The sequence below is a fragment of the Pseudomonas sp. UBA1879 genome, assembly GCF_002338065.1.
Classification (GTDB): Bacteria; Pseudomonadota; Gammaproteobacteria; order Pseudomonadales; family Pseudomonadaceae; genus Aquipseudomonas.
The window spans coordinates 1-83,056 of sequence record NZ_DDHJ01000003.1 but is presented as its reverse complement, the minus strand read 5'-3'; the positions used below and the strand labels follow the sequence as shown (position 1 = coordinate 83,056).

The following is an 83,056-nucleotide window of genomic DNA, read 5'->3' as shown; positions in this document are numbered from 1 at the left end:
CGATGGCGGTTTGTCAGTCATTGATCGCGACTCGCCCATATAGGAGCGTGGCTTGTCCCGCGATCGACGGCGAACCCGTCGCAAAACCGGCAAACTCGGTGTGTCCGCAATACCGCATTTGCAGGGTTGCTGCCGGTCCCCGGCAGGTCGCGGGACAAGCCTCGCTCCTACAGCGGATAGGGACGCTGGCGAAATAACGCCAGACCCAAACCTTGTAGGAGTGAGCTTGCTCGCGATGGCGGTTTGTCAGTCATCGATCGCGACTCGCCCATGTAGGAGCGTGGCTTGTCCCGCGATCGACGGGGAACCCGTCGCAAACCGGCAAACTCGGTGTATCCGCAATACCGCATTTGCAGGGGTGGCTGCCGGTCCCCGGCAGGTCGCGGGACAAGCCTCGCTCGTACAAGCTCGGCGCCAGGGGGGCTATCCGCGCTATGATTCGGCCCATTGCCCTCCGAATCACCAAGGAGACATCGTGCATGTTCGACTTTTCCGCTCAACTCAAGCAGCGGTTCGCCGCCCTGCAGAGCAGCGCCCAGTTCTTCTCCCTGCGCTACGTCAAACAAACCAGCCAGCACCTCTCGGTGCGCAAGAATGTCCCCGAGCCGCCGCAACTGCGCACCGACGAAGGCGCAATGCTGACCGTGCGCATTGATGGCGTCGAGACCTATGCGGCCACCAACGACCTTTCCCAGCGGGGCCTGCAAGGCGCGCTGGAACGGGCGGAAGCCCAAGCGCGGCAACTGGCCGTCCATTCGCTGCTCGACCTGCGCGAACACGCCGTTGCGACCCATCGTGCCGATTACCTGTCGCCTAACCTCACCAGCGCGTTCCCTTCACTGAGCGATTGCTACGCCCTGCTCGGTCAGGAATCCGCCGCAGTGCCCAAGGACGCGCGGCTGGTGAACTGGCACGTCGACCTCGGCCTGGAAAACGTCGAACAGATTTACCTCAACAGCGCTGGCGCCGAGATTCGTCAGGCCCAGCGTTTCGTCTTCCCCGGCCTGAGCGTCACGGCCTATGACGGGCAGGACAGCCAGACGCGCAGCCTCGGCCGCGACAATTTCGGCCAACAGGGCGGTGCGGAAGTCATCACCTCCTGCGGCATCATCGGTGCAGCGGCCAAGGTCGCCGATCAGGCGCTTCAGCTGATCATGGCGCCCAACACGCCCACCGGGCCGCGGGACCTGCTGCTAACCCCCGACCAAATGATCCTGCAGATTCACGAATCCATCGGCCATCCGCTGGAACTGGACCGCATCCTCGGTGACGAGCGCAACTATGCGGGTACCAGCTTTGTGAAGACGCACGACTTCGGCACGCTGCAGTACGGCTCCGAGCTGCTCAACGTGACCTTCGACCCAGAGATCCCAGAGCAATTGGCGAGCTATGGTTTCGACGACGACGGCACACCGGCGAGCAAGCAATTCCTGATCAAGGATGGCGTGCTGGAACGGCCGCTGGGGGGCGCGTTATCGCAATACCGCAGCGGCATGGAAGGCGTCGCCAACAGTCGCGCGTGCAGCTGGAATCGCGCGCCGATCGATCGCATGGCCAACCTCAACATCGAGCCGGGCGACAAGACGATGCAGCAACTGATCGGCGGTATCGAGCATGGCATTCTCATGAGCACCAATCGCTCGTGGTCGATTGACGATGCCCGTAACAAATTCCAGTTTGGCTGCGAATGGGGCCAACTGATCGAGAACGGCGAACTCAAGGGCGTGGTGAAAAACCCGAACTACCGGGCGATTTCAGCGCAGTTCTGGCGCAACCTCAGCGCCGTCGGCGACGCCAGCACCTTCCAAGTGTTGGGCACGCCCAACTGCGGCAAAGGCGAGCCCAACCAAGTGGTGCGCGTAGGGCACGCCTCGCCGGCCTGCGTGTTCGCCAACGTCGACGTATTCGGAGGTGACGCCTGATGTCGCATCAAATTCAATTCAAGGCGTTGGTCGATTGGCTGCAAAGCGCGATCACGCCCCAGGAACGTTTCACCCTCGGCTACAACGCAGAGTCCTCTGATTTCATTCGATTCAACCACGCCAAGGTGCGGCAGGCCGGACAGGTGCAGCAGGCCAACGTGTATTTCAAGCTGATCGAAGACGGCCGTCACGCCGACCTCCAACTGACGCTGTCCGGCGATGAAACGTTGGATCGTGAGCGTCTGGGCGAGTCGCTACATCAATTGCGGGAAACCCTCACGCTGCTGCCGGTCGATCCTTACCTGTTGCTCAACGAGGACGCCTGGCAAAGCAGCAATGTTCAAGACGCGCCCCTGCCCGACAGCGCCCATGTGGTCGCGCAAATCACACAGTTGGGCGACGGGCTGGATCTGGTCGGTATCTACGCCGCAGGGCCGATTTACCGGGGCTTTGCCAACTCGAACGGCGCGTTCGGTTGGCACCAGGCGAACAGCTTCAATTTCGATTGGAGTCTGTTTCATGAGAATGGCCAGGCAGTGAAGGCCAACTATGCCGGCCACGAATGGAGCGATGCAGCGTTTGCCAAGCGCTTCGCCTTGGCTCGTGAGCAGCTGGCGTTTCTGGGACAGCCGTCGCACACCCTCGCCCCTGGCCAATACCGGGCGTATCTGGCGCCCGCTGCACTGGAAGAGGTGATGGGCATGTTGTGCTGGGGCGGCTTCTCGGCGCAGTCGCTGGCGGACAAGACCAGTCCACTGCAGCGTTTGTACGACGGTCAGGCAACGCTGAATCCGTTGGTCACCCTGAACGAGCAAGTCACCGGATCGTTGTCGCCGGCGTTTTCCCGTGAAGGTTATCCGCGCTCGGACCTGTCGCTGGTGGTCGAAGGCGTTGCGAAAGACCGGCTGATCGATTCACGCAGCGCCGCCGAATACGGCCTGACTGCCAACGGCGCAGGGTGGGGCGAAGCGCCCAGCGCATTGAGCATGAACGGCGGCTCGCTGGCGCTGGATGATGTGCTCAAAGAACTGGGCACGGGGCTGTACATCAGCAACCTCTGGTACCTGAATTTCTCTGACAGAACAGCGGGACGCATCACCGGGATGACCCGTTTTGCAACGTTCTGGGTCGAGGACGGAGAGATCAAGGCGCCGGTCAGCACCATGCGTTTCGACGACAGCGTGTTCAGCTTGCTAGGGGGCGCGCTTGAACAATTGACCAAGGAAAGGGAACTCATCCTGTCGCCAAGCACCTACAGTCAACGCCAGACAGCATCGAATCTGCTGCCGGGGGCGTTGATCAGCAGGCTGACGCTGACGTTGTGACGACTCACGGCTTGGGCTGAACCCTGTGGGAGCCGGCTTGCTGGCGAAGGCGACGGATCAGATACATCGTCGCCGACTGGCACACCGCTTTCGCCGGCAAGCGGGCTTCCACCATCCGCGCCCGCCGCCAATGCTCAACGATCACAAGAAATCATAAGGACTCACCCCCCACATGCCGACCACCACGCCGCCACTGGACGCCAGAACCCTACGCTGGATGCCTTGGGTCATTGCCATCGCCTTTTTCATGCAGAGTCTGGACGGCACGATTCTCAACACCGCGCTGCCGTCGATGGCCAATTCGCTGTCGGAAGACCCGTTGCGCATGCAGTCGGTGATCATCGCCTACATGTTGACCATCGCCCTGCTGATCCCGGCGTCGGGCTGGATCTCGGACCGTTTTGGCATCAAGCGGATTTTCTTCGGCGCGATCCTGCTGTTCAGCTTCGGCTCGTTGCTGTGCGCAGCGGCGAATTCCCTCGGCGTGCTGGTTGCGGCTCGGGTGATTCAGGGCCTGGGTGGTGCACTGATGATGCCGGTCGGCAGGCTTATCGTGCTGCGCGCCTACCCGCGAACCGAGCTGGTGCGCACGCTCAGTTTCATCACCATGCCAGCGCTGCTCGGGCCGTTGCTTGGCCCGACGGTGGGCGGCTGGCTGGTGGAGTACCTGAGCTGGCACTGGATCTTCCTGATCAACATTCCGGTCGGGATTCTGGGTTGTTTTGCAGTCCGAAAATTCATTCCGGACCTGCAAGGCGGCGGGCGGACACGTTTCGACATGGTGGGCTTTGCACTGTTCGGCGCGTCCATGGTGTTGATCACCATTGCCCTCGAAGGGCTGGGTGAGCTGCACCTGCCGCACCTGCGTGTGGTGATGCTGCTGTTCGGCGGGATGGCGTGCCTGGCGGCGTACTGGCTGCGCGCCGGGCACGTGGAGGCGCCGTTGTTCTCGGCGTCGCTGTTCCGCACCCGTAGCTTCGCGGTGGGGATCATGGGCAACCTGTTTGCCCGTCTGGGCAGTGGCGCGTTGCCGTTTCTGGTGCCGCTGATGCTGCAAGTGGCGCTGGGCTATTCGCCCTCCCACGCAGGCATGAGCATGATTCCACTGGCGTTGGCCGCCATGTTCGCCAAGCCGTTGGCCACACGGGCCATTGAGCGACTGGGTTACCGGATCGTCCTGACTGGCAACACGCTGCTGCTGGGCGCGTTGCTGGCGAGCATGGCGCTGGTGGATGCCGACACGCCGTACTGGCTGCTGCTGATTCATCTGGCATTCCTCGGCGGCGTGAACTCGTTGCAGTTCTCGGCCATGAACGCAGTGACCCTTATCGACCTGGATGACGCCAGCGCGGCCAGCGGCAACAGTCTGCTGTCGGTGGTGGCGCAGCTGTCCTTGAGTCTCGGCGTTGCCTGCGCGGCGGCGTTGCTGGGGGGCTTCACTGATGATGTGGCGACGGGCGAAGTCAGCAGCGTTCTCGGCGCGTTTCAGCTGACGTTCCTGTGCGTCGGTGTGCTGGCGATGCTTGCTGCGTCGATTTTCCTGCAGCTCTCCCCGCGCATGCCGCCCGAGAACCCGCCACGCCAACCGCAGACCGAGCCTGAGATCGAGGCGTGATCAGCAACATCCGCCAGACCTGAGCCCACTGTGGGAGTGAGCTTTCTGCATGCCACGACGACTGATGTGGCAGACACCGATCCACCTGTGGGAGTGAGCTTGCTCCACGAAGACCTCCGTTCAGCCGCACTGTCTGGGTCGGATGTACTGGCCCCTTCGTGAGCAAGCTCACGCCCAGAGTGACCACCGTTAGGCGCGTATATCAACATACAGCAACCACCATTTATCGCCCCCACCCCCAAGCCATCAGCTGCGACCTGATACACTGCGCGACATTTTGTTTTGCAGGCCCGTCCCGTGACTAACACCGCTTTCAACTCGCTGCCCCTTTCCGCCGCCATGCTGGCTAACCTGGAGTCCCTTGGTTATGCCGAGATGACGCCGATTCAGGCGCAGAGCCTGCCGGTGATGCTCAAGGGCATGGACCTGATCGCTCAAGCCAAGACCGGCTCCGGCAAGACCGCCGCGTTCGGCGTCGGCCTGCTCAACCCAATCAATCCGCGCTACTTCGGCTGCCAGGCACTCGTGCTTTGTCCGACCCGTGAACTGGCGGATCAGGTCGCCAAGGAAATCCGTCGGTTGGCGCGTTCCGAAGACAACATCAAAGTCCTGACCCTGTGCGGCGGCGTGTCGTTCGGCCCGCAAATTGCCTCGCTGGAACACGGCGCACACATCATCGTCGGCACACCAGGCCGCATTCAGCAGCACCTGCGCAAAGGTTCGCTGGTCCTCGATGGCCTGAACACGCTGGTGCTGGACGAAGCCGACCGCATGCTCGACATGGGCTTTTACGACGCCATCGCCGACATCATCGAGCAGACCCCGGAGCGTCGTCAGACCCTGCTGTTCTCGGCCACGTACCCGGTCGGCATCAAGCAGCTGGCCTCCAAGTTCATGCGCGACCCGCAGACCGTGAAGGTCGAAGCGCTGCACGCTGACAGCCAGATCGAGCAGATTTTCTACGAAATCGCCCCCGAGCAACGCCTCGAAGCGGTGGTGAAAGTCCTTGATCATTTCCGTCCGCAGTCCTGCGTGGCGTTCTGCTTCACCAAGCAGCAGGTGCAAGAAGTGGTCGATCACCTGACCGCCAAAGGCATGTCGGCCGTCGGCCTGCATGGCGATCTGGAACAGCGCGATCGCGACCAGGTGCTGGCGATGTTCGCTAACCGCAGCACTTCCGTGCTGGTTGCCACCGACGTCGCCGCCCGCGGTCTGGACATCGACGCGCTGGACATGGTGATCAACGTCGAGCTGGCCCGGGATTCGGAAATCCACATCCACCGCGTCGGTCGTACCGGTCGTGCGGGGGAGACCGGCATCGCCGTCAGCCTCGTCGCCCCTGGCGAAAGCCAACGCGCCCGCGCTATCGAAGAGTTGCAAAAGGCGCCACTGAACTGGCAGCAGCTCGACGACCTGAAACGCAAGGAAGGCGGCAAGCTGCTGCCACCGATGACCACCTTGTGCATCGGCTCGGGTCGCAAGGACAAACTGCGTCCCGGCGACATTCTTGGCGCGCTGACCGGCGAAGCGGGCATTCCCGGCACTCAAGTGGGCAAGATCGCGATTTTCGATTTCCAGGCCTACGTGGCCGTGGAACGCAGCATCGCCAAACAGGCGCTGGAGCGTCTGAACAACGGCAAGATCAAGGGCAAGTCGTTGCGGGTCAGGATTTTGTAAGCACACCGCAATCCCTTTGTAGGAGCGCGCTTGCCCGCGATGCATTCCGTCAGCCCCCCCGTGCTGACTGATATACCGCCATCGCGGGCAAGCGTTCTCCTACAGGATTCAACTTCCACTCTGTTTACACCTGAGGACATCGCTTTGCCCGTTACTGACGTTGTGATCATCGGCGCTGGCGCCGCAGGTTTGATGTGCGCCGCCATTGCCGCCAATCGTGGCCGCCAGGTGATGCTGATCGATCACGCCAACAAACCGGGCAAGAAGATCCTCATGTCGGGCGGCGGGCGCTGCAATTTCACCAACATGTACACCGAGCCCGCCAACTTCCTCTCGCAGAACCCGCACTTCTGTAAATCGGCGCTGGCCCGCTACACCCAGTGGGACTTTATTGCGCTGGTGGGCAAACACGGCGTGCCGTACCACGAGAAAAAACTCGGCCAGCTGTTTTGTGACAACAAATCGAGCGACATCCTCGGCCTGCTGCTCAGCGAGTGCGACGACGCGGGCGTGAGCCTGCACATGGACACCTCGGTGCAGACCATCGAAAAGACCGAAGGCGGTTATCTGCTGGACACCACGCTGGGCAGCATCAACTGCACTTCGCTGGTGGTCGCTACCGGCGGGCTTTCGATTCCAACGTTGGGCGCGACAGGGTTTGGTTATCAGGTCGGCAAGCAGTTTGGCCACACCCTGCTGTCAACCCGCGCAGGCCTGGTGCCCTTCACCATCACCGACCAACTGAAAGACCTGTGCACCGAGCTGTCGGGCACCTCGGTGGATTGCCTGGTCAGCTGCAATGATACGAGCTTTCGCGAGAACATCCTGTTCACCCATCGCGGCTTGAGCGGGCCGGCGATCTTGCAGATTTCCTCGTTCTGGCACCCCGGTGACACGGTGGAGATCAACTTGCTCCCCGATCACGACGCCCACGGCTGGCTGACCGAACAGCAGGCCGAACGCCCGAACAGCGAACTCAAAACCCTGCTCGGTGAAGTGTTCACCAAGAAAATGGCCAACCTGATCGCCGAGCAGTGGTTCGTCTCCAAACCCATGAAGCAATACACCCACGCCGAACTGGCCGACATTGCCGAGAAGCTGGCGAGCTGGAAGGTGATCCCGGCCGGCACGGAAGGCTATCGCACGGCAGAAGTGACGCTGGGCGGCATCGACACGCGGGAAGTGTCGTCCAAGACCATGGAATCCCTGAAATCGCCGGGCCTTTATTTCATTGGCGAAGTGCTGGACGTCAGCGGGCATCTGGGCGGCTTCAATTTCCAGTGGGCCTGGGCGTCCGCCTACGCCGCGGCGCAGTTTGTCTGAGCCAAGCGGCCTTGCGCTTTTGTGGGAGCCGGCGTGCTGGTGAAAACGGCGTGTCAGTCGATATCGTCGCCCCTTATCCACCGTATTCGCCAGCAAGCCGGCTCCCACAGTCGTTCGAGATGTATCAACTGGCTCTTGCGGAATAAATTTTGCTAATCGGATGTACAGGGCGCATCCGGCGCTGTACATATCCCTCTGCAGAATCAGTCGCGAAAAAGGCCGTCCGCGTTCATGGCATCGAAATCGTTGCGCAATACCTTCCGCCGCCTGTGGGCGCTGGACAAGTTTTCCTACAGCGTGCGGGTATTCATCGCACTGACCGGCAGCATGGCGCTGTGCTGGTATCAAAACGAAATGTCGCAGCTGATCCCGTTGTTCCTGGGGATCATCGCCAGCGCATTGTCCGAAACCGATGACAGCTGGCAAGGCCGCCTCAACGCACTGGCCGTGACGCTGGTGTGTTTCAGTATCGCGGCGCTCTCGGTCGAGTTGCTCTTCCCCTACCCCGTTCTCTTCATCAGCGCGTTCGCCCTCGCGGCGTTCTGCCTGACCATGCTCGGCGCTTTGGGTGAGCGGTACGGCGCCATTGCCTATGCGACGTTGATTCTCTCGGTCTACACCATGATTGGCGTGGACCAGCGCGGCGGCGAAGTCACGGATTTCTGGCATGAGCCGATGCTGCTAGTGGCGGGTGCGGCGTGGTACGGCCTGCTGTCGGTGTTGTGGCAAATGCTGTTCTCCAATCAGCCGGTGCAACAGGCCTTGGCACGGCTGTTCCGGGAATTGGGGCTGTACCTGAAGCTGAAATCAGACCTGTTCGAGCCGATCCGCACCCTTGACGTTGAAGCCAAACGTCTGGAGCTGGCCAAGCAGAACGGTAAGGTCGTTGCCGCGCTCAACGTGACCAAAGAAATTATCCTTAACCGCGTCGGCAGCGGTCGCCCCGGTTCGAAGGTCAGTCGCTACCTGAAACTGTACTTTCTGGCGCAGGACATCCACGAACGCGCGAGTTCTTCGCACTACCCCTACAATTCCCTGGCCGAAGCGTTCTTCCACAGCGACGTGCTATTCCGTTGCCAACGTCTGTTACGCCAGCAGGGCAACGCCTGTCGTGACCTGTCGGTGTCGATCCAACTGCGCCAGCCGTTCATCTATGACGACAGTTTCGCCCATGCGCTGGACGATCTGCGCGCCTCTCTCGAACACTTGCGCATCCAGAGCAACCCGGCCTGGCGCGGCCTGCTGCGGTCCCTGCGCGCGCTGGCCAATAACCTTGGCACGCTGGACCGGTTGCTCAGCGATGCGAGCAACCCTGACGCACTGGCCGATGCCTCCGACAGCAGTTTGTTGGACCGTTCGCCACGCAACCTGAAAGACGTCTGGACTCGACTGCGCCTGCAGCTGACGCCGACTTCGCTGCTGTTCCGTCACGCCCTGCGCCTGCCGTTGGCGTTGGTGATCGGCTATCTGATGGTGCACCTGATACACCCGTCCCAGGGCTATTGGATCATCCTGACGACGGTCTTCGTCTGCCAGCCGAGTTACGGCGCGACGCGGCGCAAGCTCGGGCAGCGAATCATCGGCACCGCCATCGGCCTGACAGCAGGCTGGATTCTGTTCGACCTGATCACCACGCCGGTGCTGCAATCGATGTGTGCGGTTCTCGCGGGCGTAGTGTTCTTCGTGAACCGCACGACGCGCTATACCCTGTCCACGGCAGCGATCACGGTGATGATCCTGTTCTGCTTCAATCAGGTAGGAAACGGCTATGGGTTGTTCCTGCCGCGTCTGATGGACACCCTGCTCGGCAGCTTGATCGCAGGCCTGGCGGTGTTCCTGTTCCTGCCGGACTGGCAGGGCCGACGTTTGAACAAGGTGCTGGCCAATACGCTGTCGTGCAACAGCATTTACCTGCGCCAGATCATGCAGCAGTACGCTCATGGCAAAAGCGATGACCTCGCTTATCGCCTCGCCCGACGCAACGCCCACAACGCCGATGCCGCGCTGTCGACCACGCTGGCCAACATGCTCATGGAACCCGGCCATTTCCGTAAGGAGGCCGATGTCGGCTTCCGTTTCCTGGTGCTGTCGCACACGTTATTGAGCTACCTGTCCGGGCTCGGCGCACACCGCGAGACTCAACTTCCGGCCGAAGTGCGTGAACACCTGATCGAGGGCGCCGGGGCCCATCTGGCGTCGAGTATCGACGAAATCGCGCAAAGCCTCGCCGACCGACAACCAGTGGCGGTACAAAGCGATGCCGAGGAAGCGCTGGCCGGGGAGCTTGAGCAGATGCCGGAAGAAATCGATGAAGGGCAGCGCTTGGTGCAAACCCAATTGGCGCTGATCTGCCGTCAATTGGGCCCGCTGCGCACCCTGGCCGCTCATTTGATCAAAGAGCCGTCCAAGGACGACAAAGACCTTACAACCCGTGCAGCTTGAAGAGCTTGTCGTAGGAGCCATCGGCCTTCATGGCGGCAACGGCCTCGTCGAAGTCGGCAACGATTTTCGCGTGATCGGGATTCTTCAGGCTCACCAGGATATGCAGGCCGTTTTCGCTCAGTGACTGGGGCAGAAAATCGACATTGCCGCGCACGTCTGCGGGCTCATGGCTCAGGGCGAAACGCGCGGCATATTCATCCTCGACGGTCAGCTCTACCCGCCCTGCGGCCAGCATCCGCACCGCAGTCGAAAAACTCGCGACCGGCACTTTTTTCAGATCGGGATCATTGTCGAATTCGGGCGAGTAGGCATAGCTGCGCACGACCGCAATGGAATACGGGTGCAATTGTGGCAGGGTTTGATAGGTGATATCGGAGGTCTTGCGCTTGAGGAAGCGCAGTCGGTTCACTAGATATTCGCCGGAAAATTCGCCAATCTGCGTGCGCTCTGTGCTGTACCACGCGTTGATCAGAATGTCGTATCGCCCCTCGCTGACCCCATGAACGGCCCGCGCCCACGGCACCTGCTCGTATTCAGTGGTGTAACCCGCGCGCCCCAGTGCGGTGCGAACCAGATCGGTGGAAAGCCCACCATTGATCAGCGACAGATCTGAATACGGTGCCCAGGCATCGCCGGCAATACGCAGCTTCTGCGCCGATACCCCTTGGGCGATCAGCAGCATTCCCAGCAAAGCCATGGCTCGAAGCAAACGCGGCATGCTCAAGGTCCTTAAGCAGGCGGATGGCCTGCAATTTTTCAGCGGCAATCAAGCGACACTGTGACATCCCTGGTGCGAGCAGAAGGTCGTGGGCACGACCCGAGTGGAAGCGACGTTCGGAGTAGCAAGTGGCCTTTATTGAAGACCGGTTGGCCTTTTTCCACAACACATAAGTGGCCAATGTTTGTGCCGCAGTTCAAGAAAACCAGGCAATGTCCTGATCGTCGTCACGTCTTTCGGCAAGTACCGGCTTTGGGCTCACGGCAATATGCGTTTAGTATCCGGAATCGATTTCTTCTCGCGAGCCGGCGTCATGTCTATCAACTGGATTTGCAAACACCATACCGCCTTGAGCAAGGAACAGTTGTACGCCATTTTGCAGCTGCGCGCGCAGGTGTTCGTCGTGGAGCAGAAATGCTGGTACCAGGATGTCGATGGCCAGGATTTGCTCGGCGATACCCGTCATCTGATGGCATGGCAAGGCGACGAACTGGTGGCGTATCTGCGCCTGCTCGACCCGATCCAACAGGACGGCGACGTAACGATCGGACGTGTCGTCACTGCCCCGTCAATGCGCAACAAAGGCATGGGGCATGAATTGATGGTGCAGGCCCTTGAACATGCCGAACGCAATTGGCCAGACCAACCAATCTACCTTTCGGCGCAGGCGCACCTGCAGGGCTATTACAGCCGCTACGGATTCAACCCGGTGGGCGAGGTGTATGTCGAGGACGGCATTCCGCACATCGGTATGCGCCGAGATCTGGATTGAAGCTGCTGATTGATGCGTAACGGCACCCTGGGAGCCGCCTTGCTGCGCGCGGCTCCCACAGGTTTGGACGTCCTTGCCAACTCGATTCAGGGATAACCCAGCACCGCTTTGATCTGCTCCATATGCTCGGCAATCCAGCGCTTGTCGATCGCGCCCCATTCGCGAATTCGGTAAGCACCTGCATGATTGCGGGTCCCCTCTTCCTGTTCGAATTCGCACACGATATCCAGATCTGCCAACGCCGCGAGGGTGTCTTGCGCCGTCCGACGCGGCATGCCCGTGACGTCGGTGAGGGCGGGAACGCTGCTGGCAATACCGCTGTCGATCAAATACGCCACGTAAAGACGGCGATAGAAACTGGTTTTGGTCTTGCTGACGTCCATCGTCAGGTCCTTGTGTGGAAGTAACAGATTTATCCGCACCCTCTGTAGGAGCGTGGCTCATCCCGCGATCTGCCGGGGACCGGCAGCAACCCCGCCCACGGTATCGCTGACACCCCATGCTTGCCGGATTAACACGGCCTTCCTCCGTCGGTCGCAAGACGAGCCACGCGCCTGCACGGTGACATTCACATCACCCCGCCTGCATGTCTCGCCAGGTCAGGTACACGCGCAGGTCGAACTCCAATTGGTGATAGCCCGGCTGCATGTGTTCGCAGAGTTTGTAGAACGCCTTGTTGTGCTCGGTTTCTTTGAAGTGCGCCAGCTCATGCACGACGATCATCTTGAGGAATTCCGGCGCAGCGTCCTTGAACAGCGAGGCGACCCGTATTTCTTTCTTGGCCTTGAGCTTGCCGCCTTGCACGCGGGAAACGGTGGTGTGCAGGCCCAATGCGCGGTGGGTCAGGTCGAGGCGATTATCGAACAGCACTTTGTCGATGTTGGGTGCGTTGCGCAGGTGCTCCTGCTTGAGGGCAAGCGCATACGCGTAGAGCGCCTTGTCGCTTTGCACGTCGTGGCGCCCAGGGTAGCGCCGCTCCAGATAGGCACCGAGTGTGTCCTGAGCGATCAGCTGGCGGACCTGATTCTGCAAAGAGGCCGGGTAGGCCTGCAGGTACTTGAGCGGTGTGGTCGCATTGGCGGTCATGATCTGATCGTGTGGCTCGAAAGGCGCTAGTCTACCGCGTCAGCCCCTGCCCAACAGCGATTCACGGCTTGGCAGAGCGAGGGGCGCGACAAAACGCAATGCCTCGTCCGGCGTCATCGGGTGAGCCAGCAGAAACCCCTGAATGATTTCGCAACCGCTGTCCACCAGCCAGTGGTACTGCTCCAGCGTCTCGACCCCTTCGGCGATCACTTCGATATTCAGCAATCGGCACAGATCGATGATGCTGCGGGCGACGGCCAGATCACGCGGGGAATTCATCATGCCGCTGATGAAGTGCCGGTCGATCTTGAGCGTATCCAGATCCAGATTTCGCAGATGGGCCAAGGAACTGTCGCCTGCGCCAAAATCGTCCAATGACACCCGGACACCAATGTCGTGCAGGCTCTGCAATTGCTTGCGACTGTGAACGAGGTTGTGCACCAGCGACGGCTCGGTGATCTCGACTTCGAGCTGTCGTGGTTTCAAGCCGTGCATCTGGATCGCTCGCTGCAACTCGGCCGCGAGATTGGGCATGCTGAATTGCGCTGGGCTGACGCTCACGCTGACCACCAGATCTTCCGGGAACACGCCCTCCCAGCGCTGACGCTGCGCCGCGCCTTGTTCGTAGATCCAGCTGCCCAGTTTGTTGATCAGTCGCGTTTCTTCCAGCAACGGAATGAACAGGCTGGACGGCACATCGCCTGCGTCCGGGTGATTCCAGCGCAGCAACGCCTCGAAACCACGGGTACGCCCGGTCGCCACGTTGATCTGCGGTTGATAGACGATCGAGAAATCCTTGCCTTCGATGGCCGTGCGCACGCTTTCTTCGAGCATCAAACGAGAGCGCGCGCGACCATTCATGTACTGATCATAGAAACGATACTGATGACGCCCCGCCCGCTTGGCCTCGTACATGGCAATGTCGGCGGCGCGCAGCAGACCGTCGAGATGAGTGCCGCAATCCGGGTAAATCGCGATGCCGATGCTGACCCCCAGCGTGGCTTCGATGCCATCGACGTGGCGCCGCACCGAGACGCGCTCGATGAGTTTTTCCGCGACCTTGGCGGCATGTTCGGGGAAGTCCAGTCCGTCGACGACAACGACGAATTCGTCGCCGCCCATCCGAGCCAGGACGTCGTAGGGTCGCAGGCACTCTTTCAATTGCTCGGCGACCCAGACCAGCACCTGATCACCGGCGTCATGGCCCAGCGAATCGTTGACGTGTTTGAAACCATCCAGATCCAGATACAACACCACCAGGTACTTCCCGGCGTTCTCGTTACGCAGCAGCATGCCCTCGACGGTCTGATAAAAACCTCGGCGATTGAGCAGACCGGTCAAGGAGTCCGTCACGGCCTGGTGTTCCAGTTGCGTATACAAATCCCGCACCACCGACATGTCGAGCACGCTCAACACCATGGCTTTCTGTTCTTCAGGCAACGGCGCGCAGGACAACGCCACGGGCACCTGACGACCTTCGGGCGTTCGCATGATGGCGTCATGCACCCGGTAGGTGTCGGCGCGTCGGTAGTGGTGGTAGAACCCCGAATCAGTCCACTCGACGACGCACGGTTCTTCCAGATAAGCGCGCAACTCTGTACCACGCAGCTCGCCATCCGTCATGCCCAGGAGCCGGCAAATGGCCGGGTTGGCGAAGCTGATGATGCCGTTTTCATTGACCACCAGAATGCCTTCGGCCACGTTGGCCAGCACCGATGCATTGAACGCACGCGCCGACTCCAGCTCGCGACTGAGCTTTTGCAGAGCGCGCCGGTTGTGCTGCTGCTCCAGCAGCGCCTGGACCTTGGGTTTGAGAACGTTCGGGTCGAACGGTTTGAACAGGTAATCAACCGCGCCGCTGGCATAGCCTTTATGCACAGCGTCCCGGGATTGTTCGTTCGCGGTCAGAAAGATGATCGGGGTCAGGCGCGTGCGTTGACTGCCACGCATCAGGCGCGCGACTTCAAAGCCATCCATTTCGGGCATCTGTACGTCCAGCAGGACGATATCGACGTCCACGTCCAGCAGTAGGCCCAAGGCCTCCATGCCAGAACTCGCCGTGACGATTTCCCAGTCCTGCCGCTGCAAGACGGCTCGCATGGTGACGAGGTTTTCCGGGTAGTCATCGACCACCAACAGAACTGATTTGCCCTGAGGTGGCAGGGGTTGCGCGCATTCCATGCTGCTACTCATTCCTTCACTGCCCGGTGAGAGGGCTTCGCCCATGATCCGAATGGCCATTACTCTAGACCTGAATAGGGAAAAAGGAAGCGGGGCCATCGTTACGCCATCTCAAATGTGTAACTGAACCGACTAACGGTAGCTGCCCCGCGCAGCACTTGAAGACTGGCTTGCGAAGAAATTGACAGCACATTGATGCCACCCGTTCGACGGTTTCGCGTTAACAAACAAATCCTTCAAACGTATAAGGAGCACCCCTCTATCACCCTTGAGCCAGACACCTCGGCTGGCAATGAGACACACCGGACGAAAAAGACAATGATTGATTTGGGAACCTGGAATCTGAGTATTCCCGTGGGCTCGCCCCCCGCTACCATCGAAACGCAACAGTTGCTTCAAGGCTATGACGGCAAATATTTCACTTCCAGCACCGCCAACGTCACGTTCTGGGCACCGGTCACCGGCACCAAAACTGCCAACGCCAAATACCCTCGTACCGAACTGCGTGAAACCTGGTCGAATGGCACATTGCACAATTGGTTTTACCCGGATGCCGACAATTTCCTGAGTGCCAAGCTCAAAGTCATCCAAGTGCCGTCATCGGGGCGGGTGGTGATCGGCCAGATCCACGTGTACGAAAGCACCCAGCCGCTGCTCAAGGTCGAGTACCAATATCAGGACGCCACGAAGGATGGCATCGTCGTCGCCAAGGTACGCTTCCATCCCAACGATAAGAAAGCGCGTATTTTCACGGTGGCCGAAGGCATACCGCTCAATGAGACGTTCAACTATCAGATTCACTTGAACAAAGCCGGGCTGCTCAGCGTGAAGGCCGACAACAGGTATTGGAACGACCGCATCAGCGCCACTTGGAGTAAAGAACAGCTGTACTTCAAAGCTGGCGTCTATACCCAGGACAACACCGGTTACACCAGCGAAGGCGGAAAAGTGATGTTTTTTAACCTGGACGCGGATCACAACAAGGGTTGATGCCCGCTGGATGCATCTGTCGTGGGCGTCGACTTGCTGGCGATAGCGATCGACCTGACACCCTACCTGTGTCCGATTGAATGCCTTCGCCAGCAAGTCGGGCTGCTACAAAGGTTGGCGCGCCTCAGCAACAGACTTTCATGCCGCCTTGTACGCTTTCTCTGCCGCCTCGAAACGCTGCACCATGCCTGCCGTTGGCCCTTTACCCAGCGCGCTGAAAAGCACAATCGCGATGCTGGCGAAGATGAACCCAGGAATGATTTCGTACAGCCCCAGCAGTTCGAAATGCTTCCAGACCACGACCGTCAAGGCCCCCACCAGAATTCCCGCCAACGCGCCGTTGCGGGTCATGCCCTTCCAGATCACGGAAATCAGCACCACCGGCCCGAATGCCGCGCCGAACCCGGCCCACGCATAGCTCACCAGACCGAGCACACGGTTCTCCGGATTGGCTGCCATAGCGATGGCAATCAACGCCACCAGGAGCACCATCGCCCGGCCCACCCAGACCAGTTCCCGCTGCGACGCCCCTTTGCGCAGGAATGCCTTGTAGAAATCCTCGGTCAGGGCGCTGGAACACACCAGCAACTGACAGCTCAATGTACTCATGACCGCTGCCAGAATCGCCGACAACAGCACACCCGCCACCCAAGGATTGAACAGCAACTTCGCGAGCTCGATGAACACGCGCTCAGGATTCTCCGTTACAGGCCCAGCCACATCAGGGTGTGCAGAGAAATAGGCGATGCCGAAGAAGCCGACCGCCACGGTGCCACCCAGACAGAGAATCATCCAGGCCAGGGAGATACGCCGGGCGTTGGCAATCGATTTCACCGAATCCGCCGCCATGAAGCGCGCCAGGATGTGCGGCTGGCCGAAATACCCCAATCCCCAGCCCATCAGTGAGACGACGCCAATAAAGGTAGTGTTTTTGAGCATGTCGAAATGCGCGGGGTCCTTCGCTTCAATGGCGAGGAACGTCGTGTCGACGCCGCCGGTGGCGAGCAGCACGATGATCGGCGTGAGAATCAGGGCGAAGATCATCAAAGTGGCTTGAACGGTGTCGGTCCAGCTGACCGCCAGGAATCCGCCAATGAAGGTATACGCGATGGTCGCCGCAGCCCCGGCCCACAGCGCGGTTTCGTAAGGCATACCGAATGTGCTTTCGAACAGGCGCGCACCCGCAACGATGCCGGAAGCGCAGTAGATGGTGAAAAACACGAGGATCACGAGGGCGGAAATCACCCGCAGCAGTCCGCTGGTGTCTTCGAAACGACTGGAGAAATAGTCAGGAAGCGTGAGGGCATCGCCGTTGTGCTCGGTCTGCACCCGCAGCCGGCCGGCAACGAACAGCCAATTCAGGTAGGCGCCGACGATCAGGCCGATGGCGATCCACCCTTCGGAGAGACCCGACATGTAAATGGCGCCCGGAAGGCCCATGAGCAGCCAGCCACTCATGTCCGAAGCACCAGCCGACAGCGCCGTGACGACACTGCCCAAGCTGCGGCCACCGAGGATGTAATCCGAGAGATTGTTGGTGGAGCGATAAGCCATGAGCCCGATGAGGACCATGGCGGCGATGTAGATCACAAATGTGATCAGTGTGGGGTTGCTGATAGTCATCGTCTGTCCATGCCTTGGTGAAAGGAGGCACAACGGGTTGCACCAAAGGCGGGCATGCTAGGGAAGCCGGTGGAAGAGGTGCAACCTTTCGGAACATAGAACAGCCTAATTTATACGACAAAATGTATCCCTTTGGTTTTAATGCCCTTTTTTGAGTCTCACATGAGTAAAAATCGATCAAATGGTTACCGAGAAACACTTCATTTGAGGGCCGTCTAAACATGCCATCAATGATGGAAATATGTTGAAAAAAGGGGTTGCACCCGGTTGCACCCCGACCCAGCTGCAGGCTAATCTTGCCGACAGCAACAGCCACGCCCAATGTGGCTCTGATGAGGACAAGACATGGCGACCACCACCCTCGGTGTCAAACTCGACGACCCGACCCGCGAGCGTTTGAAAGCAGCGGCGCAGTCCATCGACCGGACTCCGCATTGGCTGATCAAGCAGGCAATTCTCAATTACCTGGAAAAACTCGAGGCTGGTGCAACCCTCAACGAACTGAACGGCCTCACCGGCAAAGATGCGGACGACCACGGTGAGTTGCCCGTGGAGCACGGCCATCAGGCGTTCCTCGAATTCGCTGAAAGCATCCTTCCCCAGTCGGTGCTGCGCGCCGCAATCACGTCGGCCTATCGTCGTCCCGAGCCTGAAGTCGTGCCAATGCTGCTGGAGCAGGCCCGCCTGCCAGCGCCAATGGCTGAAGCGAGCCATAAACTCGCTGCGTCGATCGCTGAAAAACTGCGTAACCAGAAGAGTGCCGGCGGTCGCGCGGGCATCGTGCAAGGTCTGCTGCAAGAGTTCTCCCTGTCGTCGCAGGAAGGCGTTGCGTTGATGTGTCTGGCCGAAGCGCTGCTGCGCATCCCCGACAAAGGCACCCGCGATGCACTGATCCGCGACAAGATCAGCACCGGCAACTGGCAACCGCACCTGGGCAACAGCCCGTCGCTATTCGTCAACGCGGCGACCTGGGGCCTGTTGCTGACCGGCAAACTGGTGAGCACGCACAATGAAGCAGGCCTGACCTCCTCGCTGAGCCGCATCATCGGCAAGTCAGGCGAGCCAATGATCCGCAAGGGCGTCGACATGGCCATGCGCCTGATGGGCGAGCAGTTCGTCACAGGTGAGACCATCGCCGAGGCGTTGGCCAACGCCAGCCGCTTCGAAGCCAAGGGCTTCCGCTATTCGTACGACATGCTCGGCGAAGCGGCACTGACCGAACACGACGCCCAGAAATACCTGGCGTCTTACGAACAGGCGATCCACTCCATCGGCAAAGCGTCCCATGGCCGTGGCATCTACGAGGGCCCGGGCATTTCGATCAAGCTGTCCGCCCTGCACCCGCGTTACAGCCGTGCGCAGTATGAGCGCGTGATGGAGGAGCTGTACCCGCGCCTGCTGTCCCTGACGCTGCTGGCCAAGCAATACGACATCGGCCTGAACATCGATGCCGAAGAAGCGGATCGTCTCGAACTGTCGCTGGATCTGCTCGAGCGCCTGTGCTTCGAACCTCAGCTGACGGGTTGGAACGGCATTGGCTTCGTGATTCAGGCGTATCAGAAGCGCTGCCCATATGTGATCGACTACGTGATCGATCTCGCTCGTCGCAGCCGTCATCGCCTGATGATCCGTCTGGTCAAAGGCGCGTACTGGGACAGCGAAATCAAGCGCGCCCAGGTCGAAGGCCTGGAAGGCTACCCGGTCTATACCCGCAAGGTGTACACCGACGTCTCCTACATCGCCTGCGCTCGCAAGTTGCTGTCGGTGCCGGAAGTCATCTACCCGCAATTCGCAACTCATAACGCCCACACGCTGTCGGCCATCTACCATATCGCCGGTCAGAATTATTACCCCGGTCAATACGAATTCCAGTGCCTCCACGGCATGGGTGAGCCGCTGTACGAACAGGTGGTAGGCAAAGTCGCTGACGGCAAGCTGAATCGACCGTGCCGCGTGTACGCCCCGGTCGGCACCCACGAAACACTACTGGCGTACCTCGTGCGTCGCCTGCTGGAAAACGGCGCCAACACCTCTTTCGTCAACCGTATTGCCGACCAGTCGATCTCGATTCAGGAACTGGTGGCCGACCCCGTTTCCAGTATCGAGCGCATGGCCACGCAGGAAGGCGGCTTCGGCCTGCCACACCCACGCATCCCGCTGCCTCGCGACCTTTATGGCAGCGAACGCGCCAACTCGGCGGGCATCGACATGGCCAACGAACACCGTCTGGCGTCGCTGTCCTCGGCGTTGCTGGCGACTGCGCACAATGACTGGAAAGCTCTGCCGATGCTGGGCAGCCCGGTCAGTGCTGGCGCCGCGACCCCGGTGTTGAACCCTTCGGACCTGCGTGACGTGGTTGGCCACGTGCAGGAAGCCAACCTGGAAGACGTGGACAACGCGCTGCTCAGCGCCTTGAGCGCGGGCCCGATCTGGCAAGCGACACCACCTGCAGAACGCGCCGCGATTCTGGAGCGCGCCGCTGACCTGATGGAAGCCGACATTCAGCCGCTGATGGGCCTGCTGGCTCGCGAAGCGGGCAAGACTTACGCCAACGCCATTGCCGAAGTGCGTGAAGCGGTGGACTTCCTGCGTTACTACGCCGTGCAGGCACGCAACGATTTCACCAACGACGCCCACCGCCCCTTGGGCCCCGTGGTCTGCATCAGCCCTTGGAACTTCCCGCTCGCCATCTTCAGCGGCCAGGTCGCCGCTGCATTGGCTGCGGGCAACCCGGTGCTGGCCAAGCCCGCCGAACAAACACCACTGGTTGCCGCACAAGCCGTTCGTATCCTGCTGGAAGCCGGTATCCCTGAAGGCGTGGTGCAACTGCTCCCAGGCCGTGGCGAAACGGTGGGTGCGCGTCTGGTTGGGGACGATCGTGTCAAAGGCGTGATGTTCACCGGTTCCACCGAAGTCGCCCGCCTGCTGCAACGCAACATCGCCGGGCGCCTCGACGCTCAGGGCCGCCCTATCCCGCTGATCGCCGAAACCGGTGGGCAGAACGCAATGATCGTCGACTCGTCGGCCCTGACCGAACAAGTGGTCATCGACGTGGTGTCGTCGGCGTTCGACAGTGCCGGTCAACGCTGCTCTGCTCTGCGGGTGCTGTGCCTGCAGGAAGATTCAGCCGACCGCGTTATTGAAATGCTCAAAGGGGCGATGGCGGAAAGTCGTCTGGGCAACCCTGAGCGTCTCTGTGTAGACATCGGCCCGGTGATCGACGCCGAAGCCAAGGCAGGCATCGAGAAACACATTCAGGCCATGCGTGACAAAGGCCGTGCGGTGTACCAGGTGGCGATTGCCGACAGCGATGAAATCAAGCGTGGCACCTACGTGATGCCGACGCTGATCGAACTTGAAAGCTTCGACGAGCTCCAACGCGAAATCTTCGGCCCCGTGCTGCACGTTGTGCGTTACAAACGCCGAGAGCTGGACCAACTGATCGGCCAGATCAACGCCTCTGGGTACGGCCTGACGCTGGGTGTCCACACCCGTATCGACGAAACCATCGCCAAGGTCATCGATTCGGTGAACGCCGGCAACATGTACGTCAACCGCAACATCGTAGGCGCGGTGGTCGGGGTTCAGCCGTTTGGGGGCGAAGGCCTGTCGGGCACCGGTCCGAAAGCGGGTGGCCCGCTGTATCTGTACCGCCTGCTGTCGACCCGTCCTGCCGACGCCGTGCAGAAATCCTTCGCTCAAGGCGACGCAACGACGAAGCCAGACGTGCGCCTGCGCGACAACTTGCTCAAGCCGCTGACCGCGCTGAAAGCCTGGGCCTCGAGCCAGCAGCAGCCGGAACTGGAAGCAACCTGCGATCAATTCGCCGAACAATCGCAAAGCGGCATCACGCGGTTGTTGGCGGGCCCGACCGGCGAGCGCAACAGCTACACCCTTCTGCCCCGCGAGCATGTGCTGTGCCTGGCCGAAGACGAAGCTGACCTGCTGACGCAATTGGCTGCCGTACTGGCCGTCGGCAGCACTGCGATCGTGCCGGACACCGAGCTGAGCAAGCCGCTGTACAAACGCCTGCCGAAAGAGGTGCAGGCGCGCATCAAGCTGGTCAGTGACTGGAGCAAGGACAGCGTCGGCATCGACGCCGTCCTGCACCACGGCGACTCCGACCAATTGCGCGCCGTCTGCGAACAGGTCGCCGAGCGCGCTGGTGCCATCGTGGGTGTCCATGGCCTGTCCAAAGGCGAAACCGGCATTGCGCTGGAACGTCTGGTGATCGAACGTGCGCTCAGCGTGAACACCGCGGCGGCGGGTGGTAATGCGAGCTTGATGACGATCGGGTAAACCCGACAGCATTCCCTTTAGCAGCCCGGCGAGCCGGCGGTAGCGTCAAACCAGGCACCACTACGGTATCTGTGCTGACGCAATCGCGGGCAGGCGCACCCCTGCAGGTCCTGCTGCGCTTTAAACATTTCTGCTCGCTAACTATCGCCAGCCGGGAAAGCAGTCTGGCGAACACGGTTGTTTACAAGTCAATCAAAGACGCGACTGCGGCTCCCCCATAACGTCCAAACTTTCAAACCTTCAGACATAATTAACAAAGACACAAGCAGCACAATACCATATCGATCTTTAATGCCAGGCCCCATGAAAAGTACAGAAATCGAGGGAACAAATAATACCAACCTCAACGGCACTTGAATGTACGCCAACCACCTTGCAACGCGCCATCGCAATAAAAACAGAGAGCAACTTAATACAATCGAAATTTCCAACCCCCACACGAAGCCCGCCAACACCTTTGGCAAGCCTCCATGAACAGCCAGCAATCCCATGGCATTATTAAAATCATCAACATAAGGGACCCGACCTGCGCTTATGCTTAGCAATACATATCGAGCAATGTAGATAGCATCAAATATTCCCCAAACCAGATAAACTCGCTCGGCTGTAAGGTTTAACCGACGCATTGAGTCACTTTTCCCTGAGTTCATATTCAATATCCGCTGTGACCGGGCGCCAGTGCCAAGAGCTGCCGGATATTTGCCAATGGTCATCGGCCTCCACGAACTGCTGCCTGATTCGACGTAACTCGCCGAACTCGTGATGAGCCGACTGAGCCTTCAGGTGCTCCTCTACATCGATAAGCGGCTGCCACTCCTGAATGATCGTCCTGAATGTGTTCGCATAATCTTTCCCGTCACTGAGGAAGACCCGACCCTCATCTCCCCGAGAGGTGAGCCAGTTTGCCGCGAAAGATAATGCGTTCGTGGCAAGATCGGCTTGTATATTCAAGGTCACCCAGCGTCCGGGACCCCTGGAGAGACATCTATTCACTTTCTCCGTCATTAGCTGCCGACAGGCAGAGGCAGCAAACCTAAACCCGTAATTTTTTTCGAGTTCAATATAGGTGAGTGGTTTAAAAGGTCTATCCAGTATCAGGAACCATTCACCACGCTCGATTTTCTCAATTATTCGACGCTTATGATATTCCAATTGGCAGTCCTCGATGGAAACGCCACAAATTCGAATCAATTCGGGCAACCCTGTAACACTGAAGGGATTACTCAAAGAGCGTTCCACTTTGCACTTTGCAAAAAATGGGCTCTCTATCGACTCTAACTGATGACGCCTTATCTCACTTCTGGCAACAACCTCTTTCATGTTCAGACCTCAAACAAGGGCGCAATAAAAAAATACGCTGCCTTGATACCGACTTTATTAATCTAAAAATGCCGGACACATCTTTTATCAACGTAGGAGAATTCCGATTAGACTGTTTCCGAGAATCAATGGATGGGGCCGACATAACTGCCCCACACTGCCCCCCTTGTTTTTCTACCCCTCCATCACCCACATCAATCTTCCTGTTCACCCCCTCCTCGCGACCCTAGACTCGATGGCAATCCCACGAAAGGTACGCCGCCATGTCCGAGACGCTGCTCAGTTCCCGCAATCTAGCTTTCGAGCTGTATGAGGTGCTGGATGCCGAGGCGTTGACCCGGCGTGCGCGGTTCGCCGAGCACAGCCGTGAAACCTTCGATGCGGCGATCAGCACGGCGCGGACCCTCGCGGAAAAATACTTCGCGCCCCACAACCGCAAGAACGACGAGAACGAACCGCGCTTTGAGAACGGTGAGGCGGTGCTGATCCCCGAAGTCAAGCCAGCAGTGGACGCGTTCCTGGAGGCGGGCTTTTTGAACGCCGCCCGGGATTTCGAGGCCGGTGGCATGCAACTGCCGACCTTGCTGTCCCAGGCCTGCTTCGCCCACTTTCAGTCCGCCAACGCAGCGTCGACGTCCTACCCGTTTTTGACGATGGGCGCGGCGAACCTGATCGAGAATTTCGGCAGCGAAGAGCAAAAGCAGCGGTTTCTTCAACCGATGATCGAGGGCCGATTTTTCGGCACGATGGCGCTCACCGAGCCCCACGCGGGCTCGTCACTGTCGGACATCCGCACACGCGCAGAACCGGCCGCCGACGGCAGTTACCGTCTGCGCGGCAATAAGATTTTCATCTCCGGCGGCGACCACGCTCTCTCTGAAAACATCGTGCATCTGGTCTTGGCGAAGCTCCCTGATGCGCCCCCAGGGGTAAAGGGCATTTCGCTGTTCATCGTGCCGAAGTTTCTGGTCAACGAAGACGGAAGCCTCGGTCCGCGCAACGATGTGCTGCTCGCGGGCCTGTTTCACAAGATGGGCTGGCGCGGCACGACCTCGACTGCGTTGAATTTCGGCGACAACGGCCACTGCGTGGGTTACCTGGTGGGCAAGGCGCATCAGGGCCTGAGCTACATGTTTCAGATGATGAACGAGGCGCGGATCGGCGTCGGCATGGGCGCCGTGATGCTCGGTTACGCCGGTTACCTGTATTCGCTGGAATACGCCCGGGAGCGCCCGCAAGGCCGTTTGCCGGACAGCAAACATCCGGAGAGTGCGCCGGTGTCGATCATTCAACACGCGGACGTGAAACGCATGTTGCTGACGCAAAAAGCCTACGTCGAGGGCGCGTTCGATTTGGGGCTGTACGCGGCGCGGCTATTTGACGACACGCAGACAGGCGAGACCGAAGAAGCGCGCAAGCTGGCCCATGAACTGCTGGACCTGCTGACCCCGATCGTCAAATCCTGGCCTTCGGAGTTCTGCTTGAAAGCCAACGAACTGGCGATTCAGATTCTCGGCGGCCACGGCTACACCCGCGAATACCCGGTAGAGCAGTACTACCGCGACAATCGTCTGAACCCGATTCACGAAGGCACCCACGGCATTCAGTCGCTGGATTTGCTGGGGCGCAAACTGGCGCAGAACGGCGGCGCCGGCCTCAAGCAGCTCATGCGGCTGGTCGCTGACTCGTGCCAGCGTGCGCAAGAACATGCGTCATTGAATCCGTTGCGCGCGCCGCTCGAACAACTGGTCGCGCGCTTGCAGACTGTGACCCTCGAACTGCTGATGGACCTTGGCCAAGGCAAGGTGACGGCGACGCTGGCCAATTCAGCGCTGTACCTCAAGGCGTTCGGCCACATGGTGATTGGCTGGCGCTGGCTGGAACAGGCAATTCGTGCGCAAGAAGGGCTCAATCATGGCCAAGTGGCCGACGCGGATTTTTACACCGGCAAACTGGCCGCAGCCCGTTTTTTCCTGACATGGGAAGTCCCAGCGTGTCATCACGAGCTGGCGATTCTCCAAGCCCGTGATGACGTCTGCCTGACAATGCAGGACAACTGGTTCTGAGATAAGCGGCGCGTGAGGCAAGGCTCATTTCGCCGCCTATCGATCAACGGTTCAAGTGGCCGCCGAGTGCCACGAGTTTTCGGCACCGGCGGTAATTTTCAGCCGTCGTCCGAACGGGACATAGAAGTCCTCAGCCTCGAGCACGTACTCCTGATAGGTCAGCGACAGAACGCCCGGTTTTGCATGAAGCGCATTGTCGAGCAAAGCCGCGTAGTCAGGGCGAACGCTCTTCAGCGTGTCCAGCAACAAGCGCGGCCCTGTCACAAAAAACACCTTGGTCATGTAAGGGTTTTTCCCGTCGATCACCTGAGACTTGTCTGCTTCCATGCTGACAAGCGCATCGAGTTCGTCCTTGAAGCGCGCGTACAAGGTGTTCTGCACCTCTCGCAGCACAGGATTACCCGGATGACTGGCAAAATGGCTGTTGCCAGGACCGAAGAAATCCATGCGCGACGACGACACAGCCTCCCCCATCAATACATCGTTCGGCCCCGCATTCAGCGCTTGCCCCTCGAACGACACCTTGATCACGTCGTCGCAATCCATGTAGATACCGCCGTACTCATGCAACAACGAATAGCGCAACACGTCCGATGCCGCTGCATAGTTTTGGCCACTGCCTTCACGGAAGTAGTTGAAGGGTTCGGCGGTATGCGGGCTTTCCCTGAAATGGGCAAAGAACGGCTCTTCTTCGAGGTTCGAAATGGTCATATTCGGATGCCCCGCAAACGCCGCCTGCAGTTGAGCCTGCGGGCTGGCCCCATCAACGATGGCAGTGTCATCAATCTGAATATGCAGAATGAAGCTGAGGTCTGGGCTGGTCTCCATGTTGGCTTTCATCCCGGCGATCAAATGTTCATCCGGAAGCCTGCTGCCTAGCCAGACGTGGTGAACGGTGCGGTTCACCGCCTGTGCGTCTTCTGCCACGCCGGGCACGCGCGGAAATTTATAAATCTCGCTTTTCACCGGCGACAGCAGTTTGCTCCTGGCCTTGAGAAACTTGCTTTCGGTCCCGGATTTCCAGACGCCGTTGTTGTCCATCCAGTGATACTCGACGGCGTTCTTTTTCCAGCAACCCAGATCCACGTCATAGGACACCCGAACGTCTTTCGATGGATTAGGAATGAAGAACTGATCGATTGCCTGACCGTCATTGCCCACCACCGGCCGTACCTCGATACCGTCCAGCGGGATCTCCACGAACAGGGGCGGCTGTGCGAGTACCAGTGGAATTTCCTCTTTGACCGGAGCGATCTCGTGAACAGGTTCGCCCCCATGTACGTAGCTGTCCCCACCCCGCAGTCCGAGCCTGACATCAATGTCGGAGTAATAGCCTTTTAGCTTTTTGACGTACGGTCCCTTGAGCGTCGAATCGCTCGTCGAAATGATCCGATACTGGCGGGCATTTTCAACAAACTCCACGCGGTAGATTTTCGCGTGGACGCGAGCGAAATGGATGTCACTTCCGGAGGCGTCGTCAAGAACGCTGTAGACGTTTCCTTCATCCTGACTTTTCCACTCTCCGCCAGTAGGCAGTTCATCGACATATTCGAAGCTGGCGAGATCAGCCCTCAGCGCAGGACTCAGCGAGCGCAACCCTGCCGGCTCGACACCAAAGGCTTTCACAGCGTCGAATTGGGCCGCGTGATGCGCTCTCAGGTCTGCTCGACGCTGCTCCTCCTGATCCCGTCGCGCCCCGCGTTCATCTTCGGACTCAGTCGCACGCGCTTGCTTCTCCTCCGTCGCATGCGCTTCTGCGCGTTCCGCTTCGGCCAAGGCGGCGGCACGTTCCTCGTCGCTAGCACCGGCGGTTTTCTGCCCCACCTCATCGGCTGCACCTGCTGCGACAGGCTCCCCTTTGACCGCGGCCGCGCCGAGCAACTTTCCAGCGCCTTCTGCGAGCGCGGGCACCGCGTTCAGAACGCCAAAGACAATCCGCCCTGCCCCTTCATGTTGCTCTTCGACAGTCCCCTCGATCACCTGATCGGCTCCCAGGCCGATCAGCGCCACAGACATCACCGCGAGGGGCGCCCACAAACCTGGCACCACCATCGCGATCACGCCGGTGAGGTTGATCGCGGCTGACAGGATCTCCGCCGCCGTTTCCTTGTTGTAATCCGCACGACTGCGGATCAAACGTTTTGCATCGGATTTCAGTCGAAGCTGAAGATTTTTCCTGAAGTGGGAAAACGGCCATGGGGAGAGCGCCGGGCCCAAGTTGATTTCTGTGGCGGGATTCCAGTAATGCGTATTGCCGATGAACCAGTTCGGGTAGGCACCCAATCCCTTGAGGGACGACTGCAGGCCGCTGTGAAAGATGCCGTCAGGCCCGTCCTCGACTCGAAAATGCCCTTCCAGCGCTGTTCGTCGCTCGGTGTACCGACATTGCAACGCAAACCAGTCGCGCAAGGCGGCCATGTCGTCGAAACCGTGCAGCGGCGACGAGTTGCCGGGGATGTACATCACCAATCTCTCAGTGCGCTCATCCTTGAGCACAATGATGTCGGTGGCGGTGTAGCAATAAATGTCGAGCTCGCGAATCGTCACGTGCCGTGAATTCAAAGGCGCGTCCCGAAATGCCTCGAACGTCAACGTTTCCCACGCTTGTTCAGGTTTCAAGCCTAAAGCGTCGAGGACAAGCGCCTTATCCTCGTCACCTAGCGAGCCTTCTTCATACTGGACGTAGGCCGCCCGCAAAAGCGAAGCCTTGATGAACAAGTGATAGTCATCCCTGTGCGCGGCCCAGAAATCGTTGAGCAGCTCCTCGTAGTGGGACTGGAGATCAGTCTCCCAAATGAAGCGCTTGAAGGGTTTGGGGTCCAGATGGACCTGGGCGGACCCGTCGAAGTGCTGGGGAACGTTCTTGCGGAAGATCGCTTCATAGGCAAAACACTGGTCGAGCGACAGAGGTTCTTCCGAAATGACCGCGGGATACCCTTCAAGCCGCCAGTCCTCCAGCGTTCCGAGATGATCGTAGAAGTGGCCATCGCCCTCCTGCTGCCAATTGCGCATCAGGGCTTCAGTCAGCGTCATCGAATACGCAAGGTTCGCCCTCTGATCGCCCTGGTCGGCGGCGTCGATGTAGAGCGTAGCAATGATCAGGTCATCGGGATCGATGTCCAGCTCCAGATGCTCCAGAACATAAGCCTTGGCCTTGTCGTGAGCGAAAGCTTTGGGGGAAGGGAAGCTTAAATCCTTGCTGGCCAAGAACTCCGTCAGCAGCAAAGTGTGGTGTGGGTCATGCCCTCCGTCTTCGATCGGCACGATTTGCGGCCATTCTCCCCCGGGCGGCCCGACTTCATAGCCGATGCCGTCGGCAGCTTCATCTACCTCAGGATCTGGCCGTGGATGAAAAATCGAAAAGCTACGTTGCCGAACGCGCGACGGCATCGTGTATGCGGAGGACTCCAAATTCTTTTTCATAGTCGACATCCTTGTCAGTGATCAGAGGCCCCACGCTAACCGATAGAAGATTCGAACATGCGATACATAATTACCGCACTCTGCACGCCCTGTTGATGGCATCGCGCGCAACTATTGAGGCTCACACCTCGAAGCACGCTGTCAAAGGCTTCAGCCCTCCACTGGCAGAAGCCTTTGACAGCCTGCCAATTCAACGGGTTAAATCCCTTGGCACGTGGACTGCATGTCAGTCCACGCATGCGTTCATTTCTGCTTTTGTCTGGAGTACCGCCCTTGGATGCGACGACCATCAACAGCCTGTTCCTGATCGGCGCGTTGCTGGTGGGCGCGAGTATTCTGGTCAGTTCGCTATCGTCGCGACTGGGCATTCCGATTCTGGTCATCATCCTCGCGGTCGGCATGGCAGCGGGGGTCGATGGCGGCGGCATCATCTTCGATAACTACCCGACGGCGTATCTGGTCGGCAACCTTGCGCTGGCCGTGATCCTGCTCGACGGTGGCCTGCGAACGCGGGTCGCGAGTTTTCGCGTAGCGCTCTGGCCTGCTTTATCCCTGGCCACGGTCGGCGTGTTGATCACCACGGGGTTGACCGGCATGGTCGCCGCCTGGCTGTTCGACCTGAGCATCGTGCAAGGCCTGTTGATTGGCGCCATCGTTGGCTCCACAGACGCCGCCGCGGTGTTCTCGCTGTTGGGTGGCAAGGGCCTGAACGAACGGGTGACGGCCAGCCTCGAAATCGAATCCGGCAGCAACGATCCGATGGCGGTGTTCCTGACGGTCACCCTGATCGACATGCTGTCCAGCGGCCAGACCGGCCTGCACTGGAGCCTGTTGGGCCACCTGATTCAAGAGTTCGGCATCGGCGCCATCATCGGTCTTGGCGGCGGCTGGCTGATGTTGCAACTCGTCAACCGTATCAACCTGGCCAACGGCCTGTACCCGATTCTGGTGATTGCAGGCGGTCTGGCCGTCTTCGCACTGACCAACGCCATCCACGGCAGCGGCTTTCTGGCGGTCTATCTATGCGGTCTGGTCTTGGGTAACAAGCCGATTCGCAGTCGCCACGGCATCCTGCACATGCTCGACGGCATGGCCTGGCTTGCGCAAATCGGCATGTTCTTGGTGTTGGGCCTGCTGGTCACGCCTCATGACTTGCTGCCGATTGCCTTGCCTGCGCTGGGCCTGGCGCTGTGGATGATCCTCGTGGCGCGGCCGCTGTCGGTGCTCGCCGGCCTATTGCCGTTTCGCGTGTTCCATAGGCGTGAGAAGGCTTTTATTGCCTGGGTCGGCCTGCGTGGCGCGGTGCCAATCATTCTGGCGGTGTTCCCATTGATGGCGGGCCTGCCGCAAGCGCAACTGTTCTTCAACCTGGCGTTCTTTATCGTGCTGGTGTCGCTGTTGGTGCAGGGCACGAGCCTGCCGTGGATGGCGAAATGGCTGAAGGTGACGGTTCCGCCTGACCCTGCGCCGATCTCCCGCGCGGCGCTGGAAGTACACGTGACCAGTGAATGGGAGCTGTTCGTTTATCGACTGGGCGCGGAGAAATGGTGCATTGGGGCAGCGCTTCGCGAGCTGAAAATGCCCGAGGGCACCCGGATCGCGGCCCTGTTCAGGGGTCAACAGCTGCTCCATCCGTCGGGTAGTACGGTTCTGGAAACAGGCGACTTGCTGTGCGTCATCGGCCACGAACATGACCTTCCGGCCTTGGGCAAGCTGTTCAGTCAGGCGCCACAGCGGGGTCTGGATCTACGCTTCTTCGGCGACTTCGTCCTCGAGGGAGACGCTCAACTCGGGGCTGTCGCGGCGTTGTACGGTTTGAAGCTCGACGGCCTGGATCAGAATATGCCGCTGAGCCAGTTCATCATGCAGAAGAATCGTGGCGCGCCCATTGTGGGCGACCAGATCGAATGGAACGGAACTATCTGGACAGTTGCAGTGATGGAAGGGAACAAGATCCTCAAAGTGGGCGTCAGATTCCCCGAAGGAAGCCGCCCGGGCCCCGGGTTGTTCCTCTAAACTGCTCCTCTTTCCTGATCGTTCGACCCGGTGTCTATGTTCTCGCTGCGTACTTTTCTTGCCTCAGCCTTGCTGGGGCTTTGCCTTTCCAACGTCACGGCCTTTGCCGCCGACACTCCTCCACCGAGCAGCGACGCCGTTCAGCAGAGTCTGGACAAGATCGCCGATCGCAAACTGTCGCCCGATGACCAGAAAGCGCTGCAGCAAGTGCTGGAACAGACGCTTGGGTTTCTCGCGAGCCAGAAGGACAACAAGCAAAAGCTGGAAGACCTGAAGAAACAATTGGCCGATGCCCCGAGACAGACCAGCGAAAACCAGCGCGAGTTGATCAAGCTCAAAGCCAGCAAGACGGTTCCGGTTGCCCAGCGTTACGCCAATCAAGACGTGCCGCAGCTTGAACAGCTGCTCAGCCAGCGCAGCGCACAGCAGGCCGATCTGCAGAAGGCGTTGAACGACGCCAACAGCCTGACCATTACCGCGCAGACGCGTCCCGAACGGGCTCAAGCGGAAATCAGCAACAGTCAGACTCGCATCCAGACTATCAATGCCATCCTCAAGTCCGGCAAAGACGGCGGCAAGTCGATCAGCAATGACCAGCGCAATCAGCTGAATGCCGAGCTGGCTTCGATCAACGCCCTGATCGCCCTGCGTCGCCAGGAACTGGCCGGCAATAGCCAATTGCAGGACTTGGGCGGCAGTCAGCGCGATCTGCTAACGGAAAAAGTGTCGCGCCAGGACCAGGAAATCCAGGACCTGCAGACCCTGATCAACGACAAACGCCGCGCACAGTCCCAGGAAACCGTGACGCAGCTGTCGATCGAAGCGCAGAAAGCCGGCGGCAGCAGCCTGCTTGCCACCGAAAGTGCAGCCAACCTGAAGCTGTCCGACTACCTGCTGCGCGGCACTGATCGCCTGAACGAGCTGACCCAGCAGAACCTCAAGACCAAAACGCAACTTGACGCCATCACGCAAACCGACGCGGCCCTCGACGAGCAGATCAACGTGTTGAGCGGCAGCCTGCTGCTCTCCAAGATTCTCTACAAACAGAAACAATCGCTGCCCAAGCTCAAGCTCGACAGCGGGCTGGCGGACGAAATTGCCGACATTCGCCTGTATCAGTTCGAGGTGAATCAACAGCGTGAGCAGATGAGCAACCCGGCGACTTACGTCGATAACCTGCTCGCCACTCAAAAGCCGGAAGACGTAACGCCTGCCCTGCGCAAAACCCTGCTGGACCTGGCCACGACCCGCTCTGACCTGCTGGAGCGGCTGAATCGCGAGCTGAGCGCATTGCTCAACGAATCCATTACCCTGCAACTCAACCAGAAGCAGCTGGTCAGCACGGCGATCAGCCTGCGTCAGACGCTGGACGAGCAGATGTTCTGGATCCCCAGCAACAAGCCGCTGGATCTGGAGTGGTTTGAGCGGGTTCAGCCCCGTTTGATGAAACAGATCACGACCCTGCCGTGGACCTCGACGTTCAGTGAGCTCAGCGATGGCCTGACCCAGCGCCCCTTGATCTTTCTGCCTCTGTTGTTGGTGATCGGCGGCCTGATGTGGAAGCGCGACGCGCTGTACGACAAGCTCAACCGCCTGCATGCCGACATCGGCCACTTCAAGCGTGATCGGCAGTGGCAAACGCCGCTGGCGATCATCATCAACGTTCTGCTGGCGATGCCGCTGTCGCTGGCGCTGGCATCTTGCGCGCTGGCACTGCAGATCGATGCCCGGGAGCAAAACATCAATCTCGGCGCCGCGCTGCTGCAGCTGTCGCTGGCCTGGCTGGTGTTCTATACCGCGTACCGCATCCTCGCGCCGGGCGGTGTGGCGCAGTTGCATTTCCGTTGGGAGAAATCCCAGGTCGAATTTCTGCGAGGCTGGATTCGCCGCCTGGGCCTCGTCGTCCTGGCGCTGGTCACCGTGGTGGCCGTCGCCGAGCACGAGCCTTCGGCACTGGCTGATGACGTGATCGGCATCGCCGTCGTCCTGACCTGCTATGCGTTGATGGCCTGGCTGCTGGCGCGTCTGCTGCTGACCAGCCCGACCCACGAAAGCGCCTCGCTGTTCCGGCGCGCGGTAGGGCTGGCGTTCACCGCATTGCCGGTCGCCTTGTTCATCGCAGTGTGTTTTGGCTACTACTACACCGCGCTGAAACTCAGTGATCGGTTGATCGACACCTTGTACCTGCTGATGCTGTGGCTGGTGATCGAAGCGACCTTCGTTCGCGGTCTTGGCGTAGCAGCGCGGCGTCTGGCCTACCAGCGCGCTCTGGCGAAACGTAATGCTGCCAAAGAAGCGGGCGAAGGCGAGGCGCTGGTCGAGGAACCGACACTGGATATCGAACAGGTCAACCAACAGTCATTGCGCCTCATCCGTCTGGCCCTGATCGCGGGCTTCATCGGCGCGCTGTACCTGGTGTGGGCCGACCTGATCACTGTGTTCTCCTACCTCGACAACATCACCCTGTACGAGTACACCAGCGGCACCGGCGCGACCATGAGCATGGTGCCGATCAGCCTCGGCGACCTTATCGGCGCCCTGGTGATCATTGGCATCACCTTCGTCCTGGCGGGCAACTTGCCGGGCCTGCTAGAGGTGTTCGTGCTGTCGAAGCTGAACCTCAAGCAGGGCAGCGCCTACGCGACCACCACCCTGCTGTCCTACATCATTGCCGGCGTCGGCTTCGTCTCGACCCTGTCAGCGCTCGGCGTGAGTTGGGACAAGTTGCAATGGCTGGTGGCTGCGCTGTCGGTAGGTCTGGGCTTCGGGATGCAGGAGATTTTCGCGAACTTCATCTCCGGCATCATGATTTTGTTCGAGCGCCCGGTGCGTATTGGCGACACCATCACCATCGGCAACCTGTCGGGCACGGTCAGCAAGATTCGCATCCGCGCGACCACCATCACCGACTTCGACCGCAAGGACATCATCGTCCCGAACAAGACGTTCATCACCGGGCAATTGATCAACTGGTCGCTCACAGACACCATCACCCGGGTCACGCTGAAGCTGGGCGTGGACTACGGTTCGGACCTGGACCTGGTGCGCAGCCTGCTGATCAAGGCCGCCAATGAGAACCCGCGCGTGCTCAAAGAGCCAGCGCCGATCGTGTACTTCCTGAACTTCGGCGAAAGCACGCTGGATCATGAACTGCGCATGCACGTGCGCGACCTGGGCGACCGCAACCCGGTGCTCGATGAAATCAACCGGTTCATCAACAAGGAATTCAAGAAGCAGCACATCAACATCTCGTTCCGGCAGATGGAGGTTTACCTCAAGAACATGCAGGGGCAGGAGTACAAGATGGTGCCGATCGAGCAGGAGCAAAAGACCGTTGCAGCCCCGGCTTCGCCGACTGCAGTGCCGACTGCGCCGAAAGACGTGCCCGAGCCGCCGGAAGCCAAGCTCGACTGAGCGGGATAAACCCAGCAGAATGCTCGGACATTCTGCTGGAGCTGTCTTGTGAAAGCCCTCGACGAACTGACCTTCGACAACCGTTTCGCCCGCTTGGGCGACGCGTTTTCCACGTCCGTGCTGCCTGAGCCCATCGCCGAACCCCGTCTCGTGGTCGCCAGCGATGCGGCGTTGGCGTTGCTGGATCTGGATCCTGCACAAGCCGAAGCCCCGGTATTCGCCGAGTTGTTCAGCGGTCACAAGCTGTGGGAAGAAGCCGATCCGCGCGCGATGGTCTATTCCGGTCACCAATTCGGGTCGTACAACCCGCGCCTTGGCGATGGCCGGGGCCTGCTGTTGGGCGAGGTCTACAACGAGGCTGGCGAGCATTGGGATCTGCACCTCAAAGGCGCCGGGCAGACGCCCTATTCGCGCATGGGCGATGGCCGTGCCGTGTTGCGTTCGTCGATTCGCGAATTTCTCGCCTCAGAAGCGCTGCATGCGTTAGGCATTCCCACGAGCCGTGCAGGCTGCGTAATCGGCTCCAGCACGCCGGTCTGGCGAGAGACACAAGAACGGGCGGCGATGGTGCTGCGTCTCGCGCAAAGCCATGTGCGCTTCGGCAGCCTCGAATATTTCTACTACACCAAACAGCACGACGAGCTGAAACAGCTGGCCGACCACGTACTGTCTTTGCACTACGCCGAGTGCCTTGAACAGCCCGAGCCCTATCTGGCGATGTTCCGCGTGATCGTCGAGCGCCAGGCCGAGCTGATCGCCAAATGGCAGGCCTATGGCTTCTGTCATGGCGTGATGAACACCGACAACATGTCGATTCTCGGGATCACCTTCGACTTTGGGCCGTTCGCCTTCCTTGACGACTTTGATCAGCACTTCATCTGCAACCACTCCGACCACGAAGGTCGCTACTCCTTCAGCAATCAGGTGCCGATCGGCCAGTGGAACCTCAGCGCGCTGGCCCAGGCCCTGACCCCCTTCATCAGCGTTGAAGCGCTGCGCGAAGCATTGGACCTGTTCCTGCCGCTGTATCAGGCCCACTATCTGGACCTGATGGGACGCCGTTTGGGCCTGACCACGGCCGAAGATGGCGACGCCGACCTCATCGCTCGGCTGCTGCAATTGATGCAAAACAGTGGCGTCGACTACACCCTGTTCTTCCGCCGATTGGGCGAAGACGCCGTCGACGTAGCCGTCCGCCAACTGCGCGACGACTTCGTCGACCTGCTCGGCTTCGACGCCTGGGCCGAGGCCTATACAGCGCGCACCGCCCGCGACCCCGCCAGCAGCCAGGATGAGCGTCGTACGCGCATGCACGCCGTCAACCCGCTTTACATCCTGCGCAACTACCTCGCGCAACGCGCCATTGAAGCTGCCGAACAAGGCGACTACAGCGAAGTTCGACGGTTGCACAAGGTGCTGTGCAGGCCGTTCGAGGCGCAGCAAGGGATGGACAGCTATGCCCAACGGCCGCCGGATTGGGGCAAGCATTTGGAGATCAGTTGTTCGTCGTGAGGATCACGACGACGGTTCAATCTTCGCCGCCACCGCAGGTTTGACACTCCCCATCGCCTCGACTCGCTTTGCATACGACTCTGTCCACGTCATCGGCGTGGGCGACGTTCGTGGGCTGAATTTCTTAGCGCCGGTCGGGCTGTTCGGGTCGGCCTTGTCTTTCTGCGTATCGACCACCCCCGCGAGAATGTCGTACAGCGTCAGCTTGCGGTTGGATGAGCGCGCTTCGATGAGGCCGGGCAATGCGGCTGGCATTGGCAAGGTTGGCTTGCTCTTGATCCGCGCCTCCAGAATCGCTTCGGCATCTTTTGGATAGTCCACCGCTCTCTCGATGGCAGGCAGCGATTTGAAGTAGCTCAGCGCCTCTTGATAGAACTTCGATGCCTTGCCCGTAACGCGTCTGTTCGATCATCCCTTCGGCGATCGCCACCTTGCGCCAGGCGTCGTCCATCTTCTGCACGCCTTGCCACGCGGCACGACGCTCGTTGAGGGTGAAGGCGCCGCTGTCATCGTAGGCGATCAGGTTCAGTTGCTCGCGGGACAGTTTGTCGAAAGGGCTCCTTGCATCCTCATGACCGGCGAGCGTTTGCGTGACAAAAGCCGTGGCGGCCCGCGCACGGTCTAACAATTCCGGGTCGGTGGTATTAGGTACTTCCATCGCTCGTGTATAGCTGTTGGCTTTTGGGGTTTCCGACAAAAACTCGCTGATCCGGCTGAGCCCGTACTTCCCCAATTCAGCATGGGTCATGCCTGCATCGCGCTTCGATGCTCGGGCAGCGCTTTCATTCAACTGGCTCGCCAACGTCGAAAAGCTCGCCTGGTCCGTTGCCTTTTTTTCGGTCTTCGCAGCGTTTTCCACGGCGAGCCGCGTGTCACTTTTCGTTTCGGAGGCTACCGGTACTGTCACCCTCTTCGAAACGAGGGCTGAAAATGCAGCGTGTAATGGATTGATCATTGACGACTCCCTGGCCATGGTCGAACAGGGGTCCGTGCATCTCAACGGATTCCACACCCCTCGTGGCCGAAACTATTCGCAGGTGCAAGCCGATGCCTAGCTAGTCAATCGGGCGGTTCTTTCGGATAAACGTGGGGGAGAAGGAGGCCCGAACGGCTGCACTTGGGGGGGGCCCGCGAAGAATGTGGAAAATGCTTGGCGTCTTCGGGTGTCGCTGGAACGTGATGGGATGCACATTGATCCCGTAGGATTTCGCTGATTCCGCTCCCAACCACCCCATTGGTCCGGGCTTGATAAATCCGGCCCTCGACCTCACTTATTAAGCACTTGCCTCTTCCCAGGTGTCCGACATGTCCGAACCTCTCGTCATCCCGTGTCCTCATTGCAACGGCCTCAATCGCATCCCCGCCGAGCGGCTGGGGGATCAGCCCAAGTGCGGCCGTTGCAAGCAGCCGGTGCTGTTGTCTCAACCGTTCACGCTGACGCAGGGCGATTACGCGAGTCAGATCAAGGGCGATCTGCCGTTGCTGGTCGATGTGTGGGCCGAGTGGTGCGGACCATGCAAATCCTTTGCACCGACCTTCGAGCAGGCCGCCGCGCAGTTGAACGGTCGAGTGCGGTTGGCGAAGCTGGATAGCGAAGCCCATCCGCAGCTGTCGGCACAATTGGGCATCCGTTCGATCCCAAGTCTGATCCTTTTCAAAAATGGCCGGGAAATCGCAAGACAAAGCGGTGCGATGCCGCTCCAACAACTGACCGCGTGGCTTGCCAGTCAGGGAATTTGAGGGCGTATTCGTCAGACGCCGAAGCGCAGGTCTGTATTGTTCGTAAGATGCGTCTGAAAGCGCTTTTCGGGCAGGCGTGCCTGACGATCACTGCCTAGTGTTAGCCATTCTTACGGCTGATTCGGAGGCACTGAGCGATGGCATCGGTAATCAGAGAAGGCGACGCGACCACCACGGGCGGTGTGGTACTGCAAACGTCCGGCACCCTGACCTGTGAAGAGCGCAGACTCGCTCGCATGGGTGACCCCGTATGGTGCGCCGCCTGTGGCCAAGTGGGCTATATCGCACAAGGCAACCCTACCTACATCGACCAGTTGTTGGCCGTCGCAACGGACGGGCAGCGCGTGCGGTGCGACTGCGCTGATGAGGATCACCGTTTGATTGCAAGCCAGGATCAGGTGAAGGCCGACATGAACGCCGCCATCGATATTCCCAAAGACCTGGCCAAGAAAGCGCGCAAACGCGCCAAGCGGCTGTCTGAAGCGCTGCGCCAGGCAGGTTCGCTATCGCGCGATGACTCGTCGGCCGAGGCACATTGATCGGCCCTGGAGCATGTTCGACGCCAGCGATTAAGGCTCAATGGGTCGTATTGTTTTCCAGCAGATGGTGCAGCTCTACGAATTGCTGGCTCAGTTTATGCCGCGCATCCAGATGAATGAGCGGCATGTTGGCCTGATGGGATTCGCGCATTTTGACCGAGCTGTTGAGGTAGATGGGCAGCACCGGCAGGCCTTCGGCGATCAGTTCGTCGAGGATTTGCTGCGGCAGGCTGGCCCGCGACTGGAACTGGTTGACGATAATGCCTTCCACCTCCAGGCCTTCGTTGTGGTCCTCCTTCAATTCGTCGATTTCTTTCAGCAGGCCGTACAGCGCCTGCCGAGAAAAGCTGTCGCAGTCAAAAGGGATCAATACACGGTCTGCTGCAATCAATGCGGACACGGCGTAGAAATTCAACGCAGGCGGGGTGTCGAGATAGATGCGGTCGTAGTCCTCGCTCAACGCTTCGAGCAGCTTACGGAGCTTATTGATCTTGTGCTTGGCCTCGAGTTTGGGCTGCAGGTCGGCCAATTCGGCAGTCGCTGTGACGACGTGAAGGTTGTCGAACGGGGTTTCGTAGATATCGACCTGATTTTTTTTGGCGGAAGGCCCGGAAGACAGCGTTTGTTTGAAGAAATCCGCAATGCCCATAGGGATGTCATCGCCGGTCAGTCCGGTGAGGTATTGCGTCGAGTTGGCCTGAGCGTCGAGGTCGATCAAGAGGGTCCGGTAGCCCTCGTTCGCGCTGACGGCTGCCAGATTGCAGGCAATGCTCGATTTCCCGACCCCGCCCTTCTGATTGAACACCACACGCCGCATTGAATAACTCCCTGTTGCTGTCCTACCTGTGAGGATCGTCTGGCGACCCGATGAATCGTCCCGAGTCTAGGCAATACCGATGACAAGGGCGAGCGTCTGAGAAAAATCTGACAGTCGGGAGTGTAAATGTTCCAGGTCCAACCGGATAAACGCCAACTGAACAATGTGAGTGCGGGCGGCATCCGTCTCCGACATTTGCCACCCTGCCCTTGCGCCTCGATAATGGCGGGGATTGTTCGGCCTGCACCCCGAACGGGTTGCTGCGTTGAACACGTTCTTCGCCCCTTTTCAAAGGCCCTCTGATGATTCGTGCGTTGCTTCTGTTTTGCATGTTGTTGCTGAGCGCGTGCGCCAGTCACGCCCCGCTGCCTGCACAAATCCCTCACTTGAAACTGCCGATACAGCTCAATGCACAACGTCAGCAAGGGGGTCAGCACCAGAACTGGCGGGTCGAGGTGAAGAAACGCGATCACGGCGTGCGTTGGAGCCTGACCGATACCTCAGGCGCTGTGCTGGCTCAACAGGACCTCACCAACGATGGCTGGACGGCTTCGGCCAAAACCGACGCAGATTTCGACGCTCAAGAGTTGTTCAGCGCCGCGATGTTCGCCCTCACCTCTGAAGCGGAAGTCCGGTTTGACTACCCTGGCGTGCAGCTTCAGCCCCATGGCCGAACACTTGAGGATCGCTGGCAGGTCAACTACGGCTCTGAAGGGTTTATCCGTCTGATCCTGCCGGACGACGTGACGTACTTGCTCAGCCCCGTCAAAGGCAAGGCAAGCCGCTGATCCCACCAAGCAAGGCGACCGGTCTTCACCCCGCCTTGCGCGTCACCAACTCAACGAACGCTTTGGCCATGGGCGACTTCTGGTCCTTGCGCTGCACCAGCCACACCGCGGACGTGGCCTCCTCGTCCAGCAACGTGCGATAGGCCACGCCGTCGATGCGCATGCGCTGGTACGACGCGGGCAGCACCGTGACGCCCAACCCCGCTGCGACCAGCCCGATGATGGTCATCGCCTCCGCAGCTTCTTGAGCGAACAACGGCGTGAAACCGGCCGCTCGCGCCAGGCTCAGCAGTTGCGCATACAAACCGCTGCCGTAGCTTCGCGGGAAGAATACGAACGGCTCGGCCGCCAGTTCCTTGAGGTAAATCCCGTGTTCGTTGCCTTGAGCCATCGGATGGTCGGAGCGCAGCACGGCTACCAGCGGCTCACGCAGCAGTTCGACCGCCACCAGTGAGTCCGGCAGCGGCAGCGGGCGCATAATCCCCACCTGCATCGACTCCTCCACCAGCCGCTCGGCGACTTCTTTGCTGCTCATTTCCTGCAATGCCAAATGCACGGCGGGATGCTGTTGGCGGAAGGCGAAAATTGCCTGTGGAATGCTCGAGGTGAACGGCGCCGATGCGGTGAAGCCGATTTTCAGTTCACCTAGCTGCCCCAATTGCGCCCGACGTGCCACGTCAGAGGCTTTTTCCACTTGGGCGAGCACCAGCCGTGCTTCGTCGAGGAACAACCGTCCGGCCTCGCTCAATTCCACTCGTCGGTTGGTGCGCTCAAACAAGCGCGCACCCAACTCCTGTTCCAACGCCTGAATCTGCTGGCTCAGTGGCGGCTGAGAGATGCCGAGCGACTCTGCAGCCCTGCCGAAATGCAGCTCTTCAGCCACTGCGATGAAGTAGCGAAGATGACGTAATTCCATGGCCTCACCATTGAGTCGTTAAAGCTATCAAACAGGTCGAACAATATATTGGAGGAAAACGATAGCTGACTATATGCTTTTTCCCATCGCTGCTTCGCATCCTTCCGAGGTTACCCGTGAATACTGCTGCATCCCCCGCCACGTCTGCGCCCGAGATCAACGTCGCAATCCCGCTGGGTGATTCCTATATCGAGAAAGACACGCCGGCGTTCATTCGCACCGTTCTCGCGCTGTTCTCCGGCGGCTTCGCCACCTTCTCTCTGCTTTACTGCGTGCAGCCGATGATGCCGATGCTGTCTCGCGAGTTCTCCATCAATGCCGCCCAGAGCAGCCTTATCCTGTCGGTTGCCACGGCCATGCTCGCCATCGGCCTGCTGATCACCGGCCCGATTTCGGATCGCCTGGGGCGCAAATCGGTGATGGTTTGCTCGTTGTTCTCGGCCGCCCTCTTTACCGTGGCCAGCGCGTTCATGCCCAGTTGGGAGGGCGTGCTGGTGACGCGGGCTTTGGTCGGGCTTTCGCTCAGCGGGCTGGCAGCAGTGGCAATGACCTACCTCAGCGAAGAAATCCATCCGCAACACATCGGTCTGGCCATGGGCCTGTACATAGGCGGCAATGCCATCGGCGGCATGAGTGGCCGCCTGATCACAGGGGTCTTGAGCGACTACGTGAGCTGGCACGCTTCGCTGTCGATCATGGGCCTCATCGCACTGGCCGGTGCGTGTGTGTTCTGGAAGATTTTGCCGCCCTCACGCAACTTTCGCGCTCGACCGCTTAACGCCCGCAACCTGCTGGACGGCTTCGTTTTGCAGTTCAGGGACGCCGGCTTGCCCTGGCTGTTTCTCGAAGGCTTCCTGCTGATGGGTGCGTTTGTCACGCTGTTCAATTACATCGGCTATCGCCTGTTGGCCGATCCTTACAACCTGAGCCAGGCGGTCGTGGGCCTGTTCTCGGTGGTCTACCTGTCGGGAATTTACAGCTCGGCAAAAGTCGGCGCGCTGGCTGACAAACTGGGCCGCCGCAACGTGCTGTGGGCGGTGATCGTCCTGATGATCGCGGGTCTTGCCCTGACCATGTTCACTCCGTTGGCCATCGTGGTCATCGGCGTCGTGATCTTTACCTTCGGTTTCTTCGGCGCCCACTCCGTCGCCAGCAGCTGGATCGGTCGCCGCGCCATCAAAGCCAAGGGCCAGGCTTCGTCGCTGTACCTGTTCAGCTACTACGTCGGCTCCAGCGTGGCAGGAACGGGCGGCGGGTTCTTTTGGCATTACGCAGGATGGAACGGCATCGGTGTGTTCATCGCGCTCCTTCTGGCCGCCGCCTTGGGTGCAGCGCTCAAGTTGGCGAAGGTGAAGCCGTTGGCGGTGAACGTGCAGGTTTGATGGACGGGACGTTTTCGTACAAAACCTGGCTTCGTTTCACATCGCTCGTATCCACATCGCCTGACAGTAAAGCGTGAACATTTAATTCACGCTTTACTGCTATGATCAGAACATTCAAACACAAAGGTCTCAGGGCCTTTTTCTACACGGGAACAACCAAAGGGATTCGCGCAGATCATGCAAAGCGCCTTCGATCCATCTTGCTGGCTTTGGATATAGCCATGTGCCCTGATGAATTGAGCTTAGCAGGCCTGAAGCTGCATCCGCTAAAAGGCGATCTGGATCAGTACTGGTTAGTCTGGGTGAGCGGGAACTGGCGAATTATTTTTAGATTTATCGAGAACGATGTCGAGCTGGTCGATTATCTCGATTACCACTGACAGGAGTCATTTGCATGAGAATGCATAACCCTCCACACCCCGGCGAAGTGATTCAGGAAATGCTGCCGGAGTTGAATATCAAGATTGCCGAAATGGCACGTCGGCTTCACTTCTCTCGAGAAATGTTGTCTCGCGTCATCAACGGCCGCGCTCCTATAAGTCCGGATCTTGCGGTCCGACTGGAGCGAGCAGGGTTGAGTACTGCACGCTTTTGGCTTGCCGCGCAGATGAGCCATGACCTATGGCAGGCGGAACACCGTGAGCAACCATCCATCACTCCGATGTATACCCGCCCGACATTCACTGCGGTATGACACCCCACACAAAAACGCCCGGTATATCCGGGCGTTTTTGTATCTGACGTCCAGCGCTTACTGGTGATACTGCGCTGACAACTCATGCACCGCGTTGATAAACGCGCCTGCATTGGCCGGATCGACTTCAGGGGTGATGCCATGGCCGAGGTTGAAGACGTGACCGGTGCCACTGCCGTAGCTTTTGAGGATGTTCGCGACTTCCTGGCGAATGGCCTGTGGGTTCGCGTACAGCACGGTTGGGTCCATGTTGCCTTGCAGCGCGACTTTGCTGCCGACGCGACGGCGGGCTTCGCCAATGTCGCAGGTCCAGTCCAGTCCCAGCGCATCCGCCCCGGCGTCGGCAATGCTTTCCAGCCACAGGCCGCCGCCCTTGGTAAAGAGAATGACCGGGACTTTTCGACCTTCGTGCTCGCGAATCAGGCCGCTGACGATTTTGCGCATGTAGGCCAATGAAAACTCTTGATACGCCGCTGCCGAGAGGCTCCCGCCCCAACTGTCGAAAATCTGCACGGCCTGAGCGCCTGCCAGAATCTGGCCGTTGAGGTACGCGGTGACCGACTGCGCCAGCTTGTCGAGCAACAGGTGCATGGCGTGCGGGTTGTCGTAGAGCATGGCCTTGGATTTGCGGAAGTCCTTGGACGAGCCGCCTTCAACCATGTAAGTCGCGAGTGTCCATGGGCTGCCGGAGAAGCCGATCAGCGGAACGCGGCCGTTGAGCTCACGACGAATAGTGCTGACTGCGTCCATGACGTAGCCCAGGTCTTTCTGCGCATCCGGGATTGGCAGCGCTTCGATGTCGGCCAGGGTGCTGACAGTCTTCTTGAAGCGCGGGCCTTCGCCGGTTTCGAAGTACAAACCAAGGCCCATGGCATCGGGCACGGTGAGGATGTCGGAGAACAGGATCGCCGCGTCCAGCGGGTAACGTTCGAGCGGCTGCAGCGTGACTTCGCAAGCGAACGTCGGGTTCTTGCACAGGCTCATGAAATCCCCGGCTTTGGCGCGGCTGGCGCGGTATTCCGGGAGGTAGCGGCCAGCCTGACGCATCATCCATACCGGCGTGACGTCGACGGGTTGCTTGAGCAGGGCGCGAAGGAAACGGTCGTTCTTCAGGGCAGTCATGGCAGGATCCGGAGAAAAAGTGCGGGCATTTTCTCAGACACCAACGCAAAAGGCACGGTAAGTACCGTGCCTTTTGTCTATGGGGTCGATTTGTCGCACAAAAACAGCTACAAGCCACAAGCTTCAAGCCACAAGTAAAAGCCGGACCGCTTTCAACTCAAGGCTTTCAACCTGTCTCTGGACGGCTTTGACCTTCCGACGCAGTCTCAAGTCAAAAGCGGCAAGCTGATCCAACCAGGTCTGCTTGCCGCTTGCAGCATATAACTTGCCGCTGGCGTCGTCAGACGCCCAGGTAGTCCAGAATCCCCTCGGCCGCATTGCGGCCTTCGAAGATGGCGGTCACTACCAGGTCGGAGCCGCGCACCATATCGCCGCCCGCGAAGATTTTCGGGTTGCTGGTCTGGTGCTTGAACTTGCCTTGCTCCGGTGCCACAACACGGCCTTGGCTGTCGGTTTCGATGCCGTGCTGTTCAAACCAGGGTGCCGGGCTAGGGCGGAAGCCGAAAGCGATGACCACAGCGTCGGCCGGGATGATCTCTTCGGAACCCGGAATCGGCTCAGGGCTGCGGCGGCCACGTGCATCAGGCTCACCCAGACGCGTCTCGACGACCTTGACGCCCTCAACCTTGTCCTCGCCGACGATGGCGATCGGCTGACGGTTGTAGAGAAATTTCACGCCTTCTTCCTTGGCGTTCTTCACTTCCTTGCGCGAGCCCGGCATGTTTTCTTCGTCGCGACGATAGGCGCAGGTGACTGCTTTGGCGCCTTGACGGATCGACGTGCGGTTGCAGTCCATCGCGGTGTCGCCCCCGCCCAGCACCACGACCTTTTTGCCTTTCATGTCGACGAAATCTTCCGGCGACTTTTCAAAGCCCAGGTTGCGGTTGACGTTGGCGATCAGAAAGTCGAGCGCGTCGTGCACGCCCGGCAAGTCTTCGCCCGGGAAGCCGCCCTTCATGTAGGTGTAAGTGCCCATGCCCATGAACACGGCATCGTATTCCTGCAGCAGTTGTTCGACGGTGATGTCTTTGCCGATTTCGGTGTTGAGACGGAACTCGATGCCCATACCGGTGAAGACTTCACGACGGTTGCTCAGCACGCTCTTTTCAAGCTTGAACTCAGGAATGCCGAAGGTCAGCAGACCCCCGATTTCCGGGTTCTTGTCGAACACCACCGGCGTCACGCCACCGCGCACCAGCACGTCGGCGCACCCCAGACCCGCCGGGCCTGCACCGATGATTGCCACGCGCTTGCCGGTCGGCACCACGCGGGACATGTCCGGACGCCAGCCCATGGCGAACGCAGTGTCGGTGATGTACTTCTCCACCGAACCGATGGTGACCGCGCCGAAGCCGTCGTTCAGGGTGCACGCCCCTTCGCACAGACGGTCCTGCGGACAAACGCGGCCGCAGACTTCCGGCAGGGTGTTGGTCTGGTGCGACAACTCGGCAGCCGCGAGGATATTGCCCTCGGACACTAGCTTCAGCCAGTTGGGAATGAAGTTATGCACCGGGCATTTCCATTCGCAGTACGGGTTGCCGCAACCCAGGCAGCGGTGAGCCTGATCGGCCGACTGCTGGGGTTTGAAGGGCTCGTAGATCTCCACGAACTCTTTCTTGCGTTGACGCAACAGTTTCTTCTTCGGATCTTTGCGCCCGACATCGATGAACTGGAAGTCGTTACTCAGACGTTCAGCCATTCTTTTCAACCTCTTGAAGCAGCCTCAAGCTGCAAGCCCCAAGCTACAAGCTTGAAGCGATCAAATTTATTTCCGACACCGCGTACCGCTTTGGCTTGCAGCTTGAAGCTTGTCGCTTGAAGCTGCCGCCAGGACTTATTGCGGGTTGGCGCGTGTACTCGACAGCAAGGACTTGAGGTTGGCGGCCTTCGGTTTGACCAGCCAGAAGCGGCGCAAGTAGTCGTCCAGGTTTTCCCAGAGATTACGGCCCCACTCACTATCGGTCTCGGTCACGTATTCAGCGAGCACGCGCTCCAGATGGCTGCGATAGGCTTCCATCGCTTCGCCGCTGATGCGCTGGATCTCGACCAGTTCGTGATTGACCCGGTCAACGAAGGTGTTGTCCTGATCGAGCACGTAGGCGAACCCGCCAGTCATGCCGGAGCCGAAGTTGTAGCCGGTCTTGCCGAGAACGCAGACGAAACCGCCAGTCATGTACTCGCAGCAGTGATCGCCCGTGCCTTCAACGACCGTGTGAGCGCCCGAGTTACGCACCGCGAAACGCTCGCCCGCCGTACCCGCCGCAAACAGCTTGCCGCCGGTGGCGCCGTAAAGGCAGGTGTTACCAATGATGGCGCTGTCCTGGGTTTTGAACGGGCTGCCTTTCGGCGGCACGATCACCAGTTTGCCTGCCGTCATGCCTTTGCCGACGTAGTCGTTGGCGTCGCCTTCCAAGTACATGTTCAGGCCACCGGCGTTCCACACGCCGAAGCTCTGACCAGCGGTGCCCTTGAAGCGGAACGTGACAGGCGCGTCTTTCATGCCCTGGTTGCCGTGCAGCTTGGCGATTTCACCGGAAATGCGCGCGCCGATGGAGCGATCGCAGTTGCAGATGTCGAGCTCGTATTCGCCGCCCGCTTTGGACTCGATGGCCGATTTGGCCATTTCGACCATCTTCTCGGCTAGCAGGCCCTTGTCGAACGGTGGGTTGCGATCGACCAAACTGAACTGCGGTTTGTCGGCCGGGATGTGATCGCTGCCCAACAGCGGCGTGAGGTCAAGATGCTGCTGCTTGGCGGTTTCGCCCGGCAGAATGTCCAGCAGATCGGTGCGGCCGATCAGCTCTTCCAGCGAGCGCACGCCCAGCTTGGCCAGCCACTCGCGGGTTTCTTCCGCCACGTAGGTGAAGAAATTGATCACCATGTCGACGGTGCCGATGTAGTGATCCTTGCGCAGCTTGTCGTTCTGAGTCGCGACGCCGGTGGCGCAGTTGTTCAGGTGGCAGATGCGCAGGTATTTACAGCCCAGCGCGATCATTGGTGCCGTACCGAAGCCGAAGCTCTCGGCGCCCAGAATCGCGGCCTTGATCACGTCCAGACCGGTTTTCAGACCACCGTCGGTCTGCACCCGGACTTTGCCGCGCAGGTCGTTGCCGCGCAGGGTCTGGTGGGTTTCGGCCAAGCCGATTTCCCACGGCGCGCCCGCGTATTTGATCGACGACAGCGGCGATGCACCGGTGCCGCCGTCGTAGCCGGAAATGGTGATCAGGTCGGCATAGGCCTTGGCCACACCGGCGGCAATGGTACCCACGCCCGCTTCTGCCACCAGCTTGACTGAGACCAGCGCCGACGGGTTGACCTGCTTGAGGTCGAAAATCAGCTGCGACAAGTCTTCGATCGAGTAGATGTCATGGTGCGGCGGCGGCGAGATCAGCGTCACACCTGGAACTGCGTAACGCAGCTTGGCGATCAGACCGTTGACCTTGCCGCCCGGCAATTGACCGCCCTCGCCCGGCTTGGCGCCTTGGGCGACTTTGATCTGCAACACGTCGGCGTTGACCAGGTACTCAGGCGTCACACCGAAACGACCGGTGGCGATCTGTTTGATCTTGGAGCTGCGGATGGTGCCGTAACGCGCCGGGTCTTCCCCACCTTCGCCGGAGTTGGAGCGTGCGCCCAGCCGGTTCATCGCCTCAGCCAACGCTTCGTGCGCCTCCGGCGACAGAGCGCCCAGGGAGATGCCCGCCGAGTCAAAACGCTTGAGGATCGCTTCCAGCGGCTCGATGTCATCAATGGACAGCGGCGTGTCGAGCTCTTTGACCTTGAACAGGTCGCGGATCATCGACACCGGACGCTTATCCACCAGCGCGGTGTATTCCTTGAATTTGCTGTAGTCGCCCTGCTGAACGGCGGCTTGCAACGTCGCCACCACGTCAGGGTTATAGGCGTGATATTCGCCGCCGTAGACGAACTTCAGCAGGCCGCCTTGCTGGATCGGCTTGCGCGGACTCCAGGCTTCGCCGGCCAGTGCTTTCTGCTCGTCTTCGATGTCGACGAAACGCGCGCCCTTGATGCGGCTGGGTACGCCACGGAAGCTCAGCTCGCACACTTCTTCGGACAGGCCGATGGCTTCGAACAGCTGCGCACCGCGGTACGAGGCGACGGTCGAAATGCCCATCTTCGACAGAATCTTCAGCAGGCCCTTCGTGATGCCTTTGCGGTAGTTCTTGAAGACTTCGTACAGATCGCCCAGCACTTCACCGGTGCGGATCAGGTCGCCCAACACTTCGTACGCCAGGAACGGGTAGACCGCCGAAGCGCCAAAGCCGATCAGTACAGCGAAGTGATGCGGATCGCGAGCGGTCGCGGTTTCGACCAGGATGTTGCTGTCGCAGCGCAGGCCTTTTTCGGTCAGACGATGGTGTACCGCACCGGTGGCCAGCGACGCGTGGATCGGCAGTTTGCCCGGTGCAATGTGACGGTCGCTCAGCACGATCTGGGTACGGCCAGCACGCACCGCCTCCTCGGCCTGATCGGCGACGTTACGCACAGCGGCCTCAAGGCCGGTGGCTTCGTCGTAGTTCAGGTCGATGATCGCGCGGTCGAAACCAGGGCGATCCAGGTTCATCAACGAGCGCCATTTGGCTGGCGAGATGACCGGCGAGCTGAGGATCACGCGAGATGCATGCTCAGGCGATTCCTGGAAGATGTTGCGCTCGGCACCGAGGCAGACTTCCAGCGACATGACGATCGCTTCACGCAACGGGTCGATCGGCGGGTTGGTAACCTGCGCGAACTGCTGACGGAAATAGTCGTACGGCGTGCGCACGCGGCGGGACAGCACGGCCATCGGCGTGTCGTCACCCATGGAACCCACGGCTTCCTGACCTTGCTCGCCCAGCGGGCGCAGCACCTGATCGCGCTCTTCGAACGTGACCTGGAACATTTTCATGTACTGCTTGAGCTGATCCGGGTTGTAGAACGCTGAACCGTGGTCGTGATCTTCCAGCGTCGCCTGAATGCGCAGCGCGTTCTTGCGCAGCCACTGCTTGTACGGATGGCGCGATTTCAGACGGCTATCGATGGCGTCGGTGTCGAGGATCTGGCCGGTTTCGGTGTCCACGGCAAAGATCTGGCCTGGACCGACACGGCCCTTGGCGATGACGTCTTCAGGCGTGTAATTCCACACGCCGATTTCCGACGCGAGGGTGATATAGCCGTTTTTCGTGGTAACCCAACGGGCCGGGCGCAGACCGTTACGGTCGAGCAGACAGACTGCGTGGCGACCTTCGGTCATCACGATGCCGGCCGGGCCGTCCCACGGTTCCATGTGCATGGAGTTGAATTCGTAGAACGCGCGCAGATCCGGGTCCATGGTCTCGACGTTCTGCCACGCAGGCGGCACCAGCATGCGCACGCCACGGAACAGGTCGATACCGCCGGTCACCATCAACTCCAGCATGTTGTCCATGCTCGAAGAGTCGGAGCCGACGCGATTGACCAGCGGACCCAGCTCGTCGAGGTCCATCAGATCGTTGCTGAACTTGGTGCGACGGGCCTGCGCCCAGTTGCGGTTACCAGTGATGGTGTTGATCTCGCCGTTATGGGCGAGGAAGCGGAACGGCTGAGCGAGCGGCCATTTCGGCAGGGTGTTGGTCGAGAAACGCTGGTGGAACACGCAAATGGCGGTTTGCAGACGTTCGTCGTTAAGGTCTGGGTAGAAGGCCGTGAGGTCACGCGGCATCATCAGGCCTTTATAGATGATGGTCTTGTGCGAAAAGCTGCAGATGTAGTGATCGGTGTCGGCCGCATTGGAGACCGACGACCGACGGCGAGCACAAAAGAGCTTGATCGCGAATTCCTGATCGCTCAGGCCCTCGCCTCCGATGAACACCTGCTCGATCTTGGGCAGACGCTCCAGCGCCAGACGGCCGAGAACGCTGGTGTCGATAGGCACTTGGCGCCAGCCCACAAGGGTCAAGCCTTCGGCGAGAATCTCGCGGTTCATGTTTTCGCGGGCGGCTTCTGCTTTGGCGTCGTCCTGGTTGAGGAACACCATGCCCACGCAATACTGGCGTGGAAGCTCGGTACCAAAGTGCTCGTTGGCCATGGCACGCAGGAACGCGTCGGGTTTTTGAATCAACAGCCCGCAACCGTCACCGGTCTTGCCGTCGGCGTTGATCCCACCTCGGTGGGTCATGCAGGTCAGGGCTTCAATCGCCGTCTGCAACAGATGATGACTGGGTTCGCCCTGCATATGAGCAATCAGACCGAAACCGCAGTTATCCTTGAATTCTTCTGGTTGATACAGACCTGCTTTCATAGACACATTCTCACCAGGCTGCCTCTTACCGAGGCAAATTTCTTTTCAATTCAGCCATTTACCATCCACGCCGAACGTACGCCGGCTTTGCGGGAGCAAAAGGGAGGTCATTGTACACACCGACACAAAGCCTCACAAATTTAGCGACGAAATGTCGCAAATTCATGTCGCATTAGTGAAAGGTTTTTATCGTTTCTCATGCTAGCCAGAGCTTTGTTGCGAGTCTGACCAAAGAGAGCCCAAAGTTCAATGCGTGTCTGAGACGCAGACACCGCAAGGCGCGCTGCTCATTGGCAGCACGCTCGTGCGCGATCTTCGGGGGAGCCAACTGCGCGACCTGGGTAAGGTCGCGACATGATCAGCGGGCTGCGGCGAGTTCCTGTTGGATGCTGCCGACAGTGCGAGGCCAAGGTTTACCAGCCTGAACCTTCGCTGGCAAGTTCTTGATAGCGGCAAGCGCTGCGTTGCGGTCGGCGAAACTGCCGTACGTCACCACGAACAACGGTTTTCCTTGCAGGGTTTTCTTGAAGTAGCGGTACTCGGCGCCTTGCTCTTTGACATAGCTTTGCGCAGTGGCTTCGGAGCTGGTGCCGAGAATTTGCACCACGAAGTGCGTTGGGGCCTGACCGGCGTACCACGTCCCGCCAGCAGAGGCAGGTGCCGCAGCCGCCGGTTTTTCAGCAGGTTTAGGCGCTGGCTTGGCCGTCGCAACCTGCGTTGGGGCAGGAGCAGGTTTGGCCGCAGGTGCGGGCGCGGGCGTCGGTTTAGCCGCCGGTGCTGGCGCCGGGCGAGGTGTCGGCACTTGAGTCTGGGCCATTTGTGGAGCAGGGCCCGCCGTCGCACCGGCAGGCGGGGCCGTCGTGGTCACGGTCGGCGGCTGCAACGACTGATTGGCTGCCGGGCCGCCGTCTTCGCCATCGCCTTCGCCCGAACCTGCGGCTTCAGCCAGCGGACCGCGCATCACCGGCTGCGAGTTACCGACCAACGGTAGCGGCATCGGCTGCGAGTTACCGGCGAACTCGATGGCTGGACCGCCGTTGTTCGATTGCTGTGCAGGCGCATTGCCCTGCCCCAGCGGCAGTTGTGCCTGGGAATTAGCCGGAGCCGTTGGCGCGCTATTGCGCCCTGGAATCAACCACGCCGCGAGCACCGCCGCGACCACAACCCCACCCAAAGCCAACACGTGTTTCTTAGGCATCTTGAACCCCATACTTGGACGCTTGACCGCAGAGCGGCTGGCGATCATGGCTTCGATCATCGAGTCGCGCGCGACCTGGTTGATCGCGCCCGGCCATCCATTGGACTGTTCGTGAATATCGGTGATCTGCTCGGCGCTGAACACTTCAATGCCTTGACCGGCGCCGTCCAGGCGCTGAGCCAGATACTCACGGGTTTCTTCTTCGGTGTACGGTGCCAGCTCGATGACGTGAAAACGCTCTTCTTCCGAACCGCTCTCGGCGCACAGCTGATCCAGACGATCAATGATCGAAGCCTCGCCGAACAGGAAGACATGCGGACGCCCTTCTGGGGTGCCCGCCGCCAAACCCAACAACGCTTCGAGTGCGGATTCGCCCAGTTGTTCGGCATCGTCCACCAGGACGTAGACTTCTTGACCGGTCAAACCCAGTTGCACGACCTGCGACAGGATGGACTGCATTTCCGGATGCGCGACGTTGAGCGCCTGAGCGACCTGACGCAACACCCCCGACGCATCGCCAGCGCCACGCGCCGAGACCACCACGCTTTGCACAGACTGCTTGTTGGTGCTGGCGACCAGGGCCTGGCGCAGCAGGGTCTTGCCGCTGCCGTGAGGACCGGTGACCAACAGCAGCAACTGGCTGTAGCGGGCGAGATGGTGCAATTGACCCAGCACGGGTTTGCGCTGGGCAGGGAAAAACTTGAAGCCGGGGACCCGCGTGGCAAAGGGGTCATGACTCAATTGATAGTGACCGAGGAAGGCCTCATCGGCGTGCAAGCTTGTCATGGATTTCTCATTAACCTCTAAGCTGATCCACCAAGGCGCGGTAGTTCGCGACCAGTGTGGCCTGTAGTACTTCTCTTGGATATTCGTCGGTCACGACTGCTTCGCCCATCCGGCGCAGCAGCACCAGGCGCAGACGACCGTCAATCACCTTCTTGTCCACCGCCATGTGCTCCAGGAAATGCTCAGGCGTCATGTCTTCAGGTGGCACGACCGGTAAACCGGCGCGCTGAAAGAGACGGATGCCGCGATCCCGCTCTTGCTCGTTGATCCAGCCCAGACGCGCGGACATTTCCAGCGCCATGACCGTACCGGCGGCGACAGCCTCACCATGCAGCCAGACCCCGTAACCCATATGAGTTTCGATGGCATGGCCGAAGGTATGGCCCAGGTTCAACGTAGCGCGCACCCCCGACTCCCGCTCATCGGCACCGACCACGGCAGCCTTGGCCGCACAGGAGCGCTCGATAGCCGTGGTCAACGTCGCCTGATCCAGACCACGCAGCTTGTCCATATTCTCTTCGAGCCACGTCAGGAACAGCTCGTCACATATCAGGCCGTATTTGATGACCTCGGCAAGCCCGGCAGACAGCTCGCGTTCAGGCAGGCTGCTCAGCGAGGCCGTGTCGATCAGCACAGCGTTCGGTTGATAGAACGCGCCGACCATGTTCTTGCCCAGTGGATGGTTGATGCCTGTCTTGCCACCCACGGACGAATCGACCTGCGACAGCAGCGTGGTGGGCACCTGAATGAAATCCACACCACGCTGATAGCACGCGGCCGCGAATCCGGCCATGTCTCCGATCACACCGCCCCCCAGCGCAATCACCGTGGTGCGGCGGTCATGGCGCGCGGTCAGCAGGGCATCGAAGATGAGTTGCAGGGTTTCCCAGTTCTTGAAGGCTTCGCCGTCGGGAAGCACGATGGGCAGCACGTTGTACCCGGCCAGCGTTTTGGTCAGACGCTCGATATAGAGCGGCGCGACAGTGCTGTTGGAAACGATCGCGACCTGTTTGCCAGCGATGTAGGGCCTGAGCAGGTCAGGCTGATCCAACAACCCTTCGCCAATGTGGATCGGGTAGCTCCGCTCGCCAAGCTCGACCGTAAGTGTCTGCATGTATCCCCACACTCTGTATAACAATTGGAAGCCTGTTCGACGCCAAACGCGTCAATACGGACCAAGGCGCAAGGCCATTTGGCGACCCTGCTTTTTATGGTCGCCGAGGATAGCGCATTTCCGCTTGCGCTTTAACGGGGAGGAAGCTCGGCCAACAGGGCGAGGATGTCAAGCACCACCATCCGGGGTGGCCGCTCGTCGGTCTCGATGATGACATCGGCGATTTCCCGATACAGCGGATCGCGGAGGGTCAGCAGCTCGCGAAGCACCCGAGCGGGGTCTGCGGTGCGCAAGAGAGGCCGGTTACGATCACGGGAAGTGCGGCCAACCTGCTGCTCTACGGAAGCATGCAGGTAGATCACCCGTCCGCCCGCGTGCAGGGCACGACGGTTTTCTTCACGCATGACCGCGCCGCCACCGGTCGCGAGGACCACGCCATCGTAGGCGCACAGCTCAGCGATCATGGCCTGTTCGCGATCTCGGAAGCCCGCCTCACCTTCCTTGTCGAAGATCCACGGGATATTGGCGCCCGTTCGCAGCTCGATTTCCTTGTCGGAATCCTTGAACGGCAGTCGAAGCTCTTTGGCCAGCAGACGACCGATGGTGCTTTTGCCAGCCCCCATCGGCCCCACAAGTATTAAATTTCGCACAGAATCAACGACTCACAGCAATCGCCTGGTTGTTCATGATACGCGGGGTGAGGAACACCAACAGCTCGGATTTTTTCTCCGAGACCACATCCCGCCGGAAAAGGCGGCCAACATACGGCACATCGCCCAAAAATGGCACCTTATCGACGACTTTATTCTGCGTATTCGAGAACACGCCGCCAATCACGATGGTTTCGCCGTCGGCCACCAGCACTTTGGCGTTGACTTCGTTTTTCTTGATCGGCGGCACGCCCAGCACGGTGTTCACGTAGTCAGGCTCGTCCTTGGTCACCTTGACTTCCATGATGATGCGGTTATCCGGCGTGATCTGCGGGGTCACTTCCAGAGACAACGAGGCCTCTTTGAACGACACCGACGTCGCGCCGCTGGAGCTGGCTTCCTGATAAGGCACTTCGGTGCCTTTCAGGATTTTCGCAGTTTCCTTGTCCGAGGTGACGACCTTGGGTTGCGACACCACTTCGCCGTTGCCGGTCTTCTCCATGGCGGTCAGCTCAAGGTCAAGGATGGTGTTGTTGGTCAGGAAACCCAGACCGATCGACGACGTCGGGTTAGCGACACCCATGTCTACATACGGGCCATTGGTATTACCCGCGCCTGTCACCGTGCCATTACCGCCGGCGGTGAAATTTCCGCGGTTCGTCGAGCCGCCCCAGCGCACGCCGAGGGCCTTGTCGTAGTCGACGTTGGCTTCGACAATGCGCGCTTCGATCATCACCTGACGCACCGGAATATCCAGCTGCGAGACGATGCGACGCAGCTCGTCGAGCCGGTCCTGGGTCTGATAGGCGATGATGTTATTGGTGCGCTCATCGACGGTGATCGACCCGCGCTCGTCGGTTTTCGACTCCGCGCTGGTGACCGACTGGAAGAGCTTGGCGATATCTGCCGCCTTGGCATAGTTCACTTGCAACAGCTCACGGCGCAGGGGCGCCAGTTCGGAAATCTGCTTCAGCGATTCCAGCTCCTGGCGCTCTCGGGCGGCGATCTCGTCAGCGGGAGCGACCAGCAACACGTTGCCGATCTTGCGCTTGTCGAGGCCTTTGGTCTTGAGGACCAGGTCAAGCGCCTGATCCCATGGCACGTTTTGCAGACGCAGGGTGATGCCGCCTTGAACAGTGTCGCTGGCCACGAGGTTGAGGTTGGTGAAGTCGGCGATCAGTTGCAGCACCGAGCGCACGTCAATGTCCTGAAAGTTCAGCGATAGCTTCTCGCCGGTGTACACCAGCTTGTCCGCATTGCGACGGGCGACGTCTTCGTTTGTCAACGGACGCACGCTGATGGTCAGTTTGTTCTCGGTTTGATACGCCGAATAATCGAATGCACCAGAGGGCTCGATGGAAATGCTCGCCTTGTCACCGCTGACGCTGGCGTTGACGAACTGCACCGGCGTGGCGAAATCCTTCACATCGAGGCGCACCCGCAGCGGCTCAGGCAGTTGAGTCTTGGCAAAATCCACGCGAATCTTGCCGCCCTGCTCCTGAATGTCCGGGGCGATGCCGACGTCGCTCAGTTCGATGACGACGTTGCCTTCACCCAATTCTCCGCGCTGAAAGTCGACGTTTTTGACCGAACGCGGGCCAGGTGCAAACGAGCGAGGGGCTGGCTTGGTCTGCGCAGCGCTGGCCGATGCCGCAGGCACGTTGACGCGAGGCGCCCCTTGAGCGGTGCTGGGTTGCGAGCCTTGGGCGGCGGCTGCGCCCTGCCCGACCACGACGAACAGGTTATTACCGTCGACGCGCGAGCTATAAGGCGCGAGCGTCGTCAGGTTGATGATCACGCGGGTGCGATCCTTGGCTTCGACCACCACGACGCTATGGGCGTTACCCGATCCCAAGTCCCGGCTCTTGATCGCCAATTGACTGGTCACACCCGGCAGATCCAGTGCAATGCGCGCCGGCTGCTCAGTGGTGTAGCCACGAGGGGCCGCAACCGGTCCGTCGAAGGACAGTTTCAACTCGACCCGATCCCCCGGCAGTGCGGCGACATCCAGCGTCTTGAGGTTGGCCGCCTGGAGAATCGGTGAAAGCATCGCCATCCATAGCGACACGCCGATAATCGAAAGAATCCTAGTCATGTTCACATTCCACCACTGTGCAGATCCGAAGGTGTTTCGCTTGCTTGCCGTCTTCATGAGCGTTCTTTCAGGGATATGCTGCGCGGCCGCTCAAGCCACGCTCCCTCTCCATCAGGCACGATCTCGATCACTTGCACCTCGGACTCGGTGATCGACACGATCCGGCCGTCGTTGCGGCCCAGATAATCGCCTACCTTGACCCGATGCACCCCACCGGCCCCGCGCAGCAGCGCGAACATACCGCTTTCGTTGCTTAACGTGCCGACCATTTCGAAGCCATCAATGTTGAAGCCTTCCAGGAATTGCTTGACCCGCGTCGGATCCGGCTGGACCAGGTGCGTGCCTTTCTGCCGGGCAATCAGATCGACCTTGATCGGTGGCTGAAACGGGCTGCGCAGGCTCGCCGCCGCGTAGGTAAACGCTTCATAGGGCCGAAATTTCGGCATCGGTTCGATGTTGCCTACCGGGCGTGCGCGCACGTCGGCCATGAACTGCTTCAAGTCGTCGAAATCACTGGAACTGTCGCAACCTGCCAACCCGATCAGCGCGGCGCCGACGCACAACCAATGCAAGGCCCTCATTTCGCAGGTCCTTTGTTGTCGATGTTCTGAAGCCCCTTATCGTTGTAGCGATAGGTCTTGGCTAGGATGCTCATGCGCAGTTTTCCAGGGGATTTGGCGTCCACCGGTTTGATTTCAAAATCATGCAAAGTGACGATCCGCGGCAGGCTGGCCACGCCGCTGACGAACGTCGCCAAGTCGTGATAAGCGCCGGTCACAGTGATCTGAATCGGCAGCTCGATGTAAAACTGCTGTGCCGCCTCGGGCAAAAGCTTGATTTCTTCGAACTCGAGGCCACTGCCCAACCCCGTACGGGTGATGTCTTCCAGCAGGCCCGGCACTTCGGTGTCGCTGGGCAATTGCCGCAGCAGCGCGCCGAAGGTGTTTTCCATGTCGACCATTTGGGTCTTGTAGGCCGGGAGGTTCGCTGCCTGATACGCCTTATTGGAGAACTGCTCTCTCAAGGCCGTCTCGTCATTGCGCGCCTGATCCAGCTGGGTTTGCATGTCCTGGATATAGAAAAAATACCCACCGGCCAGCACCAACACGAGCAACAACGCCCCCGCGATGGTCTTCACCGCAGCGGGCCAGGAACCGAGATTGTTGACGTCCAGATCGTTGATGTCGATCTTGCGCAGGCTGTCCAGCCATTCGTTCAGATTCATGGCTTGGCCCCCTTCACCGGCGTCGCAGGTTCGGCTGCAGGCTGCGTCTGGCGGACCGTCAGCTGAAAGGCGTTGGACTGATCCGCCGACCCGGCGACGCTGTTCGCCTTGACTTCGGTCAGACTCGGCGACTCCAGCCAATCGGACGCTTCCAGATTACGCAACAGGTCCGAAACCCGGTTGTTGGACTCCGCCGCCCCGGAAATACTGATCAACTTGTCCGTCATCTTCACTTCGTTGAAATACACCCCGTCCGGCAACGTGCGCGCCAATTGATCGAAGATGCGGCCAATGATCGGGCGGTTGCCCTGCAAGTCCTGAATGATCTTCATCCGCTCCAACAGCTGCTTGCGCCGGGCCTTCAGTTCGCTGATTTCTTTGATTCTTGCGTCGAGCTGGACGATTTCGGTCTTGATGAACTGGTTGCGTGCATTCTGATGGGCGATTGCGCTGCTCAAATATTGATCAGCCAGGAAAATGGCGCCGACACCGGCGACCAATACGCCCGCCAACGAAAGCAAGAAGCGTTTCTTGCGCTCTTCGCGCAGTTGTTCACGCCAGGGAAGTAAGTTAATCCGTGCCATTAATCGAAGCTCCTCAACGCCAGACCGCACGCGATCATCAAGGCCGGAGCGTCGCTGGCCAGCGCGCCTGCGTTGACTTTGGCGCTAAGCGCCATGTCGGCGAAGGGGTTGGCGACCATGGTCGGGGTCCCGAGACGCTCCTGGATCAAACGGTCAAGTCCGGCAATGGATGCCGTCCCGCCTGCCAGCATGATGTAGTCGACACGGTTGTACTGGCCGGCGGCGAAGAAGAACTGCAGAGAACGAGAGACCTGCTGGACCACAGCGTCCTTGAACGGCTGCAGCACCTCGAGCGTGTAATCGTCGGGCAAACCGCCCTGCTTCTTCGCCAGCCCCGCTTCGCCCACGGACAAACCGTAGCGGCGCTGGATCTCCTCGGTGAGTTGGCGCCCGCCGAACAGTTGCTCGCGGGTATAGATGATGCGGCCGTTGTGCAGCACGCTGAGGGTGGTCATGGTGGCGCCGATGTCGATGACTGCGACGGTCAGTTGTTCGTGATCCTGACCCAACTGAGCGGACAACAGACCAAAGGAGCGCTCCAGCGCGTAGGCTTCGACATCGACCACGCGCGCTGTCAGGTTGGCCAGCGCCAAGGCAGCTTCGCGCACTTCGACGTTTTCCTTACGGCAGGCTGCCAGCAGCACGTCGACACGCTCGGGATTGCGCGCCGAATAGCCCTGGACCTCGAAATCGATAGCGACTTCTTCCAGCGGGTAGGGAATGTACTGGTCGGCTTCGATTTTGAGCTGGTTTTCCATCTCGTCGTCGGAAAGACCGGCGTCCATTTCGATGGTTTTGGTAATGACCGCCGACCCCGCAACAGCGACCGCCGCGATTTTGACGTTTGTCTTGGCCTTTACCAGTACTCGCGTCAACGCATTGCCGACCCCTTCCAGCTCGGCGATGTTCTTTTCCACCACTGCGTTGGCAGGCAGCGGCTCGACCGCGTAGGACTCGACCTTGTAGCGGGTGCCGGAACGACTCAGTTCAAGGAGTTTCACCGAGGTGGAGCTAATATCGATCCCTAGAAGGGTATTGGCCTTCTTACTGAAGAGTTCGAACACAACCGATTCCCTATGCGTTTCCGTCACTTACGGAGATTTTTTTGTCCAACGCCACTGTCGGCAGCCTTGACAGTAGCGCAAATAACGCTCGTCGACGAAAAATGCTTATAATGCCCAGCGTTTTTTTCGTGTAGCAAAGCTTCAAGGCGTGTTCATTTGTAAATGCCTGCGCTTAACCCATTCTTTTTTCTGGAAATCCAAAAGCCTTGATACGCCTGCTGAAGTTTTTCTGGTGGTCCATTGTCGCTGTTGTTTGCGGCCTCTTGCTCGGTTTGAGCGGCGCCTTCCTTTACCTGTCGCCGAACCTGCCCTCGGTCGATGCCCTGCGCAATATTCAGCTGCAAATCCCGCTGCGCGTATTTAGCAGCGATGGCAAACTCATTGCAGAGTTTGGCGAAATGCGCCGCTCTCCGATCCGTTTCGCCGATATTCCGCCCAATTTCATCCATGCGCTGCTGTCCGCCGAAGACGATAACTTCGCCAATCACTATGGCGTGGACCCCGGCAGCCTGATGCGCGCCGCCAGTCAACTGGTGAAAAGCGGCCATATCCAGTCCGGTGGCTCGACCATCACCATGCAGGTCGCCAAGAATTACTTCCTGACCAGCGAGCGAAGTTTCTCACGCAAAACCACCGAGATTCTCTTGGCCTTGCAAATCGAGCGCCAACTCACCAAAGACGAGATTCTCGAGCTCTACGTCAACAAGATCTACCTGGGCAACAGGGCTTATGGTATCGAGGCCGCCGCACAGGTTTATTACGGCAAATCCATTCGTGACTTGAGCGTCGCCCAGATGGCGATGATCGCTGGTCTGCCCAAAGCGCCGTCACGATTCAACCCACTGGCCAACCCGGTGCGCGCCAAAGAGCGCCGCGACTGGATTCTGGGTCGCATGTACAAGCTGGGCAAAATCGACCAGAACACCTATCAGACCGCGCTGGCGGAGCCGATCAATGCCAGTTATCACGTCCAGAGCCCGGAAGTGAATGCGCCGTACATCGCTGAAATGGCCCGCGCCGAGATGGTCGGCCGCTACGGCAGCGAAGCCTACACAGAAGGTTTCCGCGTCACCACCACTGTTCCAAGCAATCTTCAGGAAGATGCCAATAAAGCCGTTCAGGATGGTCTGATTGAATACGATCAGCGCCATGGCTATCGCGGGCCTGAAAGCCGCTTACCGGGCCTGACCCGCGACGGCTGGGCGCAGGAGCTGACCAAACAGCGGCCGATCAGCGGGCTTGAGCCGGCGATCGTCAGCCAAATCGACAAGACCGGCATTCACGTCCTGACCCGCAATGGTGAGAAAGAAGAAACCGTTGCCTGGGACAGCATGAAATGGGCGAAAGCGTTCCTGAACACCAACAGCGTCGGCCCTAATCCGAAACAGCCATCGGACGTCGCCCACGTGGGTGATCTGGTGCGGGTGCAGCGGCAACCGGACAATTCCCTCAAATTCAGCCAGATCCCGCAGGCGCAAAGCGCGCTGGTATCGCTGGACCCGCACAACGGTGCGATTCGCGCGTTGGTGGGCGGCTTCGCCTTCGAGCAGAGCAACTACAACCGGGCGATGCAGGCCAAGCGCCAGCCCGGTTCGAGCTTCAAGCCGTTCCTGTACTCGGCCGCGCTGGACAATGGTTACACGGCGGCGAGCCTGGTGAACGACGCGCCGATCGTGTTCGTCGACGAAGCGGTCGACAAGGTGTGGCGTCCGAAAAACGACACCGGCACGTTCCTTGGCCCGATCCGCCTGCGCGAGGCGCTGTACAAGTCACGCAACCTGGTATCGATCCGCCTGTTGCAAAGCCTGGGGGTCAACACGGCGATCAACTACATCACCCGCTTCGGCTTCAACAAACAGGACTTGCCGCCCAACCTGTCGCTGGCCTTGGGGACTGCAACACTGACCCCGATGGAAATCGTCAGCGGCTGGAGCACCTTCGCCAACGGCGGTTATAAGGTCAGCCCGTATCTGATCGACAAAATCGAGGACCGCGAAGGCAAAACGCTGTTCGTCGCCAACCCGCCGACCGTGCCAGCCAACGACCCTAATCCCAAGGCGGTCAACGAGGCCATGGTCAGCAACGCGACGGCCTACGCCGCTCCGGAGACGCCTACGTTGACGGCCAATACCGTGCCGAACGCCCTCGACGCCAACGGCGCACCGCCTGCCCCGGCAGTCGCTCCGCGTATCGTCGACGGCCGCACCACGTACATCTTAAACAGCATGCTGCAAGACGTGATCAAACGCGGCACCGGTCGCCGCGCACTGTCGATGAACCGTCCCGACATCGCGGGCAAGACCGGTACGACCAACGATTCGAAAGACGCCTGGTTCTCCGGCTATAACGGTGACTACGTGACCACCGTGTGGACCGGTTTCGACCAGCCAGAAAGCCTGGGTCGTCACGAATTCGGTGGCACGGTCGCGCTGCCGATCTGGATGAACTACATGAGCGCCGCCCTCAAGGACAAGCCGCCGCACGTTCAGGCTGAACCGGACGGCATCCTCAGCTTGCGTATCGACCCGATCAGCGGCCGCTCTGCGACGCCAAGTACCGCGGGTGCGTTCTTCGAGCTATTCAAAAGCGAAGACACCCCGCCAAGCGTGAACGAGCTGAACGGTAGCCCTGCGCCGGGCAGCCCGTTGCCAGCGGACGAATCGGCGCCGATCGATCTGTTTTGATCCGTGTAGGAGTGAGCTTGCTCGCGATAAAGGCATGCCAGCCAATAGCGAGGTGGCTTATACACCGTAATCGCGAGCAAGCTCACTCCTACAGTCGAAGCAAAACTCAAGACCCACAAAAAAACCGGCCTCTTAGGGCCGGTTTTTTTGTGGAGCAGCGACTGTTTTTAGCCGTTGAAGACTTGATCCACGTTGGTCAGCGGGTAGTGCTTCGGATACGGCAGGGTAGCGACGCCGGTTTCGATGGCCGCCTTGGCAACCGCATCAGAAACGACCGTCAGCAGGCGCACGTCCAGCGGTTTCGGGATGATGTATTCACGACCGAACTCCAGCGCGATCCCACCGTAGGCATCGCTCACTTCTTTCGGGACCGGCAGCTTGGCCAGTTCACGCAGGGCGTTAGCGGCCGCTATCTTCATTTCTTCGTTGATGCGCTTGGCGCGAACATCCAAAGCACCACGGAAGATGAACGGGAAACCCAGTACGTTGTTGACCTGATTCGGGTAGTCCGAACGGCCGGTCGCCATGATCACGTCACTGCGCGTCGCGTGGGCCAGCTCCGGGGAGATTTCCGGATCAGGGTTCGAGCACGCGAATACGATCGGGTTGGCCGCCATGGACTTCAGGCCTTCGGCGCTCAGCAGGTTCGGGCCCGACAGGCCCACGAACACGTCAGCGCCGTTCAGTGCGTCAGCCAGGGTACGCTTGTCGGTCGGGTGGGCGAACTGCGCTTTGTATTGGTTCAGATCGGTACGGTCGGCATGCACCACGCCGTTACGGTCGATCATGAAGATGTTTTCGATCTTCGCGCCCATGCTCACCAGCAGCTTCATGCAGGAGATAGCGGCGGCACCGGCGCCGAGGCAAACGATTTTCGCGCTTTCCAGGGTTTTGCCAGCGATTTCCAGTGCGTTGATCATGCCCGCCGCGGTCACGATGGCGGTGCCGTGCTGGTCATCGTGGAACACCGGAATGTCGCACTGCTCAATCAGCGCCTTTTCGATTTCGAAGCACTCAGGCGCCTTGATATCTTCCAGGTTGATGCCGCCGAAAGTGATGGAGATGCGCTTGACGGTGTCGATGAATGCCTGCGGGCTTTCCGAATCGACTTCGATGTCAAACACGTCAATACCGGCAAAACGCTTGAACAGAACGCCCTTGCCTTCCATGACCGGCTTGGAAGCCAGCGGGCCAAGGTTGCCCAGACCGAGAATGGCGGTGCCATCGGAGATGACTGCGACCAGGTTACCCTTGCCGGTGTATTTGTACGCCAACTCAGGATCGCGGCCGATTTCGCGCACGGGCTCGGCAACGCCTGGGCTGTACGCCAAGGACAAGTCACGAGCGGTGGCGGTGGCTTTGGTGAGTTCTACGCTCAACTTCCCCGGACGAGGATTGGCGTGATAATCGAGGGCGGCAGTTTTCAAATCTGACATGGGGGCATTCCGCTTTTTTGCTGTTGGACAGACGGACGACCGAGCATACGCAAGTCAGAAAGTCCTAACAAGACTGCCGGGTCACGTGTGTCAAGAGGCCGCATCTACGACTTTCAGCGTAGAGCCAAGTGTTCAAAGGCCTCCAGAGCAAAACAATTCACGGAAAAAATGTTCACAATATCAGCGGAAATTTGTATTCAACATGACAGGGTGGGTGATGGGCATCATCCAGCGTGGCTGACCGGGCTTGAGACCGCCTCGACGGGATCGGTCGACTGCCCAGCCCCGCGCTTCTACCTGCTGCCCTTTCAGACGTTGCAGACCTGCAATGTCGAACTCACCTACGAGGTTCGGCGCAATACGCAGCACCAGCGCATCACCAAACTCGATCCAGACGCCACCACCATTGTGCTGAACATTCGTCACGCGCCCGGAGACGACGGCAAAGCCACCGCTGTTGATCTGTTCAGGCGATTGCACGGGCGAATCACGCCACAGCCCGACCCTCGCTTGACGCGCGGTCTTTTCCGCAGCGAGTTGGCAATCCACCAGCGCAACGTTCGGCGAGATCGCCACCAGATAACCAAGGCCCTCAGCAAGCAACTGTGCTTCCAGGTTGGCGCCGTTGCGGCCGTAAACGTTGGCTAGGGTTCGACCGTAACGGTCGGCGGCCTGTTCGCCAACGCGCAGGCTGACTTGCCCGTCGCTTTCATCGACCAGCGTTTGCAGACGACGCTTCGAAGCTTCGGCAAATGGCTGGGCAGACTGACCTTGCTTGCCCGTTTCCGGCGCGTTGAGGCCGATCATCCGCACGCTACGGCCATCGTTCAAACGGAGGGTGTCGCCATCGACCACGCGCTGAACCTGCGCGGTTGGCAAATTCGAAGGTGCCGGGCACAGGGCGTGGGCAGTGGAGAGCCAAATCGCAGGCATAAAAAAGGCGCCCGCGAGGGACGCCTTTTTGAGCAGCCTGGACAAGCTCGAAGAGCGATCCAGATACCCCATTCTTACTTCGCTTTGGTTGCGCCGAACGCACCGAAACGGGACTTGAACTTGTCGACGCGACCGCCAACGTCCAGAGTCTTTTGCTTGCCGGTGTAGAACGGGTGGCACTCGTTGCAAACGTCCAGGCTCAGAGGCTTGGCCAGGTTGGAACGGGTGTGGATGACGTTGCCGCAGCTGCAGGTTGCAACGACGTCTTCGTAAACTGGATGGATATCAGCTTTCATCGGTATTTCCTCAGGCTAGCGTGCCGCCACCCAACACGATTGTTGAATACCGCACGGAATTAGGCCGCGCATATTAACAGAGAACATAAAACACGCAAGGGAACGTGAATGCCGGTCGTCTGCTAAGATCGCGCCCTTGGTCATACTTCGTAACAGGGAATCCCCGCGTGCCCGACGCCATTCTGCGCCTCGCCCTGCCCTCGCCTTTGCGTCGTCTGTTCGACTACCGCGCCCCTGCAGGGGTCGCGCTCAGCGCGTTGCAGCCCGGCATGCGCCTGCGGGTACCGTTCGGTCGCCGCGAAATGATCGGCATTCTGGTGGAAGTCACCGATCACAGCGACGTGCCCGACGACAAACTCAAGCCTGCGATTGCCCTGCTGGACAACGAAGCGCCATTGCCCCCCACCCTGTTCAAGCTGTGCCTATGGACGGCCCAGTATTATCAGCACAGCCTCGGCGACACGCTGAGTTGGGCGCTGCCGGTATTGCTGCGCCAGGGCGAGCCAGCCGAGGCTCGACAGGAGCGTTTCTGGCAGATCGCCTCCGGCGCCAGCATCGACGATCCGCGCATCGCCCGCGCGCCGAAACAGAAAGAGGCGTTGCGAACCCTGGCCCAGCATCCCCACGGGGTCGCCCATCAGTTGTTGAGCAAACTGATGCTCAACCGCGATAGCCTCAACCTGCTGCTGGCCAAGGAGCTGGTGACGGTGGAAGTGCGCGGCCATGCCCCGGTGGCGCGCCATGAACATTGGCTGGCACAACCCGAACTGCCGTTGAATACCGAGCAGCGCGCCGCCTACGAGGCCATCCGCTCGGGCTTTGGCAGTTTCCATGCATCCCTGCTCGCGGGTGTAACGGGCAGCGGCAAGACCGAGGTCTATCTCCAACTGATCCGCGAGACGTTGGAGGCGGGCAAGCAGGCGCTGGTGCTGATCCCGGAAATCAACCTCGGGCCACAGACCCTGGCTCGCTTCGAACAGCGGTTCAATGCCCGTATCGCGCTGTTGCACTCGGCCGTCAACGACCGCGATCGCCTGGACGCCTGGCTGGCCGCGCGCGATGGCGAAGCGGACATCATCATCGGCACGCGTTCGGCGCTGTTCACGCCCATGAAGCACCCTGGCCTGATCATCATCGACGAAGAACACGACGGCTCTTATAAACAGCAGGAAGGCCTGCGGTACCACGCGCGGGATCTGGCACTGGTGCGCGCCCGGCAGGAAGACATCCCGATCGTGCTGGGTTCGGCGACGCCTTCACTTGAAAGCTTGCACAATGCCTACACCGGCCGGTACGCCCTCCTACGCCTGAATGAACGGGCGGGCGGCGCGCAACAGCCGCGCTTCCTGCGCCTGGATGTGAAAAGCCGTCCGCTGGACAGCGGAATTTCCGGCCCCATGCAGCAAGCCATCGGTCAAACCCTGGCGGCGGGACAGCAAGTGCTGGTGTTCCTGAACCGTCGTGGGTTTGCGCCGACACTGCTGTGTCATGACTGCGGCTGGCTGTCGGAATGCAATCGCTGCGATGCGCGCATGACCGTTCATCAACGCTCGGGCGAGTTGCGTTGCCATCACTGCGGCCACGTTGAGCGTGTGCCTCGCAACTGTCCGGCCTGCGGCAAGGTTGACTTGCGCCCTGTCGGCGCAGGGACGGAGCGCGCTGAAGAGCGTCTGGCGATCCTGTTTCCGGACTATCCAGTGTTGCGGGTCGATCGCGACAGTACGTCGCGCAAGGATGCGATGAATCAGCTGTTCGCCACGATTCAAAAGGGCCACCCGTGCATTCTGGTCGGCACGCAGATGCTTGCCAAAGGTCATCACTTCCCCCGTGTGACGCTGGTATCGATTCTGGATGCCGACGGCGGTCTGTTCTCCGGCGACTTCCGCGCCAGCGAACGCATGGCCCAGTTGATCGTTCAGGTGGCGGGCCGTGCGGGGCGTGCGGAAGAACCGGGCAAGGTAATCATTCAGACGCACCTGGCCGATCACCCGCTGCTGATTCAGCTCACCGAGCAGGGGTATTTCGCCTTTGCCGAGCAGGCATTGAGCGAACGTCGCGCTGCGGGATTACCACCGTTTTCCCACCTCGCGCTGCTGCGCGCCGAAGCTCACAAGCCGGGGCAGGCTGAAGGATTTTTAGACGAAGCCTGTGCGGAAGCGGAACGGCTTTTGAAGGAAATGTCGCTGGGCGGCATCGAACTGTTGGGCCCGGTCCCGGCTCCGATGGAGCGTCGTGCAGGGCGATACAGGGCGCAATTGCTGCTGCAAGCCAACGCCCGCGCGCCCTTGCATAGACTGCTGACGGCCTGGTTGTTAGCGCTGGAAAGCCTGCCAAGCGGGCGCGCGGTGCGCTGGTCGCTGGATGTGGACCCAGTGGATTTGTACTGATATGGAGATCGCCTGTAGGCGCCACGGTGAAGATTCACAACCACGCACCCAACCCGGTTGGCAACAGGGCTTCGGCAACGGATAATACCCAGTTTTTCCACCCGCGCATCGAAGCGCTGCCGCGCTTGCGGTCGAAAGAGAGCCTCATGAAAGACACCATTCGCCAGCTGATCCAACAAGCTCTGAGCCAACTCGTCACCGAAGGCGTCTTGCCGGAAGGGCTGACGCCGGCGATTCAGGTGGAAAACGCCAAGGACAAGAAAAACGGCGATTTCGCCAGCAATATCGCGATGATGCTGGCCAAGCCTGCAGGGCTGAAGCCTCGCGATCTGGCCGAGAAAATCGTCGCTGCGCTGCCGGCCGACGAGCAGATCACCAAGGTCGACATTGCCGGTCCTGGCTTCCTCAATTTCTTCCAGAACACCCATGCCCTCGCCTCGCGCCTTGATGAAGCGCTGGCTGACGCCACGTTGTCGGTGCGCAAGAACGGCCCTGCTCAACGTGTCGTGGTCGACCTGTCCGCACCAAACCTGGCCAAAGAGATGCACGTGGGTCACTTGCGCTCGACCATCATCGGCGACGGCGTGGCCAACGTTCTGGAATTTCTCGGCGACACCGTGATTCGCCAGAACCACGTCGGCGACTGGGGCACCCAATTCGGCATGTTGCTGGCCTATCTGCAGGAAACCCCCGCGACCAGCGACGAGCTGTCGGACCTGGAAAATTTCTACCGCGCGGCCAAAGGCCGCTTCGATGAGTCCGAAGAATTTGCCGAGCGGGCCCGTGGTCTGGTGGTCAAGTTGCAGGCGGGCGACCCTGAATGCCTGACGCTGTGGACGCGTTTCAAGGACATTTCTCTGTCGCACTGCCAGCAAGTTTACGAGCGCCTGAACGTGAATCTGACGCCGAAAGACGTCATGGGTGAAAGCGCCTACAACGATGACTTGGCCAACGTCGTCGCAGACCTGAAAAAAGCCGGTCTGCTGGTCGAGAGCAACGGCGCGCAGTGCGTGTTCCTCGAAGAGTTCAAAACCGCCGAAGGCACGCCACTGCCCGTCATCGTGCAAAAGGCCGGCGGCGGCTATCTCTATGCGACCACCGACCTGGCTGCCGTGCGCTATCGCAGCAACGTGTTGAAAGCCGATCGCGCGCTGTATTTCGTCGACCAGCGTCAAGCGCTGCACTTCCAGCAAGTGTTCGAAGTCGCCCGCCGTGCCGGTTTCGTCACCAACGGCATGCAGATGGAACACATGGGTTTCGGCACCATGAACGGCGCCGATGGCCGCCCGTTCAAGACCCGCGACGGCGGCACCGTGAAGCTGGTCGACCTGCTCGACGAAGCGGAAGAGCGCGCCTACGTGCTGGTGAAAGAAAAGAATCCGGACGTCGCTGAAGACGAACTGCGCACCATCGCCAAGGCCGTGGGCATCAGCGCAGTGAAATATGCCGACCTGTCCAAGCACCGCGCCAGTGACTACAGCTTCAACTTCGATCAGATGCTGAGCTTCGAAGGCAACACTGCGCCTTACCTGCTGTATGCCTATACCCGCGTGGTCGGTGTGTTCCGCAAACTGGGGGAGACTTTCGATGCAAACAAAGGCGAGATCGCCCTTGAAGCCCCGCAAGAGCAGGACCTGGCCGCACGTCTGGCCCAGTTCGGCGAAACCCTGAACAACGTCGCCGAGAAAGGCACGCCGCACGTGCTGTGCGCCTATCTGTATGACTTGGCCGGGCTGTTCTCCAGCTTCTACGAGAACTGCCCGATCCTGAACGCGGAAAACCCCGAGCAACAGCAGAGCCGTCTGCGCCTCGCGCACCTGACCGGTCGCACCCTCAAGCAAGGCCTGCAACTACTGGGTCTGGAAACTCTGGAGCGTATGTAACTTGGCAGTCAAAAAGAAACCTGCTCCCAAGCGCGGTGCCAGCCGGTACGAGGCCCCCGCAAAGAAGCCGATTCCGGGATGGGTGTGGCTGGCGGTCGGCCTGTCCGTCGGCGCGTTCATCGTCTTTCTGATGAAGTTGGAGCCCGGCAGCGGCGATGACATCAAGCGCAACAAGGCAGAGGCCAAGGCCGCGAAAATCGCTGAAGCGAACAAGACGCCGCCGAGCCCGACCGCGCCGGTGAAGCCAAAGTACGATTTCTACACGTTGCTGCCGGAATCGGAAGTCATCGTGCCGAACGAAGCCGTGCCGGAAAAGACGCCACCTTCCGTGGCAGCACCGACCACGCCGGTCACACCTGAGCAGGCGGCGAAGATCGACACCGCCCGCGCCCAGGCAGCCCTCAGCGGCCTGACGCCGCCACCAGCACCGCCAGTGGCGAAACCTGCGCCGGTGACGACGTTCTTCCTGCAAGCGGGTTCATTCCGCAAACAGGCCGACGCTGACAAGGTGCGCGCGCAAATCATCTTGCTGGGTCAGGCGGCAACGGTTGAATCCGGGACAGTGAAGGATGAAACCTGGTATCGCGTGCTGGTCGGTCCGTTCAGCAACCGCGAACAACTGACCACCGCGCAGAAGCAGCTGGCGGGTGGCGGATTCAGCAACCTGTTGCTGCAACAGCGTCAGGCCCGCTAGGCCAAACGCCAATCCCGCGTGGGAGCCGGGTTGCTGGCGAATACGATGGTTCAGTCACCCTTTATGCGGACTGACCCTCCGCCTTCGCCAGCAAGCCAGCTCCAACGGCCTTCGGCCAAAAGCAGATCCATACACCCCTGCCATTCACCCCCCACGGTTGAAATACCCGACCCCACCCCCATATGAGTTCCCATCAGGGCATTTTCGCCCCCTAGCGTGGAGACTCTCCCCTTGACCACCATCGTTTCAGTGCGCCGCCAAGGCAAAGTCGTTATGGCCGGTGACGGCCAGGTTTCCCTCGGCAATACCGTCATGAAAGGTAACGCGAAGAAGGTTCGCCGCCTGTACCACGGTCAGGTGATTGCCGGGTTCGCAGGCGCGACCGCCGACGCCTTCACCCTGTTCGAGCGCTTCGAAGCGCAGTTGGAAAAACACCAGGGGCATCTTGTGCGCGCCGCCGTCGAGTTGGCCAAGGACTGGCGCACCGACCGCTCGCTGAGCCGACTCGAAGCCATGCTCGCTGTTGCCAACAAAGATGCATCACTGATCATCACCGGTAATGGCGATGTCGTTGAGCCGGAAGATGGTTTGATCGCCATGGGCTCGGGCGGCGCTTTCGCTCAAGCTGCCGCGCGCGCCCTGCTGTTGAAAACCGAATTGTCGGCGCGGGAAATCGCCGAGACCGCGCTGCACATCGCGGGCGATATCTGCGTGTTCACCAACCACAACATCACCATTGAGGAGCAGGACCTCGCCGAATAAGCCCGACAGACGCCGCCATTCATCGCGGCGGCCGGACTCATTCGTCAAAGAGGACCGTTGAAAACCATGTCCATGACTCCCCGTGAAATCGTCCACGAACTCAATCGCCATATCATCGGCCAGGACGATGCCAAGCGCGCCGTCGCCATCGCGCTGCGTAACCGCTGGCGCCGGATGCAACTGCCGGAAGAGTTGCGCGTTGAAGTCACCCCGAAAAACATTTTGATGATCGGTCCAACGGGCGTCGGTAAAACCGAGATCGCTCGTCGCCTGGCCAAACTGGCCAACGCGCCATTCATCAAGGTGGAGGCCACCAAGTTCACCGAAGTCGGCTACGTAGGCCGTGACGTTGAGTCGATCATCCGTGATCTGGCCGACGCTGCCATGAAGCTGCTGCGCGAACAGGAAATGACCAAGGTCCGTCATCGCGCTGAAGACGCTGCTGAAGATCGCATTCTCGACGCCCTGTTGCCCCCTGCGCGTGTGGGCTTCAATGAAGACGCTTCAGGCACCGATACCAATACCCGCCAGCTGTTCCGCAAGCGCCTGCGTGAAGGTCAGCTGGATGACAAGGAAATCGAAATCGAAGTCGCCGAAATGGGCGGCGTCGATATCTCCGCGCCACCGGGCATGGAGGAGATGACCAACCAGCTGCAAAGCCTGTTCGCGAATATGGGCAAGGGCAAGAAGAAGAGCCGCAAGCTGAAGGTCAAAGACGCGTTGAAGATGGTGCGCGACGAAGAAGCAAGCCGCCTGGTCAATGACGAGGAGTTGAAAGGCAAAGCCCTGGAGGCGGTCGAGCAGCACGGCATCGTGTTCATCGACGAGATCGACAAAGTCGCCAAACGCGGCAACGTCGGTGGCGCAGACGTCTCCCGTGAGGGCGTCCAGCGCGACCTGCTGCCGTTGATCGAAGGCTGCACAGTCAACACCAAACTGGGCATGGTCAAGACCGACCATATTCTGTTCATTGCTTCCGGTGCGTTCCATCTGAGCAAACCGAGCGACCTGGTGCCTGAGCTGCAAGGCCGCCTGCCGATTCGCGTCGAGCTGAAAGCCCTGAGCCCGCAGGATTTCGAGCGCATTCTGAGCGAGCCCCACGCTTCGCTCACCGAGCAATACCGCGAACTGCTCAAGACCGAAGGCCTGAACATCGAGTTCTTGCCGGAAGGCATCAAGCGCCTGGCCGAGATTGCGTGGCAGGTGAACGAGAAGACCGAAAATATCGGTGCCCGTCGTCTGCACACCCTGCTGGAACGCCTGCTGGAAGAAGTGTCTTTCAGCGCGGGCGACCTGGCCGGCGCGCAAGACGGCGGTACGATCCAGATCGACGCAGCGTACGTCAACAGCCACTTGGGTGAGCTGGCCGAAGACGAAGATCTGTCGCGCTACATCCTTTAAAGCAGCCGCAAGCTGTAAGCTTCAAGCCCCAAGTGAAAAGCAGCGCTGCGCAAAGCTGCTTTCACTTGGGGTCTGCGGCTCGCATCAATCTGCTGTTACTTGAAGCTTATCGCTTACAGCTTGAGGCTGTTTTTATGTCCCGAATGCCCTCCGCCATCCAGCTCCACAAAGCCTCGAAAATCCTCACGCTGAAATACGGCCCCGGTGAGGAATATCAGCTGCCCGCCGAGTTTTTGCGGGTGCATTCGCCGTCTGCCGAGGTGCAGGGGCATGGCAAGCCGATTTTGCAGTTCGGCAAGTTGGGCGTCGGGCTGACTAAAGTCGAACCAGCAGGTCAGTACGCACTGAAACTGACCTTCGACGACGGTCATGACAGCGGCCTGTTCACGTGGGAATACCTGGAACAACTGGCGCAACGCCAAGCGTCGCTGTGGGACGACTATCTCGCTGAATTGAAAGCCGCAGGCAAATCCCGCGACCCTTCGGAGCAAGTCGTTCGACTCATGCTCTAGCGGCCCGCTGCGGCGCCCGCTCTTCGTGACTGGCAAGCGCTTTAGGTTGGGATGCTGTAAGAGGATCTTGGTCTGACGCTGATTCCTGCGGGATGTCAGGCAGCCAGCGCCTTATCCAATTGCCGCTCCACTTCGGACTGAATCGTGCTGCTCATGGCCGAAAGGAGGAAATTCAGTTCAATGCTGACCCGCACCAAGGCCTCTTCGACCTGAACGGTACCTTTGGCACCCTTGCCTTCCAGCGACACGGTGTCGCCGTCCCAGCTGTGTTCGATCCCATATTTGTCACCCAGCTTCTCGGCCAGTAACTCGGCCTTTTCGCGGGCCTTGTCCTTGCCCAGCGCATGCGGGCGTTCCACGGTAATACGGGCCATCGGAGGGCTCCTTCAGCGGGATCAATCGTCGGGGCACTATACCAGCGGTGTCCAGCGAAGAAACTGTTGGCGGTGAGCCTTGTCAAGACAAAGCCAGCCCCGACGATTAGAATGGCGGCACTTTATTCCGGTGACAGCGATATGAATGATCCGCGCAAAGGCAGCGATGCCGAACCCACCACTCACTTCGGTTACAAAACCGTCGCAGAAAGCCAGAAGGCCGAGAAGGTCGCCGAGGTTTTCCACTCTGTGGCGGCCAAGTACGACCTGATGAACGACGTGCTGTCTGGCGGCATGCACCGGCTCTGGAAGCGCTTCACCATCGAGCTGTCCGGTGTACGCACCGGCAATCGCGTGCTGGACATCGCAGGCGGCACGGGGGATCTGGCCAAGAAGTTTTCCCACCTGGTCGGCCCGACCGGCGAAGTGGTGCTGGCCGACATCAACGCGTCGATGCTCAAGGTCGGTCGCGACCGCCTGCTCGACCGTGGCGTGGCCGGCAATATCAAGTTCGTACAAGCCGACGCCGAGAAGCTGCCGTTCCCGGACAACCATTTCGACTGCGTGACCATCGCTTTCGGCCTGCGCAACGTGACCCACAAGGAAGACGCCATCCGCTCCATGCTGCGCGTCCTGAAACCCGGCGGCCGTCTGCTGGTGCTGGAATTCTCCAAACCGACCAACAAGGTCATGTCCAAGGTCTACGACGCCTATTCGTTCGCGTTCATGCCGCTGGCGGGCAAGCTGATCACCAATGATTCGGAAAGTTATCGCTACCTGGCCGAATCGATCCGCATGCACCCGGATCAGGAAACCCTGAAATCAATGATGGTGGAAGCCGGTTTCGACCGCGTGACCTACCACAACATGACCTCCGGCATCGTCGCCCTGCACCGGGGTATCAAACCCTGATGTTGATCAGCGGCTTGCTCGCCAGCGCCGAGCGCGGCATCAATCAAGTGCTGCACATGGACAGCACGGCCCTGCCACGCCTTGATCGGCTGAGCGGCAAAGTGATTGCGGTCGAGTGCACCCGCCCTGCGTTTCACCTGTACATATTGCCCAGTGACGAAGGCCTGATGCTGGCCTCACGTTGGGAAGCCGGTGCTGATGTGACCCTGCGCGCTCCCGCCGCCAGCCTCGTGCGCCTGGCGCTGAGCAAAGACAAAAACGTCGTGCTGCATAGCCCCGAAGTCGATCTGGAAGGCGAAAGCGGGGTGCTGCTGGAACTGGTGGGCGTGCTGCAGGATCTGGATCTGGACTGGGAATACGAGCTGCAACGCTGGCTCGGTCCGGTGGTCACGCCCTTGATCGGCAGCCACTTGCGCAACAGCGCCCGCTGGAGCCGCAACAGTTTCGAGAGCCTGAACCATAATCTGGCCGAGTACTTGGCCGAAGAATCCCGCACTCTGGTCGGCAAACGCGAGGCTGAAGCCCGCTTCGCCGAACTGGATCAGACCCGACAAGACCTGGAACGCCTCGAAGCCCGCTTCGAGCGTCTGGCCCAATCCCTCAAATCCAGCGATAACGCATGAGCCTGCTTGCCGTCCGCCGCCTGTTTCGCATCCAGCGTGTCGTAATCCGTTACCGCCTCGATGACCTGCTGTTCGCCCTCCCACTGCCATGGTGGCTACTTGCCGTGCGTTTTGTGCTGCCGTGGCGCTGGATCCCGCGGCGCAAAAACGAGCTGACCCGAGGCGCACGCCTGCGACTGGCCCTGCAAGACCTGGGGCCGATCTTCATCAAGTTCGGCCAGCTGCTTTCGACCCGCCGCGACTTGCTGCCCGAAGACATCGCCGACGAGCTGATGATGTTGCAAGACCGCGTGCCACCGTTCGATTCCGAAAAGGCCATCGCGCTGATCGAGTCGCAACTGGGCGCGAAGATCAATGACGTGTTCAGCCGCTTCGATGTCGCGCCGCTGGCCTCTGCATCGGTGGCGCAGGTTCATGCCGCTCGCCTCAAGACCGGCGAAGAAGTGGTCGTGAAAGTCGTGCGGCCAGGGCTTAAACCGGTCATCGGATCGGATCTAGCGTGGCTGTTCATTCTCGCGAAGATCGCCGAACGGCTGTCTGCGGACGCTCGCCTGCTGCACCCCGTCGACGTGGTTGCCGACTACGAAAAGACCATTTATGACGAGCTCGACCTGTTGCGCGAAGCGGCGAACTCGAGCCAGTTGCGCCGCAACTTCGAAGGTTCGGCCATGTTGTATGTGCCGCAGGTCTATTGGGACTGGTGCCGTCCAAAAGTGCTGGTGATGGAGCGTATCTACGGCGTTCAGGTCACGGATCTGGCGACCCTCGCCGATCAGCGCACTGACATGAAGAAACTCGCCGAACGCGGCGTCGAGCTGTTTTTCACTCAAGTGTTTCGCGACAGCTTTTTTCACGCTGACATGCACCCCGGCAACATTTTCGTCAGCACAGTCGCGCCGTGGGACCCGCAGTACATCGCCATCGACTGCGGCATCGTCGGCAGCCTGACCCCGGAAGACCAGGATTATCTGGCGCGCAACCTGTTCGCGTTCTTCAAGCGGGATTATCGCCGCGTCGCCCAGTTGCACATCGATTCGGGCTGGGTTCCGGCGGAAACCAAACTCAACGAATTCGAAGCCGCCATTCGAACCGTGTGCGAGCCGATCTTCGAGAAGCCGCTCAAAGACATCTCCTTCGGCCAGGTGCTGATGCGTCTGTTTCAGACCGCGCGCCGCTTCAACATGGAAGTCCAGCCGCAGCTGGTGTTGCTGCAAAAAACCTTGCTCAACATCGAAGGTCTGGGCCGTCAGCTGTACCCGGAGCTGGATCTGTGGAGCACTGCCCAACCCTATCTGGAACGCTGGATGCGCGAACGGGTCAGCCCGAAAACGCTGATCGGCAACCTGCAATCCCAAGTCGAGCAAATTCCCCATCTGGCCAACATGACCCGCGACTTGCTGGAGCGCCTGTCGCAGCCGCACCGATCCGATCCCGCCCCACCCTACTCGCGCAGGGGCGATCACTGGGCCTTGCGGCTGATCGGCGCCGCGTTGCTGGGCGGTGGCGTGCTGTTGGCGACGGCCCACACCCAATCGGGCGATGAATGGCTGGCGCTGAGCGCCTGGCCCGCGCTGCTGATGCTGGTCGCAGGGCTCTATCTGGTCGTGCGCCGATAGCCATCGACGCACGCCGCTGGCACACTAACCCACCCACACATCGGCCGGAGCCGACGATGAAAGACTGGCTGGACGAGATTAAATGGGACAGCGACGGTTTGGTACCGGCGATCGCGCAGGACCATAAAACCGGACGCGTCCTGATGATGGCCTGGATGAACCGCGAAGCCCTGAGCCTGACGGCCACGGAAAACCGTGCCATCTATTGGTCGCGCTCCCGTGGCAAACTGTGGCGCAAAGGCGAAGAATCGGGTCACGTGCAGAAACTGCACGAATTGCGTCTGGACTGCGACGCTGACGTCATCATTCTGATGGTCGAGCAGATCGGCGGGATCGCCTGCCACACTGGCCGCGAAAGCTGCTTCTACCGCGTCTACGACGATGCCGGATGGAAGACTGTGGACCCGGTCCTCAAAGATCCGCACGCCATCTATCACGCAGGACACTGAACATGACCGATACCCTGTCCCGCCTGGCTCAAGTGCTGGAAGAGCGCAAAGGCGCGGCGGCCGACTCCTCTTACGTCGCGAGTCTCTATCACAAGGGGCTGAACAAGATTCTGGAGAAGGTCGGCGAAGAGTCGGTCGAAACCATCATCGCCGCCAAGGACGCCGCCATCAGTGGTGACTGCAGCGATGTCATCTACGAAACAGCAGACTTGTGGTTTCATAGCCTGGTGATGCTCGCAGCGCTGGGCCAGCACCCGCAAGCCGTACTCGATGAACTGGATCGCCGTTTCGGGCTGTCCGGCCACGCCGAAAAAGCTGCTCGCTCGACGGATTAAACACGGGCCTGCGAGCCCTGAAATCATTGTGAGGAACGCGTCATGGGCATTTTTGACTGGAAACACTGGATCGTCATTCTTGTAGTTGTCGTACTGGTGTTCGGCACCAAGAAACTGAAGAACCTGGGCACCGACGTAGGTGAGTCGATCAAAGGCTTTCGCAAGGCCATGAACGACGACGAAAAACCGGCCGAGCAACCGCCTGTCCAGCCCCAACCGACCGCGCAGCCGGTTCCACCGACTCAGCCGCCGTACCCGCCACACACTATCGATGGCACTGCGCAGAAAGTCGAAGAGCCCATTCGCAAAGACTAGGTCGTGACGCATGTTTGGTATCAGCTTCTCTGAACTGCTGCTGGTCGGCCTTGTTGCCCTGCTAGTCCTAGGGCCTGAGCGTTTGCCAGGCGCAGCACGGACGGCCGGGCTTTGGATCGGTCGCCTGAAACGCAGCTTCAACGCGATCAAACAGGAAGTTGAGCGCGAGATCGGCGCCGATGAAATTCGTCGCCAGTTGCACAACGAACACATTCTTTCGCTCGAAGAAGAAGCGCGCAAAATCATGCAGCCGCAACAACCGGTGGCGCCTGTGGTGCCGCCAGCCGCCCATCCGGTCAGTGAGCCCGCCCCGCCGATCATGGGTGCCACGCCAGCGCCGCCCAGCGCCGACATCGGCCCGGCAGCGCCTGCCGAGAGCGCATCGGTGACACCGGCGCCTGCTGAGGTCGAGGCCGTGCAGCCTGGCGCGACGCCTGCTCCAGTCGCAACGACGCCTACCGCCGTGCCGAGCGCACCTTCCGCCAACGATTCGACACAGCCCCCACGAGCCCCATGAGCGAAATACCGGAAAACGACCAGCAGATGCCGTTGGTCTCGCACCTCACTGAGCTGCGCTCGCGCTTGTTGCGTTGCGTGCTGGCCATCTTCGTGATCTTCGGTGCGCTGTTTTACTTCACGCAGAAGATTTACACCTTCGTTTCGGCGCCGTTGCGCAAGTTTCTGCCCGACGGCGCGACAATGATCGCCACCGACGTGGCTTCGCCGTTTCTCACGCCGTTCAAGCTGACGATGATGGTGGCGCTGTTCCTGGCGATGCCGGTGATCCTGTATCAGATCTGGGGCTTCATTGCTCCCGGCCTGTACAAGCACGAAAAGCGCGTGGCGGTGCCGCTGCTGATTTCCAGCATCATTCTGTTTTACGCCGGGATGGCGTTCGCCTATTTCCTGGTCTTCCCGCTGATCTTCCATTTCTTCGCCAGCGTGACCCCGGAAGGGGTGTCGATGATGACGGATATTTCCAGTTATCTGGATTTTGTCATGACGTTGTTCCTGGCATTTGGCGTGGCGTTCGAGATTCCAGTCGCGGTGGTGCTGCTCGTGTGGATCGGCATTGTCGACGTGAAATACCTGAAGAAGATCCGGCCTTACGTGGTGATCGGTTGTTTCGTGGTCGGCATGATCCTCACACCGCCAGATATTTTCTCGCAGACCCTGCTGGCGGTGCCGATGTGGCTGCTGTTCGAAATCGGCGTGCTATGCAGTTCCATGGTCACCAAGCGTGGCGACCATGAAGAAGACGAAAAAGCCGAAGACAAACAAGACCAGCCCCCAGCGACGCAGCTGTGAATCTGCTGCTTCTGGAAGAAGCCGACTTCATTTCGGCTGATCGAGTGGTGCTGCGCGATCGCCGCGTCAAGCACATGCAAGAAGTGCATCGGTCGGAAGTGGGCGATAGCCTGCGCGTCGGGCGCGTGAACGGTTTGCTTGGCGCCGCACAGCTGTTACGCCTTGAACCCCGCGAGGCGGAACTCGCTGTGAGCTTCGATCGTGAACCGCCCGCCAAGCTGCCGCTGACCTTGGTGCTCGCCTTACCCCGTCCAAAAATGCTGCGCCGGGTGTTCCAGACCGTCGCCACCATGGGCGTGCCTAAAGTCATTCTGGTCAACAGTTATCGTGTTGAAAAAAGCTTCTGGCAAACCCCGTTTCTGGAACCTGCGGCGATTCGAGAGCAATTGATTCTGGGGCTGGAACAGGCGCGGGACAGCGTGCTGCCGGAGGTCGTTATCGAAAAACGCCTCAAGCCGTTTGTAGAAGATCGACTGCCGGCCCTTGTCGACGGCACGCTAGGTCTGGTCGGGCATCCTGGTGATTATCCGGCCTGCCCGCGCGCAGTGGACGAGCCTGTGACACTGGCCATTGGCCCCGAAGGCGGCTGGATTCCCTACGAAGTCGACCTGCTGCGCGCTTCCGGGTTGAACCCCGTGCAGCTTGGCGAGCGCATTTTACGTGTGGAAACGGCTGTGACGGCACTGATTGCCCGGCTGTTCTAGATTTCGAAACCCCCGCCGATACCCTGACTGACATCCATAAAAACAACGCGCAAGGAATGATCATGTCTCTAGGGATCACCCATCGCCTCGGAAACGTCAGTGTCGGTCGCAAACTCAGCCTCGGATTCGGGCTGGTATTACTGCTGACGATGATCATCACCGCCACCGGTTGGTCGAGCGTCAAAACACTGATCACGCGTGGCGACAAGATGGCCACTATCTCTCGTATCAGCGAGCAGAGCCTGCAATTGCATACGGCACGGCTGCGCTATGAAACTGAGTACAGCGATGCTGCCGCGACGGGCGTCATGACTTGGCTGAACAAGCTTGATGCAGAACTGAAGACCGCCCACAGCCAATTTGTAGTTCGTGAAGACCTCGACATGCTGGACCGCCAAAGCGAGGCGGTCGCCGGGTATCGGCGCGCCTTCGACGAAATGGCACAGGCGGTCAAAGCGCGGGAGGCTAGCCGCGCCAACCTCGGCACCACGGCAGACGCGGCGGTCAGTGAGGTCGGCAAAATCGAAGAAGCATTGATCCAGCACGACAATATCCTGCAGTTCAATAGCGCCGTTGGCGTGAGCAAGTTGATTCAACAAGCGCGATTCGAGGTGCGCGGCTACACCTTCAGTGGCAACCCTGATTTCGAGAAGAGCGCCACAGCCGCCATTGATGAAGCCATCATCGGTGTGAACACCCTCGCAGGCGATGTGTCTTCCCAATACATTCCGCAACTGCAACGGGCCAACCTGGCGCTGAAGGGCTATGCCACGGCAGTGGGGCAGTACCGCGATGCTCAACTCGTCAGCCACCAGGCGCTGGACAAAATGTCAGGGCTCGGCCAGCAACTGCTGGACTTGAGCGACAGGCTGACCGTGTCGCAAACCGCCAAGCGCGAAGCAGACAGCCGGCACGCGGAGTTCATGCTTAGCGTAGCCACGGCGCTGGCGCTGTTTTTCGGCGTGATTGCCGCCTGGATCATTACCCGCCAGATAACCCTTCCTTTGCAGCAGACGCTCGTCGCGGTTGATCGCGTGGCCTCCGGCGACTTGACCCATAACCTGAAAGTCGACCGTCGCGACGAACTGGGCCAATTGCAAAGCGGCATTCAGCGCATGACCGTCAGCCTGCGTGAGTTGATTGGGGGCATCAGTGACAGCGTCACGCAAATTGCCAGCGCCGCCGAGGAGTTGTCTGCCGTGACTGAGCAGACCAGCGCCGGGGTCAACAACCAGAAAGTCGAGACTGATCAGGTCGCCACGGCGATGCACCAGATGACGGCTACCGTGCAAGAAGTCGCGCGCAACGCCGAGGAAGCGTCGGAAGCCGCTGTCGCGGCCGATCAGCAGGCCCGTGAGGGTGACAAGGTGGTGAACGAGGCCATCGCTCAGATCGAGCGTCTGGCCAGCGAGGTGGGGCATTCCACCGCGGCCATGGGCGAGCTGAAACGCGAAAGCGACAAGATCGGCAGCGTGCTGGACGTCATCAAATCGGTGGCTCAGCAGACCAACCTATTGGCGCTCAACGCGGCCATCGAAGCCGCGCGCGCCGGGGAGGCCGGTCGTGGCTTTGCGGTGGTCGCCGACGAAGTGCGCAGCCTGGCCCAGCGCACGCAGAAATCCACCGAAGAGATCGAAGCGCTGATCGCGGGCTTGCAGAACGGCACGCAACAGGTCGCGACCATCATGGACAACAGCCGCGAGCTGACCGTCAGCAGCGTTGAATTAACGCGTCGGGCCGGTGGCGCGCTGGAAAGCATTACCCGAACAGTGTCGGCGATTCAGGCGATGAATCAGCAAATCGCCGCCGCGGCTGAGCAGCAAAGTGCCACTGCCGAAGAGATCAACCGCAGTGTGTTGAACGTGCGAGATGTGTCGGAGCAGACCTCGGCGGCCAGCGAAGAAACCGCAGCATCCAGCGTGGAGCTGGCGCGTCTGGGCACGCACTTGCAGGGGCTGGTGGGTCGGTTCAGGGTTTGACCGAGCCGCTGGCCGCTGCTAAGGATTGCAGCCGCGTATCCATGCGCGAAAGCCGTACAGCCGATGGCGATGCGCTGGCCGTACGCAACCCTGTGAGAGCGGGCTTGCTGGCGAATGAGGTGGGACAGTCCCACCTTTGTCAGCTGAAACGGCGCATTCGCCAGCAAGCCGGCTCCCACAGGTATGACGTCGGTCGCAGATCTATGACATGCCCATGACCCGTGTAGGCGCACGCCTGGTGCAGGCCGCGATCGGGCGAATGCGGTTTGCCCGCTAACCCGGAATTCCCCTCAGCGTTCTGCGCCGTACCTGACTGCAATGTGTGAGCTGCATCACCCCTGTCAGCGCCTCAGAAATCTCCTACACCTTCCTCAGGTCACGCTCCCGCCTTCCCTGCCGATGCGCGTTTATCGCCCACCCGCAGGAGACCCACCATGTCCCATGGACTCAACGGGGCGCTGGCCAACACCAGCGTCAAACTCAAACTGGCACTGGGTTTCGGCCTCGTTCTGCTTCTGACGCTGGTCATCACCCTCACCGGCTGGCATGGCCTGGACGCCATGATCGAGCGCTCGGAATCGTTGACCTCAATCGCTCAGCTCAACGCTATGACCAAAGACCTGCGCGCCGAACGCATTACCTTTCGGATGGAAAACACGCCTGAGAGCGCCACTCTTGTCTCCAAGCGAATCAATGAGATCGAAGCCCATCTCGGCACGCTCAGAAGCGACGACCAATCGGCCGACGTGCTGCAAATGCTCAACAAGCAAAGCGAGACCGTCAGCGCCCTGGAGCAGACCTTCAATGAGCTTGGCCAGGTGCTGGAGACCCGGAATGCCTCGCGCGAGAAGATGAAAAGCCTGTCGGATACCGTGATCAAAGCGGTGGATCAGGTCGAGGCCGATGTGCTGAAAGCGGTCAGTGAAGAGCAGGGAAACAAGGAAAAACTGGACGAGTTCACCAACATCCTGCAACTGCGCCGACACCTACAAGACGCGCTGTACGACACGCAGGCGTATCTGTACAGCGGCAAGGAAGCGTTTGAAGCCGGGGCGATCAAAGCCATCGAAGAAGCGCTCGGGGAAGTCGAGCAGATCATGGCCAGTCCTTCCGATACCAATGCCAGTATCTTGATGACAGCCAGAAAGGCGCTGGAAGCCTATCGGACCCAATTGGGTCAGCTGGAATCGCTCCAGACTAAGGCGGAGGCGGCGCAAGAATCGATGGAAGCCATGGGTGACGTGCTGCTCGCGTCCACTGCCGACATTACCGCGCTCCAGAGCCAGCGTCGGGACGGCGAGGCCGACCGGTCACGCACCACGCTGATCAGCGTTGCGGTGCTGGCGATCGTGCTGGGTCTGTTGGCCGCATGGCTGATCACGCGCCAAATCATTCTGCCGCTGCAGCAAACCCTCGCAGCCGCCAAGCGGATTGCCGGTGGCGACCTCAGTGTCGACCTCGACGTACGGCGCCACGACGAAATGGGCAGTCTGCAGCAGAGCATGCAGGACATGACCTTGAGACTGCGCGTGCTGATTTCGGGCATCAGCGACGGCATCGCCCAGATCGCCAGCGCCGCGACTCAGCTCTCGGCCGTCACCGAACAGACCAGCGCCGGGGTCAATGACCAGAAGCGTGAGACGGATCAGGTCGCGACCGCCATGAATCAGATGACGTCGACCGTGATGGAGGTCGCCCGCAACGCCGAGGAGGCCAGTGAGGCTGCTGTGCAGGCCGATCAGCAGGCTCGGGAAGGCGATCAGGTGGTCGCAGATGCCATTGGGCAAATCGAGCGCCTGGCTGTCGAGGTGGCCAATTCCACCGAGGCCATGGGCAAGCTCAAGCTGGAGAGCGACAAGATTGGCGGCGTGCTGGACGTGATCAAATCGGTGTCTCAGCAGACCAATCTGCTGGCCCTCAATGCCGCCATCGAAGCCGCGCGGGCCGGGGAAGCCGGAAGAGGGTTTGCCGTGGTCGCCGATGAAGTGCGCAGCCTGGCGTTGCGCACGCAGCAGTCCACCGAAGAAATCGAATTGCTGATCGCGGCCTTGCAAAGCGGGACGCAGCAAGTGGTCAGCACGCTGGACGCCAGTCGCACCCTGACAGATCGCAGCGTCGAGCTAAGCCGCAAGGCAGGAGCGGCACTGGAGCACATCACGCGCACGGTCTCGACCATCCAGACCATGAACCAGCAGATCGCCACCGCGGGAGAGGAGCAAAGCGTTGTCGCTGAGCAGATCAACCGCAGCGTGTTGACCGTACGGGACGTGTCCGAACAGACGGCATCGGCCAGCGAAGAAACCGCGGCGTCCAGTCTGGAGCTTGCACGGTTAGGGACGCATTTGCAGGAGATGGTCGCGAAGTTTCGCGTGAATTAATGGCCTGCGTCGTCGTGTAGGAGCGTGGCTGTCCGCAATGTCTACAGGAGCCGCCCCTCTCTGTAGGAGTGAGCTTGCTCGCGATGACGGCAGATCGGTCAATACAGCGCCATCTGACAGTACGCCTCGCGAGCAAGCTCACTCCTACAGGAAGTTACTGGGTGTCAGACACATCTCATAAGCGTGTTTGCTGTCGGTTCCCGGCAGATCGTGGACAAGCCACGCGCCTACAGATTGGCTGGCCGCAATGTCTACAGGCGCCGCCCCTATCTGTAGGCGTGAGCTTGCTCGCGATGACGGCTGATCGGTCAACACAGCGCCATCTGACAGTACGCCTCGCGAGCAAGCTTGTGTCTT

General features: G+C 59.9%; 63 protein-coding genes and 1 pseudogene. 38 read left to right on the top strand and 26 right to left on the bottom strand.

What is annotated here, in order from left to right:
* Window positions 1–479: 479 nt before the first annotated feature.
* From B3N48_RS03210 to yccS, 6 genes are all read left to right on the top strand, one after another.
* Window positions 480–1,922: a TldD/PmbA family protein gene (locus tag B3N48_RS03210; protein ID WP_296179312.1), complete on the top strand. Its 1,443-nt coding sequence runs from the start codon at window positions 480–482 to the stop codon at window positions 1,920–1,922.
* Window positions 1,922–3,247 carry a TldD/PmbA family protein gene (locus B3N48_RS03205; RefSeq protein ID WP_296179311.1) on the top strand — a complete coding sequence of 442 codons (1,326 nt, stop codon included), beginning with the start codon at window positions 1,922–1,924 and terminating at the stop codon, window positions 3,245–3,247. The genes B3N48_RS03210 and B3N48_RS03205 overlap by 1 nt, the downstream gene beginning before the upstream one ends.
* 172 nt (window positions 3,248–3,419) lie before the next feature.
* The gene (gene mdtD, locus B3N48_RS03200) at window positions 3,420–4,862 is read left to right on the top strand and encodes a multidrug transporter subunit MdtD (protein WP_296179309.1); all 1,443 of its coding nucleotides are present in this window, start codon (window positions 3,420–3,422) and stop codon (window positions 4,860–4,862) included.
* Window positions 4,863–5,159: 297 nt separating this feature from the next.
* Window positions 5,160–6,539, top strand: a complete 1,380-nt coding sequence (dbpA, locus tag B3N48_RS03195; RefSeq protein ID WP_296179307.1) for an ATP-dependent RNA helicase DbpA — start codon at window positions 5,160–5,162, stop codon at window positions 6,537–6,539.
* Between the two features lie 144 nt (window positions 6,540–6,683).
* On the top strand, window positions 6,684–7,862 hold the full coding sequence (locus B3N48_RS03190; protein WP_296179305.1) for an NAD(P)/FAD-dependent oxidoreductase: 1,179 nt from the start codon (window positions 6,684–6,686) through the stop codon (window positions 7,860–7,862).
* 231 nt (window positions 7,863–8,093) lie between these two features.
* On the top strand, window positions 8,094–10,304 hold the full coding sequence (gene yccS, locus B3N48_RS03185) for a YccS family putative transporter (protein ID WP_296179303.1): 2,211 nt from the start codon (window positions 8,094–8,096) through the stop codon (window positions 10,302–10,304).
* Here the strand turns inward: yccS and B3N48_RS03180 are convergent.
* The gene (locus B3N48_RS03180; RefSeq protein WP_296179301.1) at window positions 10,285–11,022 is read right to left on the bottom strand and encodes a substrate-binding periplasmic protein; all 738 of its coding nucleotides are present in this window, start codon (window positions 11,020–11,022) and stop codon (window positions 10,285–10,287) included. The two genes, yccS and B3N48_RS03180, sit on opposite strands and share 20 nt — an antisense overlap.
* Window positions 11,023–11,335: 313 nt before the next feature.
* On the opposite strand from B3N48_RS03180, the gene B3N48_RS03175 reads away from it, so the two are divergent.
* The gene (locus B3N48_RS03175; protein WP_296179300.1) at window positions 11,336–11,794 is read left to right on the top strand and encodes a GNAT family N-acetyltransferase; all 459 of its coding nucleotides are present in this window, start codon (window positions 11,336–11,338) and stop codon (window positions 11,792–11,794) included.
* A gap of 86 nt (window positions 11,795–11,880) precedes the next feature.
* Here B3N48_RS03175 and B3N48_RS03170 read toward each other — a convergent pair whose 3' ends face one another.
* From B3N48_RS03170 to B3N48_RS03160, 3 genes are all read right to left on the bottom strand, one after another.
* On the bottom strand, window positions 11,881–12,177 hold the full coding sequence (locus B3N48_RS03170) for a winged helix-turn-helix domain-containing protein (RefSeq protein ID WP_296179299.1): 297 nt from the start codon (window positions 12,175–12,177) through the stop codon (window positions 11,881–11,883).
* Window positions 12,178–12,367: 190 nt separating this feature from the next.
* Window positions 12,368–12,880, bottom strand: coding sequence for a YgjP-like metallopeptidase domain-containing protein (locus tag B3N48_RS03165; protein ID WP_296179298.1), 513 nt, complete (start codon window positions 12,878–12,880; stop codon window positions 12,368–12,370).
* A gap of 39 nt (window positions 12,881–12,919) precedes the next feature.
* Window positions 12,920–15,061 carry a putative bifunctional diguanylate cyclase/phosphodiesterase gene (locus B3N48_RS03160; RefSeq protein WP_296179314.1) on the bottom strand — a complete coding sequence of 714 codons (2,142 nt, stop codon included), beginning with the start codon at window positions 15,059–15,061 and terminating at the stop codon, window positions 12,920–12,922.
* Between the two features lie 318 nt (window positions 15,062–15,379).
* On the opposite strand from B3N48_RS03160, the gene B3N48_RS03155 reads away from it, so the two are divergent.
* Window positions 15,380–16,051: a polysaccharide lyase family 7 protein gene (locus tag B3N48_RS03155; protein WP_296179296.1), complete on the top strand. Its 672-nt coding sequence runs from the start codon at window positions 15,380–15,382 to the stop codon at window positions 16,049–16,051.
* A gap of 138 nt (window positions 16,052–16,189) precedes the next feature.
* On the opposite strand, the gene putP is transcribed toward B3N48_RS03155, so the two are convergent.
* Window positions 16,190–17,674, bottom strand: coding sequence for a sodium/proline symporter PutP (gene putP / locus B3N48_RS03150; RefSeq protein WP_296179292.1), 1,485 nt, complete (start codon window positions 17,672–17,674; stop codon window positions 16,190–16,192).
* Between the two features lie 345 nt (window positions 17,675–18,019).
* Between putP and putA the strand changes: the two genes are divergently transcribed.
* Complete coding sequence (gene putA, locus B3N48_RS03145; protein WP_296179290.1) at window positions 18,020–21,973, top strand: trifunctional transcriptional regulator/proline dehydrogenase/L-glutamate gamma-semialdehyde dehydrogenase; 3,954 nt, start codon at window positions 18,020–18,022, stop codon at window positions 21,971–21,973.
* 188 nt (window positions 21,974–22,161) lie between these two features.
* Here putA and B3N48_RS03140 read toward each other — a convergent pair whose 3' ends face one another.
* Complete coding sequence (locus B3N48_RS03140; RefSeq protein WP_296179287.1) at window positions 22,162–22,623, bottom strand: hypothetical protein; 462 nt, start codon at window positions 22,621–22,623, stop codon at window positions 22,162–22,164.
* Window positions 22,604–23,293 (bottom strand): hypothetical protein, encoded by a 690-nt coding sequence (locus tag B3N48_RS03135; protein ID WP_296179284.1) that lies wholly within the window; start codon window positions 23,291–23,293, stop codon window positions 22,604–22,606. Before B3N48_RS03135 ends, B3N48_RS03140 begins: the two co-directional genes overlap by 20 nt.
* 263 nt (window positions 23,294–23,556) lie before the next feature.
* Here B3N48_RS03135 and B3N48_RS03130 point away from each other — a divergent pair, with 263 nt between their 5' ends.
* Complete coding sequence (locus B3N48_RS03130) at window positions 23,557–25,359, top strand: acyl-CoA dehydrogenase (protein ID WP_296179282.1); 1,803 nt, start codon at window positions 23,557–23,559, stop codon at window positions 25,357–25,359.
* Window positions 25,360–25,410: 51 nt separating this feature from the next.
* Here B3N48_RS03130 and B3N48_RS03125 read toward each other — a convergent pair whose 3' ends face one another.
* A complete protein-coding gene (locus tag B3N48_RS03125) occupies window positions 25,411–28,782 on the bottom strand; it encodes a dermonecrotic toxin domain-containing protein (protein ID WP_296179281.1) in 3,372 nt (1,123 codons plus the stop codon).
* A 273-nt stretch (window positions 28,783–29,055) separates the two neighbouring features.
* Here B3N48_RS03125 and B3N48_RS03120 point away from each other — a divergent pair, with 273 nt between their 5' ends.
* The 3 genes from B3N48_RS03120 to selO are packed head-to-tail and all read left to right on the top strand — an operon-like array spanning window position 29,056 to window position 35,724.
* Window positions 29,056–30,798, top strand: coding sequence for a potassium/proton antiporter (locus tag B3N48_RS03120; RefSeq protein ID WP_296179279.1), 1,743 nt, complete (start codon window positions 29,056–29,058; stop codon window positions 30,796–30,798).
* A gap of 36 nt (window positions 30,799–30,834) precedes the next feature.
* A complete protein-coding gene (mscK, locus tag B3N48_RS03115) occupies window positions 30,835–34,212 on the top strand; it encodes a mechanosensitive channel MscK (protein WP_296179277.1) in 3,378 nt (1,125 codons plus the stop codon).
* A gap of 48 nt (window positions 34,213–34,260) precedes the next feature.
* Window positions 34,261–35,724: a protein adenylyltransferase SelO gene (selO, locus tag B3N48_RS03110; RefSeq protein ID WP_296179275.1), complete on the top strand. Its 1,464-nt coding sequence runs from the start codon at window positions 34,261–34,263 to the stop codon at window positions 35,722–35,724.
* Window positions 35,725–35,848: 124 nt separating this feature from the next.
* Here the strand turns inward: selO and B3N48_RS03105 are convergent, their stop codons facing one another.
* Window positions 35,849–36,679 (bottom strand): hypothetical protein, encoded by an 831-nt coding sequence (locus B3N48_RS03105; protein WP_296179272.1) that lies wholly within the window; start codon window positions 36,677–36,679, stop codon window positions 35,849–35,851.
* Window positions 36,680–37,029: 350 nt separating this feature from the next.
* Here B3N48_RS03105 and trxC point away from each other — a divergent pair, with 350 nt between their 5' ends.
* Window positions 37,030–37,464, top strand: a complete 435-nt coding sequence (gene trxC / locus B3N48_RS03100) for a thioredoxin TrxC (protein WP_296179267.1) — start codon at window positions 37,030–37,032, stop codon at window positions 37,462–37,464.
* Between the two features lie 137 nt (window positions 37,465–37,601).
* A complete protein-coding gene (locus B3N48_RS03095; protein ID WP_296179264.1) occupies window positions 37,602–38,003 on the top strand; it encodes a PAAR domain-containing protein in 402 nt (133 codons plus the stop codon).
* A gap of 37 nt (window positions 38,004–38,040) precedes the next feature.
* Here the strand turns inward: B3N48_RS03095 and B3N48_RS03090 are convergent, their stop codons facing one another.
* Window positions 38,041–38,820: a ParA family protein gene (locus tag B3N48_RS03090; protein ID WP_296179262.1), complete on the bottom strand. Its 780-nt coding sequence runs from the start codon at window positions 38,818–38,820 to the stop codon at window positions 38,041–38,043.
* A gap of 302 nt (window positions 38,821–39,122) precedes the next feature.
* Here B3N48_RS03090 and B3N48_RS03085 point away from each other — a divergent pair, with 302 nt between their 5' ends.
* Window positions 39,123–39,608: a hypothetical protein gene (locus tag B3N48_RS03085; RefSeq protein WP_296179259.1), complete on the top strand. Its 486-nt coding sequence runs from the start codon at window positions 39,123–39,125 to the stop codon at window positions 39,606–39,608.
* Window positions 39,609–39,633: 25 nt separating this feature from the next.
* On the opposite strand, the gene B3N48_RS03080 is transcribed toward B3N48_RS03085, so the two are convergent.
* Window positions 39,634–40,524 (bottom strand): LysR family transcriptional regulator, encoded by an 891-nt coding sequence (locus B3N48_RS03080; RefSeq protein WP_296179257.1) that lies wholly within the window; start codon window positions 40,522–40,524, stop codon window positions 39,634–39,636.
* Window positions 40,525–40,640: 116 nt separating this feature from the next.
* Between B3N48_RS03080 and B3N48_RS03075 the strand changes: the two genes are divergently transcribed.
* From B3N48_RS03075 to B3N48_RS03065, 3 genes are all read left to right on the top strand, one after another.
* Window positions 40,641–41,906, top strand: coding sequence for an MFS transporter (locus B3N48_RS03075; RefSeq protein WP_296179254.1), 1,266 nt, complete (start codon window positions 40,641–40,643; stop codon window positions 41,904–41,906).
* Between the two features lie 101 nt (window positions 41,907–42,007).
* Complete coding sequence (locus B3N48_RS03070) at window positions 42,008–42,286, top strand: type II toxin-antitoxin system RelE/ParE family toxin (RefSeq protein ID WP_296179252.1); 279 nt, start codon at window positions 42,008–42,010, stop codon at window positions 42,284–42,286.
* Between the two features lie 14 nt (window positions 42,287–42,300).
* A complete protein-coding gene (locus tag B3N48_RS03065; protein ID WP_166596121.1) occupies window positions 42,301–42,600 on the top strand; it encodes a HigA family addiction module antitoxin in 300 nt (99 codons plus the stop codon).
* Window positions 42,601–42,657: 57 nt separating this feature from the next.
* On the opposite strand, the gene hemE is transcribed toward B3N48_RS03065, so the two are convergent.
* The 11 genes from hemE to B3N48_RS03010 all read right to left on the bottom strand — a co-directional run bounded on the left by hemE (window position 42,658) and on the right by B3N48_RS03010 (window position 58,718).
* On the bottom strand, window positions 42,658–43,722 hold the full coding sequence (gene hemE, locus B3N48_RS03060) for a uroporphyrinogen decarboxylase (RefSeq protein WP_296179243.1): 1,065 nt from the start codon (window positions 43,720–43,722) through the stop codon (window positions 42,658–42,660).
* Window positions 43,723–44,002: 280 nt separating this feature from the next.
* Window positions 44,003–45,421, bottom strand: coding sequence for an FAD-dependent oxidoreductase (locus tag B3N48_RS03055; protein WP_296179241.1), 1,419 nt, complete (start codon window positions 45,419–45,421; stop codon window positions 44,003–44,005).
* A 135-nt stretch (window positions 45,422–45,556) separates the two neighbouring features.
* Window positions 45,557–50,002: a glutamate synthase large subunit gene (gene gltB, locus B3N48_RS03050; protein ID WP_296179237.1), complete on the bottom strand. Its 4,446-nt coding sequence runs from the start codon at window positions 50,000–50,002 to the stop codon at window positions 45,557–45,559.
* 358 nt (window positions 50,003–50,360) lie between these two features.
* On the bottom strand, window positions 50,361–51,986 hold the full coding sequence (locus B3N48_RS03045; RefSeq protein WP_296179235.1) for an SPOR domain-containing protein: 1,626 nt from the start codon (window positions 51,984–51,986) through the stop codon (window positions 50,361–50,363).
* Window positions 51,987–51,996: 10 nt separating this feature from the next.
* Window positions 51,997–53,100 carry a 3-dehydroquinate synthase gene (gene aroB, locus B3N48_RS03040; protein ID WP_296179234.1) on the bottom strand — a complete coding sequence of 368 codons (1,104 nt, stop codon included), beginning with the start codon at window positions 53,098–53,100 and terminating at the stop codon, window positions 51,997–51,999.
* A 131-nt stretch (window positions 53,101–53,231) separates the two neighbouring features.
* Window positions 53,232–53,750: a shikimate kinase AroK gene (gene aroK, locus B3N48_RS03035; RefSeq protein ID WP_296179231.1), complete on the bottom strand. Its 519-nt coding sequence runs from the start codon at window positions 53,748–53,750 to the stop codon at window positions 53,232–53,234.
* A gap of 4 nt (window positions 53,751–53,754) precedes the next feature.
* On the bottom strand, window positions 53,755–55,845 hold the full coding sequence (gene pilQ / locus B3N48_RS03030; RefSeq protein ID WP_296179228.1) for a type IV pilus secretin PilQ: 2,091 nt from the start codon (window positions 55,843–55,845) through the stop codon (window positions 53,755–53,757).
* Window positions 55,846–55,898: 53 nt separating this feature from the next.
* Entirely contained in the window at window positions 55,899–56,426 is a 528-nt protein-coding gene (gene pilP / locus B3N48_RS03025; RefSeq protein ID WP_296179225.1) for a type 4a pilus biogenesis lipoprotein PilP, read from the bottom strand.
* Window positions 56,423–57,070: a type 4a pilus biogenesis protein PilO gene (gene pilO, locus B3N48_RS03020; RefSeq protein WP_296179222.1), complete on the bottom strand. Its 648-nt coding sequence runs from the start codon at window positions 57,068–57,070 to the stop codon at window positions 56,423–56,425. Before pilO ends, pilP begins: the two co-directional genes overlap by 4 nt.
* Window positions 57,067–57,654, bottom strand: coding sequence for a PilN domain-containing protein (locus B3N48_RS03015; RefSeq protein ID WP_296179220.1), 588 nt, complete (start codon window positions 57,652–57,654; stop codon window positions 57,067–57,069). The genes pilO and B3N48_RS03015 overlap by 4 nt, the downstream gene beginning before the upstream one ends.
* On the bottom strand, window positions 57,654–58,718 hold the full coding sequence (locus B3N48_RS03010) for a pilus assembly protein PilM (protein WP_296179217.1): 1,065 nt from the start codon (window positions 58,716–58,718) through the stop codon (window positions 57,654–57,656). Before B3N48_RS03010 ends, B3N48_RS03015 begins: the two co-directional genes overlap by 1 nt.
* Window positions 58,719–58,927: 209 nt before the next feature.
* On the opposite strand from B3N48_RS03010, the gene B3N48_RS03005 reads away from it, so the two are divergent.
* A complete protein-coding gene (locus tag B3N48_RS03005) occupies window positions 58,928–61,402 on the top strand; it encodes a penicillin-binding protein 1A (RefSeq protein WP_414704189.1) in 2,475 nt (824 codons plus the stop codon).
* Window positions 61,403–61,569: 167 nt separating this feature from the next.
* Here the strand turns inward: B3N48_RS03005 and B3N48_RS03000 are convergent, their stop codons facing one another.
* From B3N48_RS03000 to rpmE, 3 genes are all read right to left on the bottom strand, one after another.
* Window positions 61,570–62,838 (bottom strand): malic enzyme-like NAD(P)-binding protein, encoded by a 1,269-nt coding sequence (locus B3N48_RS03000; RefSeq protein WP_296179211.1) that lies wholly within the window; start codon window positions 62,836–62,838, stop codon window positions 61,570–61,572.
* A gap of 180 nt (window positions 62,839–63,018) precedes the next feature.
* Window positions 63,019–63,843 carry a thermonuclease family protein gene (locus B3N48_RS02995; RefSeq protein WP_296179209.1) on the bottom strand — a complete coding sequence of 275 codons (825 nt, stop codon included), beginning with the start codon at window positions 63,841–63,843 and terminating at the stop codon, window positions 63,019–63,021.
* Window positions 63,844–63,845: 2 nt separating this feature from the next.
* Window positions 63,846–64,067 (bottom strand): 50S ribosomal protein L31, encoded by a 222-nt coding sequence (gene rpmE / locus B3N48_RS02990; protein WP_062379238.1) that lies wholly within the window; start codon window positions 64,065–64,067, stop codon window positions 63,846–63,848.
* 167 nt (window positions 64,068–64,234) lie between these two features.
* Between rpmE and B3N48_RS02985 the strand changes: the two genes are divergently transcribed.
* The 6 genes from B3N48_RS02985 to B3N48_RS02960 all read left to right on the top strand — a co-directional run bounded on the left by B3N48_RS02985 (window position 64,235) and on the right by B3N48_RS02960 (window position 71,706).
* Window positions 64,235–66,454, top strand: a complete 2,220-nt coding sequence (locus tag B3N48_RS02985) for a primosomal protein N' (protein WP_296179203.1) — start codon at window positions 64,235–64,237, stop codon at window positions 66,452–66,454.
* 146 nt (window positions 66,455–66,600) lie between these two features.
* Window positions 66,601–68,337 carry an arginine--tRNA ligase gene (gene argS, locus B3N48_RS02980; protein ID WP_296179202.1) on the top strand — a complete coding sequence of 579 codons (1,737 nt, stop codon included), beginning with the start codon at window positions 66,601–66,603 and terminating at the stop codon, window positions 68,335–68,337.
* A 1-nt stretch (window position 68,338) separates the two neighbouring features.
* Complete coding sequence (locus B3N48_RS02975) at window positions 68,339–69,031, top strand: SPOR domain-containing protein (RefSeq protein WP_296179200.1); 693 nt, start codon at window positions 68,339–68,341, stop codon at window positions 69,029–69,031.
* 231 nt (window positions 69,032–69,262) lie between these two features.
* On the top strand, window positions 69,263–69,793 hold the full coding sequence (gene hslV, locus B3N48_RS02970) for an ATP-dependent protease subunit HslV (RefSeq protein ID WP_037016051.1): 531 nt from the start codon (window positions 69,263–69,265) through the stop codon (window positions 69,791–69,793).
* Between the two features lie 66 nt (window positions 69,794–69,859).
* A complete protein-coding gene (gene hslU, locus B3N48_RS02965; protein WP_296179187.1) occupies window positions 69,860–71,194 on the top strand; it encodes an ATP-dependent protease ATPase subunit HslU in 1,335 nt (444 codons plus the stop codon).
* Between the two features lie 134 nt (window positions 71,195–71,328).
* Window positions 71,329–71,706 (top strand): DUF971 domain-containing protein, encoded by a 378-nt coding sequence (locus B3N48_RS02960; protein ID WP_296179186.1) that lies wholly within the window; start codon window positions 71,329–71,331, stop codon window positions 71,704–71,706.
* Between the two features lie 95 nt (window positions 71,707–71,801).
* Here the strand turns inward: B3N48_RS02960 and B3N48_RS02955 are convergent, their stop codons facing one another.
* Window positions 71,802–72,080, bottom strand: a complete 279-nt coding sequence (locus B3N48_RS02955) for a polyhydroxyalkanoic acid system family protein (protein WP_296179183.1) — start codon at window positions 72,078–72,080, stop codon at window positions 71,802–71,804.
* Between the two features lie 141 nt (window positions 72,081–72,221).
* On the opposite strand from B3N48_RS02955, the gene ubiE reads away from it, so the two are divergent.
* The 12 genes and pseudogenes from ubiE (at window position 72,222) to B3N48_RS26780 (ending at window position 82,699) form a co-directional block, all read left to right on the top strand.
* Complete coding sequence (ubiE, locus tag B3N48_RS02950) at window positions 72,222–72,992, top strand: bifunctional demethylmenaquinone methyltransferase/2-methoxy-6-polyprenyl-1,4-benzoquinol methylase UbiE (protein WP_110951120.1); 771 nt, start codon at window positions 72,222–72,224, stop codon at window positions 72,990–72,992.
* Window positions 72,992–73,615, top strand: coding sequence for a ubiquinone biosynthesis accessory factor UbiJ (locus B3N48_RS02945; protein WP_296179179.1), 624 nt, complete (start codon window positions 72,992–72,994; stop codon window positions 73,613–73,615). Before ubiE ends, B3N48_RS02945 begins: the two co-directional genes overlap by 1 nt.
* On the top strand, window positions 73,612–75,231 hold the full coding sequence (gene ubiB, locus B3N48_RS02940; RefSeq protein WP_296179177.1) for a ubiquinone biosynthesis regulatory protein kinase UbiB: 1,620 nt from the start codon (window positions 73,612–73,614) through the stop codon (window positions 75,229–75,231). Before B3N48_RS02945 ends, ubiB begins: the two co-directional genes overlap by 4 nt.
* Window positions 75,232–75,287: 56 nt before the next feature.
* Complete coding sequence (hisI, locus tag B3N48_RS02935; RefSeq protein ID WP_296179176.1) at window positions 75,288–75,680, top strand: phosphoribosyl-AMP cyclohydrolase; 393 nt, start codon at window positions 75,288–75,290, stop codon at window positions 75,678–75,680.
* A 2-nt stretch (window positions 75,681–75,682) separates the two neighbouring features.
* Complete coding sequence (locus tag B3N48_RS02930) at window positions 75,683–76,015, top strand: phosphoribosyl-ATP diphosphatase (RefSeq protein WP_296179174.1); 333 nt, start codon at window positions 75,683–75,685, stop codon at window positions 76,013–76,015.
* A 42-nt stretch (window positions 76,016–76,057) separates the two neighbouring features.
* Window positions 76,058–76,330, top strand: a complete 273-nt coding sequence (locus B3N48_RS02925) for a twin-arginine translocase TatA/TatE family subunit (RefSeq protein WP_296179171.1) — start codon at window positions 76,058–76,060, stop codon at window positions 76,328–76,330.
* 10 nt (window positions 76,331–76,340) lie between these two features.
* Window positions 76,341–76,847 (top strand): Sec-independent protein translocase protein TatB, encoded by a 507-nt coding sequence (gene tatB, locus B3N48_RS02920; RefSeq protein ID WP_296179169.1) that lies wholly within the window; start codon window positions 76,341–76,343, stop codon window positions 76,845–76,847.
* Window positions 76,844–77,638, top strand: coding sequence for a twin-arginine translocase subunit TatC (tatC, locus tag B3N48_RS02915; RefSeq protein WP_296179167.1), 795 nt, complete (start codon window positions 76,844–76,846; stop codon window positions 77,636–77,638). Before tatB ends, tatC begins: the two co-directional genes overlap by 4 nt.
* The gene (locus B3N48_RS02910; protein ID WP_296179164.1) at window positions 77,635–78,342 is read left to right on the top strand and encodes a 16S rRNA (uracil(1498)-N(3))-methyltransferase; all 708 of its coding nucleotides are present in this window, start codon (window positions 77,635–77,637) and stop codon (window positions 78,340–78,342) included. The genes tatC and B3N48_RS02910 overlap by 4 nt, the downstream gene beginning before the upstream one ends.
* A 62-nt stretch (window positions 78,343–78,404) precedes the next feature.
* On the top strand, window positions 78,405–80,321 hold the full coding sequence (locus tag B3N48_RS02905) for a methyl-accepting chemotaxis protein (protein ID WP_296179161.1): 1,917 nt from the start codon (window positions 78,405–78,407) through the stop codon (window positions 80,319–80,321).
* 434 nt (window positions 80,322–80,755) lie between these two features.
* Window positions 80,756–81,838 (top strand): annotated as a pseudogene (locus B3N48_RS26785) (methyl-accepting chemotaxis protein); the annotation flags it as partial.
* Window positions 81,824–82,699: a methyl-accepting chemotaxis protein gene (locus tag B3N48_RS26780; protein WP_414704188.1), complete on the top strand. Its 876-nt coding sequence runs from the start codon at window positions 81,824–81,826 to the stop codon at window positions 82,697–82,699. The pseudogene B3N48_RS26785 and the gene B3N48_RS26780, both read left to right, overlap by 15 nt.
* Window positions 82,700–83,056: the final 357 nt, after the last annotated feature.

Bases quoted from the DNA above. Each gene is read 5' to 3' on its own strand.
- B3N48_RS03210 (WP_296179312.1), top strand. From the start codon at position 480: ATGTTCGACTTTTCCGCTCAACTCAAGCAGCGGTTCGCCGCCCTGCAG.
- B3N48_RS03205 (WP_296179311.1), top strand. From the start codon at position 1,922: ATGTCGCATCAAATTCAATTCAAGGCGTTGGTCGATTGGCTGCAAAGC.
- mdtD (WP_296179309.1), top strand. From the start codon at position 3,420: ATGCCGACCACCACGCCGCCACTGGACGCCAGAACCCTACGCTGGATG.
- yccS (WP_296179303.1), top strand. From the start codon at position 8,094: ATGGCATCGAAATCGTTGCGCAATACCTTCCGCCGCCTGTGGGCGCTG.
- B3N48_RS03180 (WP_296179301.1), bottom strand. From the start codon at position 11,022: ATGCCGCGTTTGCTTCGAGCCATGGCTTTGCTGGGAATGCTGCTGATC.
- B3N48_RS03175 (WP_296179300.1), top strand. From the start codon at position 11,336: ATGTCTATCAACTGGATTTGCAAACACCATACCGCCTTGAGCAAGGAA.
- B3N48_RS03170 (WP_296179299.1), bottom strand. From the start codon at position 12,177: ATGGACGTCAGCAAGACCAAAACCAGTTTCTATCGCCGTCTTTACGTG.
- B3N48_RS03165 (WP_296179298.1), bottom strand. From the start codon at position 12,880: ATGACCGCCAATGCGACCACACCGCTCAAGTACCTGCAGGCCTACCCG.
- B3N48_RS03160 (WP_296179314.1), bottom strand. From the start codon at position 15,061: ATGGAATGCGCGCAACCCCTGCCACCTCAGGGCAAATCAGTTCTGTTG.
- B3N48_RS03155 (WP_296179296.1), top strand. From the start codon at position 15,380: ATGATTGATTTGGGAACCTGGAATCTGAGTATTCCCGTGGGCTCGCCC.
- putP (WP_296179292.1), bottom strand. From the start codon at position 17,674: ATGACTATCAGCAACCCCACACTGATCACATTTGTGATCTACATCGCC.
- putA (WP_296179290.1), top strand. From the start codon at position 18,020: ATGGCGACCACCACCCTCGGTGTCAAACTCGACGACCCGACCCGCGAG.
- B3N48_RS03140 (WP_296179287.1), bottom strand. From the start codon at position 22,623: ATGAACTCAGGGAAAAGTGACTCAATGCGTCGGTTAAACCTTACAGCC.
- B3N48_RS03135 (WP_296179284.1), bottom strand. From the start codon at position 23,293: ATGAAAGAGGTTGTTGCCAGAAGTGAGATAAGGCGTCATCAGTTAGAG.
- B3N48_RS03130 (WP_296179282.1), top strand. From the start codon at position 23,557: ATGTCCGAGACGCTGCTCAGTTCCCGCAATCTAGCTTTCGAGCTGTAT.
- B3N48_RS03125 (WP_296179281.1), bottom strand. From the start codon at position 28,782: ATGAAAAAGAATTTGGAGTCCTCCGCATACACGATGCCGTCGCGCGTT.
- mscK (WP_296179277.1), top strand. From the start codon at position 30,835: ATGTTCTCGCTGCGTACTTTTCTTGCCTCAGCCTTGCTGGGGCTTTGC.
- B3N48_RS03105 (WP_296179272.1), bottom strand. From the start codon at position 36,679: ATGATCAATCCATTACACGCTGCATTTTCAGCCCTCGTTTCGAAGAGG.
- trxC (WP_296179267.1), top strand. From the start codon at position 37,030: ATGTCCGAACCTCTCGTCATCCCGTGTCCTCATTGCAACGGCCTCAAT.
- B3N48_RS03095 (WP_296179264.1), top strand. From the start codon at position 37,602: ATGGCATCGGTAATCAGAGAAGGCGACGCGACCACCACGGGCGGTGTG.
- B3N48_RS03090 (WP_296179262.1), bottom strand. From the start codon at position 38,820: ATGCGGCGTGTGGTGTTCAATCAGAAGGGCGGGGTCGGGAAATCGAGC.
- B3N48_RS03085 (WP_296179259.1), top strand. From the start codon at position 39,123: ATGATTCGTGCGTTGCTTCTGTTTTGCATGTTGTTGCTGAGCGCGTGC.
- B3N48_RS03080 (WP_296179257.1), bottom strand. From the start codon at position 40,524: ATGGAATTACGTCATCTTCGCTACTTCATCGCAGTGGCTGAAGAGCTG.
- B3N48_RS03070 (WP_296179252.1), top strand. From the start codon at position 42,008: ATGATCAGAACATTCAAACACAAAGGTCTCAGGGCCTTTTTCTACACG.
- B3N48_RS03065 (WP_166596121.1), top strand. From the start codon at position 42,301: ATGAGAATGCATAACCCTCCACACCCCGGCGAAGTGATTCAGGAAATG.
- hemE (WP_296179243.1), bottom strand. From the start codon at position 43,722: ATGACTGCCCTGAAGAACGACCGTTTCCTTCGCGCCCTGCTCAAGCAA.
- B3N48_RS03055 (WP_296179241.1), bottom strand. From the start codon at position 45,421: ATGGCTGAACGTCTGAGTAACGACTTCCAGTTCATCGATGTCGGGCGC.
- gltB (WP_296179237.1), bottom strand. From the start codon at position 50,002: ATGAAAGCAGGTCTGTATCAACCAGAAGAATTCAAGGATAACTGCGGT.
- B3N48_RS03045 (WP_296179235.1), bottom strand. From the start codon at position 51,986: ATGACAAGCTTGCACGCCGATGAGGCCTTCCTCGGTCACTATCAATTG.
- aroB (WP_296179234.1), bottom strand. From the start codon at position 53,100: ATGCAGACACTTACGGTCGAGCTTGGCGAGCGGAGCTACCCGATCCAC.
- pilQ (WP_296179228.1), bottom strand. From the start codon at position 55,845: ATGACTAGGATTCTTTCGATTATCGGCGTGTCGCTATGGATGGCGATG.
- pilP (WP_296179225.1), bottom strand. From the start codon at position 56,426: ATGAGGGCCTTGCATTGGTTGTGCGTCGGCGCCGCGCTGATCGGGTTG.
- pilO (WP_296179222.1), bottom strand. From the start codon at position 57,070: ATGAATCTGAACGAATGGCTGGACAGCCTGCGCAAGATCGACATCAAC.
- B3N48_RS03015 (WP_296179220.1), bottom strand. From the start codon at position 57,654: ATGGCACGGATTAACTTACTTCCCTGGCGTGAACAACTGCGCGAAGAG.
- B3N48_RS03000 (WP_296179211.1), bottom strand. From the start codon at position 62,838: ATGTCAGATTTGAAAACTGCCGCCCTCGATTATCACGCCAATCCTCGT.
- B3N48_RS02995 (WP_296179209.1), bottom strand. From the start codon at position 63,843: ATGGGGTATCTGGATCGCTCTTCGAGCTTGTCCAGGCTGCTCAAAAAG.
- rpmE (WP_062379238.1), bottom strand. From the start codon at position 64,067: ATGAAAGCTGATATCCATCCAGTTTACGAAGACGTCGTTGCAACCTGC.
- argS (WP_296179202.1), top strand. From the start codon at position 66,601: ATGAAAGACACCATTCGCCAGCTGATCCAACAAGCTCTGAGCCAACTC.
- hslU (WP_296179187.1), top strand. From the start codon at position 69,860: ATGTCCATGACTCCCCGTGAAATCGTCCACGAACTCAATCGCCATATC.
- B3N48_RS02960 (WP_296179186.1), top strand. From the start codon at position 71,329: ATGTCCCGAATGCCCTCCGCCATCCAGCTCCACAAAGCCTCGAAAATC.
- B3N48_RS02955 (WP_296179183.1), bottom strand. From the start codon at position 72,080: ATGGCCCGTATTACCGTGGAACGCCCGCATGCGCTGGGCAAGGACAAG.
- ubiE (WP_110951120.1), top strand. From the start codon at position 72,222: ATGAATGATCCGCGCAAAGGCAGCGATGCCGAACCCACCACTCACTTC.
- B3N48_RS02945 (WP_296179179.1), top strand. From the start codon at position 72,992: ATGTTGATCAGCGGCTTGCTCGCCAGCGCCGAGCGCGGCATCAATCAA.
- ubiB (WP_296179177.1), top strand. From the start codon at position 73,612: ATGAGCCTGCTTGCCGTCCGCCGCCTGTTTCGCATCCAGCGTGTCGTA.
- hisI (WP_296179176.1), top strand. From the start codon at position 75,288: ATGAAAGACTGGCTGGACGAGATTAAATGGGACAGCGACGGTTTGGTA.
- B3N48_RS02930 (WP_296179174.1), top strand. From the start codon at position 75,683: ATGACCGATACCCTGTCCCGCCTGGCTCAAGTGCTGGAAGAGCGCAAA.
- B3N48_RS02925 (WP_296179171.1), top strand. From the start codon at position 76,058: ATGGGCATTTTTGACTGGAAACACTGGATCGTCATTCTTGTAGTTGTC.
- tatB (WP_296179169.1), top strand. From the start codon at position 76,341: ATGTTTGGTATCAGCTTCTCTGAACTGCTGCTGGTCGGCCTTGTTGCC.
- tatC (WP_296179167.1), top strand. From the start codon at position 76,844: ATGAGCGAAATACCGGAAAACGACCAGCAGATGCCGTTGGTCTCGCAC.
- B3N48_RS02905 (WP_296179161.1), top strand. From the start codon at position 78,405: ATGTCTCTAGGGATCACCCATCGCCTCGGAAACGTCAGTGTCGGTCGC.
- B3N48_RS26780 (WP_414704188.1), top strand. From the start codon at position 81,824: ATGCAGGACATGACCTTGAGACTGCGCGTGCTGATTTCGGGCATCAGC.